We start from the raw sequence: 100,445 nt of genomic DNA, 5'->3' as shown, positions 1-100,445 counted from the left end.
TTTTCATAAGAGAGTTTACTTTCCCATACATCTAAAACGTGTAAAGCAAACCGCAGAAGGTGTGCTCTGGCAGTCTGAATATGCCTTGCCTTATGCAGATTCCACACAGAGCTATGAGAATAAACGGTTAAAGCCAAGTTATAAAGCGACACTATATGTGATTCCCAAAGGTGTGGACTGGCATGGGGATTACACCACAGAGGGGTTAATCCAAATGGAGATAGATGACATCGACATTACAGGCAATATCTATGACCTTTTGTACATTGAGCCAGTTAGGGGGAATATTTCTGAGAGGGGACAATAGAGGGCTGCAAGGCCCTCTACAATATAAAATGAGTATAAAATCTTGAAATGAACATGAAATAATAGAGAAATATCAAATTCAATATAAAAAAAATACATTTATTTTACAATTATATTGCATAAATTATTATTTTGTAATATAATTATGAAGAAAGTAAAAAGGAATTTTAAAACAATTAGACCAAAATTTGAAAGGAGATTTAAAAATGAAAACGGCAACCAAAGTACCAGTATGTAAAATTTGTAGAGAAAAAGAAGAGTTAGTGGTTTACAAGGGAACACATATTTGTAAAAACTGTATAGCGTACATAAAAGAATTTATCTAATCCATCAGATTACAATAAGTGAATTTATCCTTGAGTGAGTCAAAAAATAGAAAAGGTATCTATGAGAGTCGTTTAAATAAACGTTGTCATGGATACCTTTTTTAAAATAGTATATCTCATCTTATATTGTGGTGTCATAAAATTCAGGATCAGTTGGGCCTAAATTTAGATCAGATAGTTAAGACCTAAATAAATGCAATAAGCTATAAGTAATAGGCTACCCTTGAATCTTGTGATTTTACGTTCTCGACTTAATGTCATAAATCTAAAGAGAGAAAGAATTATGATTAAAGCTGGATATTGAAGTGAAAAGAAACTATTGGGTACGTGAAGGCCTTTAGAAGTAAATGAAGCAGAAGCACCCACTACAAAAAGGACATTTAAGATGTCTGCACCGATGATATTCCCAATAGCTAAATCTCCATGTCCTTTTCTAACAGCTTTGATTGCAGTTGTAAGTTCAGGAAGACTTGTACCGAATGCGACCATTGTTGCAGCAATAATACTTTGTGGAATACCGATTCTTGTGGCTATAATTTCCACAGAAGGAATGAGTACTTTGGAAGAAACGATAATGAGTGCGATACCAAAAATGAGCAATAGAAGTTGTAATACCGGATTTTGTGCCTCGGCAGATGGATGTTCAAGAGGATCTTCGGGGAGGTCGGGTTCATCAACATTGAGCATATTTTTTTTAGAGTGTTTTAATGACCAAAAAAGATAGGTTATAAGCAGTATAACAAGTAATATGCCCATCCATTGATGAATTGTGCCTCCTGAAACAAAGGGTAAACTCAAAAATACAAGGAGAAATCCAGATAAAATTTGGATCCAGCTTTGGATTTTTATAGCTTTATAATCTACAATAATAGGCTGTATGATGCTTGCAATACCTATGATCAGTCCTGTATCTACGATGATAGAACCTACAGCATTGCCAAGGGCTAAATCGGGATTGCCTTTAAGTGCAGCCATGACAGAGACTGATGCTTCAGGGAGCGTGGTTCCAAGTGATACAATAGTGGCGCCAATAATGGCTTTTGGGATACCTAACTTTTTAGAGATGCCAACGGATTCGTCGACTAAAATGTCCGCACCTTTACCTAAGGTGTATAAGCTCACAGCGGCAATGATAAAAATAAGTGGTGTTGCTAAGCTAAGCAATACTGTTGAAAACCAATTTTCCATATAATCAACCTTTCTGATGAACAATAAATTGAACAACAAAATTTGTTTTGGGAGTAATGCAGTGCATTAGGGTGTTGATTCATGAGGCATTGTGGGACTGGCGTTACTAGAATTTACAAAACCAAAATTCACAAAACCAGAACGCGGAAAAGATAAATTCATAAAAAAAGACTCTACAATTATTGTTCATAATTGTAGAGTCTCACACGACTTTTACATCATTTAAGCCGGGATTGTTAATCCGTTCTGACGACTTAAATTCCACGAATGGCAGTTACTCCCTCTATCTGATATAATTTTACACGTTTTAAGATAAAAGTCAACGGAAATTTTTTCTTGTTTTATCAATATTAAGAGTAGAATGCAGTAAAATTCTAGGGTAAAGAAATTTTAAAAGTTGGTGTACCTGCTGCATAAGGTGCAATTTCATACTGATCAAAGAATATAACCAGCTCATTGTCTTCAATATAAAATTTTATATTTTCATCAATACCATTAAAATCATAGTAAGCATAATTGCTATCAGGATCATTTTTAACTTCTTGGTCAATTTTCCGGTAAATACAGTCGTTTATATAAGTGATGTAATCAAATTTGGGTTCAAAGAGATCTTTGATTTCAATTTGTTTGCCAAGCTCTAAATCATACGAATAGAAATTTCCAGAAGATAAACCATGTGCACCACCCGTATATTGATAGTCATAAAGACCAAAACTCAAAATTTTTTCATTATTGGTATAGATATTGTAACTTAAATTGTACCAATAGATCGGCAAGTCAAATTCCGATGCACTAGAATCAATGGATTCTGTAGCGTCAGGAACATTTGTACTTTCTGGATCACTTGTTTCCACAGAGTCTAGGTCAGGGGAAGTAATGTTGTTGTCCAGATCGTTAAGAGCCGGAGGTTCTACAACTTGATGATCTAGAATGGCCATGTTAGTGCCGTAATCGTAGAGCTCATTCACATGTTGTTCTATAACCTGATTTATTTTTGAATAGTCGCCATCGGTGCCTTCAAAATAGGGGTAAGAGAAGAAAACGTCATAAAAATCTGTATTTTCAATGTGTTCCTTGTTGATTGTCGCAGCTCCAATGATCAATTTTTTGGATGGATCATATTGGATACCTGTCAATGGCATCTTTATAGATTGTTTTTGCTTATCAGATAATTCAAATGGCCGTATAAAAAACACTGCGCTATTTTTATCAGAAAAATAGAAGGATTCATTGAGGTTATAGATGCTGATAGTGTTTTTGTTAAAGGGCTCATCAAATGATTCAGAGTGTGTTGCCTCCATCTGTGAATAAAACTGATCTAGAGGCAGTAGATCTTTAAGCTTTATGGACTGACCAGATGCAAGATCATAATTCAAAAAAACGTAGCTGTTACTTTCCTCATCTCCAGCAGTGAGGGTCTTAAATACAATCTCATAGCTTAAAACTTGATTGTCAAAATAAAGTGGCTTTCCAGTAACTTTCATTTGGAGTGGTGCATTACTAGATGCATCATAGAGTGAACGTTCGATTTGAAGCGTGTTGTTTTTGGACTTATGGATAACGGATTCAATAGACTGATTGATGTTTGTTCGAATTTTGGCGTTTTCCAAATTGCTGATCAGTTCATATGACTCCGAGTAGTCCAGATAAGTTTCATCTATTGTATTTGCCACTGTGGAAAATGCAAGCATTGGCTCCGTGTAATCATTGATTTTCGGTTGGACTGCATCTGCTTTAACATTTGAATTTTCAACATGGGTTGTTATTTCTCCAGGTATATCGGATTGGGCGCTACATGATGTTACTAAGAATGCCAAGAGAACAATTATAGGGATAAATTTGTATTTTTTCATGTAAAATAGGGTCTCCTTACAAATAAGTTTTAATATTCACTTAAGTACATTTTATTATAATACACTAATGTGTCTACTTTGTGTAAAATTTTAAAAAATAGAGTTCTATTTAAAATTCTTTTTAAAAAATAAGTTTTTTACATTAAAAAACTTATAGAATGGCTTGATTTTTAAAAAGGTTAGGCGTAACATAGATATGTCTTGCTTTTATTCTATTAGGGTTAATAAGAATTCGTGTCGATAAGATTTAGGGTCAATAAGAAGCAAGAAAATAAAATAAATGGAAGTGTGTGTAGTGTTTCAAAATCAGTTAATAGTGGCAATAGGGGTTTTTTCAGTTACATATCTCATTATTATGTCTGAAAAATTGAATCGTACGGCAGTAGCAATGGTGGGGGCATTTTTAATGCTCATTTTAAACGTGGAAGCTCAAGAGAGGGCGATTTCCCATATTGATTTTAATACCATAGGGCTACTTGTTGGCATGATGATTATCGTTAACATCATGAAAAAGAGTGGCGTTTTTGAATATGTTGCAATAAAGGCTGCAAAAAAGGCAAAGGGGGACCCTTGGAAGATTTTGGTTGCCTTTTCGATCATTACGGCAGTTTCGTCTGCACTATTGGATAATGTCACAACAATACTGCTTATTGTGCCGGTAACACTTGTTATTACGGATTCATTGGAGCTGAATCCAGTGCCATTTTTGGTGCCTGAAATATTGATTGCCAATATCGGTGGCACAGCAACACTTATTGGGGACCCTCCGAATATCATGATTGGTAGTGCAACTGGTCTTGGATTCTTGGATTTTCTTGTGAATTTAGCCCCTGTTGTTGTGATTATTTTTATTGTGACAATGCTCGTTTTTAAATTTGCTTTTAGAAAGCACTATGAGTGTAAAGACAGCAATAAGCGTAAAATTTTACAAATGGATGAGCACCGAGCTATAAAAGATGTGGTTTTATTAAGAAAAAGCCTTCTGGTACTGGGACTTACTATTTTAGGATTTATTTTACACCAATCTTTGGGCTATGAATCTGCAACGGTAGCATTATTTTTTGCTTCTATACTGTTGTTGATCAGTAAGGTAGATGTGGAAGATATCTTTCTTGAAATTGAATGGCCAACGCTGTTTTTCTTTATGTCTTTGTTTATTTTAGTAGGGGCTCTAGAAGATGTTGGCGTTATGGAATTCTTAGCTGAGAAACTATTGGCCGTAACAAAAGGTGATCTCTTAATGTCGACATTGCTCGTGTTATGGGTTTCTGCAATTGCATCTTCTTTCCTCGATAATATTCCGTTTGTTGCCACCATGATTCCTTTGATAAAATCTATGGGTGTCATGTCTGGTATGAATATAGGGCCACTTTGGTGGGCGCTTGCACTTGGAGCATGTCTTGGAGGAAATGGAACACTTGTAGGTGCATCGGCAAATGTCATCGTCTCTGGGATGCTTTCTAGACATGGACATAAGCTTTCTTTTATGGATTATATGAAAGTGGGTTTTCCGCTTATGATTTTATCAATTATTATTTCTAGTATCTATCTAACCATCTTTTATATGTAGGGAAGGATGAATTTATGAGAAAGTTAATGAATGCAGAAGTTATGGAACACAGTATGCGTTTAAGGCAGATGGGCGCAGATGTTCAAGTCATTAATTCAAAGATGTGTTTTGTCGTTTTTCCGCTGGAAGAATTCGATGTGGCTTATTGTTACAACGTCAATAAAAAAGGTAAATATTTTCTTGAACGCATAAAACCTTATCCTTTGGCACTTCGTGAATTTGATAAAGAACAAGATGCCATTGATATCATTGAAATTGATTTAGAACAGTTTAAAAATGCTGTTAAGAGCCATAATATTGAAGCTTTTATTGAAATTAATAAGCGACTAAATGAAACTTTGATGAAATTTGAGGATCTCTTTTTATACTATAATGTGCCAAAAGAAGAAACTAATTTTATCTTGGAACGCTTGGATCAAATAGATGATGAAATTAAGAAAACAAAAGAGACCGCAACACGTGTGTACTTTAAAAAAAATCCAGAACATTTATAATGATATGCGATTTTAAGGATAACTCAAGATGGGCCAATCGATGCCTCTCCCTAGACTGATATCAGTTTGCGGTGAGACCTTGCTTGGTCCATTTGCATTTAGGATGCTATGCATCTACAGAAACCTATTATGAAATCCTACTAGTTAGAAACCAATATATAAAAGCATAACAGAAGTATAAATTGAAATGTGAATAAAACTTACTATTTTTTTAATACGTATTGCATTGTATTTGTAGTGGCTCTATGGTAATTTTAGAGGGTGTGGATTTGTGTTTTGAAAATGAGGGGGATTTATGATAATAAAGCGCATGAGGACATTGAGCCCTGATAATTTTACACCAACGGATATCATACTTGAATGGAAAAATAAAGGCATCAGTATTTATCAGGGGGCCTTAAAAGCACATGATTTTAAAAATAGTGGCAATATACTTGACATAGAAAGTGAAAGCATTGATAAGGTTATTATTGATGATACCCTTAATAACGAGCATGATCCAGAGCGTATAATTGTGGAGGCGAAGAGAGTGCTACATAAGAATGGCAGACTGTTTCTTTCCTTTTACAATTTTGAAGATCAAAAACCTTTTGCAAGTTGGCTCAACAGTTTAAAGGTCAAATATTTGATGAAGCAAGAGATTCCCTTTAGATGGTCACTGGACTATATTGCAAATATCATAGAGAAAAATGATTTGCTAATCGATAGAAACATTGTCGTCAAAGCACATCAACCGAGTTTGGTCTATTTTGAAATCATCAAACTGGATAATGACATATTAAAAAAAGTGAGTAATTTATAGGACGTGTTGTGGCATGTCTTTTTTTATGTTAAAATCGTGATAAATCAAAAGGACTCTTTGGTTGATATATAAGTCATTGGAGGCAAATGTGTTAAAAATAGAGAATGTTTCTAAAGATTATGGAGATGGGTTGATTTTTGAGTCCGTTTCAATGCAGGTGAAGCGTTCTGAAATATTATCTGTAGTGGGGCCATCAGGATCAGGTAAGTCTACTCTGCTCAACATCATGTCAGGTATACTCAAAGCGACAGAGGGCACACTCACATCAGAAGCAGAGCGATTGAGTTATGTTTTTCAAGAGGATCGGCTATTGCCATGGATAACCCTCAAGGAAAATATTCTCTTTGTCAGAGATGATATCAGTGATTATGATCTGACGCATCTCATTGATATGCTTGGTTTGACAGGTGCTGAAAACAAGTATCCTGCGGAGTTAAGTGGAGGTATGAGACAAAGAGCTGCAATAGCGAGAGCGTTTGCCTATGAGCCGGATCTCTTGCTCATGGATGAACCTTTTAAATCTATCGATTACTATCTAAAGTCAAAAATTATAGAAGCTTTGATCAAGGTATGGAAAGAGAGAACCATCACTATTGTTTTTGTCACACATGATATTGATGAAGCTATTTTAATGGCGGATCGAATATTGGTCCTTGGCGATAAGCCAACGCGAATTATCAAAGAAATCTCAATTGAACATCCTAGAGCTGTATCAGAGAGAGAACAACTTAATATTAGAAAGAGCATAAAAGAGTGCTGGGAGGAAATATGAATAATTTGAAGAATAGAATACAGAAAAGCATGGCAGTGTTAATGGTTTTAATAATGGTGATGAGCTTATCCGCTTGTGCCCCTAAAACCGCAAATGAGACCGTAGAACCGGCAGCTGAAGCTACCCCTGAGGCGACCTCAACTACTGCTTCAGAAGATAATGAAGAAGCTTCTACAATACTAGAACCATTGACTTTGAGGGCGATTACACCAGAGGGTGCAACAACGATTGCAATGCTCAAAATGATTTCTGAACAACCCGTTTTAAAAGAAAATGTCACTGTAGAATACGAGAGTTTAACGGCGACAGATTTACTTGCAACTGAGATCATGGGTGAAAAAACAGATTTTGCAATCGTGCCGACGAATTTGGCAATTAAACTTTATAATAAGGGCGTGCCTTATAAATTTGCAAGTATTAACACCCATGGCAATTTATACATGATTACTACTTTGGATATTACTTCATGGGATGACTTAAAGGGAAAAGATGTTTATATGATTGGACAGGGACTGATTCCCGATTTAATCTTTAGACATTTAGCAAAATCAAATGGACTAGATCCTGATAAAGATATGAATCTCGTCTACTTGTCTGGCACTACTGAGGTAGCACCTACGTTCCTATCTGGAAAATCGACAATAACCATCATGCCAGAACCACTTCTTTCTGTTGTGAGCACAAAAGATGTTCCCTATACGGTTTTATTTGATTTTCAAGAGGAATTTGAAAAGGCAACAGGTATATCGGGTGGATTTCCACAAGCAGGTCTAATGGTTAAAAATACAGTTGTAGAAGCCTATCCAGAAGTAGTGGATGCTTTCATATCCAATCTGGAAGAATCGTGTACATGGGTAAATGAAAACCCAAAAGAAGCAGGTGCCTATGCGGAAGATCTTGAACTTGGAACACCTACGCCTATTATAGTGAAGGCAATGGATGGCCTCAATATTTGGCATGAAAACGCATATGAGCATAGAGAAAGTTTGGAAAAGTTTTATAATATTTTACTAGAGGCATCTCCAGAAGCCATAGGAGGCAAATTGCCAGATGAAGGATTCTACTATAAAAAATAGAGCGCTCTATCTCACAGTTTTATCATCCGTAATTTTAGTTTCAATTTGGTGGCTTGTATCCATTGTAATTGGTAAATCTTATATTTTACCATCACCGTGGCTATCTTTAAAGGCACTTATACAAGTCGTATGGGATAAATCATTTTTGTTCACAATAGTGATGACACTTGCAAGGGTGCTAGTATGTGTGGGGATGAGTGTTGTGGTGGGATTTGTGCTTGGATTTATCGCAGGTCAATCCCATTTTATAGAGTATCTGCTAAAGCCTCTATTGTTGATTACAAGAACTCTGCCGACAATTGTCATTATTGTCTATGTGATCTTGTGGATGCCCAATGCACTTTCCCCCATATTCGTCACCTTTTTGGTGACCTTTCCAATTGTCTATGCAAATGTCTTAGAAGGTTATCGACAAACGGATTTAAAACTCGTTGAAATGGCACAAATTTATAAAGTCGATCGCAGAAAGATGATCCAAAATATCTATGTGCCTTCGATTTTACCTTATTTAAGAAGTAGTATAATTGCAATCACATCACTTGGACTTAAAGTTGTCATTGCCTCAGAGGTGTTGAGTCAAACACCAAAATCCATAGGTCTTCGTTTCCAAATGGCAAAAATAAACATTCAAACGGAAACGGTTTTTGCTTGGGCGCTTGTTACTATTGTGCTTTCAATGGTACTTGATTTCATAATGAAATCATTATTCAAGAAGGGAAGATCCTATGGAAAGACTTTATAAATGGGAAATTATCGAAACAAGAACAACATACAAGGATGAGTATGACTATATTGATTCTGAACTAAGACTCAACCATTATGGGATACGAACGCGTGTGAAGAAAAATGAAGCGGGTTCTCTTGAACTGTGGGTACCTGCAAAAGATGCAGAAATAGCCCGAGCTGTTATTACGAAGGAAGTGAAAGAAATCATTGATGTGCCAAAATCTTTTTATCACGTATTTGATGAGCAGATGGGCTATAAGAATAAAAATTTATATAAAAATAAATACAGTGTCAAAATGCATTTTTTGGCAGCTAGACGTTATTCCTGGATAGGTTTTTTAATTCTAGTATTACTGCTTCTTTTTCGATTTGTTAGATTTTAAAAGACAAAATAGGTTCACAAATGATAAAAAGTGAAGTTGTTCAAAAAAAATTAACATTTTAATGTGATATTCCCTGTCATTTTTTTAGTAAGAGTGCTAAAATAATGTCATGGGGATTTTATTTTTTTGCGTTAAAGAGTTAAAATATTAACAATTGGAGGGAGAAAAATGACATTTAACATGACAAGTGAAGATCTAATGATGCGCGATTTGTTCAGAAAGTTTACAGAGAACGAAGTTGAACCAATTGCTGCGGAGATCGACGAGAACGAAGAGTTTCCTGCAGAGACTGTGAAAAAAATGGCAGCTCTAGGCATGATGGGAATTCCATTCCCACGTGAATATGGTGGAGCCGGCGGAAACTATTTTCAGTACATCAACCTAGTTGAAGAACTTGCGGTTGCATGTGGCACAACATCAGTCGTTTTATCAGCGCATACTTCATTATGTGCGGCACCTATTTATGAGTTTGGAACAGAGGAACAGAAAAAGAAATACCTCGTGCCACTTGCAAAAGGTGAAAAAATTGGTGCTTTTGGCTTAACTGAACCCAATGCCGGAACAGACGCTTCAGGTCAACAGACTACAGCGATCTTAGAAGGTGATCACTACATTTTAAACGGTAGTAAAATTTTCATCACAAATGCAGGCTATGCAGATGTTTACATCGTAATAGCGATGACTGACAAATCAAAAGGACTCAAAGGGATAACTGCGTTTATTGTAGAATCTGGATTTGAGGGCTTTAGTGTTGGCAAAAAAGAGAAGAAGATGGGGATCAGAGGTTCAAGTACTTGTGAGCTCATCTTTGAAGATTGTAAAGTGCCAGTGGAAAACATGCTCGGCGGGATTGGTAAAGGCTTTAAAGTTGCAATGATGACGCTTGACGGCGGTCGTATCGGTATTGCAGCTCAAGCACTTGGACTCGCTCAAGGCGCATATAATGAAACTGTAAAATACGTTAAAGAAAGAAAACAATTTGGAAGAACAATTTCTCAATTCCAAAACACTCAATTTGAAATCGCGAATATGAAAACCAAAATTGAAGCGGCAAGACTCTTGCTCTATTCTGCTGCGGACAAAAAAGGTAAAAAGTTACCTTATAGTCAAGATGCGGCTATGGCAAAATTATTTTGCTCTGAAGTGGCAATGGAGGTAACAACAAAAGCGGTTCAACTTCACGGTGGTTACGGCTACACAAGAGAGTATCCCGTAGAGAGAATGATGCGTGATGCTAAAATCACAGAAATCTATGAAGGTACAAGTGAAGTTCAAAGAATGGTTATTTCTTCAGCAGAACTTAAGTAATTGAATTGAATGTTTGGAGGCGAGAAAATGAAAATTGTTGTATGTATCAAACAAGTTCCTGATACGAACGAAGTTAAATTAGATCCTAAAACAGGGACACTCATCAGAGATGGTGTTCCGAGTATTATAAATCCCGATGATAAAGCGGGTCTTGAAGCAGCACTTCGATTGAAAGATGAATTTGGTGCGCACATTACGGTTATTACAATGGGACCACCACAGGCAACAAATGCCTTAAAAGAAGCCTATGCAATGGGCGCAGATCGCGTTATCTTATTGACCGATAGAGTTTTTGCTGGTGCAGATACTTTAGCGACGTCCACAACAATTGCTGCAGCGCTTAAAAAACTTGATTTTGACTTAGTGATTACTGGTCGTCAAGCGATTGATGGTGATACTGCTCAAGTGGGACCGCAAATTGCGGAACATTTAGAGTTACCACAGATTTCTTATGTGTCTAAATTTGAACACAAAGGCGATCATGCTGTGGTCAAAAGAAGTTTTGAAGATGGATTCCAAATGGTAAAAGTTAAGTATCCATGCTTAATTACAACATTATCTGAAATGAACGATGCACGATATATGAGTATTCGCGGTATTTTAGATGCTCATAGAGACTTAGAGGTTGAAACTTGGACATTTGAAAATATCGAAGCAGATCCAGAAAAAATGGGTCTTAAGGGATCACCTACAAAAGTTAAGAAGTCGTTTACTAAAGGTGTTAAATCAGCTGGGAAAGTGGTTGAGGGAACACCTAAGGAACTTGCAACAGCAATTGTTGACAAGTTAAAGGAAAAGTTTGTGATTTAGGAGGGATACTATGAATTTAAATGATTATAGAGGTGTTCTAGTCTTTGTAGAACAACGCTCTAACGAAATACAAAATGTTTCACTTGAACTTCTTGGCAAGGGTAGAAAGATTGCTGATGAACTTGGTGTTTCATTGATGGCTGTATTACCTGGTTATGAAGCAAAAAAACATGCTAAATTATTAGTAGAATACGGTGCGGACAAAGTTATTCTAGTTGACGATAAAGCACTGGAAATTTTCACAACAGAGCCTTATACTCAAGCGCTTGTGAAAGTTATAAATGATGAAAAACCAGAAGTTGTACTCTTTGGTGCCACTTCAATCGGTAGAGATCTAGCACCAAGAATTTCTGCTAGACTTCAAACGGGACTAACGGCAGACTGTACCTCTCTTGAAGTGGATGAAGATCGTATGCTTTTAATGACGCGTCCAGCTTTCGGTGGAAACATTATGGCGACAATTGTTTCACCAGATCATAGACCGCAAATGTCCACAGTGAGACCTGGTGTTATGACAAAACTTGAAAGAGATGCAACAAGAAAAGGCGAAATTGTTCATGTGGATATGAAATTCGAAAAAAATAGCCAGTACGTGGAAGTTATTTCTTTTGAACAAGAAACAGAAGAAAAAATGGATATTCAAGAATCCAATGTTTTGATCTCTGGTGGTAGAGGCGTGGGTTCTGCTGAAAACTTCTCACTTCTATATGATTTAGCGGATGAATTAAGTGGATTGGTTTCTGCTTCCAGAGCAGCTGTTGATAGTGGTTGGATGGATCATGACAGACAAGTCGGTCAAACTGGTAAAACCGTTAGACCAAATCTTTATCTGGCATGTGGTATTTCAGGTGCAATTCAGCATGTTGCCGGTATGGAAGAAGCAGATTTGATCATTGCAATCAATAAAGACAAAGGTGCACCGATATTTGATGTATCTGATCTTGGTATTGTTGGCGATGTTCATAAAGTGTTGCCGTTTGTAATTGAAGAAATTAAGAAAATTAATGATTCAAAACGTATTGAAGACTAAAAGTCAAATCTAAAAATGGATGATTTTGAACTGTGAATGGACTTGCATCAAATGGACAATAGACAGCGAAACCGTTTGAAAATGATACACAATAAGGTGTTTGAGTTCGACATGTCGTCGAGGTCAAGCACCTTTTTTGAAAAAAAGATAGCTTAAAGCGCATATCTAAAATGGCATCTGCAATGCGAATCCATGTCATTAAAGTGCACCTTGATGTAGAAATTTGCTTTTGACATACAAAGTATTTAGCAAGAGGGTATCCTATCGCTTTCAAAGAGGTATCATTTATGAAGATTTAACATGATTTTAATCAAAAAAGACTGGATATTTCACACAAAAAGACGATAATATAGGTATAGTAATCATGTTGTTAAATAATAGGTTGAGATTGTAGCTACTGTCTTAGCAAATACATTATTGGGAGAACATCATTCTATCATAAATACAGGATGTAAATTTGAAAAGATCATTGAGGGGGCACTTTTTATGTCAAGTGAAGAAATAAAGGTTTTGGAGATTGCAACGAATAAGCAATTGGAACTTTGTAATAAAATTATTCATGCTGCTGAAATCGTTTATGATATTTATGGCGAAGTTGTCATGACTAATGTTGTGGAAGAAGTGTTGGAATCAGAGCACGCCAAGTATACAGTTGAAGAGGTCCAGAACTATTACGTGAAGTTGGTCGATCACAAGATCATAGATTTGGCTTCATAATATGGATGCGCAATAAAATGCAACCCATCAATTTAAGAGTGAGCAAATAAAGGCTGATTGTTGATAAAATAAATTGGTCTATTTTATTTTTTTGAATAGTGCTATTGCCAATTATGTAAGTCTTGATTTGATTTAAGAAATTAGAGCAAGCCCAATAGGCCTACTCTAATCTAAATGAAAAGCAATAATTTATAAGAAAACAGCTTTTCAATAAAGGCGAATTAATATAATTTATCTTCGATCAGAAGATATTTTTTCTCCAGAACGAATGACTTTGATAATTATAAATAGGATTATTGCTGGGATAATAAATACAAAGATCAGGCTAAGAATAAGCCCAATGAGTCCTACGGCCAATCCAATAACCGCGCCAATGATACCGATTATGACGCCAATAATTCCAAATACAATACCCAGAATTGTTCCGATAATGCCACCAACGCCACCTACGACGCCACCAAAAGCACCACCGATACCACCAACTATAGATCCAATTAAACCACCAATATGTCCTATAAGACCTCCAATGATGCCAAACACTACATTAAACGGCCATGCTATAATTGCGCCAATTGGGATAAAATAAGCGATTAGCCCTCCAATTAAGACGGCGGGAATGAGCTTTTCGATTTCATAACCCTTGTCGTGGAGCAACTTGCCTATGATTGCCATGGTTATCAATGAGAACAACATTCGATACACCTCCAATATAAATTTATTAACCTTAGTTTACCAAGCATAAGTGCAAAATGCGTTAGTTTGGGATTAGAATTAGGTAAGAAAAAGAGCTGGTAAAGTAACTTCAGATATTTAAGAAGTTATTCTATCAGCTCTTTTAAATTCAAATAGGGCACTTACTTTAGAGCGGTTCCTTGCGAGACTAATGATCAGTTGGGCATTGTATCAATGACAATCCGGCCAGGCTCTTTTAGTGAAAAGACCTTATAACTGCTTGGTTTTTTAAGTTTTACAGATAGACCAATGGTAGAATCATCAGATGGATAGTAGACGCCCAGAGATTCTATATTACTGCTCTTTGCAAAAATAGGTGCAACAGCAGATGCGGCACGAACACCCGATAAGACTACCTGTACTTCAAGGCCATCGCTTGAAATAGTGGCCTCATAGTGACAAGCTTCATTGACTTTGACTGCAGAGCCATCTGCATTTGTCTTTTGCCACTCCGTAAGGTCGATGACAATGCGCTCAAACTGGTCGTGATTACCGTAGCGAATACTATTTATATCCTGACCATCGGTGATGACGCCTCCCTTGAAACTGCCTGTCTTCACAAAACCCGTTGGTTTTATTGGTGGTGTTGAAGTGGTGGTCGAGTTGGAAGTCGAAGAAGATGAAGTATTGTTACTGGTAGAATCATTTGCATTGGTAGTCGATGAGGTACTGCTAACTGTTGAATCTTGATTGTTGAGTAAAAAATCTTGAATAAGCCAAACATCGCCTTCAAGAGAAAGCTTAAATGACCATTCATCTTGACTGATGATGTGCTTGTTTTCATTCGTGCGCTCAATGCTACTGACCACATCAATTGTGGCAGATTTTTCATCATCCAACGCCGTATTTGAAATATCGTATTCAATCTTATCAATCTGTCCTTTATTTTTAAAGGCTGTTAGAATTTCAAGTGCAGATTGGGGTGTTTTAAAATACATTGAAAATGAAATATTGTTATCGTTCACATAGCCAGGCAATTCTTCAAAGAAAGATTCAACGGTTGCATCTGGATCTGCGTGGATAACGTTATTTGTCTGTGGACTATTTGGATCATTTGACGTGTTGTCCACAGGTTCTGCAACGGGTGTTTCAGGAGCAGGTTCTGAAGCAAATGGATTGAATTTCAATTTTGAGCTGGTAAAGGCAAAGACCAGAGCAATCAATAAAACCACTACTGCCAATAAGATAATTGTAATTTTTCGATTATCTGTCTTATGATCTTCTTCAAAGAGCGCTTCATCTGAAGCATAAAAGTCATTGTGAATATCCCCATTTTGAACGAGTTCAATATCAATAATATCCCCATTGGCGTCGTGGTTCTGATCGATGGCATCTGATTCTGCAAAAGGTTCAGGGGTTTCATCTACAGGATGAGACAATGGTGGATCATGTGGTCTGAGTACACTGGATGCTTGACGATGGTTATAATTTTCATCCGCTGAATTTTCAAGACTGCTAGAATCATGTGTTGAGTTGATGTCTTGAACATCGGTATTCTGAGCGTCAAAATTCTGAGCACCAAACGCTGCAGCTGTCTCGGTTGAGTCAACAGCTTCAAAAGGTTCAGAACTTTCATCATTTGCAGCAAATACACGTCTCTTGTCTTTAGATTTCTCTAGAGGATTCTTGATTTTACGTGAATTTGAACGAACACCAAACAACGTATCAAAAGTGACTTCTATTTCAGAATCATCATCACTTGGAGTGGCAGAATTAGAATTATGAGAGCCTTTTTGTGCGGAAGCGTTATCAAATTCATAACCACAAATTTTACACATGACACTTTGGTCGGGGTTCATAAAACTACAATTTGGACATTTCATGGAGACCTCCTTTGATTATCGATCTATTGGAATTTCAATAGTAAAAGTAGTGCCTTGATCAAGAACACTTTCTACAATTATTTCGCCATCATGAGCTTCTGTAAGTTGTTTGACAATGGCAAGTCCAAGGCCAGACCCACCTTTTTCCTTTTGATCTTTTTTCTTATTGACCATAAAAAAGGGATCGAAGAGGTTTTGAATAAAGTCCTCTGGGATGCCTTCACCATCGTCCTGTACGGATATTCTGAGATGGTATTGAATGACCTTTGTCGATACGACAATTTGTGTACGAGCATATTTTTTTGCGTTGCTCAAAAGATTATCAAGTATTTGTGTCATCCGATAAGGATCTACATTGATATAAGTTGAAATAAAGGGTTTCTTTAAAATGAGTTCAATATTAGCATATTTGAAATCATACTGCTTGTGATTAAAATAGTTGTTCAGGAGCCGTCCAGAATGGATACGCTCTATGTTGAGGGCAAACTCTCCCAGTTCTTGTTTGGTATATACTGAGAGATCATCTATTAAGTGATTCAAGAGATCTGCTTTTTCATTAATAGTGGCGAGGTACTTGTCATAAGTCTCCTTATCTTTGACAATGCCATCTTGTAAAGCTTCCACATAGCCTTTTATTGAAGTGAGCGGCGTTCTCAAATCATGTGTAATACTTGCAATAAGTCTCTTTCGCCTTTTTTCAAGTTCATGTTGTTCAAGAATCGTATCCTTTAATCTAACCCTCATCTTATCAAATTCTTTACAAAATTCTCCGATTTCATTGCCCTCAGTGTACTGGATGGGATAATTAAGATTGCCAGTTTTAATCTGTTCCGCAGCTTTTCGCATCTCAGAAATAGGTTCAAAGATGTACTTTGTAATCAGCATGATCATAACCATAAAGTAGATGATGAGCACAGTGATGAGCAGTGCTAAGAGCAGATAGGGACTTTTAATCAAAGACACTTGGTGAATTTTATCGATTTTATAAGTAAAGAATATGTAAAAGACAAAAAAAGTCGTGAACATAATCATATTAGAAAGAAAAAGAATGATTTTCAATCGTAGAGAAATCTTAGGCAATTTCATAAAGTCTATCCTTTAAATTTATAGCCAATCCCCCAAACGGTTTCGATGTATTCGGGTTCTGACGGGTTGTTTTCAATTTTTTCTCTAATTTTTCGGACGTGAACAGTAACCGTATTAATATCACCGTATTCGTTGTAGCCCCAGATTTCATCGAAAATCTTTTCACGCGAGAGTGCTTGATTTTTATTGGCCATTAAAAAATTTAGAATTTCAAACTCCTTTACGGAAAAAGGAATGTCAATGCCTTTAACAGTAACTGTTCGAGCTTTGATATCAATTTCGAGATCTCTGATTTTAAGTGTATCGCTGACAGGGGTGCCTGAGAGTTCATTGACGCGTCTGAACTGAGATTGAATTTTTGCAACGAGCACACGTGGGCTAAAGGGTTTTTCGATGTAATCATCTGCGCCAAGTCCCAGTGCTAAGATCTTATCCGTATCTTCCTTTTTTGAACTGAGCATAATGATTGGAATGTTAGATTCGTTGCGAATCTTACGGCAGACTTCAAAGCCATCGATCTTGGGTACAATGATATCCAGTAAAGCGAGATTTGGCTTCTCAGATTCAAATTTCTGAAGGGCTTCTTCACCATCAGATGCTGTGACAGCAATATATCCAGAAGCATTGACATAATCTCTAATCAGGGTTTGAATTTGAAGATCATCTTCAACAATGAGTATTTTTTCCATGCTTTAATTGCCTCCTAATGTATCGTTAAAAGTAAATAAAATCTATTTTTTGATGCCACTTAAATCTGCTTTTGAAAGAATATTGAGGCTATTTACTCGAATTAAATTATTTTTTCGACGGTAGCTTCTGTAAGCAGCATCAATCATTTCTTCGAGCATTTGTTTAAAAGTGACATGAGTTGCTTCCCACAAATAGAAAGAAAGTGATCCGGGAATGGTATTGAATTCATTTATATAAGGCAAGTTCGTTTTTTGATCAATCATAAAGTCAATTCGGGAAACACCTGCACAGTCCAGTGCAATAAAGGCTTCAGCAGCCATGTGTTCGATTTCATTTTTTAAGGACTCGCTCAAATGCGCTGGAATTTGCCTCTTTGCGGAAGACATCCCTTTGCTGCCAGCTTCGTTGATGTACTTATCTTCATAAGTCAAGAATTCAGAAGCAGAGAGAGGTTCTTCACAAACGGATAACTTCAATTTCTCGCTATCTCCAAGAACTGAAATATTAATTTCACGCATATCATCCAACATCTTTTCAACGAGAATTTTAGTTGAAAACTGTTTGGCAAAATCAATGGCTTCAATGAGAGCACTTCTCGTCTTTGCAGTTTTGACACCCACACTTGAACCGATATCCGCAGGTTTGACAATCATAGGATATGAAAGTTTTTTTTCAAGATCTTCTATAATGGATGAAGCGTATTGGTTCCAGTAGTGTGTGTAGAACCACTCGCCTTCAACCACTCGAATGCCAGAGCTCTGTAAAAAGAGTTTAGAGGCGATTTTATCCATCGTCAGCGATGCCGCAAGAACATTACATCCCACATAGGGGATATCCATATGTTCTAAAAAACCTTGAAGATTGCCATCCTCACCACCTGTGCCATGTATGATTGGAAAGGCGATGTCTATATCGCAAATATAGGGATTTTTGAAAAGCTTCATTTCTGCATGAATAAGGTGGGCACATTTATCTGCCTTAACCACATGACAACGATGACTTTCTGAAATAACTTTTTTTAAATCTCTAAAATGCTCAATTTCCAATAGGTAATCCCCTGTGTACCAGTTGTTATCTTTGGAAATATAGATGGGTATGACTTTGTATTGATCCATTTCAAGCAGCTGGCTAATGGCCTGCTGAGCCGTGATAACCGCCACTTCGTGTTCCACACTGGTTCCCCCAAAAAAAACGCCAATATTAATCATAAGATATTGTATGGTATCCCATACTCTCCTAAAAAACAGATTTGGATTTTAAGGCTAATCCATAAGCCTAAATTTCATTAAATGTATCTGGTAGATCATTTTCAATTAAAACGACATCGTCTTTAGAGACGATTTCATCTAGCTTTCTAAGCGCATCAGAAAGATCACTTGCGATATAAAGTTTGGAAGAAGGATATTGACTTTCAATTAAACCTTCTTGAATGGGTTCAGTTTGTTTTTTCCCCACTAGAATTGTAAAATCACATACTTTCGCAATCTGTTCACCAAATTTCTTGTTGAGTGCAAAAGACTCAGATCCCAGTTCAATCATTCCAGGGGTAATGATGATCTTAGAGTTGCCTTCAAAGCGCTCTAAAACCTCAAGGGCCATTTTAGATCCAATTGGATTTGAGTTAAAGGCATCATCTAGTAAAGTATAAGTATCATTGATGCACCTATAAGAGAGCCTGTGCTCAACGGGTTTAATATCAATGATCAGTGTGTTCAGCCTTTCCATGGAGACGCCCAGTTCAAGAGCGACAGCTACGCCAGAAACGATGTTTGCAAGATTATGACGTCCGAGCAGTTTGGTATTGAGACGTACTTTTTTCTTGCTGGGTACGTGAACCAGTGTAAAGCTAGACCCCTTACCCGAGAGGTGAACATCTTCTATGGCATAATCAGGTAATGGCATCATGTCAGCATAATTTGTGTTTGTGGAGAAGTGGATATAATTCAAGTCCTCACGATGCGGTAATTTTAAAATATGATCATCATCCACGTTGACAAATGCAGTGCCATTTGGCAAGAGGTGCTTAAAGAGTTCGCCTTTAGTTGAAATCACATTTTCAATGGTTTTAAAGGTCTCCAGATGCTGAGGTCCAATTGAAGTGATGATGCCTATTTTAGGATGGACAAAGTCACAGAGTTCTTTAATATCCCCAATTTCTTTTGCACCCATTTCTGCAATTAGAATTTGATGTGTGGGTTTAAGATAAGTTCTTATGGTTCGAGTTAAGCCCATCTTGGTATTAAAGCTCTCAGGGGTCATCAAGACGTTAAAATCCTTTGAAAGAATCTGATAGAGTACATTTTTAGTGCTGGTTTTGCCATAGCTGCCCGTGATGCCGATAACTGTCAAATTAGGATTTTTAGCCATGATTTTCTGAGCATCTTTATAGTAATAATCATTAATTTGCGTTTCAAGGGGCATATTGATTAAATTGCTCATCATCGTCAATAGGAAAGACCCAAGATAAAGACCTGCAATCAGAAGCTCTAGGATCGTTTTTGAGGCATCGGCCGCATAGTACCAACCTAAAAATAAAAATATCAAGATTAAAGCGTTTGTGAACATCATGCGCTTCACACGTGCGGTGACGTTGAGTTTGAGCTTTGATTTAGTGGCAGATTTAATAAGCCAAAAGAAATAATAGTCCAGAAGGATTAAAAACAAACCGAGTACCTTAAGGTAGACGACAGGTGTAAAAATAAACAAAATTGCACCGAGGACATATAACCATTCATGTGGCTTAAAAAAAGTGTTGTTTTTACCGGTGAGCCATTTTGAATAGCGCTTAATGCGATATGAATTTTGCTGGAATTTTTGCAAGTCATCTTTAGATCTTAAAAAGATGAGCACAAGTATTAATAAAATGCCTATGAACATGGATTAGCCTCCAATAAAAGTTTTTATGATGGTCAAAAATCGGTTGGGTTGTTCTAAGTACGTAAAGTGACCAGCACCTTCAAAGACCACGAGGCCAGCATCGGGAATGAGTGATGACATGAGCTGTGCATCTTGTAGGGGTGTTGCCGTATCTTGATCTCCCCAGATCATAAGTGTGGGAGAGGCTATTTGAGGTAGATAACTCTTTAGATCTTCATTGACGACCTTGGATAAAACCATTTTCATCATCGGTGAAGCCTGTTTATAATCTTGACTGGAATATTTCTCAGAATAAGCTCTGATGGGTTCAGCCAGTATATATGAAAAAATCGGTAATTTACCTAGGCTCCTAATCCCTTTGAAACCGTATACTTTAAAATAGTAATTGGGTTTCCGCTTTGGCTTAATACCAGCACTGTTTACTAAAATAAGCTTATCGTATAGATGCTTTGGAGAGAGTTTAATGGCAACTCGACCGCCAAAGGAATGTCCAATGACAGTTAAGTTTTTAAGTCCCAAATGCGATATAAAAGTTTCGACAAGCTCAGTGTATTGTGAAAGCGAAAATGGTTCTATGGGTTCATCGGATAACCCAAAACCTGGGAAATCAAGTGCAGTCACTTGATAATGTGCCGAAAGGTCTTCAATGATCCGATTGAAACTTTCAATACTGGTGCCCCAACCGTGTAGAATCAGGACGGATTTACCGTGACCACGTTGTATATAGTGGACCTTTTTAGATTTATAGTCGTAAAAACTCATGTTTTAACACCTCAGTAAACATTGTGTGAATTTATTTAAAAGCTATTTGGATATATGATTTCACTCTACATTTTACCATAAAACGAGAGACGAAATAAGCCACTTGTTTAATACTGTTATTGAAATGTAATAAAGAAATTCAAAACGCATGTTATAATAAGGATATAATAAATCAAAATGGACAAAAATAAATGGAAATTCGGAGGTAAATGATGACTAAAAATATATTTTCTAAAATAACAGCGATGATGTTGATCTTATTAATGGTGGGGAATTTATCCTTTGGAATGGTGGCCATCACAGATGTAACATCTTCGCACTGGGCATACAATTACGTTCAGAGAGTTGTCGAAAATGAGATCATGATCTTAAATGAAGATGACAGCTTTAAGCCCAATGAAAATGTAACTAATGTGGAAGCTATTGTTGTGCTCTACAGAGCGGCAAAGGCGGCGGGTTATTTAAAAGATGTCAATCTCAATACTTTGACAGGCAAGTATGAGAGTGATTTAGAGGCGATTAACTTACCTAAAATGCTTGCACCTTATGGAGGGGATGTCTATCCAGCACTTTCATATGCACTTGAGAATAAAGTGCTGACACTGGATGAAGTAAAATACTTTGTCAGCAATGGCAAGCTCACAGAAGCTAAAAAAGTAGATATTTCTGTATTTTTTGGCAAGGCGCTCAATGTCTATAAAAATGAAAACTTGAATAAGATCATTTCGCTTTCATATAAAGATGCCTTTGATATTTCATTAGGTGCGCTTAAATATGTCAACCTTTTGATTGAGTATGATATCATTTCCAATAAAGGGGATAGCAATGGTAATTTTAACCCTAAGAGCATTATTAATAAATCTGTACTAGCAGTGTATGCAGATGGTTACTTTACGGCTATAAAAAGCGATACAACACCTGTACCAAGTACATCAGGGGACACTACGGGTACAAATTCTGGAACTGAAACGACAATTCCAAGCAGTTCAGATACGAACGCTGGGACTCAGGATCATTCAGATGCTGTTAAAGTAACGGGTACGATTACAGATGTCTTCAGTGACTTAAAACTGATTGAGGTCAAAGAGGCAGTTGGTAAAACAACTGTATATGATTTGAAACAAGCTAAAATTTATGCGGATCAAGCCATGATCAATTTCGATAGCCTTGAAAAGGGTGCTTTCGTGAATTTGTCACTTACAAACGGCGTGGTTACAACTGTCGTTTTAGATAAGACCTATGATAAAGTTGAAGGGACGTTCTCTCAAGTGACAGAACCCATGGGAGAATCCATTAAATTCAGATCCTTAAAAATTCAATTGCCCAATAAATCCTTCGATTTTAAACGGGTATATGACACGACACCGATTACAATTGATGGCGTCCAAAAGACGGTTCTCGATTTAAAAGAGGGCTATAAGCTGATTGTATCTTATGATGGTTATGATGCTAAGGGCATTACGGCATACTCAGATTACTATCAATTTACTGGAATGCTTAAACAACCTTTAGATCCAGCATCGCCGACCACCCTGGAAATGGAAAAAGAAGATGGTTTAGTTTTCAAGCAAGAATTGACAAAATCCGTTACCTTTACAAATTCTGAAAAGGTACTCTCTAAAAACGATATTGTGAAGGTGACGCTTAATTATGGTGTTGTTTCTAATATCTCATACGTTGGACAAGCGAAAGATCTCGTTGGGACAATAGAAGAAATTCATATCACCAGAACACCTGAGATCGCCATCAAGTTAGAAGACAATAAGATCGAAAAATATGCCGTTTCTAAAACCGCTAAAATTGTGGACGAAATTGGTAATGAATCCCTTTCTATCTATGATTTGAAGTTAGATCAGACCGTAAGAGTGCACGTAGGTGCCGAGGGCATTGATCGCATTGACTTCAGTTATGAAAAGGAAGTCATTGGATTTAGTGGGACGGTGACCAATGTCTTTGTTACGACCAATTTATTGGTTGTAAAAAGTGATGACGGCGTCACTAAGACGGTTGGATTTGCACCGGCATCAGGGCTTAAGATTACAGACTATGTCATTGGCGATAAACTTTTCATCAAAGGGAAAAAATTGTCGGAAGTTATCTTTGAAGCGGACGCCATTACGATCACTAAAAATTGATGCGAAAATTGGATTAAAAAGAGTTGACTTTAAAATCGATTGTGGATATACTATCTAAGTATTATTAAGATTTATGAAATGAATCGGTATAGTGACACCCTTTTGGGTGGCTACTTGAGCCTTAGGAACAAGAGTGTTTAGTCATCCTTAAGGGGTGACCTCTCACTCTTTTTTTGTGAAATTAAGACCTCAAGTAGGCTTGGCCACTGGAAAGTGTGGATCGACATAGAGTTTTTCCAATTTTTGAAAGGAGTTTATCAATGAGCACAAAGTATATTTTTGTAACAGGAGGCGTTGTCTCGTCGTTGGGCAAGGGCATAACAGCCGCATCTTTAGGGCAACTTTTAAAAGCGAGAGGTCTTAAAGTGACGATCCAAAAATTTGATCCCTATATCAACGTAGATCCAGGGACAATGAGCCCATACCAACATGGAGAGGTTTTTGTAACGGACGATGGTGCAGAGACAGACTTGGATTTAGGGCATTATGAAAGATTTATCGACATCAACTTATCAAAGAATAGCAATGTAACAACAGGCAAAATATACTGGTCAGTGCTTACTAAAGAGAGACGTGGCGATTATTTGGGTGCAACGATCCAAGTGATTCCACACATTACAAATGAAATAAAAGAGAGATTGACGCGTTCTGCTAAAGAGACAAGTGCAGATGTCGTGATCACAGAAATTGGAGGAACAGTTGGGGATATTGAATCGTTACCATTTTTAGAGGCGATTCGTCAAATGAAGTACGATGTAGGTCGTGAAAATGTCATGTACATTCATTTAACATTACTCCCTTACTTAAGTAAAGCAGGCGAAATTAAAACAAAACCTACCCAACATTCCGTTAAAGAACTCAGAGGGATTGGCATTCAGCCAGATTTGATCGTTTGTAGAACAGAAAAAGAAATTTCCCAAGAGATGAAAGATAAAATTGCGCTCTTTTGTAGCGTGAGTCCAAAAAACGTCATTCAAAATTTAGATGCGGAAACACTTTACTCTGTTCCAATGACACTTGAAAAAGAGGGTTTGGCGAGTAAAGTTTGCGAATTCTTCAAAATGGAATGTCCAGCACCAGAATTCTCTGAGTGGGAACGCATTGTTGAAATAGAAAAAAACCTCACAAAGACAGTGAAAATTGCGCTGGTTGGGAAGTATGTAGAGCTTAAAGATGCATACTTGTCTGTGGCTGAAGCTTTAAAACATGCAGGACTTGCGAATGAAGTTGCCATTGAGATCGATTGGGTGCAGTCGGAAACCGTTACTTCTGAAAATGTTGCTGAACTTTTAAAGGGCGCTCACGGTGTTTTAGTACCTGGTGGTTTTGGCTTTAGAGGTGTTGAAGGTAAAATTGAAGCCGTTAAATATGCAAGAGAAAACAAGATTCCATTCTTTGGAATCTGTTTGGGGATGCAGATGGCTGTTATCGAATTTGCAAGAAATATATTGGGCTATAAGGAAGCACATAGTGCTGAGCTCAATGGTTTAACACCTGTTCCGGTCATAGATTTGATGCCTGAGCAACAGGATGTTGAGGACATGGGTGGGACGATGAGACTCGGTCTATACCCTTGTAAAATCAAGCCAGATACGTTGGCGTTTAAAGCTTATAATGAAGAATTGATCTATGAAAGACATCGTCATAGATATGAATTCAACAACACTTATAGAGAAGAAATGCTTGAAAGGGGCTTGATTTTATCGGGCTTATCACCAGATGAAAGACTTGTTGAGATCGTTGAACTTCCCGACCATCCTTGGTTCTTGGCTGTTCAATTCCATCCAGAGTTCAAATCGAGACCAACGAGATCACATCCGCTTTTCAGAGATTTTATTAAGGCGGCCAAAGCTTAGTTGGGTTTATTGAGGCCTATTGTGATGAGATTGTTTTAGTCTTACCCTTACCCTTGAAATCCGAATGCAAAAAAAGATTGCATGAGAACAGCAAAAATAAAAATATTTAGTACCAGAATATTAAGCATCAAAGGAAATACCAATCATCAAATGATCAAGTACTCAATTATAGTAGAATAAATTTAAATCAGAGCCTGATGGTTAGGCTCTGATTTTTCAACATAATGTATGAAAGAACGTTCGTATGCATACATAAATACTCAGATCTTGTCTAAGGCTAAAGACAATGCTTGAATATTGTTTTATAATGAATAGAGAAATTTAAAGTTTTAGGAGGCATTTATGAACAGGCCAGTGATCAGCGTTGTCGTACCGGCATATAACGAAGAAATGAACGTAAAACCACTTTATGATAGACTTTTAGACGTTTTAACCCAAATAAGTGCTTCTTTTGAGATTATCTTCATAGATGATGGCAGTCGTGATGATACAGTGGCAGAAGTGCTCAAAATCAGAGCGCTGGATGAACGCGTGAAATTGGTGTCCTTTTCACGTAATTTTGGACATGAAATGGCGAATACGGCTGGATTCAGAACGGCATCAGGAGATGCGGTTGTGATTATAGATGCTGATTTGCAAGATCCGCCTGAGTTGATTTTAGACATGTTTGAGAAGTATAGAGCAGGTTTTGATGTCGTGTACGCCAAGCGCAAGACAAGAAAGAAAGAGAGCTTTATAAAAAAGAGCACCTCAAAAATGTTCTATCGCGTGCTCAAGTTTATGAGTGATACCGAGATTCCGCTGGACACAGGTGATTTTCGATTGCTCAGCAGACGCGCAGTGGACGAAATCAACCGCTTTAGTGAAAAGAATCGCTTTTTTAGAGGGCTTACCCATTGGATTGGGTTTAAAGTGACCTATGTCTATTTTGATCGCGACGAACGTTACGCTGGTGAGACAAAATACAGTTATATTAAACTCATGAAGCTGGCAATAGATGCTATTTTATCATTTTCATATAAGCCTTTGAAACTCTTTAGCCTATTTGGATTTTTGTCTGCGGGATTTGGATTTTTGTTGATGCTCTATTGGATGATAAAAAAGATCATCTTTGGCAATCCGACAAATGGCTGGACATCCACGGTGACCATTATGCTCTTTTTCTTTGGTATTCTCATGATGCAGGTATCTGTAGTGGGTGAATACATTGCAAGAATTTATGAAGAGGTGAGAGCGCGTCCACTTTATATTGTAGGTCGTACAGAAGGTGTGGCGCCAGAGATCGTATCCGATAAAAATGAAGTGAAACAATATGGTGCGGATTATGAAGCTTAATCAATTTGTAAATCATGCGAATGAGGGATTCCGATATCTTATCGTCGGTGGCATGACGACTTTGATCAACCTTCTCGTTTATCAAATTGGGCTGTGGCTTGGCATTGGATACCTTGTTGCCACAACCTTTGCCTTTACAGCATCTGTGATATTCGCCTTCTTTGCCAATAAATATTATGTGTTTAAAAAAGTGACGCCAAAGGGGATATGGCGCGAACTCATGATATTCGCTGGAAGCCGCATATCGACCTTTTTAATAGAGACCATTGGCTTGATCGTATGGATTAGTGTTTTGGCAGTACAAGAAATGTTGGCTAAACTCATCATGAACATTATTGTAATTGTACTCAATTATATCATCAGCAAATTTTGGATTTTTAAAGGAGAAAAGTGTGAAGAAAATAGAGAATCTTAAACCGATTCTGATTTTAAGTCTGTTTTTATTGGTGGGTTTATACCTTAGAACCTTATTTATTCTAACGATTCCAACGAAGCAGTTATACGATTTTGAAACGTATCAGCAACTTGCTGTGAACATTGCCACAGGGCAAGGTTATACGCTTGGAGGGTATCCTGTAGCTTGGCAGGGTATGCTGTATTCCACGGGACTTGGTGTGATCTATAAGCTTTTGGGAAACACTTCTGAGATGATTCCTAAAGTCATTAATGTACTCTTGTCTGAGATGACGATCATCTTTGTCTATATGATTATGAAGCGCATTTATAATAAACCTTGGGCGATTTGGATCAGCGTCTTTTTAATGACTTTTATGCCACATCAAATTATGTACTGCAATGTCATTGGCACTGAGATCATAACTGCATTTTTTCTAAGTGCTGCAATATACCTTAGTTTGCTCAATATAAAAATGATTTACAAATTCTTAGGACTTGGAATTTTATGTGGTTTTTTAGCGCTGTCAAAACCATTTTTTTTGGCTTATCCAGTTATTTTGGCGGTTTCGCATTACATGATGACGCATAAGTGGAAACAATCTCTTTTGTATTTTGCATCCGTATATGTGGTGATGATGTTGGTCATTCTGCCTTGGTCGCTTAGAAATTTAGAAAAGTATGACAGGTGGATTCCTGTTTCTTATAATTCTGGTTTTAATTTATATATCAACAACAATGCACAAAACGTACATGGTGGATGGATGGACTATCATGATGTTAAAAAGCCTGAAGCACTTGAACAAGCCATTGAAGCGGAAGTTCAAAGTCATGGTGCTTCGGTGAAAACGTCGCCTAATTTAGAGGTGCTTTTAAAGCCATATGCCGTGGATTATATTAAAGCGCATCCCATTGAGTTTCTGAAATTGGGTGTTATTCGCATTCACTCGACCTATTTTAATGGGGCGTGGGATTTAGACGCATGGACAATGAATGCCATTTCTTATGATAAGCTTGGTGAGGTCTTGCCGAGATTTGCTGATGTGGATGAATATACTTATGCGAGATTTATGAACTTTTTTAGAGCAATATCCGATATGATCTTAGGTGTTATTAGCGGATTTGGAATTGTCTTTGTCTTTATGAACGTTCTTAGGATGTTTAAAGCACTCTATAATCAAAAGCTCAATTTGGCATCTTTTGTGGTTATTCCAGCGATTAATCTTGCTTTTGTCTCCTTGGTTTTCTTCGTGTATGAGGGACAACCGCGTTATAATTTCATTGTTTTATTTCTATTAATCATGACTTTTGCCATTGGTTTTGACGCCATTCGGGATAAATTTTTAGAGGTTGAGGGAAAGCCCTTCAAAATTGAAGACAGATAGGGTAGAATAAGAGTTAGGGATCAAATTTTAAATAATTTGGAGGGACATAGAATGTCTGAAAAAGCAATGATTAGAATGAGAATGAGTATGCATGATGCGCACTACGGTGGTAATCTTGTGGATGGCGCTAAGATGTTAAACTTGTTTGGTGATGTGGCAACTGAACTTTTAATTCGCCAAGATGGTGACGAAGGTCTTTTCGCAGCCTATGAGAGTGTTGAATTTTTAGCACCCGTTTACGCAGGCGATTACATCGAAGCCGTAGGTGAAATTACAAAGGTGGGCAACTCTTCTCGTAAGATGACTTTTGAAGCACGTAAAGTGATTATCCCAAGACCTGATATCAATGACTCAGCATGTGATGTGCTTGAAGAACCGATTATTGTTTGTAGAGCGGTAGGCACTTGTGTCGTCACTAAAGATAAACAGAGAAATAAGTAGGTGATGATATGGAAAAGTTGATTATAACAGCAGCTTTAACAGGTGCAGAAGTCACAAGAGAGCAACAGCCGAATTTACCATTAACACCAGATGAAATTGCAGAAGCGGCATATGAGTGTTACCAAGCAGGCGCTTCGGTTGTTCATGTGCATGCAAGAGATGCAGAAGGTAATCCGACTCAAGATTTTGAAGTCTACAAAGAGATTAAAGAGAAAGTAGAAGCAAAATGTCCGATTATTTTTCAACCCTCTACTGGAGGTGCTGTATGGCATACACCAGAACAAAGATTACAACCTGTGGATCTTAAACCAGAAATGGCAACGCTGAGTTGCGGGACCTGTAACTTTGGACCAGATGTGTTTATGAACTCAGAAGAGTATATAGAGCGTTTTGCAACAAAGATGCAAGAAATGGGTGTTAAACCTGAAATAGAAGTGTTTGAGAGAGGTATGATCGAAAATGCCAAAAGACTCGTGAAGAAAGGTCTTGTGAAAGCCCCACTTCATGTGGATTTCGTACTTGGCGTGCCAGGTGCTTGTCCAGGAACACCAGAAGACCTCATATTCATGGTGAACCAAATTCCAGAAGACTGGACATGGACTGTGGCGGGTATCGGACGTACGGAGACACCTCTTGCAGTGATGGCAATCGTCATGGGCGGTCATGTGAGAGTTGGCTTTGAAGACAATGTGTACTACTCAAAAGGCAGACTCGCAAAGTCTAATGCAGAACTTGTGGCGAGAATTGTAAGACTTGCTAAAGAGATCGGTCGTGAAGTGGCGACGCCAGATGAGGCGAGAGCGATTCTGGGACTGAAATAGAAATTTGTATTTGTTTAAATGAACAAGGTGGCATATTAACACCCTACGAGCAAGCGTCCTCGGCTTTTGGCCTGCGGATTGCTCTACGGATGCTAATATGCCACCTTTTGTGGTTTTAAAACAATACTTGTAGGTGTGTGACAGGAAGGGGGATATAGGCAATTTTAATATATAATAAGTATGTCTATAAAACTAATTGATGAATGGCATAACATGGGTTATAATTAGAGCAGACATTTCCAAAATTGCCTTAATTAACAGGAGTTTGAGACTAGATATAGATAAAACCTCTTAGTTATATTTGACTAATTCTTTAGACATCGAAGACTTGCATACGTGCAGGTTTTTTGTAGTTTCATAAGGATAATTATTTCACAATTGAAATGTCAAGAAAATTCGGGAGGAATGTATGAAGAAACATGTAGCTTTGGGGTTAGTGGTCATGCTCATCATGTCGCTATTGAACCCGTGTATAGGTTTTGCTGCTGATCCTACGTCAGTTTTTAAGACGTTTGATGTAGTCCTACAGGACGCATCTGGGGATGATGTATTAGGGGTATACTCTAACTATGACGTAGACGAAAAAACACTGTACATTTATGCACCACAGAATACATCGGGCAGTAGTATTATTGTTCAGGGTGTTAACGCAGATGATAGTCTTACACCTGTGAATATGACACTTAGTAATGCTGAAACACCCCAATACGTCTATGATGATAGTACACATGAGCTCAATTTAGGCGCAGTTCAAAGTGACTATAAGGATGAGGTTCACGGTACGATAGATGGAAGTTATGACGTGGTTATAACTGTCTATAAGGGGAATTTGGGTAGATTGAAGGTACATACAAGTGACAGTACCGGTGGAAATGAAGCCTATTTCAGTGGTGATGTTCGGTATACTATTGGATACAAGTTTACTGATAATTCTGAGAAATTGAGTTTTACAAATGGTGTTGTGCATGACGGGGATTTATTGATTCCGCTGGAAAGTGATTACAGGGGAGTAGCTTATGTCTATACAGTAGTATCTCCAATGTATTCGCCTAATTTTGGGATGCAGGCGAACACACAGGTGGTAGATTTGACTGGATATATGTCTACAATGGATGCTGATATAACAGACCTAGGAGATGCCTATCTACAGGCACCAACAGTCACAGGATTTGTCTATGATAAGTCAAACCTACCGGTTAATGACCCAGAAGTTGTCATAAAAACAGCTTATACGGGAAGCAACCCTAATTTGACGGATTTGTCTTGGAATCTTGGTATATGGCATGATACATCTGACGAACGAAATGTTTTTTTAGCAGCACCTCTTGGTACTGATTTTGCATCAGAGTGTGATATTGAAATCAGCGATTGGTATGGCAATATAGAGCCGATCAGTGACAAAATTAATTTGTATGCAGGGAGTGCAAATTTCATTGAAAAAGATCCAGAAGATGCGCCCATTGTAGATCCAGATGACTTTAAGGTACAGAACATCTTTGAATGGGCAACTGCATATACATTTAGTGTCAACGGTACTTATACTTCAACAATGGTTGACGCACCGCTTTTAAGTGTCGTGGTAACGCCGGATAGAGCTGTTTTAGAATCTATTGAAAATAAGAGTGGGGATTTATCTAACATACAGAATTTAATGCACGAATATGTCTCTGCAAGTCCTGGGGATCAAACGTTTATGATGACAAGTTCGATTTCCGGATTATTGCCAAACACGGTTTATTATTATGCAGTGGTGCATAGTGTTTATATGGATGCTCCGGTTGTCGCTGTTCCAGGAACATATCAATTTTTTGGAAGTGACATTAAGAGTTTTACAACGTCTCAAGCACCAGTCTTGCCAAGTTGTACTTTTGAAACACAAGTTCTTGATCAAGGGGCTTATTTTAGTAATGTCCAAGTAACTGCAAATTCAAACGATTATTCAAATATATCTTTTTTAGGTGCTGAAAGTAGTGCAACACAGGATTTTGCATCAATAAAAGAGTATAAAATACCATATTATAATCAACAGAATATACCCCCATTCCCGATTGAAATGGTAGGTGAAACCACCTATTATAGACCATTTGTGGAAGTGACTTCAGGCGAACGCGTGTATGGAGAAATAAAATCGATGACGCGAGCATCCGCACCTACTGCGATAACTTTGAGTGCTGTTCCCGGGGTTAAGGCCGTGTCATGTGATGTTGCCGTTTCTGGATTGAATTGGTCGGGTGATGGCATTTTTGAAGTCCTGTACTCTAAGACAGCTGGTTTCGAAAGCTATGAAACGCAACGACTTTATGCTCTTAAAGGGGGGCAATTTATTCTGCTTATTCAGAATTTAAGTGAGAATACCACTTATTATATCAAGGCAGTTGTAAGAAGTGCAGAGATGACTGGTACAACTGTGCTTGAAAGTGATGTTGTAACCCTTTCTACAGGTTCGGATAGCGTTGTAACCGTGTCTGATCTTGGAGACAATCAAGCGCTCTTTGATTATCTCGTGAAAGTCTCTAATAAGACAGAGAGCACACTAATGGAAAGTGACTTGGAGAGCAAGACTAGCATCTATGCGGACAGCAGTTTCCCACTAGATACACTGGTTGACTTTAGAGGCATTGACGCACTTAAAAATTTAATAGGTATTAATTTAAAGAGTGCTCCAAATCTCACTTCTTTAGAAGGCATTGAAAAAGCCGCCTCAATACAATATGTTGCAATTCAAAATTCGAAGATTAGCAGTCTATCGCCACTGTTATCATTAACAAATCTGAAACATATCAATATTTCAAATTCAAATATCAGCGATATTAGTGGTGTGGAAGCACTAACAGGGTTAGAGTCGCTTTCGATTGATAGGAGTAAATTGACAACATTGCCTGATTTAAGGACATTGGTCAATTTAAACATTCCAGAAGCTATTATGGGTTCGAGTAGTGAAACTTTTTATCTTAGTTTTTATGAAAATGCGATTCCAGATTCAGAATTTGTGGCATCTAAGATACCGGCTGCTTATATAAGTAATACTGAGTGGAGAACTTTCCAAATTGCAAGCCAAAAAGAATCTTTTGATCCAGATATACGCATAGCACCAGAGTATTATGGAAACTCAACAAATGTACCTTTCTTTGTGGAAATATCCAATGTAAATGCGGTTGGATACAAGCTCAATGTGACGCTTGGAGGTACACCTGTTAATGATTTAGATTTTGTATCTTCTTCAGAATGGGGTAATAATGGTTACTATAAGGCAGGGATTGATAATGCACTTTCCTATGTAGCTGCCAATACGCCTGTATCTGTCGGTATTATTGTTGAAGATGATGCTGGGAATGAGATCTATAATGAAGTCCAAACCGTTATATTTAGAACGGATTTGAATGTGACGACATATGAAACCTCTAGATATTTGACGCTTGGAATGCCTAATATTTATTATACTGGCGAAGTATATGAAGATTTCAGGGGTTATGATATCAAAGCGGTCAGCGTTTTGGATCAGACTGGAAAGCAGGTTATGTCGTCAACGGATATTGGCTATAATCATTTTCACAAATCTTCGCTTTATGAAGATGAACGATATAACGGACGCTTTAACCATGACACGCTTCCTCAAATTAGTGGAGCTTTTTTAGATGGTTCTTTATACCGTGTTGCAGATATGCCAGTGGGTCTATATGATTTACAAATTGAACTTACTGACGGCAGTAAGATTATCCAGACTAATGCATTTGAAGTGGTGGACCAGCCTCTTGTCTGTGGCACAAGCAGAAAATATAATTCGCCATTTCCAACAGAAGATCATGATACCATATATGTTAATGTAGTAGGTTATGATTTGGATCCTGAGCAAATCAGACCCGTTATCAAGTCTGCAAACGGTGATATCTTGGCAGAGATAAGTGGTTGGAGATGGGATTATAAAAACCTATATGAGCAGAGGCTCTCTTTTGAATTGACCAAAACAGCTTCTGCTAATTGGACATCGAGCAATGAAAAGTTACTTGAACCTCGACTTATGATTGAAGCAGCTCAAGGATATGATTTGAGAGTTGAGGCTCAGGATAAGGCTATCTTTTATTATGAATATAATAGCATCTATTACTCAACTTATAATCCAGTTGAAAAAGTGATCGAAATTAGAACAAGTGGTTATGCCGATGGTAGCTATGATGTGGAGTTAATGGATCAGTATACCCATAATACAGCTATTTCAAGTGCAAAGGTGTCAATTGTCAACGGTATTGGCAAGATTAATTTTCAAAAAGAAGGGGAACCATATCCATTTGAAGAGAATACAGATTATGCTTTTGTATTGATTGATGGTCCTCAAAGAAATATGGGAAACTTTTATTGCAATCGTGTGGCACTTGATACAGATAAAAACGACTCATATACGACTTATTTTAAAGAACATGTCAATTCGGATGTGGGTAGCAAGTCATTAGAAGTTTATTTTATCGATGAAATAACAGCAGAAGATGTTGTTACTGCAACGCTGGAGAAAGACGGCGTACCGGTGCAAACAGACATACCTGTTGAACTTTCAAGCAGAATGCTCAATGACAAAGTGGCTATTTTTGGCGTTATAGATTTAAATCTTGTAGGTGTAAATCCTGGTGAATATGATGTCTTTTACTCAAAGGCAGGCACACATTTGAAAGCGAATTTGCGTCTTGTGGTGCTTGATGCAAGTAAATTTATACCTGATGGTATTTATGCTGTGATGACAGGGGCAACAACAGGCAAGGTGGAGATTTATACTTTTGGTCAAGCGTTGAGCTCTGATAAATTCGAGGTGACTCTTAAAGATATTTTTGGAAATGAAATTGTAGGTGTTCAGTCTACAATTGAATATGATTCTGAGCATAATTCATACAAAATCATGTTGACAAATTTGCCTGGAGATCAGGGGCTTATGGAAGCAAAGGTGACTTATGATGGCAAGGAACCTTATTCTGAAGATGATATGGAACGCCTTTATTATGATGACAAAAAATACGCGTCGCTTATGGAAGCACAGAATTATCAGAATAGAACATATTTTGAATCTTATGATGGTTATGTAATCAATGGTGTCACAGGAGAAGCTACAGATTTTCCTGTAACTGCGAAAGTCTACAATCCATATGATACAGGTCTTGTTAAGCAGATTACTTTAGCTACAAATAAGGATTTTGAATCTTCTGATTTAACGGGCTTAGAAAAAGGCGTAACCTATATTGCGGTCTTATTCTCAGCGTCTGGCGAAGTCCTTGATTTGCGTCAAGATGTCTACTTTAGCGGTATTGATGGTGAATCCGGACCAGAGATAAGTGTGACCGGAGTAAGCTTGGATAAAACAGAGCTCAACTTGTCAACGTCAGCAACAGAGCAATTGCGAGCAGTTATTGCACCATCAGATGCAAGCAATTCTTTAGTAAAATGGTATTCAAGTAATGAAGCTGTTGCCACAGTTTCGGGAAGTGGTCTCGTAAGAGCAGTTGGCACGGGAATCGCAAATATTACAGTTGAGACTGAAGATGGCAGTTTTAAGGCATCTTGCACGGTTAATGTAACGCCAATTAATGTCTCTGTTTCAGGAATATCGCTCAATAAGATGGCAATCACATTATCAAAAGATGAAAAAGAGACTTTAGTCGCTACTGTACTTCCAGATAATGCAAGTAACAAAAGTGTTGTATGGTCAAGCTCTGATAAGACGATCGCTACGGTTAGCCAGAGTGGTGAAGTGATTGCACTGAAAGATGGCAAAGCTACGATTATGGCTAAAACACAGGATGGTTCATTTGAAGCTAAGTGTGAAGTCTCAGTTGTGACGGGCATTACGGTTACAACGGGTACTCTATATTCAGACCAAACAGAAATAGGAATGGTCAATGAAGTGCTTCAAATAGACGGTTCAAAATTCCCTGTTTATGAAGAGGCATTTAAGGATGAGACCAATAAGCCACTTCTTTTAACGGTCAAGGGTGTGGGAGCAGTTTTAAGCAACACAGAAGAGTTGCAGTTAGCAGTAACCTTTGATGAATTATCACCAATACAGTTTCAAACTACAGGTGCGGAAATTATAGCGGGTAAGACTTTTGAAATGCTTCGTCCTACAACACTTCTTGATGGAGAGCATACAATGAAAATCGTTTTATTGAAGGGCAATGAAGAGTTTTATCAAACGATTGCAAAAGTCAAACTTTCAAATTCAAAAATATCAGCGACTGATATCAATACCAATATAGCAGGTGTAAACCTTTCTGTAGGGGATATAAGCTATGTAAGAGCAACTGTTTTACCACTTAATGCTACGATTAAAACTTATACTTGGGCATCGGATAATCCTTCGGTGGCAACTGTGGATGAACAAGGTAAAATAACGGCTATTGCTGTGGGGTCTGCTAAACTCACTGTAACTTCAACGGATAGAAATTATACAAAAGAAGTTATGGTCACTGTCAGTGGTAATATCAGCGGCAGACTGCTCAAGGATGGAAATCCAGCAACCTATGCATGGGTATATCTTGAAAATGCAGATAAGACAGAATACTCAGCGTACACAAATTATAAAGGCGAATTCGTCTTTAAACGTGTTAAGCCGGGAACGTATACGTTAAAAGCAAATGCATTTGATGCAGGTTATGGCAATATTTCTCAAGCAGTTCAATTGACAGAGGGCTCTAAGACATTAGCACTTGGGGATTTATCATTTGCTAGTATTTACTCACATGATGGGGTACTAAAAGTTAATATTAAAAATGAATCTGGGTCAGCACCATATACAAATGAAGTCTATGTCTATCTCAACAACTATGACACGGGCACATATAAGTATGTAAATGTAAAACCAGATGCAAATGGAAACATTATATTAACGGGATTATCTTATTCAGATGAGGGGTTAAACTACGATTTCTCAATTTCAGCAAATGCCTTTTGGGATTACAAGACCTTTAAGCTGAGCAGTTCTTCACACAATGTAGCTTTGAACTTCAACATTCCAATAACCTATACTGTCAGTGGGAAGCTTACAAATGAAGGCATAGCTGTTCCGTTTGAATCTGTAGTACTCAAAGGTTCGGAGCAAATGTATTGGGGTTACACAGATCAAGAGGGTAATTACACGTTTAATGGCATTAAATCGGGGGCTTATACACTCGGAGTAGATGACTATTCGAAATTTATCGTTAAGACGGCAGACGCTGACTTAGCGGTGACTGTAACAGATACAAATTTAACAGATAAAAATTTATCCGTTATCACAGGTGCTGATTTGGTCGGAAATATCATGCTCAATGGAGCAACACCGGCTTACAAGGCATATATCAATTTACTCGACGGGAACGATCAAAACATCGGTTATGGCACGGCTGGAACGTCAGGATTCAGTATGCCAGGGGCTATAAAAAAAGCGGGAACGTATAAGCTTCAAATTTCAGGTGTGATGAATGAAGATGGTACGTATCCAATGTATCAGTCAACGCCAACTACTTTTGTTGTGACGGAGGATGCGATAAAGACAGGAAGACTTTCTTATAATGCAAGCTATTCCCTTGTAACAGCAAATTCAATTCTCTCAGGAGAAGGCAACAACGTCGTAGCTGATAAGGCGCTCGTTAAAAAAGGTGATTTAATCAATGTCACAGTTAAATACCAAAATAATGGTTCACAAAATGCAACCATAAACTTTTCAATTTCGTTACCAAATGGCATAACGGCAGTAAATAGTAGTGATTTAAACTTCACGGTAACGGATTTGGCTGCAGGTCAAGCAGGCCAAAAACAGATCCCAGTGAGAATCGGTGATTTGACTGAAACTTATGTGAGCGTAGAAGCTAAAGCTACAGTTGCAGGTGCCAGTGGTCAAATCGATGTTGGACAGGTGACGCTTGAAAAAGTGGGCATCAGCATCAATGGACCTGAAACAGCTAAAGTAAGTGAAGCCATTAAGATATATGGTGAAGCTACAGCAAATACGAATATTGTTATTAAAGATATGATTAGCGGCAGAATTTTGGCGACAACAAAGCCAAATGGACGTTGGTATTCAGCGAATGTAACTTTAGATACAGTTGGCAAATATGCTTTAATGGCACAGATTGCAACAGATTCTGGCAATGTAACAGAAGTTTCAAAATTGCTTGAAGGTGAAGTATCTGCTGATCCGATTGGCATCGAAAATGTCAAGAGTTCAAGTGCAGGCATGTCAGTACTTCCAGTTAACAAAGTTATTGGTGTAAGAGCCTTTACCGCATGGGTGGATTCACATTTAAATGGTAGAGATATTAATATTGGCACCAAATTTGATAAAACCAATGTAACGGAGCTGGTTTACCATTTCTCAGGCAAGGATTATACAGCAACTAAGGATTCTAGTGGCTACTTCACGGCCAATCTGACAGGTTGGAGTGGTGCAGGTCTTAAAACCATTACAGCAACGGTTAAGACCAATGATGGTAGAACATTAAACTTTATTATTGCAGAGGTTACAGTTCTCATTGATCCAAGTGGTTATATTGTGGATAAAGAAACTGGAAATCGTTTAACAGGCGTCACTGTGATTTGTGAGGTTCAGGATACGGGCGCAGGGACTTGGAGTACCTGGAATGCTGAACTATATGGCCAGACCAATCCACAAGTATCAGATGCAGAAGGTAATTACGGTTGGATGGTACCTGAGGGGACGTACAGAGTAAGAGCCATTATGAATGATTACGACTCATATCTTTCAACAGAAGATACTGAACATCCAACCAATCAAGTGATTGTCATTCCACCGGTCAGAACAGATGTAAACATCTTCTTGTCTCCAACGACTTGGGTGACAGCTGTTTCAATCGATACTCTGGAATCAACAGTAGAAATGGGTAAGACGCTTCAATTATCAGCAACAGCAATACCGAATGATGCAGTAAATGCAGAAAATATCAAATGGCGTTCAAGTAATACAGCAGTAGCTTCAGTTAGTGATTCCGGTAAAGTTACAGCAGTAGCTGAAGGCACTACGACGATTACAGCATATTTTGATGCGACAGCAGGTGAAAAAGTTGCAACCAAAGAAATAACCGTTGTAAAAGCGACACAATCTGGTGGGGATACACCTGGAGATAATACGGGTGGAGACAATACAGGTGGAGACAATCCGCCTCAGGACAATTCAGATGACCATGATGATCATGATTCAGGAACTCAAACGCCAACGCCAAGCATTCCAACATCAGGCGGTGTTGTTGTCGCACCTGGTAGTGCAACAAAACCAACGTCTGAGAATAGTGTGGAGAAAGTTTTTGGTTCTAACGGAGAGTTTACAATGAAGGGCTCGGATTTAAAAGTTCTAAAATCCTTGACCATCAAGGGTGCTGTTAACTTGACATTCGATGAAAAAGCTCTTGAAGCTTTTGGTCTTTCGGAATCTGTTTCGGTGAAAGTGGTAACTGTAGATCCAGTGGTACTTTCTGAAAAATCAAAGGCAGTTATTGGAAATCGTCCGGTATTTGAATTTACTGTGAAAGATGGTGATAAGATCATTTCGAATTTTGGTCTTGGAAAGATTCGTGTTGGAATACCTTATCAATTATCTGGAAATGAAGATCCAAACAATTTAGTTGTTTACTATGTATCAAGTGAAGGTGAATTACAGCCAATGGCATGTGAGTATAAAGAGGGGATTATCACATTTACAACCTCTCATTTCTCTAAATATGCAATTGGTTACAATGAGGTTGTATTTGGCGATGTCAGTGGATGGTATGCAGATTCGGTTAAATATCTCTCAAGCAAAGGCATTATAAATGGTGTGGGTGCAGGTTTATTCATGCCGAATAAAGATATCACTCGTGCTGAGGTTGTTCAGATTCTTTCTAAGCTTGCAGGTGCGGATTTGTCTCTTTACAAATCGAGCAACTTTGTAGATGTAAAAGTGTCAGATTGGTATATGCCAGCTGTGGAATGGGCAAAATCAACAGGGCTTGCAAATGGTACAGGTAATGGTATTTTTAACCCTAATGCACCTATTTCACGCCAAGATTTTGCCGTTATGATCAATAACTATTTGAATAAGGTTGAAAAAATAGAGCTTCCAGCTGTCAAGCCAGTTGCTGTATTTGCTGATTCAGCTTCTGTGGCATCTTATGCAAATGTGTCAGTTGATATGATGCAAAAGACAGGATTGATCTCAGGGAAACCAGGCAATCTATTTGATCCAAGCGGCAAAGCAACACGCGCTGAAGCCGCAAAAATGCTAGAACTCTTGCTTAAGGCGATGCTTCAGTAGCATTGAGCAATAGAATATTATAGAGATGAACAAGGTGGCATATTAGCACCCTACGAGCAAGCGTCCTCGGCTTTTGGCCTGCGGATTGCTCTACGGATGCTAATATGCCACCTTTTGTATGTCAAACAATTTGCATCTATGCCTACACATCAAAACCCCCAATACCATCCCCGCCGGGAATCCACAGGCGTAGCCGAGGACGCTTCCCAAAGGGAATGGTATTGGGGGTTTTTTGGTTAGAATAGATGCAAATCAAAACGGTAAAAACTCCGTCTTTTTATACTGCGAATAATGGCCCATCATGTTGAGATTAAAATATTTAAGACTTCTTTGCGGTTGATCGCCTTTATATTTTATTTCCCAAGCAATATCCGAGAGTTGCCATTTGCCATTGATGAAGTTCTCGACCCAGTAGTGAGAAACCTGTTCGTTGGTGCCTCTCACAATTCGTGAGGGGATGTTCATAGAGCGCATTAAGCCTGAGTATAAAATGCTGAGATCTACTTCCGTGCCACTTTTTTTAGAAATCATTTCAGTGGTGCTGGAAAGCGTGTTGTTTTCCAAAATGGGCTCATAGGTGTAGTTGGCAAGCAGCCATTCATAGATCATCTTTGACTTTGCATAGTCATTCGTAAGATTATATGTCAAACTGTTTGCGGTTTGATAAACAATGTTGGCATCATAGTCAATATAATCGGATGGCAATAAGAATTTTATGGCATCATCAGAAGTATTGATTACACTGAACTTCATGACAATTTTTTTGGAATCAATAGGCATCTCCAGCGAGATGGCATTATTGACGATTTCATCAAGTGTTGGCACAACTGTGTTCTGATCCCCATTTTTATCTTGATTTCCATCTTCGGATAAAGGTGCATCCCCCTTCTCCTCAACCATTACAGTGACATTGTGTTTACCGAGACCAAAAGGCGTAAAAATATTGGCTTTAAAGACGCCGTTTGCAATAGGCGCATAGTATTCTGTCTTTTCAGAGCCTTTAGAGACAATGATGTGCAACCCTTTTAAAGTGGTATCTTCAGGAAATGTACCGCTGAATAAAAATTGATTTTCGACAATCATATTGGAGTAGAGTGGCATATCCAGATGCATTTCATTTTCATAAAATTTACCGAGTTCAATGTAGTGCTCGCTATTGTCATCTACAGTGAGTTTGCTGATCTGGAAAGTGCTCACAATTGTATCGAAAATGGCCTTTGCATCATTTGGATCTACAGTGTCATTGATTTCGCCTTCGAAAATATAGCCGTTATTGTTTTCAAAAAAAACATAAATGTACTTCCTTTTAAGCTCTTGATGGCCTTGGAAATCATATGTGATCACATGACATAGGAAATTACTGTAAAGGCGCTCAGAGGTCTTTAAATTTGAAATCTGATTGCCATATTCATACCTTAGATTGTTCACCAGGGCATTGGATAAAATGGCTCTGGTGAAATCACTATTAAGCGGCAATACTCGGGGTTCAAATCTATAATATTCATAATCACTTAAATAGCCATAGGATGCATACGTGTTGTCAATTTTTTCCCAATACTCTGGAATAAAAAAACTGATGCCCCAGTTGAGTGTGGTGATTTTTTTATAATGGCGGCCTTCAAATTGTTCATACTCATATAAGTTTTCTCTGAAATCCAAATTGATACTATGTGATTTGGAATCCAAATTATAACTGAGACTAAATACATCTGCAATAAAAGTAGCTGGGATAAAGATTTCACCAGATCGGATAAGGGGCGTAATGCCCATAGAGGTCGCTTTGCCGTTTACATAGGCAATATCGTTCCCAATTTGAATTTTCACAAAGACATTGTCTCTGTAAGCTAAAAGCTGTTGGGATTGATCAATCCAATAAATTTGAACGCCCAATTTTTCAAAAACAGCACGTGCAGGCACCATAATTTTATTTTGAAAATAGATCGGTGGATTTGTGAAGAGGATTTCAAAATCATCTAAATAGACTTTCGCTATAATTGGATCGCCATCCATAATGGGTGTGTTAGCGTAAGCAAGTGTAGGCATTATCAAAATTATAGCAAGCAAGCACATAAGTAGCTTTTTATTCATTGCAACCACCTTCATTTGATTTGTCTACAGAAGTATGTTAGTATTATCTGTAGCAACAATTCTATTTATTCTAGTGAACATCAATTCTTTGTGTGAATTTTCTCAGAACCATTCTTTTTTGCAATAACCTAAATTTCCCCGAAGAAAATAGAAGGACATCTCCTTTAATATATCACAATTTGACTATTTTTAAACGATTGTTTATCAATTATTTTGTTTGTTCATTAAAATTTAAAAATTACATAATAACGTTGCAAATTGGAGGAAAAATGGATATTAGAACATTGCGCTTGAAAAAAGTTCAAGACTTGAAAGAGATTGCTAAAGCGATGGGATTTGAAGATTTGACAAGGCGTAGAAAAGATGATTTGATTGATTTGATCATTAATGGCAACCAGGAAACTTCAGAGAGTGAGAACGATGAAACCATTGAATTCATTGAGGATGACTTTTCGGAGGACATGAACGAAGAGGATTTAGAGGACGACTCCGAGGAGGATTGCATCAGTGTAGAGGACAAGTCGAACGAGACGGAATCAAGGGGCAAAAGGGAAAATAATGAAGGCAAACAGGATGTGGAAGGTGTGCTGGAAATTATCGAACAAGGCTACGGATTTTTAAGATTCCAAAACTTTTTATCCAGTGAACTGGACGTCTATGTGTCCCCTTCTCAAATTAGAAAATTCTCCATGAGAACAGGGGATAAAATTATGGGCGTAACGCGTACGCCAAATCCTGGAGAACGCTTTCGGGCACTTTTATATGTAAAACAGATCAATGGTTTGAAGCCAGAATCCAATGGGAAAAGACCTAAATTTGATGATTTGACGCCAATGTATCCAACTTCGAGATTTAAACTTGAAGGCGATTCTAGGGAACTTGCCATGAGAATCATAGACATTGTTTCGCCAATTGGAAAAGGTCAAAGAGGGCTTATTGTAGCCCCGCCTAAATCTGGAAAGACCATTTTACTTCAAAAAATTGCGAAAAGCATTTCTAAAAACTATCCTGATGTGGAGCTCATTGTGTTGCTCATTGATGAGAGACCTGAAGAAGTAACTGACATGAAACGCTCTATTAATGCAGATGTGGTCTACAGTACTTTTGATGAATTGCCTTCTCATCATGTGAAAGTGGCTGAAATGGTGCTGAATCGCGCCAAAGCACTTGTTGAACAGAAAAAGGACGTGGTGATTTTACTCGATAGTATTACCAGACTGGCAAGGGCATATAACTTGGTGATGCCTTCTAGTGGCAAGACATTGTCAGGTGGTCTTGATCCAAATGCCCTTCACAAGCCTAAGCGTTTTTTTGGCGCAGCAAGAAATGTTGAAGAAGGCGGATCGCTTACGATTCTCGCCACAGCACTTGTAGAGACGGGATCTCGAATGGATGATGTCATCTTCGAAGAATTCAAGGGCACTGGCAACATGGAGTTGATTTTAGATCGAAGACTTTCTGAAAAACGGATATTTCCATCTGTTGATATTAGGAAATCCGGCACGCGACGCGAAGAATTTTTATTCAACAAGAATGAGCTTGAGGCCGTATGGCGTATCAGAAGGCATCTGGATAAGTCAAACAGTGCAGAGAGTACAGAAAAATTAATTGATACTTTGATCAGCACAAGAAACAATGACGAATTCGTAAAACTCATAAATAGGGATTTTTTATAAAAGTGATTGAAAGTCTTAATCAACTGTGGTACAATGATAAGGCTTGAAATTAGATTATCTATTATTGATATAAATTTTAGAAAGAAAGAGGTGAACAATAATGAAACAAGGAATTCATCCAGATTATCATGAGATTGAAGTACACTGCGCATGCGGAAACAACTTCAAGACTAAATCGACAAAAGAAGAGATAAGAATCGAGATTTGTTCTGAGTGTCATCCGTTCTTTACAGGTCAAGTTAAACAAGTAGAACGCGGCGGTAGAGCAGATAAATTCAAAGAGAAATATGGTCTTAAATAAATTTGAGATTGTTGAGGTTGGGAAAAATTCCCAACCTTTTTTGTTGTTAAAACGACATGAATTAAAACGATTTGATTTGAACCGAAAGAATTTTCAGAGGTTCTAATTGGAGAAAGCGTCAGCAAGAAGGCGTTGGAGGCATTGTGATCATAAGAGAAGCTTGTATAGACAATTTTGAAATGGCTTGTATTGCAGCACGGAACCATGCAGATCGACTTGAAGTCTGCAAGTGCTTAAACATAGGAGGCGTAACGCCTGATGAAGACATGCTCATGAAAATTCGGCAAAAAATTAAAATCCCCTTGATGGCTTTAGTTAGGCCTAGGGGAGGCGATTTTATATACACAGTTAAAGAATTTGAAGTAATGTTGAAAACGATTGAACTCTGTAAAAAATGGGGATATCAAGGTATTGCAATTGGAGCTTTAACAAGTGATGGCGAGGTTGATAAAACGTATATGGAAGCCTTTATGGTGGCAGCCACAGGCATGGAAGTCACTTTTCATATGGCTTTTGATGAATGCAAGGATCTGTTTAGGTCCATGCATTGGCTTAAGGACATAGGCGTTAAGAGGATATTGACAAAAGGTGGAAAGCACTCGGCGTTTGATAATATAGAGTCTTTAAAGGCACTTCATAGGGAGAGCAAAGGCGAAATCATCATCATGCCAGGTGGTGGCGTGACAAAGGACAACTACCTTGAATTGGTAGAAAAAACAGGTGTATCTGAGGTGCATGGCAGTAAAATTGTTTGAGAGGACATTCAAATTCAAGTATATCAATGGTAAAATAGAATGTAACAAATAAGCAGCAAAATATTAATCCGCTGGGGGCAAATAAAATGGCAAAATTATATTTTAGATATGGTGCAATGAACTGTGGAAAGTCCACGGCTTTGATGCAAGTGATGTACAATTATAAGGAACGCGGCATGCATTCTATTATCGTCAAACCTTTTACAGATACAAAAGGGGGCGATCAAGTGGTTTCAAGATTGGGGATCTCCAAGACTGTGGATATCTTAATCAAACCCGAAGATGATGTGAATCAATGTGTGGATCAATATTTGAATACACATGGCAAAGTGGATTGTATTCTTGTGGATGAGGCCCAGTTTTTTAAACGTCATCATATTGACCATTTTTTTGAAATCGCAGTTAAGCGCAATATACCAGTGATTTGCTATGGGCTTCGGACAGACTTTTCAATGAGAGGATTTGAAGGTTCTGAACGGTTGCTTCTTTTAGCGCATAGTTTAGAAGAACTCAAAACCATTTGTAGATGCGGCAGAAAAGCAATTCTCAACGGCAGAAAAATCAATGGAGAATTTGTCTTTGAAGGGGATCAAGTGGCTATAGATGGCGAGAATCAGGTGGAATATGAATCACTCTGTGCTTCTTGTTATTTTGAATTTAAGGATAAGGTTTCCAAGTCGTGAGGGTAGATCATGTTTTACCTCCTGAAAATCTTGAAAAACTGATTGATTATGTCTGGATTGTGCAATACTCTGATCTTCCAGTGGATAAGAGAGAAGATCTGATTATGCCGCTTGGACATCTCAATATCATATTCAACTTTGAAAGCCTATATGACATGGTTCTGGACAATGGCAGCTATGATAAAGTGCCGAATGTCGTCGTTGTCGGTCAGATTCAAAGTGCTAAGAAAGTATTCTATGGAGAAAATGTCTATCAGATTGGCATTTCAATTTTGCCACCTGCATTTATGTTGCTTTTTAATTTAAATTGCAACGAAATTACGGACCGCACAATGACTGGCACTCCCGAACTTTGGGATCTGTTCTCGGCGTTAAAACAAGAGCTGTCTGCTGAAGCACGTGTCAGACACATCTATGCTTTTTTAGAGACAAGATTTGAACTCTATTTGGAAAATGACCAGTTAGACACTGAAATGATGGATTATATAGAAGCGCATAGCGCAGAGTTTTCTGTTAAAGCAATGGCAGATTATTTTTATATGAGCGTAAGCACACTAGAGAGACAGTTTAAAAAGAAAATGGGATTAACACCAAAAGCGTATGCTGATATTATTAAATTTTCAAGTCGGATAGGCGATGCAGAAAAACTACAATCACATTATTATGACCAAGCGCATTTGATTAAAACCAGCCAAAAATACACCGGTAAAACGACAAAACAATTATCCGAAACACAAAATGAATTGACGTTAAAGTATATATTGGAAATGAGTCGAAAGAAAGATGGTCAAAGTTGATGATTTTTTACAATTATTTTTGGGTAACCCTTTATATAATAACGATATAAAGTTCTATAAGGAGGTTGATTCAAAGATGAATTATTATGTAAGTTTTATACTGTTCTTAAATGTGACGTTACTTTCGATTTTAGTTCCAGGAGGTCCCATTGAAAATCGCGATTTCAGTAAGTTGAAAGGTGTGGTGTTCTGGGGATTTAATATCTTTTTGATTTCACTGGGGGTAATGACCTATGTGACATCTTATTGGATGCTGAAATCATCTGAGTTTGCTGTTTTAGGTGCAAAGGTTGTCTCTGTGCTCTATTTTTTAGTTTATGCACTTGATTTAGGGAAAATTTTTCCCAAATCGCCAACTGAAATGTCCAAGACGCTCATGTTGCTCGAAATAGTAAACATGTCACTGGCAGTTTATCTATTTATATTAGCCATTACGATGTAGGGAGAAAAGATATGTTAGACTTTAAGGCTGTTGCGCTGTATTATTTTTCTGGAACCGGTAATACTTTGGTCGTTGCAAAAGAAACTGAGGCATTTTTCAAACAAAGAGGGTACTCAGTGACCTTCACTGAAATGGGGACATCTGCTTTTCAAGAGCAGGATCACTCTACTTTAATAGGTCTCATTTTTCCCGTGGCGATTCAATCTACTTTTCCAAATGTATGGCATTTTATTGAGAGCTTGCCTCAAAGCAATGGGCAGTCGATTTTTATGATTGATACAATGGAAGCTTTTTCTGGTGGTGTGGTGGGGCCTGCAAAAAAGATCTTGACTGAAAAGGGCTACAAGTGCGTTGGTGCCTGTGAGATCAAAATGGCCACAAGTATGCAAACTTCTCAAAAAAAAGTGGAAGAAGGTCTCAAAAAACAGGCGTTGGTGATCCCAAAACTAAATTCATTTTTAGAAAAGTTGATCCAAGGAGAAACCAAATGGAGACGTGTGCCTTTGCTTTCTGATTGGATGCGCATGATCTCTAAGAATCGAAAGATATGGACTTCCATGAGTGAAAAGATCGAAGTAAATCATGAAGAGTGTGTTCAGTGTAGCAGCTGTATCAAGCATTGCCCTATGCATGTGATTTCATATGTGGATTCAAAAATTTCAATCGATCATCACAACTGTATTGCTTGTATGCGTTGTGTCAATTACTGTCCCAAAAATGCCTTTATGCTCAACCAAAAGCATTTGATCCAAAAGAAAACCGTCAAGCTAGATGCCCTAAAACCCCAAAAAGAGTAAGACACTGTGTGAAGTGCATGGATATAAGGCAAGTGTATAAGGATTCCGCTCTATTGTTTGATCCAAAAGATCAAAGCAAATAAAGTGGGAGCCTTTTTTTGTGTTAAAATTAATTACTATAATTTTACTTGCAAATATGATAAAATAATTAACAGTCGTTTAATGGAATAGACATGTTATTAGACTATAATATAGAAGAAAATCTTTGAATTTCGCTATTGAAAGGAAGTCGTATGTCAGAAAAAAAGATCAAATATACAAGCATTGGTGGGCAGGCCTTAATTGAAGGGGTTATGATGCGCGGCAAAGAAGACATTGCTATTGCCGTTCGCAAGCCAGATGGTAATATAGAAGTGAAGATGGAAAAAGGTAGCCCAATTGAAAAGTGGAAAATCGCGAAAATGCCAATTCTCAGAGGCGTTTTCAATCTAGTTGCCTCTATGACTGTGGGGATTAAAGCGTTGACTTACTCAGCTGAATTTTACGCTGAGACAGATGAAAATTACGAACAGTCTAAATTCGAAAAATTTTTGTACACAAAGCTTGGCAAGCGTGCAGATGACATTTTAATGGCGATATCCATTTTGACCGCTTTTGGTTTCGCACTAGTGCTCTTTGGCATAGTGCCTACTTTTTCAGTGGGTTTGTTAAAAAGTGTCATTACGAATCAAATCTTATTGAGCGCAATTGAGGGCGTCGTAAAAATTGGCGTGTTTATCGCTTATATTGTCATTATCTCTCAGATGAAAGATATAAGACGTGTCTTTCAGTATCATGGTGCTGAGCATAAAACCATACATTGTTTTGAACATGGAGAAGAAGTTACTGTTGAGAATGCGAGAAAGTATACGACGTTGCATCCAAGATGTGGCACGAGTTTTGTATTTTTAGTTTTGATGATCAGCATCATTTTGTTTACTTTCATAGGTTGGTCAAACTTGATTATAAGAATACTGACAAAAATTGTTTTGTTACCTCTTGTGGCAGGGCTTTCGTATGAGTTTATAAAAATAGCTGGCAAATCACAAGCGGGCTGGGTTAAAATGATTGGTGCACCAGGTTTATGGATGCAAAAACTGACGACAAGAGAACCCGACGATCAACAACTTGAAGTGGCAATTGCTGCTTTTAAAAGCGTTTTAGATCGCATGGGCTCGGATTTGTAGCGGAGGCACTTATGACAATTCAAGAGGTTCAAGTGTGGTTAAATGAAGCATTACAGCCGATTACTTCAGAATGGGAAATTGAATCTAAATGGATGCTTTGTCATGTGCTGGATTGCTCTGTGTTAGACTTGATCATTTATAAGCAGCAGGCGATTACAGAAAAAGCTTATGGCGATCTTGTGGAAATGGTGAGAAGGCGGGCGCAAAGAGAGCCTATTCAATATATATTGGGTGTTCATGAATTTATGGGATTGCCCTTTAAAGTGAGCAAGGGGGTTCTCATTCCAAGACAGGACACAGAGTCGCTTGTGGAGTACATCATTCAATATGTGGATGAGCAACCTACAAAAATACTGGACATAGGAACGGGCAGTGGTGCCATAGCAATTTCTCTAGCACATTACTTAAAATATTCTGAGGTGACAACAGTGGATATTTCAGAAGATGCACTTGAAATCGCAAGAGAAAATGTGAGACTGAATGGCGTGGAAGAAAGAGTGACACTCTTAAAAAGTGATTTATTTGAAAACATTGAGCCTCAAAAAATGGATATAATTGTGTCGAATCCACCTTATATTTCTGAGAAAGATTTAAAGATGCTTGAACCCGAAGTTAAGGATTATGAACCTGAACTTGCGCTCTTTGGTGGGAAGGATGGCCTTGATTTTTACAGACGGATTATTCCTAAGTCAAAGTCGTACTTAAAACCCAATGGACTGCTTATCTTTGAGGCGGGTTATGATCAATCCGAGAAAATTGTAGAGCTCTTTGAAGTAAATGGGTACGATAATATCGGCGTTTTTAGTGATTTGCGTGGTGTACCACGATTTATATATGGTCATTTTGAAAATGCCATGATGGGTTGAATTAAAAAATTCAACTTATAAAGGATAAATAGAACGGATAATTGGAGGAAGTTATGTTTGACAAGTTAGAATTTATTGAGGAACGATTTGAAGAGTTGGGGTTGAAGATATCTGACCCTGAAGTTATAAATGATCAGACGCTTTGGCAAAAGCTCATGAAAGAACATTCGGAGATGTCTCAAATTGTCGAAAAGTACAAAGAGTATAAAGCTGTAAAACAGGGCATTGAAGAAGCTAAAGAAATGCTTCAAGAGAGTAATGATGAAGAAATGCGAGAACTTGCAAAGATGGAACTCTCTGAACTTGAAGGCTCAATTGAAACCATTGAAATGGATCTTAAAAAACTACTTTTGCCTAAAGACCCAAATGATGATAGAAACGTTATTCTAGAAGTGAGAGCAGGTGCTGGTGGCGATGAGGCTGGTTTGTTCGCAGCTGAACTCCTGAGACTTTATATTAGATATGCAGAAAGGCGTCGCTGGAAGGTTGAAATACTCAATACAAATGAGACTGGCGTCGGCGGGATCAAGGAAGCTTCTGTTATGATTAAAGGCCAAGGTGCGTATTCTAGGCTTAAGTTTGAAAGTGGCACGCATCGTGTACAGAGAATTCCACAAACGGAGTCAGGGGGCAGAATACACACTTCAACTGCTACAATTGCAGTGCTTGCCGAGGTAGATGATGTTGAAGTTGAAATTAAGCCCAATGATCTTAGGATAGATGTTTTTAGGTCTTCTGGAAATGGCGGACAAAGTGTCAACACCACTGACTCTGCTGTTAGAATTACGCATATGCCTTCAGGGTTAGTGGTAAGTTGCCAAGATGGCAAGTCGCAATTGAGCAACAAAGAAAAGGCAATGCAAGTTTTAAAGGCGAGACTTTTTGAAATAGAACAGAACAAGCAAAATGAAGAAATCGCAGAAGAGAGAAGAAGTCAAGTTGGCACTGGTGACAGAAGCGCCAAAATCAGGACTTACAACTTCCCACAAGGGCGTATAACAGACCACAGAATACCTGTGACGATGTATAAATTAGACAGTTATATGCAAGGTGAAATTGATGAGATGATTGATGAACTGGTGACTTTTTTCCAAGCGGAGGCTATGAAATCGTTAGAGGCGTAATTGTTATGTTTCTCATGGAAATTTTAAAGTTCGGTTAAACCCCTTGAAGTGTCTTTTTTTAAGGAGTATACTAATTCAGTGGACTAAATCCAATGGGGTGGGTTAGTATGGAATCGAAATATTTGTTTTTACTTCAATTAGCGGCAATTCTTTTGGCAGCACATGTGGCTGGCCTGATCAGTGAAAGACTAAAGCAGCCTGCAGTACTTGGACAAATTATTGTCGGATTGATTTTGGGTGCTGGGTTTATGGAGAAGACTGAGATTATCAACCAATTCGCAGAAATTGGGGTCGTGCTCCTAATGTTTATTGCAGGGTTGGAGACGGATGTAAAAGAGTTAGTTGAGTCAGGCAAATCCTCATCAATGATTGCTCTTGGAGGCGTTATTGCTCCTGCTGTGCTTGTGTTTGCTGGAATGATGTTGATTGTGCCTTCACATGATAAAACGGTGGCGCTGTTTTTAGGCGTTGTTGCCACAGCAACATCTGTCAGTATTTCTGTGCAGACTTTAAGAGAGATTGGAAAACTGCGGACAAAGCAAGGCATTATGATTTTAGGTGCTGCGATTATAGATGATGTGGTTGGCATTGTGCTCTTGACGCTTTTAGTAGGTATGGTAAGTCCTAATGCGACGAGCTCTGTGTTCATGGTCATCTTGAAGATTGTGGTCTTTTTCGCCATCTTATATGCGCTTGGGTTTGTTGTCATCAGGGTGTTAAAGAAAATCGATGATAAGTTCATCGTTGAAGATAAAGTGATTATATGGGCGATTGTATTGTGCCTGTTTTTAGCTTTTTTATCTGAGGAATTTGGCGTTGCAGCGATTACAGGTGCTTATTTTGCGGGTCTCATTTTTTCGATGACTAAGCATCAACATCAAATTTCACATGAAATCGGCAAGATTTCTGGTTTTATATTTACCCCAGTATTTTTCGTGGGTATAGGGATGGACATTAACATTATGGAAGCACTTTCGGCGCTGGGGATTGGTTCAATTCTCATTGTATTGGGATCACTTGGGAAAATAATTGGTTGCGGCGTAGGTGCAAGACTCTCTGGATTTGACAGTACTCAATCTCTTCAAATTGGTGTTGGGATGGTACCTAGGGCAGAAGTTGCAATTATTGTTGCCAATTTAGGCCTTAAGATGTCAATCTTAACACAAAAGGATATGGCAGCGACGATTCTTATGGTGCTTGTGACCACATTGATAACACCGTCACTGTTAAAGTGGACGTTTAATAGAAAACAGAAAATTGGCGAAGTACATTCGTAATTTAATATAGACATGAAAGCAGTTCTCGGAAAGGGACTGCTTTTTCTTGGATAAAGCATCAGCAAAATAGGCTTGAGAGAAAGATGGAGTGTTTCATGACCAAATTAATAAAAATAGAAGAAATGAATATAGATGCCCTTGAACTGACGCGTCTCTTGTCAGCGCCAGCAGAAGCGTTAAGGCAAGGTGGAACCGTGGCATTTCCAACAGAGACTGTATACGGGTTAGGCGCTAATGCACTTAGTGATGTGGCTGTTGCCAAAATATATGAGGCAAAAGGAAGACCCTCTGATAATCCGTTGATTGTCCATATTTCAAAAGTGTCAGAGCTCAATGAACTCGTTTTGGAGATTAAACCTTATGCTTTGGAGTTGATGTCGGCATTCTGGCCAGGTCCCATTACATTTATATTTCGCAAAAATCCTAAAGTACCTAGTAAAGTCACAGGTGGGCTGGATACGGTTGCAGTTAGAATGCCAGATCATCCTATAGCGCTTAAATTGATCGAATTATCCGGTGTGCCCGTGGCAGCACCTTCCGCAAATCTCTCAGGGAAGCCAAGTCCAACAAAGGCAAAGCATGTGATTGAAGACTTAATGGGAAAAGTGGATTTTATAATTGATGGACCGGACGCTAAAGTGGGCCTTGAATCCACAGTGCTCGATGTGACTGGAGATATGCCAATGATTCTCAGACCTGGCAAGATTACTCCGGAAATGATTGAGAATATTGTAGGCGGTTGTCAATTGGACCCGGCGATTTCAGCAGAGGACCTTGCTGGTCTTGCACCGAGAGCTCCAGGTATGAAATATAAGCACTATGCACCTGAAGCAGAGGTTGAAGTTGTGGTTGGAGAAGCTTCAAAGATTATCTTGACATTTGAATCAGCAGTTGCAAATGCAGTGGATCTCAATTACAAACTTGGCATTATGGGCTTTGAAGAGGACCTGTTGGTGCTCGAAAAATTCTTGGAGACAAAATACAAAGCGGATGTCCTAAAAAGGCATATTTTTTTATGTACACATGGGAGCATCAAGCATGTGGAAGAATTTGCAAGATTGTTATTTCAGAATTTAAGAAGATGCGACGAAGTCCATTGTGATAAGATTCTCATAAGAGGCGTTTCTGAACATGGCATTGGTTATGCGATTATGAATCGCCTAAAAAAAGCCTCTGGTGGGAAAGTAATAAGAATTTAATTTGCAATTTAGTGTTCAAAATTTTATAATGAATAGGAATAAAAATGGAGGTGCCTGATGAAGGTAGCAGTTGGTTCAGATCATGGTGGTTTGATCTTAAAAGACACAATTGTTAAGCATTTGCAGTCTAAAGGGTATGAAGTGAAAGATTTTGGCACATACACAGCAGAATCTTGTGATTATCCAGATTATGCACTTAAGGTGTCAGAGGCAATTGTAGAGGGTGATTTTGAACTCGGCGTTTTGATCTGCGGCACAGGACTTGGCATTTCAATTGCGGCGAACAAAGTAAAAGGCATTATTGCAGCGCCAGTGAGTGATACTTTTAGTGCTGAGATGGCGAGAAAGCATAATAATGCCAATATTATAGCGCTCGGCGCCCGCGTCGTTGGCGAAGGGTTAGCCATAAAAATTATTGATGAATTCTTTAATGCAGAATTCGAAGGCGGCAGACATGCGCTTAGAGTAGGCAAGATTATGAAAATAGAATCAGAAAAATTATAAAGAGGTGGAAAATGAGTAAAGTATTCGAGATGAATCATCCCTTAATACAGCATAAGTTGAGCTTGATCAGAGATAAAAATACGGGTTCAAAAGAGTTTAGAGAACTTGTAAAGGAAATGTCCATGTTGATGGCATTTGAAGTAACACGTGATTTACCTCTTGAAGAAGTTGAGATTGAAACGCCAATCTGCAAGATGATGACTAAAGTATTATCAGGCAGAAAAGTGGGTATTGTACCCATTTTAAGAGCGGGCTTAGGTATGGTGGATGGTTTCTTAAATCTTTTACCAGCAGCAAAAGTAGGTCACATTGGTCTCTATAGAGATCCTCAAACCTTAGAGCCAGTGGAGTATTATTGTAAGCTTCCAACAGATGTCAATGAAAGAGATTTAATTGTCGTCGACCCAATGCTTGCAACAGGGGGCTCTGCAAATGCTGCGATCCAATTTATAAAAAATAAAGGTGCGGCAAGCATTAAATTAGTTTGCTTAATTGGCTGTCCAGAAGGTATTGCTGCTGTTCAGAATACACATCCAGATGTGGATATCTATATTGCAGCTATTGATGAAAAATTAAATGATCATGCATATATTATTCCAGGTCTTGGTGATGCTGGAGACAGATTGTTTGGTACGAAGTAATCAATAAGGATGGAGGCGTCAAGTTGAGAACGGATAAAATAAACTACTACCTCGATATTGCAGAAGCAGTCGCTGAACGTGGCACGTGTTTGAGAAGGAACTTTGGTGCCATTATAGTGAATGAAGATGAAATTATTGCCACTGGCTATTCTGGTGCGCCAAGAGATCGCAAGAACTGTATTGATGTGGGTGTTTGTGTTAGAGAACGACTCAATATTCCAAGAGGTGAACGCTACGAAAAATGTAGATCTGTTCATGCCGAGGCAAATGCGATCATATCTGCTTCAAGGAGAGATATGATAGGTGCAACGCTTTATCTGGTAGGTAAGGAACGCATTAGTAATGACTATGTTGCTGAAGCGAATTCCTGTGCAATGTGTAAAAAATTGATCATAAACTCAGGTATCAAAAGGGTTATCATTAGAGATGATGCCAATACATCTAGAACAATTGATGTATGCGATTGGATCTACTATGATGATTCCCTTGAAAATCATATTGGATATTAGAGGATTATCCAGAAAGGGTCTTTTAAAAAAGAGGTGTAATGGATATGTATATATCAGCTTTGCTAGCAGGCGTTATTAGTTTTATTTGTACGCCACTCGTCATTAAGATGGCACATAGGTTTGGTGCGATAGATATTCCAAAAGATGATCGACGTGTGCATAATAGGCCAATTCCACTATGGGGTGGTGTTGCAATTTTTACAGGATTTTTTGTCAGTATGTTTTTATTTTCTAATATTCATACGACGAAGCTGTTTGGATTATTTTTGGGCTCTATCGTTGTGCTTGTAACCGGAATGGTGGATGATGTCAGGCCGTTAGGTGCTAAGACAAAGCTCTTTATGCAGTTTGTTGCAGCTTCAATACTGGTTTTTTCTGGTTTTGAAATTAACTTTTTAACCAACTTTTTTGGTTCGACAGATTATATTTACTTTGGTGTGTTCTCAATACCTGTATCTATCATATGGATCGTTGGCGTTACGAATACCGTAAATCTCATCGATGGTTTAGATGGACTTGCAGCAGGTATTTCTGCAATTGCAGCCATAACGCTTGGCTACATTGCCATTATTAATCATCGCTATGATGCAGCAACCATCACTTTGATTTTAGCGGGAAGTTCATTGGGATTTTTACCTTATAATTTTAATCCAGCTAAGATTTTTATGGGTGATGCAGGGGCATTGTTCTTAGGACTTGTCTTATCGGCAATTTCTATTGAAGGTGCACTTAAAGGGGCGACGGCCCTTACAGTTGTGGTACCTATTATTGCCTTAGGTGTTCCGATCTTTGATACGGCGTTTGCGATTGTGAGACGTTTAATTAATAAGAGACCCATCATGGAGGCAGATAAAGGCCACTTGCATCATCGATTTCTTTCAATTGGTTATAATCAAAGAAAAGCAGTGCTATCCATTTATTTAATTGGTGCACTTATGGGTGCTGGTGCGATCGCTTTACTCAAAGGTGAATTCATAGGTGCTGGTGTTTTATTGACACTTGCAGCCATTGTCGTCTTCATACCTATGAATAAGGTTAAGACCTTGGAGAAAGAAGCTGAAAAAGTCACTGCGGAATCAAAAATGGGTTAATCAGAGCCTTGTTTTGATGAGCCTATTTTCGTCTAACAACTTAGGAGTGGCTGAACAATTGGCGCTAAATTAGACCAAAACGGATGACCGTAATTCATGATATTAACAACATTTGGGGCACCGTTCAATGCCCAAAAAGATTTTCGCTGATGCTGTTTGAGGTTGAACATTCCCCATCACAGCTTTCGGCTCAAATCTGGTTGTTTTAATAAAAAAGCCTTCGAGTTTATCGAAGGCTTTTCAACTATAGGGTGCCTATTATAGGCATTCACAGGAATATGAAGAGGCTATTAAGTGAAGAGCTATAAGCTATAGTGGAGGATAATATGATCAAAGTAATGACTATTTTTGGAACGAGGCCAGAGGCTATTAAGATGGCGCCACTTGTAAAAGCGCTTGAGGCGGACCCGCAGATTGAATCAATTGTATGTGTCACAGCACAACACAGGGAAATGCTCGATCAGGTGCTGGATCTTTTTAAAATTGTGCCTAAACACGATTTAAATATCATGGCAGCAGGTCAAACGCTCAGTGATATCACGTCAAGGGTACTAAAAGGCATTGAATCTATTCTCGCTGTTGAGGCGCCCGATATTATACTAGTACATGGGGACACAACGACGACCTTTGCTGGAGCGCTTGCGGCTTTTTATGCTCAAATTCCAGTAGGTCACGTGGAAGCCGGCCTTAGAAGCCATAACATTTACAGTCCTTTTCCTGAGGAGATGAATAGGAGCTTGACAGGTAGAATTGCAGTGATGCACTTTGCAGCAACTGAGGGCAATGTGACTAATTTGAAAAGAGAAGGTGTTGATGAAACTCAAATTATCAAAACGGGCAATACGGTTATAGATGCGCTCAAAATGGTCATTAAGGAGGACTACGTATTTGATGATGATATTCTCAACCAAATCGATTATAAAAATTATAAGACGATCTTAATGACAGCACATCGAAGAGAAAATTTGGGGGAACCTATGGAAAATATTTTTGGTGCTGTCAGAGCGATTGTTGATCGGAATGAGCACGTACAGGTTATATTTCCTATCCACCTCAATCCTGCAGTTAGAGAAATTGCCAACAAGCACTTGAAAGATGCCGATAGAGTTCATTTGATTGAGCCTCTGGATTATGAACCATTTGCCAACCTCGAAGCGAAAGTAGACATCATTTTGACGGATTCAGGTGGCATTCAAGAGGAGGCCCCTGCACTTGGTAAACCTGTGGTTGTGCTCAGAACCGAGACGGAGAGACCAGAAGCGGTACAGGCAGGTACCGTGGTAATTGCCGGTGTTGACAAAAATACGATCATTGATATTACAGAAAATCTGATTTTAGATGAGAAAGCATACGAAAAAATGGCTGAGGCAGTGAATCCATATGGTGATGGCAAGGCCTGTTTGCGGATTGTCGATGCAATAAAAGCACAGTTTTTGCATAAGTTATAATTTAATTTTTTCAAAATTTATGGTATCCTAAAGGAAGGGATTTTAAGGGTGGTCAAACACTCAAAACTTTATAGGGAGGTGTAAGTTTTGGAGAAAATAATTACGCTTGAAGAAGCCGTATCCAAAATTAACGATGGCATGACTGTCATGATAGGTGGTTTCTTGGGAACGGGTTCCCCAGATCTGCTTGTGGACAAAATCATCGAGAAGGGTATTAAAAACCTAACCGTTGTTGCCAATGACACGAGCTTTCCAGATCAAAATATTGGTAAGCTTGTCGTTGAAAGAAATGTCAGTAAGGTAATTGTTTCACATATTGGAACAAATCCTGAAACAGGAAGACAAATGAACGCTGGTGAATTGGATGTTGTGTTGGTGCCACAGGGGACACTTGCAGAACAAGTTAGAGCTGGTGGTGCAGGACTTGGTGGAATACTGACGCCAACGGGTCTTGGCACGATTGTGGAAGAAGGCAAAGAGAAAGTGGTTGTTGATGGGGAGACTTTTATCCTTGAAAAACCTATAAAAGCTGACGTCGCAATCATAAGAGCATCCAAAGTTGATCGAAAAGGCAATTGTGTCTTTGATAAGTCTGCACGTAACTTTAATCCTTTGATGGCAATGGCAGCAGAAACTGTGATTGTGGAAGCTGATGAAATTGTGGAAGTGGGCAGTATCGACCCAGACAGAGTAATGACACCTCATATTTTCGTCAGTTATATTGTAAAGGGGGCGAAATAATGGCAGATGTTAAAGCTATAATTGCAAAGAGAGTTGCTATGGAATTAAAAGATGGTGATCTCGTCAATTTGGGTATTGGATTACCAACACTTGTTGCGAATTATGTACCTGAAGGCATTGATGTGACTTTCCAATCTGAAAATGGTTTCATAGGCATGGGAAATGCACCAGAACCAGGAGCAGAAATAGAAAACCTTGTAAATGCAGGGGGACAACCTTCTACTGTTCTACCTGGAGCAGCATTTTTCGACAGTGCTATGAGTTTTGCCATCATCAGAGGCGGACACCTTGATTGTACTGTATTAGGGGCACTACAGGTAGATGAAAAAGGCAACCTTGCGAATTGGATGATACCTGGCAAAAAAGTGCCTGGTATGGGTGGCGCTATGGATCTCGTAACTGGGGCCAAAAAAGTGATTGTCGCCATGACACATACTGCAAAAGGTTCTATTAAAATTTTAGAAGAATGTACTTTGCCATTGACGGCCAAAGGACAAGTCGATTTAATCATAACTGAAATGGGTGTAATGGAAGTGACGGATAAAGGGTTGGTTTTGAAAGAAATTCATCCTGATTTATCGGTTGAGGATGTCCAAACAGCTACCTCTGCAAAACTTATTATTGCGCCAGATCTCAAGACAATGTGTTTATAATTTATCAAGCGATAAGGGATAAAGACAGAAAATTATAAATTTTTGAGAGTGTTTTTAAATTCTATGGGCGCAATACTAGTATTGTGCCCATTTTATTATTAAAATATTAACGAATGGTAATATTTTGTGATATAATTGTCTAAGATTTTGAGTGTTTGGGTATAAGTGAGCCATTGGGGAGGGCCCGGTATGAAAAAGACGACAAAGAGCATAATGGAAAATCTTGCGCTCATATCGCAAGTGGGGATCATGATGGTGGTACCCATTGGATTTGGTGTTTTTGCAGGGAATTTTCTAGACAACAAATTTGGTACAACACCCATCTGGCTTGTTATTATGATTGTGATCGGTGTGGGAGCCGCATTTAGAAACTTGATGCAGCTTGCAACCACGAAATCTAAGGAATACAAAAATGATTACACGGCACGAACACAAGTGGAAAATTATGAAAGAGAGCAACAGAGAGAACAGAGCTCTAATGAGAAAAAAGTGAATGAAGAAGACGAATCCAAAACTCATTTGTAATGGCGAGCGCCAATCGTTATAGAACTAGAAATTTATCTGTAGTCCATGAAATCGAAAAAATTAAAATAGATAGCGTATAAATTGAGAAAATGGAAGAATAGCATTTATGTTGGTGTGAGTATTTTAATTATTTTGAATAGTGATATAATATAGTGGTGGTTTAAATTCGAGACAGGGGATTTAGAATGGCAAATGAGAAAAACACAGTGAAGGATTTGGAAAAGAGCATTTTGAAAAATATGTTGTTTGCCGATATAGCAATTGCGATTTTAAGTGCGTTATGGATGGACGAACCGATGCCATTTTTGCTAGGCCTTATCTTTGGTTCAGCAATAAGTGCACTCAATTTTAAAGAACTCGCTATAACGCTTACAAAGGCAGTTAACATGCCGCCTGAAAAAGCGCAATCATTCACAACGAGAAAATACTTTCTAAGATATATTGTGACAGCGGTGGTGATTTTTGTCTCCATTACTGCACCTTATATAAATATCATTGGGACTATAATCGGTCTCGTAATGATAAAATTTATCATCTTAGCTACCAATCTTTTTAATGATAAAAAATTTTACAAAAATATTTTAAAAAGAAAGGAGGATGAAACTAATGGGCGTTGATGGTTTTGGACCACGAGTTGCATTTTATATCGGGAATATAGCAGTTACTGAAACAGTAACGGTTACCTGGTTTATAATGTTTTTGCTTCTTGTATTTTCAGTTGCAGTGACTCGCAATATGAAAAAAGAAGCTTCCGGCCTGCAACTGGTGGTTGAACAGATCGTTGGGATGATCAACAATTTGACAAAGCAAAACATGGGAGAAAAGAATATCGCATTTGCACCCTATGTTGGCACTTTGCTACTTTTGATTGGGATCTCCAACATCATTGGATTATTCGGATTTAGACCGCCAACTGCTGATCTAAACACAACCATGTGTTTATCGATCACCACTTTTGTACTCACGCAGTTTTTCGGTATGAAATCAAAGGGCTTGGGAGGATATGGAAAAGGCTTTCTGGAACCGATACCGTTTTTGTTACCACTTAACATTATCGGTGAACTTGCAAACCCTATATCCCTTGGCTTCCGTCTATTTGGTAACATAACAGCCGGCGTCATCATAATGACTTTGCTCTATGGAGCGTTAGGCGCGTTTACGGACACATTGCTCGGCTTGACTGTGCCGCTTTTGCAAGCAGGTGTACCAGCAGTACTTCATATCTATTTTGATTTGTTTGCTGGATTACTTCAGTCATTTATCTTTACAATGCTAACCATGGTGTTTATTTCAGGTGCAATGGAATAAAACCGGAGAAAGGGTGTATCTATGGAATCAACCAATTTTGTTTTAAAATTTTTAGAATGGTTGATGAGCTTTGAACCAAAAGCTCTGATCTTATCTGCATCAGCTATCGGCGCAGGATTTGCTATGATTGCTGGTATAGGCCCTGGTATTGGACAAGGATATGCGGCAGGAAAAGGTGCCGAAGCAGTCTCAAGAAATCCTAAAAGTCAGAGGGAAACCACAATGGTAATGCTCCTTGGAGCTGCTGTTGCAGAAACTTCTGGTATTTTGGCACTTGTGGTAGCTTTAATTATGCTCTTTGGGAATCCACTTGTGGACTTAAAGGGAGCGGCACTTATTATTATGGCTTCAGCAATTGGAGCTGGCCTTTCTATGATAGCAGGTATAGGCCCAGGAGTGGGTCAAGGATATGCTGCTGGAAAGGGAACAGAAGCAGTTGGTAAAAGACCAAAGCTTCAGTCGCAGATTGTCAGAACAATGCTTGTAGGGCAAGCTGTTGCTCAGACAACAGGAATTTATGCACTAGTAATATCGCTTGTTTTATTATTTGCTAATCCATTGATCAAATTGTAGATAGATGGAAGCATAAAAAAGTAAATATGATCTTAAATTCTTTAAAAGTTAAGGAGGATTTTTCTTATGGAACCTATTACAGGAAAAGCATTAGTGTTAGCATGTTCAGCAATTGGAGCTGGTCTTGCAATGATCGCAGGGATTGGCCCTGGTATTGGACAGGGATATGCAGCTGGTAAAGGCGCAGAAGGCGTTGGTAGACAACCAGAAGCTCAAGGAGATATCGTAAGAACAATGTTACTTGGAGCAGCTGTTGCAGAGACAACTGGTATCTATGGTCTTGTAATTGCACTCATCTTATTATTTGCAAATCCATTGGTAAAATTGTTATAGTTAAAAAAAATAGGATTAAAATCCTTGTAAAGGAGGATCAACATGAGTATGGAACTCGCTACTGCAAGTTTGAGACTTGGCCTTGTTGAGTTAAGCTGGACATTTGTATTCCAGTTAATTAATACATTCATCCTATTTTTGATTCTTAAAAAATTTCTATTTGGTCCTGTGACGACGTTTATGCAAAACAGGGAAGCGGAAATTAAAGAACAGATCGCTGTTGCTCAACGTTTGGAAGAAGAAGCCAATCAGCTCAAGGCAGACTATGAAGCAAAACTTCAAACTGCTGAAGACGAAGGCAAGGAAATTGTTAAGAAGCACACTTTGCGTGCAGAGAACAGAGCCTTTGAAATTGTTAAAGCAGCTGAAACTGAAGTGGATGCAATGAAGTCAAATGCACATAGAGAGCTTGAAAGAGAAAGAATTAAAGCGGTGAATGAGTTAAAAGATCAAATATCTGAACTTACTATCATGGCAGCTTCAAGAGTGGTTGAAAAGGATCTTAATGAAGCCGACCATCGAGAACTTATTAACAAGTTCATCAATGAAGTAGGTGAAGTTCAATGGCAGAATTAGTTAGTAAAACGTATTCAGAAGCTCTATTTGAAGTCGCAAAGGAAGAACAAATGATAGACTCGCTTCAGGCGGAGTTTGAATTTCTTGTTTCAAGTTTTAATGATTACCCGGAGTTTTTCGAAATTTTTAAGACGCCTAAAATTGCTTTTGGGGAAAAGAAAAAAATCATTCAAGAGATTTTTGGGGACAAAATTTCGGAAAGCCTTCTGAATTTCATCTACGTGATTTTAGATAAAAAAAGAGGGGCGGATATCCTTGAAATCAAGGCGGCTTTTGATCAAAGAGTGGATGATTACAAAGGTGTTGCAAAAGTGACTGTGGAAACAGTCGTGCCGTTAACTGAATCTCAACTCTCAGAGATTACTGAAAAACTTGCTTTAAAAACAGGCAAGCAAGTGGTACTAGAGGCGATTATCAACAAAGCGCTTGTGGGCGGCATGGTGATCAAAATGGGAGATCAAGTCATTGATGGATCAGTTAAGTACAAGCTAGAAGGTATGCTTGAAGGTTTAACGCAAATAATAGTTTAATAGGAGAGTGTTAGACATGAATCTAAGACCAGAAGAAATTAGTTCTGTGATCAAGTCACAGATTAAAAAATATGAGTCTAAGCTTCAAGTAGAGGATACCGGTACTGTAATTCAAGTCGGCGATGGTATTGCTAGAGTACATGGCCTACAAAAGTGTATGGCTGGGGAGCTGCTAGAATTTCCACAGGAAATTTATGGAATGGTTCTCAACCTTGAAGAAGATAGTGTCGGTGTTGTTTTATTTGGATCAGATCAACATATTAATGAAGGCGACTTAGTTAAGAGAACTGGAAGAGTCGTAGAAGTACCTGTTGGAGAACACGTCTTTGGTCGTGTTGTAAATGCATTAGGACAACCAATTGATGGTAAAGGTCCAATTCCATCAGATAAGTTTAGACCGATTGAAGCAAAAGCAACAGGTGTTATCGAGCGTAAATCTGTAAATGAACCCCTCCAAACGGGTATTAAGTCCATTGACTCAATGATTCCGATTGGTCGTGGTCAACGTGAGCTCATCATTGGTGATAGACAAACAGGAAAGACGGCAATTGCAATTGATACCATTATCAATCAAAAGGAGACGGATGTCTACTGTATTTATGTTGCAATTGGTCAGAAAAAATCAACTGTTGCGCAGATCGTGAAACAACTTGAAGATCATGGTGCTATGGAGTACACTTGCGTCGTTTCAGCTTCTGCAGCAGATCCTGCACCGCTTCAATACATTGCGCCTTATTCAGGTGTCACAATGGCTGAAGAATTAATGTATGCAGGCAAGCATGTACTCATCGTCTATGATGATTTATCTAAACATGCGGTGGCTTATCGTGCAATGTCCTTGCTTCTTAGGAGACCACCAGGGCGTGAAGCGTTTCCAGGAGACGTATTCTACCTTCATAGTAGATTGCTTGAAAGAGCAGCTAAGCTGAGCGATAAGCTTGGTGGCGGTTCGATCACAGCATTACCTGTTATTGAAACGCAAGCAGGCGATGTATCTGCATATATCCCTACAAACGTTATCTCAATCACAGACGGACAGATTTATCTTGAAACAGAACTTTTTAATGCTGGACAGAGACCTGCAGTAAACCCTGGTATTTCAGTGTCAAGGGTTGGTGGCTCTGCACAGATCAAAGCCATGAAAAAAGTTGCAAGTAAAATTAAACTGGAACTTGCACAATACAGAGAACTCGCTGCTTTCGCTCAGTTCGGTTCAGAGCTGGATAAAGATACAAAAGCGACGTTGGATCATGGTGTGAGACTAATGGAAATTCTAAAACAACCACAATATAAACCAATGTCAGTTGAGCACCAAGTTATGATGATTTATGCCGTGGTTAATAAGTATTTGATGGATGTTGAAGTAAAAGATATCAGACGTTTTGAATCTGAGTATATGGAATTCCTCAATACAAATTATCCTGAAATCGGTAAAAGCATTGTAGAAGCTGGTGTTTTATCAGACGAAATGGAAGAGAAACTTAAAGCTGCAATTGGTGAATTCAAAGCGGGCTTTGAAGTAGAGTAAACTTCCTTGTAGGAGGGACTAATAATGGCAGGTAATATGCGCGATATAAAGCGTAAGATACGAAGCGTTAATAGCACCATGCAGATCACCAAGGCAATGGAATTAGTATCTACTGCAAAGCTTAGAAGAGCAAGAAGCAAAATGGACATCACAAAGCCTTATTTTGAAACGGTTAAACAAGCGGTTCAAGACATTCTCAGTGAAGACAAGAGTATTCGCATGAGTTATGTGGCAGATCGCGAAATTAAGAAGACACTTTATATTGTCATTTCAGGAGATCGTGGTTTATGTGGTGGCTATAATATCAATGCTATCAAAAAAGCGATAAGTGAAGTAGAAGATAAAAAAGATGCCAAATTCATCACAATTGGTAAAAGAGCATTTGATATCATCAACCGTTATGGTTATGAGATTGAAGATTATTTTTTAGGAATATCGGAAAAACCAGAATATTTTGATGCAATTCAAATTGCAAAGAAGGCTATGAGTATGTTTGATTCTGGAGAAGTTGATGCCGTGAAATTTGTGTATACAAGATTTGTAAGTACAATTTCGCAATCACCCGAACTCATTCAATTATTACCAATTGAACACGATCACTCAGGTGAAAAAGAAACATCTGATGAATTTGTCAACTATGAACCATCTGCTGAAGAAGTGCTTAAATACGTCATTCCAAAATACGTTGAGAGTACAATTTATGGTGGCTTAATAGAATCGTCAGCCTCGGAGCAAGCAGCTCGAAGAGTTGCTATGGAAAGTGCATCAGATAATGCAGCAGACATTATTGATGAATTATCACTCTTTTACAACCAGGCTCGTCAGGCAGCTATTACGCAAGAGATTTCAGAAATTGTAAGTGGTGCAGAGGCACTTAAATAACTCGAAATTCGATTGAAAGGGAGTGAAAGAGTATGGCTCAAGCGATTGGGAAAATCGTGCAAATTATTGGACCTGTACTCGATATTAGATTCGAAGCAGATCAGCTTCCTAATATTTATGATGCGGTAACAATAGATTTTGGTGAGATTCATATTGTTGCAGAAGTAATGCAACATACTGGAGATAATACAGTTAGAGCTGTTGCGATGAGTTCAACAGATGGCCTTATCAGAGGGATCGATGCAGTTGCAACCGGCGCACCTATATCCGTGCCTGTTGGCAAAGCAACACTTGGCAGATTGATCAATGTTCTTGGAGAGACTATAGACGAAGCTGGAGAAATAAAGCGCAGTGATGCTGAGTTTTGGCCAATCCATAGAGAAGCACCTGCTTTTGTTGATCAAAATACAACGGCAGAAATGCTTGAAACAGGAATTAAAGTTATCGATTTAATTGCACCTTATGCAAAAGGTGGTAAAATTGGTCTCTTTGGTGGTGCAGGTGTTGGTAAAACGGTTATCATCCAAGAACTTATCAACAACATTGCGACAAATCACGGTGGATTATCCGTATTTGCAGGTGTTGGTGAGAGAACAAGAGAGGGCAATGACCTCTATCATGAAATGAAAGAATCAGGCGTTTTGGATAAGACGACGCTTGTATTCGGACAGATGAATGAACCTCCTGGAGCGAGAATGCGTGTGGGCTTAACTGGGCTTACAATGGCGGAATACTTCAGGGATCAAGAAGGTAAAGACGTATTACTTTTTATCGATAATATATTCAGATTTACACAAGCGGGTTCAGAGGTTTCCGCGTTACTTGGTCGTATGCCAAGTGCCGTTGGTTATCAACCGACGCTTGCAACAGATATGGGTGCTTTACAAGAGCGTATTACATCCACTAATAAAGGCTCAATCACATCGGTACAAGCTGTATATGTGCCTGCGGATGACTTAACGGACCCAGCACCAGCGACGACGTTCTCCCATCTGGATGCAACCACAGTTCTTTCAAGAAAGATTTCTGAACTTGGTATTTATCCAGCGGTTGATCCACTGGATTCAACATCTAGAATTTTGACTCCAGAAGTTGTCGGTCATGAACATTATGATGTTGCGCGTGAAGTTCAAGAGATGCTTCAAAGATATAATGAACTTCAAGATATCATTGCAATTTTAGGTATGGATGAGCTTTCTGATGAAGATAAATTAGTCGTTACAAGGGCGCGTAAGGTTCAAAGATTTTTATCTCAACCGTTCAATGTAGCGGAACAATTTACTGGATTCGAAGGCAAATATGTGCCTGTAAAAGACACAATACGCGGTTTTAGAGAAATCTTAGATGGACTTCATGACGAGATCCCAGAGCAAATGTTTCTTTTCTGCGGTTCAATAGATGAAGTTGTTGACAAATTTAAAGCCAGTAGAGCGTAATGGAGGTGTAGCGAATGGGCAAAAAATTCAATCTTGAAGTTGTGACACCTGACCGTATCTTTTTTGGTGACGAAACGGAGATGGCCATTGTGAGAACAACTGAGGGAGATTTTGGAATTTTACATGACCACGAGCCTCTTGTTGCGCCACTGAGAATAGGAAGTATACGTGTGAAGCAGGATAACGGTGCGTTTAGATGGGCCGCTTGTACTGAAGGTTTTGTCATTGTAAACGATGAAAAAGTGACGATTATCACAGATTCTGCTGAATGGGCAGATGAAATTGATCTTGAACGTGCACAAAAAGCCAAAGAGCGTGCAGAACATAGACTTCATATTCATAAAGTGGAAAACAAAGACGTTGACGTCGCAAGAGCAAAAGCAGCACTTGAAAGAGCAATTAATCGTATGAGACTTTACGAAAATAAGTAATATGATTCAAAAAAAGGGGCTGTTGCAAATCTGAGAAATTAGATGAGCAACAGCCCCTTTGAATGTTTTTAAATGGGCTCAAAGGCATTCTACAAGGGGGGTTCTATGAGAGATTCTTTCTTAAAACTTTGATTGTTGCTGTGTTTATCGTTACTTCCCTTTACCAAACTGAAGTAATGATTTATGATAATAGCATATAGAGGACGGCACTTTAGATTTAAAGGAGTGTGAAAAATGTATTTGATTCAATTAAAATATTTCCTTACGGTTGCAAGATGCGAGCATATGACACATGCGGCTGAAGAACTTCATATTGCGCAACCCTCTTTAAGCAAAGTGATTTCCAAATTGGAAGATGAATTAGGCGTGCCTTTGTTTGAACGTGTGGGGCGGCAGATTAAGCTGAACCACTTTGGTAGGGCATTCCTATACCGGGTAGAAAGAATTTTTTCAGAACTTGAAAATGGTAAACTTGAATTGGCAGAAATGTTGAAAAATGAAAGTTTGAATATTACAATTGCAGCCAATAATATCGGTTCGTTTTCTAAGATCCTCGAAGGTTATTTGAAAATTTCTCCTAACACCGTCTTTAAACAGACGATGGGGCCAACTGAAAAAATGAAAAAACAGCTTCAAGATGGAGCAGTTGATTTTTGCATAACCTCTCCACCGATTGAAGACGATTTTATAGAGTGCATTCCACTTACAGTGGAAGAAATTTTTTTAGTTGTCTCAAAAAAGCATAAGTTTGCAACTTATAAGGCAATTAATTTGATTGAAGCAGCACATGAGCCCTTTATATGCTTAAAAGAAGGATTCGGCATACGAGATTTGACTGAAAAGCTTTGTCGCCAAGCTGGATTTAACCCCATTATAGTTTTTGAGACCGACATCGCGACCAATCTAATAGAGATGGTCAATTCTAACATGGGCGTTGCTTTGCTTCCGAGACTCCAATGGAATGGTGTTCAACCAGATTTATCGGTTTCGATTCCCATAAAGGTACCCGTATGTAGTAGAGTAATTGCACTGTCTTTCATCAAGGATCACTATTTAAGTAGCAATTCGATACGGTTTAAAGAATATTTAATTGACTTTTTAAAATAAGAGAATAGATAAATGACTCTATTCATTTAATAGAAACAACATTTGAACTATCTTTCGATGTCTCAAAACGATTTTCGTTGACGCTGTTTGAGGTTGAACATGTCTCTTCACAGCTTTCGGCTCAAATCTTGTTGCTTTAATCAAAGCTTTCAATATAAATTATTGAAAGCTTTATTTTTTTTTGAATGTGATCTGGTCTGACGGGAAAAACAGAATGATAGCCCAAAGACTATCAATACATGCAAAAACATATATTGGTTATTGCAGACAATCAATATTATCATTAAAACAATTAAGGCACTTGACTTATGAGACAAAAGGAGAGCCTAAAAATGTGATAAAGAGGGGGGCGAGATACAGAAAGACATTAATTGTGGCTCATTGTCACCTTAATAAACTAAATTTATTATGTGAGGAGAGTATTTATGATTAAGAAAAAAGTTTGGGACTGTATTGATCAAAACAGTGATATGTTAAAAAAAATGGCACGTGATATTTGGGAAAATCCAGAGGTCTCATTGGAGGAAGAGTATGCTTCAAAATTACAAGCTAAAGTATTGGAAGAGGCTGGACTAAAGGTTGTACTGGGGCTAAAAGATTTACCAACTGCTCTTATTGCAGAGTATGGAGAAGGGAAACCTATTATAGGTATTTTGGGTGAGTACGATGCACTTGAAAGTTTATCTCAGGACTCTGTGCCGGAAAGAAAAGTAAGAGTGCAGGGTGGTCATGGTCATGGATGTGGTCACAATTTATTGGGAACCGGTGGTGTAGGAGCAGCTATAGCTATTAAAGAGGCAATAGAACGCGGAGAACTTCAAGGCACAATTCGATATTACGGATGTCCTGCGGAAGAAGAGCTTATTGGCAAGCTATTTATGTTAAGAGATGGTTATTTTGATCATTGTGATGCACTGTTGTATTGGCATCCATCATCTAATAATATGCCGTGGAGGGTGCCTTGCCTAGCGGCAACTTCTGTTGTGTTTAGCTTTAAAGGACTTACAGCCCATGCGCCTCAAGCTCACATTGGACGCAGTGCACTGGATGCAGTCGAATTGATGAATGTCGGTGCAAATTACTTGCGCGAGCATCTTCCACGCGAAGTTATGTTTCATTATTCTATTTTGGGAAATGGCATTGCACCAAATACGGTGCCAGATCGATGCCAGTCTTGGTACATGATGAGAGCACCTAAACGAGTGCAACTAGATGAAGCATTTCCGCGTCTTGTGGATGTGGCAAAGGGAGCGGCTATGATGACTGGAACGACACTTGAGAGTGTTGAAGTTTTAGGTGGCGGCAATGAAGTCATTGTAAATCAGACGATTGCTGATTTATTTGTAAAGAATATGAATGAGTTGGGAGGTCCATCATTTACTGAGGCAGATTATAAGTTCGCAAAAGAATTGACAGATCAATTTACACCAGAGCAGAAACTCAGGGGAGCAAAGGCATTCCAAATTCCAGCAGAGTACCATGATCAGATTTTGTTGGATGCAGTTGTACCCAAGACAGATGCTGATGTATTCCCAGTTTCTGGAGATGCCGATCTCAGTTGGGTATTTCCATTTGGAGCTGTGTATTGTGCAACTTGGCCAATAGGTGTATTTACACATACTTGGCAGGCGACAGCTTGTACGGGTTCAGATATAGGGTTTCATGGCATGTTATTTGCCTCGAAAACACTAGCGGGTGCATGTTGTGAATTGATGACAGATGAAAATCTCATGAATAAGGTCAAAGATGAATTTAAGGAAACTTCAAAGAATTTGGAATATAAAATCAATATTGGTGCGGATGCAGTGCCTAAAAAGGTAAAACTCACGTAAATTCGATCTCAAAACAATTTTATATTGCGATGGGAAAAAACTGTAGAAGTTAATACTGTCAAGATATGAATGTAAATTTGTTTTAAATAAACGGCCCAATAAATCACCAAATTCAAATGGAAAGGACGCTAAAAATATGATCAATAAATCAAACTCTATTGAAAATGCTGTCGAAAATAAAAGTAGATATATGATATTAACTTTATTATTTTTAGGATGGTGTGTTGGAAATTTAAATAGATTTTCAATTAACTATGCCATATTGGAAATTGGTAAAGATTTTGATTTAAGTGCGTCAACACAAGGCTTCATAATGAGTAGTTTTTTTCTTGGATATGCACTTATGCAGATTCCAGGGGGGTGGCTGGCAGATCGATATGGCCCTAAAAAAGTTTTAATCAGTAGCATACTCGTTTGGTCTATCTTTGCCTCTCTTTCGGGAGTAGCATGGTCTGCATCTGTTTTAATCTTGTTTCGTTTTTTACTAGGACTTAGCTTGGGGGCATTTTACCCAACTGCTTTGAAAACAATTGCACAAGTTTTTCCGAGAAATGAGCAAGGCAAAGCAATTTCAATACTATTGGTTTCAGGGGTTATCATTGCAGTTGTCAGTTCGATCTTCTTTGCATGGATTATAGGCATAATGGGATGGCAAGTGTTGTTTCACATGATAGCGGCATTGGGTGTAGTGATTGCAGTCTTTTATTTGATGATATTAAAATTGCCGGAGAGGACTCAAAATAAAATCGATGATCATTTTATAAATGAGCCTCAAAGCTTAGCATTTAGACAAATTCTTAAAGTCCCTTTTGTATGGAGTATGTGTGTGGTGGGGTTTTGCGTAAGTCTTATCACATGGGGCATAAATTCATGGGTGCCAACCTACTTAGTACAGGTTCGTCATTTAAGTCTGATGACCGCAGGGAAATGGCAGATGATGCCAGCAGTACTTGGATTGCTTGCCATGCTTGCAAGTGGTATAATTGCAGACAAACTGAAAACGAATACAGTGAAGCAACTGGCGATGGTCATGTCTATTTTGACTGCATTTTCTGTCTTTATGATGTATAGAGTATCTTCTTTAACGCTGTTTTTCATTTTTGAAGGGATAACGATTGCATGTGTAACTGCTATATTTGTAATTATAAACAGTCTGATTATGAAACAGTTTTCATCAGAGGTTACGGGCTCGGTTGTTGGTCTCGTTAATTTTGGATCTCAAGCAGGTAGTTTCACGGCACCTTTTATCATAGGCATTATAGTAGATGCCAATAAAGGTTCTTTTGATATGATATTTTTGTTTTTAACTGTAATAGCAGTGATCTCTATTATTGCATTTCTAACTATTTTTTCTAAAAGAAGTTTGCGATCAAATGTGACTTGCATATTTTTTTAAATCGTATACTTATTTGAAAGTGGCACATACGAGATAGACAGGAAAAATATTTTGCCATGGTGTTGTAGACGATGACCGGGTAGAGGATAAAGATAGAATGCCCACATAAAAGAAAAATATCAAGAAGTAAACAGATCTGATGGCAGCCAAAAAAATAAAGATTTCTCAAACAATTGCGTTTGTTAAAACGCTTTTCATTGAGAAATCTTTTTTTGAGGCAATCTGGGTCTATTAAAAAAAGCTTCAAGACTATTCTAACTTGTTGTCTAAGAAAGTCTGATGATTTCCAATACGAGTTCAGAAGCCTTGACAAGATCATTGATGTGGATGTGCTCATCCAGTGTATGTGGTTTTCGCGCGCCAATGCCTAAGTTGATAGCTTTGATCCCATTTGTATTGAAGACATTGGTATCGCTGCCCCCGCCTGAGGATGCAGTAGAAGGTTTAATGCCAACGCTTGTACAAGCCATTTCAACTTTTTTGACAATTTCATCGTGAGCATCGATTTTAAAGGCATCATACATACGGTTAATTTGAACTTCAGCTTTTGCACCAAATTGATCCGCAGCACTTTCAAAGCAAGCTTTCATATGATTCGATTGTGCTTTTAATTTATCATTGTCTAAAGAGCGCGCTTCAGCTAGAATTTGAACTTCTGGCGTAACGATATTGGTGGCACTGCCGCCTTGAATACTGCCAATGTTAGCTGTTGTTTCAGAGTCTATTCTCAGAAGCTTCATCTGATTTATAGCGTTAGCAGCGACCATTATAGCACTTATGCCCTCTTCAGGACATACACCAGCGTGAGCGGGTTTGCCTTTAATCGTAACATGAATTTTGTCTTGTGCAGGACCTTGAATGATAATTTGTCCAGGATCACCGCTGCTGTCGAAGATGAAAGCCTGTTGTGACTTAAACTGTTTAAAGTCCAGGTTCTTAGCGCCATAGAGTCCGCCTTCTTCAAAAATGCTGAAAGAGATTTCAACTGGGCCATGTGGCAAATTATTTTCTTTTATGACAGCAAGTGCTTCTAAGATCGCAGCAATACCAGCTTTGTCATCTGCACCTAGAATAGTGGTGCCATCACTGTAGATGGTATCTTCTTTAATGAGTGGCTTGATATCAACACCTGGCGAGACTGTATCCATGTGACAACTCAATAAAATAGGCTCTCCCTCACGTGTTCCTTCCAGATTGGCGATAATATTCCCTGTATCACTGCCTACTTTTTCACCTGCGTGATCAATGGCAACTTCAAGACCTAGTTTTTCAAGCTCGACTTTGATAAATTTTGCAAAAGCCCCCTCATTTTTGGTGGGACTTGAAATTTGAACGTATTTCATAAATGCTTCAACAAGACGTATTCGATTAATCATAATGCCTCCCTTGTAAAATGTAGTTTTATGTTTGTCATTAATATTTTTATACTGTCATTATACTAAAAAATAGGTGTTTTGACCTCAAATTTTACTAGGCATTGAATAAGTATAGGGTTTGAGTTGGACATACAGGCAATAAATCTTCGTGTGTCATAATTGTAATATTTGATGAAATTGTGTAAAAAAAACCCTTTGAGAGCAAAAAAATAAAAAAAAAAAAAATTAATGTAGAATGATACACTGTTTTTATATATAATAGTAAATGTGTATAAGAGTTTTAACAGGTTTACAAGATTGAGTTGAAATATGCGTAAATACTTTATATAAAATATATTTTTGGTAGTGATCAGGAGGATACAATTGGCAAAATTATTAGTTGAAAAGAGTGGGCCTTTAGTAGGAACAGTTAAAATTAACGGTGCAAAAAACTCTGTTCTTAAACTTATGGCAGCATCTTTGCTAGCAGAAGAGGCTTGTGTAATAGAAAGTGTTCCAGATTTATTAGATGTTGAAGTTATGATTACGTTGCTTGAGTCATTGGGGCAAGTGGTCAATTATGATAAAACCGAAGAAACGCTTGAAATCAGACCGAGTGAAACATTGAACTGTGAGGCGCCATATGAGCTGCTTCAAAAGATGAGGGCGTCGTTTCTAGTGATGGGACCTCTACTTGCTAAGAAAGGTATTGCCAAAGTGTCCATGCCGGGAGGGTGTGCCATTGGTGCGAGACCAATTGATCTTCATTTAAAGGGTTTTCAAGCGCTGGGTGCTGAGGTGACTTTAGGGCATGGTTATATTGAAGCCAAAGCTGAAAATGGATTGGTTGGTTCAGAAGTTTACCTTGACTTCCCAAGTGTTGGGGCTACTGAGAATATAATGATGGCTGCCACAATGGCAAAGGGTCAAACTTTGATTCAGAATGCTGCAAAGGAGCCTGAGATTATTGATTTGGCCAATTTTTTAAACGAAATGGGCGCCAATGTAAAAGGTGCTGGAACAGATACGATTAGAATCAACGGTGTAACTGCACTTAAGGGATCTAAACATCAAACCATGCCAGACCGTATTATCACAGCAACTTATATGGTTGCAGCTGCAATGACGAACGGAGACGTTACAATTGAAAATGTGGTTTCAAGTCATGTTAAGCCGATTACGGCCAAACTTAGAGAAATGGGTGTGACTGTGGAAGATGATGACGATCGGATCAGAGTAATGTCCACAGGTGGATTAAAGGCCGTGGATATTACGACTTTGCCGTATCCGGGTTTCCCAACAGATGTTCAAGCACCATTTATGGCGCTTTTATCGATCTCTGAGGGTACAAGTGTGATTACAGAGACAGTCTTTGAAAATCGTTTTAGACATGTTGCTGAAATCAACAGAATGGGTGCGAATGTCAAGATTGAAGGCCATAGTGCGGTTATACAAGGTGTGAAAGACATTCAAGGTGCACAAGTAAAGGCGACTGATCTAAGAGCGGGTGCTGCGCTTGTTTTAGCGGGACTTATAGCAGAAGGCGTCACAGAAGTTGATGATATCTATCACATTGACAGAGGATATCCTCAGATCGAAAAAGATTTGGTAAGCCTTGGTGCGAAAATAAGACGAATTGAAGAAAACGAGAAGTAAAATCGACGATTCTATGAGGCACATGTGTTTTCGTACTGCTTAGAGGTGGGCGTATTCAACCTCAGACAGCTTCAGCGGAAATGAGATTGAGACATCTAGGGATGTTCAGAATATTGCTTTGTAGAGCGTTGAATTGTCAATATAGAATGATGCGGAAGGTGGATAATTCATGTTTGGAATCGGCGCTGAAATTGGAATAGATTTAGGAACGGCCAGCGTGTTGGTATATATTAAAGGCAAGGGAATCGTTCTAAGAGAACCTTCAGTAGTTGCCATTGATAAAAATACGGATCGGGTACTGGCAGTCGGCAACGAAGCACGAAAAATGTTAGGACGTACACCAGGAAATATCATTGCCATTAGGCCTCTGAAAGATGGGGTTATTTCTGATTATGATGTGACTGAAAGAATGCTCCGATATTTTATCAATAAGACATGTGGAAAAAGAAGATTATTTAAACCTAAAATCATTGTTTGTGTTCCAAGTGGCGTCACTGAGGTTGAAAAGAGAGCCGTTCTTGATGCAACCACTGAAGCCGGAGGTGGAAAGACCTTTTTAATTGAAGAGCCAATTGCAGCTGCCATTGGGGCAGGCCTTGATATTACAAAACCAGATGGCAATATGGTCATTGACATTGGAGGCGGCACAGCTGATATTGCAGTTATTTCACTCGATGGCATTGTCGTGAGCAATTCTATTAAAGTCGCAGGCGATAAATTCGATGAGTCGATTATAAGATATATGAGAAAAAGACATAATCTTTTAATTGGAGAAAGAACCGCTGAAGAGCTTAAAATCAATATCGGCACAGCGTATCCAAGAACAAAAATGGTTAAGATGGATTGTCGAGGTCGTGATTTGATCACAGGTTTACCTAAGAATATTAGCATTTCAAGCGATGAAATGTTAGAGGCGTTAAGTGAATCCGTAAATTCAATTTGCGATGCGGTGCACGCCGTGCTCGAAAAAACACCACCAGAGCTCGCTTCAGATATCAGTTCTAGAGGCATTGTTATGACGGGTGGCGGTTCGCTTTTATTTGGATTAAATAAGCAGCTCGAAAAGAGAACGGGCATCCCTACCTACATAGCAGATGATGCAGTGAGTTGTGTCGCAAAAGGCACGGGAATGAGTCTTGAATATCTTCATATTCTGGAGAAAAACATGATGACCACCTCTTCGCGCAAACGCTATCTATAGGGCAGTGGATATAAATTGAATAATGAATCTTAAAGAGGATTTCATAGCACTTTTGGAATAATAAGGTGCCCGTTGGAATCCTTTTATATTGGGCATAAGATTGAAGTATTTGGCGTAAAACTTGAAGTCCTCCAAATTTTATGGTATATTACTGGTGAATAAGTGACAAGACACATGTAATGTCATAAAAGGAGTATCCCATGAACACAATGTTAGTTGAAAAGATCAAGACGCTCAAAATAGAAAAAAAGGCCATGATATTGGCACATCATTATCAAATGGAAGAGATCAAAGCAGTTGCAGATTATGTTGGAGATTCACTTGAACTTGCGAAGATTGCATCAGATTGTGAAGCGGAGACACTTATACTTTGCGGGGTGTATTTTATGGCAGAAACAGCAAAAATACTATCTCCGCATAAAAAAGTTATACTACCTAACTTTAAAGCGGGTTGTCCTATGGCAGAGATGGTTACGGCAGAACTTTTAAAAGCAGAAAAACAAAAGTATCCAAATGCTCAGGTGGTCTGTTATGTCAATTCATCTGCTGAAGTAAAGGCAGAAAGTGATATCTGTTGTACTTCCTCAAATGCAGTTAAGATCGTGAAAAGTTTGAAGTCCAAACAAGTCATCTTTGTACCGGATCAAAATTTGGGACATTATACGTCTAAGTTTGTGCCAGAAAAAGAAGTTATTTTATGGAAGGGTTTTTGTCCAACACATCATAGAATGGATATGAAAGATATTAAATCAGTCAGACAGCATTATCCAGAAGCTGAGATTTTAGTGCACCCAGAATGTAGGCCTGAAATTGTCGATCAAGCGGACTTTGTGGGTTCAACGTCACAAATTATCAGTTATGCTCAAAAATCTACGGCTAAGGTACTTGTCATTGGCACTGAAGAAGGGGTTATGGCAACTTTAAAGCATAATAGTCCTGAAAAGGAATTTGTCCTTTTAAATTCCCATTTTGTCTGTCCCAATATGAAGAAGACAAAACTTGAAGACATACTAAGAGTATTAGAAATGGGTGGCAATGAAGTGCTTCTTGACCCTAATGTGAGTAAAAGAGCTTATCATGCGATTCAAAAGATGCTTGAAGCATCGAAATGAAGGTGATGGATTGGAAACATATGAAACTGATGTTGTCATTATTGGTGCAGGTATAGCAGGACTATACACAGCACTCATGTTACCTAAAACGATGCGCATATGGATCGTTTCAAAGGCAGATGCTCGAGAAACAAATAGCTATTTGGCACAAGGTGGGATTGCAGCTGCCATGATCAAAGCATATGATTCTCCTATAATGCATTATGAAGACACGCTAAAAAGCGGGCATTATACAAATAACCCCTTAAGTGTCAAAATTTTGGTGGAAGAAGCTGAAACGAACATACACCAACTTGAAGCATTTGGGGTTCATTTTGATCAAGATATAAAAGGACAGTATCTCATGGGTATGGAAGGTGCACATCGTGTGGCTCGAATACTTAGAATTGGTGACCATACGGGTAAATCTGTGATGGAAGTTCTTATTGAGCGTGTGAAAGCTGCACAGAATATCCATTGGGTAGATGCCTTTTTTGGCACAGCATTGCTGGTAGCTGAAAAAAAATGCTTTGGCGTTCAGGGCAATTTAAACCGACAATGCATGCGCATTTTTTCAAAATGGACAGTATTGGCAACCGGCGGCATTGGGCATTTGTACAGCTACACAAGCAATGCTATGGGAATTGACGGCAGCGGTATAGCCATGGCCATGAGGGCAGGTGCTCAAACGGCGCATATAAACTTAACCCAATTTCATCCGACGGTCTTTTACACCCCCAATTTAGAGGGACGTCAATTTTTGATATCCGAGGCGGTGAGAGGCGAAGGCGCCATTTTAAGAAATCAGTCTGGTGAACGCTTTATGATGAAATATGATGAGCGCATGGAACTCGCACCGAGAGACGTTGTATCAGCTGCTATTGAAAGCGAAATGGCCTTACAAAGTGAGCCGTTTGTATATTTGGACGTGACTCATTTGTCAAAGTCATTTTTAATGAATCGTTTTCCAGTGATTTATGAATTTTGCAGTACACAAGGCATTTCGATGGAAAAAGATTGGATTCCAGTTGCACCAAGGTTGCATTATTTTATGGGAGGCATAAAGACAGACCTTGTGGGAAAAACATCTTTGGATGCCTTGTTTGCAGTGGGTGAATGTGCACATACAGGTGTTCATGGGATGAATAGGCTTGCCAGTAATTCGCTTTTAGAGGCAGTTGTATTTGGCAGACGCATTGCAAAGGCCATTGAAATAATGGATACTGATAACGAAAGCCAAGTTGAGAGGGCTTTAAGTGAAACCATTGAAATTCCAGAATTTGACTTGAGTCAGGCGGTTTTACAGGGCTGGATGGATACTTATATGGGGATCAATCGTGATCCTGTAAAGTTAAAAAAATGCTATAATCAAATCTGTGAACTTATACAAAGACCAAGAGAGACTCATAGAGTAGATAGTGAGGCGATAAGCATTGAAACGATGAGCATTTACAATGCCTTAATTATGATGAAAGCAATGGTTTATGATGCTTTAAAGGAGTTTGATCACAATGATAAAATATAAAATAGACGAGATTATAAAGCAGGCTCTTGTTGAAGATATGAATTATGGAGACATTACTTCAGAGACGCTTTTATCCGGTCGTGAAGAAAGTATTGCAGATCTCATTGTAAAAGATGCAGGGGTCATTTCAGGCATTGATATCTTTGAGTATACATTTAAAAGTGTTGATGAAACTTGTGCAATAGAATGGCATGTTTCAAATGGAGATGAAGTCGTAAAAGGGCAGAGAGTCGGTACAATTCGTGGTGCTTCTATTCACATATTAAGAGCAGAGCGTACGGCTTTAAATCTAATTCAAAGAATGTCTGGCATTGCCACTTTAACGCATCAATATGTTGACGCTGTAAAACCTTATGATGTTAGAATTGTGGATACGCGCAAGACTGTACCGGGATTGCGCGTGCTTGACAAAATGGCGGTTAGATGTGGTGGCGGTTACAATCATCGTTTTAATTTATCAGATGCAGTGATGATTAAGGACAATCATATTAGAGCAGTGGGCAGTATTCAAGAAGCTGTGAAAAGGGCAAAAGCGGGTATCCCTCATACGACTAAAATTGAAGTTGAAGTTGAAAGCTTGGCAGAACTGGAAGAGGCGCTAGATGCAGGTGCAGATATTATCATGCTTGACAATATGAGTCTTGAAAACATGAGTGCCGCCGTCAAAATAACGGCTAAAAGAGCAGTTTTAGAAGCATCTGGAAATGTGACTTTGGACTGCGTACGGGCAATTGCAGAAACCGGTGTCGATGTAATTTCTGTAGGGGCTTTGACACATTCTGTAAAGGCATTGGATTTAAGTTTGAGATTTAGGAAGTAGAAACGTAATGCCACGACAGAACATGAAAAATAGAATATGAAAAATAAAATATGAAGAATAGAATATGAAAAGGACAATAACCAAATTGTAAGGAAGCTTTGTTTGGTCTATTGTCCTTTAAATTATAAATTGAAAATGATTAGATATAGAAATCCTCCAATATAGTAGTTTGAAATGCTCAAATAATAGGTCAGAGATTTCAAAAAAAGTGGAATGTTCAAGTCAAACCTGATCATTCCAAAATGAGGAAATTGAAATTAATAAAGGGTATGGTATTTTAACCACCTTTAATATAACATTTTTGAAGAAGGCATACAATAAAGAAAATATAAAAAAAGCCTAAAACCTATAGAAATAGCTTATAGTTAAGCCTTCAACAATTAGCTGACTGACATATATTATAGAGATCATAGTGCTCAATGAAGTTTCTATAAATATAAGGACAAAGACTAAAGTTTTATGATGGGAGTGCCGATACTCTAAATGTAAAAGAGCTGGAGGTATTGTTGTGGTAAAAGGATTATATGTTGCAGGCACTGGATTGATGACAAATGTACATAGAATAGATGTCATTAGTAATAACCTTGCGAATGTGAATACAACGGGTTATAAAAAAGATCGATTGGAGGTAGAAACCTTTAACAATCGATTATTTACTAGAATTAACGGGTCAAGTTTGCCTTATAAGTCAGGTGCTGCCAAAGTCGTCTCTGAATATAGAAATGGCGAATACACCGCTCAGGTAGAAAACGGTTTCTTTAGAGTGAACACAGAAAATGGTATAGATTATAGCACGTCAGTAAAGTTTTTTAAAGATCGTGATGGTTATATAAGAACGCTATATAAAAATGTGGGTGGTTCCATCGATCCACTACAGGGAGACTATGTACTCGGAAAGAATGGCCCTATCTATGTAGGCGATAACGCGTTTGAGGTCGATGATGCTGGCAATATTACATCTGGTGGCGCAACGATAGACAATATTGTGATCTATGGTGCACCCACTGTGATAGGGACCATGAGTGCAGGCATTAAGGGCTACTCGGTTATGACTGATTTTGAGCAAGGACAGCTTGAGATGACCAGCCGTAAACTGGACTTGGCACTCAGAGGCACTGGCTATTTTAATTTAAGCACTGAGAATGGCATGATGCTCTCGAGAGATGGTTCGTTTACAATAAACAACATTGGAGAATTGATCGCTTATGATGGCAGTCGGGTTCAAGGCTTGGACGGCTCCATTTTGATCACAAGTGAAAATTTTTCAATAAATGAATTTGGCGAAGTGATCCAAGACGGTGAAATCACAGATAAAATTAAAATAACGGACTACTCCAATGTTGCTGACCTTGAAAAAGTTGGCGGATCTTACTTTAGAGAGAAACCCGAAGATGAAATGACGGGAAACAGAGTAGAGTTCACAGGTGAAATTATACAAGGATTTCTTGAAGGGTCCAATACAAATGCCATTTCTGAAATGATTCGATTAATTGAGATGAATCGCAACTATGAATCAAGTCAAAAAGTGGTGACGACAATTGATGATATGATTGGCAAAGCTGTCAATAATATTGCAGCTGTATAAAGTTTATCGGCTGTATAGAGTTTATTAAAGGAGGCAATTTGATATGAAAGCCATGTGGTCTGCTGCATCTGGGATGAAAAACTTACAACTTAAGATAGATACAATTTCAAATAATTTGGCCAATGTCAACACAACTGGATTTAAAGGCCAGAGAATTGAATTTAAGGATATCATGTACGAAAGAATGACGCAAAGTGATCGTATTGATGGAGAAGGGCGGCCTGTTCCAATTGAAATTGGACATGGCGTAATGACTGCGGCGACTTTAAGAAGTTTTAAAGGCGGCAGTCTTCAACAAACTGAAAGAGATCTAGACTTTGCCATTGATGGCAAACATTTTTTTAAAGTGATTGATCAAAATGGCAATGAGAGATTTACGAAAGATGGTAATTTTAAAATTGCAACAACAGCGGATGGCGCCAAACTTGTAACCTCTGAAGGATACTTTGTGCAGGGCACAGAGGGTGATGTTGTACTGGGTGAAAATATATCAGAGTTTAAAGTCAGTGCAACTGGCAATATGCAAGTCAAGCGAAACGGCGAAGATGTATATGAAGATTTAGGCGATTTCATCCTTGCAAAATTTATAAATCCATCTGGTCTTGAAAGCATTGGTAAAAATTTATACAAGGCCACAGATGCTTCTGGTCTTGCCATTGAGGGCCTAGAAGAGGGAGACACAACTGAAGTCAAGCAAGCTTTTTTGGAAAGCAGCAATGTTGAAGTCGTTGATGAGATGATTAACTTGATTACGGCAGAGAGAGCATACGAAATGAACTCTAAATCGATTCAGACAGCAGATAGAATGCTTGAAATCGCCAATGGATTGAAACGATAGAGTGCGCGGATCAATTCGCATAGATCATTGAGTGACTTGAATGCCTTATAAAAAGGGGTAAGGATATGAAAATTGATAATATGGGCCTGAGCAGTGTTTATCAAGCTCAAATGACAGATCAAAGCAACGCTGTTGATACAGATGCCTTTAAGAAAAAACTTGAAGAAGCCACAAAGAGCAAGGATGAAACTGAAATTAGAGAGGCTGCTGAACAATTTGAATCCTTTTTTATAAATATGCTTTTTAAAGAGATGCGCAAGACCGTTCAAGAGGGTGGCTTAATTGAAAAAAGCAATGCCAGAGCAAATTTTGAAAGCATGCTTGATGAGGAGATGTCCAAGAAGATCACCGAAGCGGGTGGCATCGGCTTGACGGATATGATGGTCAAGAATTTTATGCATCAATATGAAATGACTGCAACAACGGATATGAAAGAAGATTCCGATCAAACGGATCAAACTGAAGAGCAACAAGAAAAAAGCGTATCTGTGGACTTAAAGGGATAGAGAAAAGTGAATTAAGAGGTTAATTGCAATTTGTGATCCACATATTAATTTATATGAGTATCATAAATTTGGATTAAGCTCTTATTTTAGTGGTATAAATAGGTCAAAATATATAGATAAAACTTTAAGATAAATTATGCAAAATGAGGTGTGTTAAATGACTGGATTAGTACTTGAAGGTGGCGGTGCAAAAGGGGCTTTCCACGTGGGCGCTGTAAAGGCGTTAACGGAGTTGGGCATTGAGTATGACGCTGTGGTAGGGGCTTCAATCGGCTCGATAAACGGTGCACTTATTGCCATGGGAGATTTAAAAAAATTGGAATCCGTTTGGTTGGATATGTCCATTGAAGATGTCATTAAAGGCGACGAAAAACTATTAGAAAAGGTAACCAAATTAGAGTTCGGTTCAGACTTTGATGTCAATCAAGTGGGTAAATTTTTAATGGAAACACTCAAACAAGGTGGATTGGATGTAACCCCTTTTAAAAAAAGGCTTAAGGAAATCGTGGATGAACCCAAACTGAGAGCGTCCAAAATAGAATATGGCCTGGTGACACTTTCATTAAGTGATTTAAAGCCCATTGAGATTTTTATTGATGATATTCCAGAGGGCAAATTACATGATTACATTATGGCATCTGCAAATTTTCCTGCCTTTAAAATAGACAAAATAGATGATAAACTCCTTGTGGATGGCGGTATTTTTGATAATCTGCCGATCAATATGCTCATCGAAAAAGGGTATGATGATATTATCGCCATAAGAGTCATGGGGCTTGGGCGTCAAAGGCGCATTAAAAAGAAAAAAGACGTTCATATAACCATGATAAAGCCTTCAGAAGATTTGGGAAAAACACTTGAGATCAGCAGTGAGAAGGCCGCTTATAATATAAAAATGGGCTATTATGATACTTATCGCGTTTTCAAAGCGCTTAAAGGAAAGACGTATTATATCAAAGGTGAAATCGATGAAGAACTGGTCTTTAATGAATTGATTGGACTTTCTGACCATACACTATTAGAAGTGGGAAAGCTTTTGGGGATCAATAAGCCACCAAAGCGTCTTTTATTTGAGGATGTGATTCCCTTGATTAAAGATCTTCTAAGTGTTTCCGACAATGCAACATATGGTGAAATTGCACTTGCGCTTTATGAGTTTCTAGCAAAAGAACTGAAGATAGATCGTTTTAGGATTATTTCATTTGAACAGCTTGTGGGGCTTGTTCACAAGCGTTACCGTGAAGATAAAATTGATTTATCATCAGGCAGAAGTGATCTTACTCAGAAATTGATCGGGATCTTATCGGTTAAGACAAATGCTCTATTTCCTCAAAAATTAAAAGATGAGACATTAAAGCACTTGTTTTTCATACTATTTGAGACAGGTTTCTTGGTAGATGGTGAGACGGCATTATAGGAACAGAAGAAAACAGTATCAGAAGAAAATAGTACTAAAAGTCAGTGTAGCGCAGGTCATCTGCGTTATGCCATATCGCATGCTTTCTGTAAACCACAGCGCATGATGAGAGCGTATCTAACTTTTGACCGTTATAACTTGATTTCTAAAAAGAGATATAATAAGATAAACGCAGTAGATCGAATATATGATAGGAGAGAGGAAAATGACCGTTAGAGAGAAATATGAACAGTGGCTTGGAAACACCTATTTTGATGACGATTTTAGGGATGAATTGCGGGCAATTGAAAATCGTCCAGATGAAATTGATGATCGTTTTTACAGGGATTTAGAATTTGGAACAGCAGGTATGAGAGGCATAATAGGAGCTGGTACAAATAGAATAAATGAATACATCGTTAGAAAAGCAACTCAGGGATTTGCAAATTTCTTACTTGAGAGAGATCGCGAGGTCCTTAAGGGCAAATTTAAAAAATCGGTTGCTATAGCATATGATTCCAGACGTAAATCTTATGAGTTTGCGCTTGAATCTGCCCTTGTGATGGCGGGTAATGGCATAAAGGCATACTTGTTTGATGGTGTGAGAACTACGCCGGAGCTTTCCTTTGCAGTGAGAGAACTCGGGTGTATTGGAGGCATTATGGTGACAGCAAGCCATAATCCACCAGAGTATAATGGTTATAAGGTATACGATGAAACGGGATGTCAATTGGTGCCCCATTTAGCAGATGCACTCATAGAACACGTCAACCAAGTAACGGATTTTGAACAAGTTAAACGGCTTGATAAAAAAAGTGCGTTGGCAGAGGGCTTGTTTAAAATAATAGATGAAGAGGTGGATTTACCTTATATAGAAATGGTTAAAAGGGTTTCCATAAGACCTGAACTTCTTAAAAATTCAACGCTTAAAGCCGTCTATACGCCACTTCATGGTACAGGCGGTGCAACAGTAAAACGCGTTCTTAAAGAAATGGCTTTCTCTAATTTGATAGAGGTGAGTTCGCAGATGGCACCAGATGGTGAGTTCCCAACTTGTAAGAAGCCAAATCCCGAAGAATATGAGGCGTTCGAAGTTGCAATAGAATATGCAGAAAAACATGGCGCTGATTTAGTAATCGCAACTGATCCAGATTGTGATCGCATTGGTTTGCTCGTCAAGGATCAAAATGTCTATCGCGTTTTAAATGGCAATCAAATCGGGACACTTTTCATGGCCTATTTGCTCTCATCAAGACAAGATTTAACACCAGAGCATTATGTGGTAAACACAATCGTTTCGTCAGACCTTGCCAAAAGACAGGCAGAACATCATGGCGTGCGATTGGTTCAGACACTCACTGGATTCAAATTTATAGGCGAGCAAATTGAAAAGGATGAACCTCATTTTGTCATGGGCTATGAGGAAAGTTATGGCTATTTGTTTGATCCACATGTGAGAGATAAAGATGCTGTAATGGGAACGCTTATCGCAATTGAAATGGCAGAATATTTTAAGCAAAATGGGTATTCTCTGTTGGAGAAACTCGAAGAAATATATCAGGAACATGGCTATTTTATAGAAGAGACTATTTCTAAGAAATTTGAAGGCAAAGAAGGACATTCGGTCATGTTGTCCATCATGGCAAAGTTTAGAGAAAATGCATCTGATCTCATAGAGTTTAAGCGCAGTATTGACTTTTTAAAGGATGACACAGGACTTCCAAAATCAGATGTACTCAAATATTATTTAGAAGATCACTCCTGGTTTGTTTTAAGACCATCAGGGACTGAACCCAAGTTGAAAATTTATTTTTCAATTCAGGCAGAGACTCAAGAAAAGGCAAAACAAAAATTGGAATACTATAAATCACTTATTGTTGAAAAGGTAATTTCTTAATGAACAGATCAAAATTAGAATTTTTAAACGCAAAGGCCACCAATACTCGACTAATGGGTGTTGTTGGTCTTGTGTGTGAGTGGGAAGATGATCAAAATAGAAGAATCACACAAATTTTTCATTTGGACTACGAAGCCTATGGAATTGATGGTTTTTATCATTTTATGGAAGGCGATCCTAAAGAAATACAGAATACGATTTTAGGCGTTACGGGTGGACTAGGGGGTTCCTTTGTAGATATCAACTATGAAGAATTTGTATTTTTAATTAAATCTGCCTATATTATTGATCCGGAGTCAATCGAATCGCTGGTGGATTTTGAATATTTTAAACTGGATTTCGAGTCACTATATACAGGGCTCACCACAGATGAAGAGGTCCGTCTTTATCAGAGACTTTGCCCGGCCATAGAAAATGAAATCACACTGCTTAACTACTTTATCATGAGAAATGTGGGCTGTGATTACCCCTCTACGATGCTTTTATGGCATGAAGGTCTCATCGATGATGGATTTGAAATTGTGGAGGAACCGTATAGTCTGCTGAAAAACACTTCGACTTGTCTGAGTGAATCAGGTCAAAGGGTAATTTATCGCTGTGAAGCACTTATTGACTTTGAGGCGCATTATAAAATTGTCATTGTTGAAGTTGAATTGGATAGAAGCGCAATGAAAGTTGTAAAGGCTAGAGTTGTTGAAAGTCTAGAGATATCCAGCATTGAAGCGTCTTTTAATCTGAATCGACCAGAACATATGATGATTTTGACCATAGAAGATGCCTTTTTTGAGAGAAGATTTCACGATCAAAATCCTGAAATGATGCGCTACGATTACTATAATGGCAGACTATACAGTGAGTTCAATACGCACAACGATCATGTTGGAGAAAATCCATACTATTTAAATGGTGATTTATTTGCACTTTACTTTTTCACAAGTGATGGACAACTTATTGTGGGAGCTTTAAGTCAAGAGGCTTTAGAGGCGGTTGACCACACTTTTATGACAAATCATGTGTATGAGGACAGTATGCAGTTTATATGTGAAGTCAAGACGGATCATCCTGTTCTGTATTCTTTTATGAATAGTGCTTACGATAATATTTTCGACTTTTTAGAAAACTGGCGTGGATAAAAAAAGATGCCCAAGGGGCATCTCTAATGATCGTGACTCAAACTGTAAACATGTGTGGTTTTTCGTGTCTCAAAATCCGTATAGCGCTTAAGTTCTGAAGATAACACTTCTATTTCCTTGGAAATCCGTGAACAAATGAGCGCATCTCCTTTTTTCTCAAGCATTTTGAGCTGATGTTTTCTGGATTCAATTTCTTGATAGAGTCGTTCTCTGTAGTTCATAGGGACCTCCGTGTTCATCTATACACAAATTATCGGTATACTTGGGGGAAAACTTAAGCAAAGCGTGAGCTTTAAATTCCGATTACGAAACTTTAAATTCTGACTACAAATAAGCTGGACACATATCTTCCTATTCTACCAGAAAAATGTGATTTTGAACAGATGGTTAGGGTATGTAATTAGAGTACGTAAGGAAAGTATATTATGTTTTGTTCATAAATTAGCTGTTGCGTTATGGATAATCGTATGCTATTATGAATGAGTAAATTTAATAGTAATCCTTATCAAGAGCGATGGAGGGAATAGGCCCTATGAAGTCCAGCAACCGGTTTTACACGGTGCTAAATCCTACAGATATGATGAATATCTGGAAGATGAGGTTGTGAGAATGCTCGCCTCTTCTTTTGAAGAGGTTTTTTTACGCCTATAGCTTATGAATGGATATAAAAGGATTATCAAAACTGTAATTTTTAATGGAGGTGTTGTAGAATGGCAAGAAGACTATTTACTTCTGAATCTGTAACTGAAGGTCATCCAGATAAAATCTGTGACCAAATTTCTGACTCAATTTTGGACGCAATCTTTGCGCAAGATCCAAATGCAAGAGTTGCTTGTGAAACATCTGTGACAACGGGTTTGGTTTTGGTTGCAGGAGAGATCACAACAGATTGCTATGTGGATATTCAAAATGTGGTTAGAGAGACAATTAAGGATATTGGTTATGATAGAGCTAAATTTGGCTTTGACGGCGATACTTGTGGTGTCCTTGTGGCAATCGATAAACAATCGGATGATATTGCACTGGGTGTTGATAAAGCACTCGAGAGCAAAGAAGGCAATATGGAAGATGAAGTAGGCGCTGGAGATCAAGGTATTATGTTTGGGTTTGCTTGCAATGAAACGCCTGAGTTAATGCCTCTCCCCATTTCGCTTGCGCATAGACTAGCTAAGCGCTTGTCAGATGTTAGAAAAGACCATACTTTAGGGTACTTAAGACCAGATGGAAAAACTCAAGTTACTATTGAGTATGATGAAAACGGCAAGCCTACGAGAGTGGACACGGTGTTGATTTCAACTCAACACGGTCCTGAAGTCACAAGAGATCAGATAGAAGCGGACTTGATTGAGCATGTTATTCATCCAATTATTCCAGCAGAATTTTTGGTGAACACTAGAATTCTAGTCAATCCAACTGGGCGATTCGTAATTGGCGGACCTCAGGGAGATGCGGGGTTAACCGGTAGAAAAATCATTGTGGACACTTATGGTGGATACTCTAGACATGGAGGCGGTGCTTTTTCTGGAAAAGATCCTACAAAAGTAGATCGTTCTGCTGCATATGCAGCAAGGTATGTTGCAAAAAACCTTGTTGCTGCTGGTGTCGCTGATAAATGTGAGCTTGAACTCGCCTATGCAATTGGTGTTGCACATCCGGTTTCAATCATGGTGGAGACTTTTGGCACAGGTAAAATTGAAGATGAGAAAATCATTGAACTCGTCGAAAAACATTTTGATTTGAGACCAGGTGCAATCATCAGAGAACTCGATCTCAGAAGACCAATTTACAAGCAAACGGCTGCTTATGGCCATTTTGGTAGAACTGATATTGATTTACCTTGGGAAAAAACAGATAAGGCAGAAGCGATTAGAAAAGCTGCTTTTGGAGCGTAATTTGATATACTGGATTTAAAGTCATCCCCCCACCCTATATACATGCCTTCCGAACAAGAGTCCTCAGCGGAACGCCTGCGGATTGTTCATCCGACATGTACATAGGGTGGGGGGATTTCAATTTTATGAGTATATCAAATTACTTTGTAGGTGTGAGAAAAGAATGGATTTTGTTGTAAATAAGGCATAGAATTGGGAATGGTCAATTCTATGCCCTATGTAAGCAAATGGATCACATAATATGTCGATTGCAAAATATGTCGAATGAATACTCTATTTATTTTTTATTTCATTTAATGAATCGTGAATTTTAAAGACTACAATGAGAAGTTCGCAGTAAACTCTAACGATTATAGGTGATATCACAAGTGTTAATAAACCTAAAAAGACATGTACGCCACCACCGAAGGGGTATCTCAGGCCATTTAAAATCATACCTAATCCACCCAAAGTAGACATTATAATACCGATGTAAAAAATAATTTTAATAAGCGTTGGGGTGATCATTTTGTCAAAATTAAGAAATGTTTTGATGATGCCTTCTTTTTGAAGCTCTTTTTTGACGTCATCAAAATCTTTTTTCATATCTTCCATAAATTTAATCTCCTTTTAGTTGTTTTTCCATTCCCAAATAGCCGAATAATTTGAAACTATCCGTATATTAACAATAATAGCATAATATGCTTGAATGTTCTATTATAAATATAATTGTAATCACATTTTAAATTTACCAGTTATCAAGATTTAAAATATCAGAGTTATTGCGTAAAAAAGCCCTTTCTGCATTCATTCAGTATATGAATGTAGAAGGGGCACATTTTTAGCAAAAGTATTTTAAAAAAGGGATGCCAAATACTCAATGCTTTGTGTAACGGGTTCTAAAGTTTCGCCTTTTTTCATTTCAATGGAAACATAGCCTTGATAGTTTTGAGTTTTTAAAATGGAGATGAGTGCGTTATGAAGTGTTCTTTTCTGAATAGGATTCAGAAAGGGCTCGCTTATGTGAATGTGGTTAATCCACTTGAGATTAGGCGCAATGATTGCGATATCTTCTTCATTGGCGATCATGGTGCCCAAATCCAGATTAACTCTTAATCCGGGACTGTTGATATATTCTATATACTCCAGCGCTTGTGCAGTGATATTGATGAAGTTTGTGTCATAGATTGAAGGATTGGGTTCTAAAGCCAGTGTCGTGTGATGTGCGAAGGCGTAGTCGCCTAATTGTCTAAAAAAATCTGAGGCATCATCTTTGAGCAAGCTGTCCTCAGATCTGTTTCTATTTTTAGGACTGCCCAATACGACGTTTTTACAATTCATTGCGCTGGCGAAATCTATAGCCTTTTGCGTGTATTCAAAGAGCGTATGTCGATCAGAGTGTGAATGAAATAAGTTTTCTTTTTTGCCATACCAAATAGATTGAATTGATGCCACTTCAAGATGATGCGTTTCGAAGAGCGTTTCGGCGTAGGTGCGTGCAAAAGCCATGTGCGAATAAGGCGCTTCAGGGAGTATCCGTGTAGGGGCGAGTTCTAAACCTGAAAAATGGTATTTTTTCAAGAGATCGAAAATAATGTCGTCTTGATGCGCTGCCCATGCAATGTTAGAAATAGAAAGTTTCATTACAAATGACCTCCACGCTCGTATTGTATAAACTGAAAAATCGCTTCTATAACCTCTGATTTGTTCAAGATATAATGACCTTGCTTGCCGAAATCTTGAGCATGAACGGTCCAAAAATCATAATGAGGCACGCGATTTGCAACTTCATTTAAAAATGGTTTTTGCTCAATTTCCGCATATAGATCGCTGATTTTAATGGGTTCAGTGGCCATATTCATGAGCTTTATATCTTCTTGGAGTATTATTTCCAGATGTCTCCAAAGTTGATCCAGTGGATAAAATTGAAAAATAGCTCTACTATCGGTGAAATTTATAGCGCTGAATCCCACTTTTAGAAATTTTTCTTTAAGTAATCTTTTCTCAGTATCATTCAGCACATTGACATTGTAGTAACCATCTGACGACAAATGATAAGACGAGAGGATTTGGTCATCTAACTTAATCAAGTCATCCATTTTGGATGAAGTGAGCTTGGACGGAATCACATGGATCATATCATATATGAAATTCTTCTTGATACCATGGCCAAAGAGCCCTGGAAGTCTGACGATGTGATATTCCTCAACATTTGCCATAACCCATTCTTCAAGCATTAGACGGTGTCGACCGTAGGGTTCTGGATGCATATCAGCCTTGAGCTCGGTCATTTCGTCCATTTGATTTGGAGCATAGTATACATCTATTGTGGAAATTAGAATTAATTTTTTGGCGCCAATTGCCTTGATATTTTCAATGGTTTCATGAATATGTTGCAAATCTGCATCTGGATTTTGATTGGCGATATATTTAACGGCTTTGACGCCACAATAGACCAAAAGATCTGGCATTGTTCCATAAGCTTCTTTTATGTTCTTGGAATTGTAAAGGCAATCAAATGCATGGGAACGACAGAGAACGCCTCCAACAAAACCAGTGTAGCCGACTAAAGCTTTCATACTAACACCTCGTTTCTTTTTTATGCAATAAAAGGGTTAAAAAATAAGGCAACAAATCATATGGCAAATGATGCCATAAAATATTGACATTGTAATTTGAAAATTCAATTCAAATTATCTGGAGTATTTTTGAATAGATTCGTACACATATTTTTGCTTTTTATAGAGCAGATTCACGATAATGGAAAGATACTTAATCACAACAGCCAGTATGGCAAACAAGCCAAAAAAGGCAAAGGATAAAAATAGAATCGTAGGGGTCCAACCTTCAACAGGATTTTGAAAGATATACACAACCACAGCATATAAAGCAACGAGTACGGTGATCAGCATCATAATCACAGTCATGGTACTGGCAAACTTGTAACCGATATCGGTGAAGAGGATCAGAGCATCCGTTGCGAGCTGTGTCCTTGCTTTTACAGTGCCCGTTGATGCAGGAGCGCTGTTAGGTGTAGTTGGCTGGTACTTGTGAGTATCCATTTTTAGACCACAGTTAGCGTAGAGCGCCTTTCTATAGGGTGAGCTTTCACTCAATCCTCGGATTCGATTAATCGCGCGTCTTGATAAAATCCTAAAAGACTCTGAACCCAATGTGTACTGAAGGTTTGCAAATTTATTGAAAACACTGTAAAACAAGTAAGAGGTCAATTTGGGTTTTGAATCTGCAGCTGCATTGACAATATCGAAGCCTGTAAGTGCGTGTTGATAAATTTCCTGAATCACGCATTCGTCGTAATCGAGACTAACCGTGTCAAATTCATAGACAAAGTCACCAATGGCCAAATCGACACCTGCTGTCATTGAAAGTTCAAGACCTTGAAAATAACTCATATTTAAAACGGTTAAAGTGGTTTCGTCACTTTGACATTTGAAGTTTTTAATGATCTCAAGAGTTTCGTCTACTGAAGCATCATTTACGCAAATGATCTCATACTTAGAGAAAAATCGACACATCGTTTGGTCAATAAAGGTCAGAAATGTTTTTAAAGTAGAGGCGTTATTCCTCAAATAAATCACTGCAGAGACAAACTGCATTTCTGTATGGGTTTGTTCTTTTATGGTTTTACTCATCAGATCACTCATTTTTTAAAACCTCCTCTAGATCGTAGACGGCGTTGATTTTTCCAGATAAGACACTGATAAAAGTTGGATTTTTAGAATATTGCTTGATAACTGTAGGTCTTGAATCGTCTAATTCAGAAGCCATCAGAATCGGTTTAATGGAAAACAGAGAATCCACATATTCAAACGCATAATTCTCTTTCAAATATTTACGGGCTAAAGCAGACATATAGCGCCAAGCAGACTTGGGCTTAGCTGGACATGTGTTGCAATTTCCAAGTTGAAATGGAGAACAGTGCCCTTGACTTTTTTCTTGACAATCAAAATGTGGCAAGGCATCATAGGAGGTCTTGTGCGGGGTGAAAGTCACAGAAGTGAGCGAGTGATAACCTGTTTTACCAAAGGGCATAATCGAAAAAAAAGGACCATCCATAACGGTAATGCCAACTTCTCTTAAATCAGAATTAACCTGACACAAAATAATCTCGCAGAGCTCATATTTGATCTTAAAAGGTGGATAACCTAACAAATTGTGCACTTGATTGATGGCAGCGTAGGTTGCATTGAGTAAAAAGGGGGTTTTATAGGTGTCACTTGAACTATCTGAAATGACATAATAAGGCCCCTCTTTTTGGATGCTGGCAATGCGACAATTATAGAGGATACTCACTTGCGGGAGACGCTTGATTTCCTCTAACAATATGGATTTCAAAATTTGTGCATCATAAGTGTATTCAGTGGTTTCAAATGTGCCATCGCACATGTCTTTATTAAAGTAATGATTAGGAGATACTTCGTAACAGGGGATATCTACAGCATGACAAAAATTCTGAAATTGTTCGGCATTAGACCATGAAAACTGTTTTGAGGTGGCATATATTTTTTTAAACGCCTTATGGATACAGGCTTCATATTCACGATTAAAGCGGTCAAAGTAATGTGCGGACTTGATGGCAGTTGTGTAAGATCTAGGATAGTGATAACCCATATGCACCCTTGCCTGATTAGAGTGCGTGGCGCGTTTAAAGGGTGCGTCATCGTACTCTAAAACCAAAATGCGATCTCCTTGTTTGGCGGCGTATGTGGCAGCATAAAGACCAAATAGACCGGCGCCAATGATTATTTTATCGTATTGACAGGGTGTCGTTTTTTCCGAATAAGTCATAGTTAAAGCATCCTTTTTTTAATGTTTAAAGTGAAATTCTATAAATAGTCGTTTGATTTGAATGAGATAATTAGTGATCAGTTTAAAATAATGCACAGTGGTGTTGTGGTCATCTTCCCATCTCACGGGAAGTTCAACCACCTGATAGGATAGCCGTTCTGCACGCAATAAAAGCTCTATTATAAAAAACCAACCCTTCTCATCCGAAGAAAGTGCAATGAGCTCTTTGGCAACTTGATGCTTAAAAAATTTGAACCCACAAATACTGTCCGTTGCCTTCATCTGTAAAAAGAGTTTGAGTAGAAAGGTTAAGCCGTAAGAAGATAGATTTCGGTACCATTTTCGGCCGATTGTATGGGAAGCCTTATTCAATCTAGAACCGTTGATCACATCGATGCTATGGTGTGTCTTAAAGAGCGTAATCACTTCTTCAAGATGATGGATATCCGTGGAGAGGTCCACATCCATATAGCCCACATAATCACATGTATTTTCAGCCACACCCGCTCTAAAAGCGGCGCCGACGCCTCTTTCAGAGATTCGAATGTATTCAACTTCTGAATGCATTTCGCAGAGACGAGCGGAAATCTCTCCAGTCTTATCCATGGAGCCGTTGTCCACAATTGTCAATTTGAAAGTAACCGTTTCTAAATGTTTCAAGTAATCCAGTGTTTTTAGAATCCCCTGTTCTAAGCGGTTTTCTTCATTTAAAACGGGAAATAGAATATTGAGCGTCATTGAAAAATAGATGCCTCCTTTAGATTAAGTGGTCAAAATAAGGTTTTAACGAACATCACAATTCGATTGGCATAGGTCAGAAGACCTGCTGCTTCAAATTTGCCAAGTGTTGTGAGATATAAGATCAAACAAACGGTTAAAACACGGTTTTTTAAGATAAAAGATTGAAGCTTTTTAAACGCATAAATGGCGCCTGAATGCTTGCGGTAGAGCATGTAAAAGAACAGGCAAAATTGCGTGATAAAGACAGCGGAAAACCATCTCCCCCAATCAATGGTGAGCATAAAGGCAGGCATCGAAGTGAACGGAATGCACATCAAAAGTGCATAGCCCCACTTACAAGTGGCTTTTTCATAAAGGACTTGCCACAATTTAAAAAGTAGAATGATCACAGGGCTTAATAAAATTAAAATAGTGATGCCAGAATATATTCTATCCCATAGACCGTTCGCTACGAACTCAGAGAGGTGATCAGTGATGGTTTTAAAGTATTCGAATTCAATCATCTTCTGGTTGACAGGAATATTGGATTTTGCGCTAAAATGTTTTAAAACGGCTTCAGCATTTATGAAATCCGTTGCGGATGAATAAAACTGAAAGTACAAAAACGAAGCTGAAGTCACCACAAGAGAAACCGTCAATAAGAGACTGCTTTTAAGATCAAAATGCTTTTCAACAGCTTCTATAAAAAGCGCCCCTAATATAATGAAACAATAAGTAAATATAAAAACTTGATGTGTTGCCATGCCAATTAAAAGTAGGGCAGGTGTGAACCACCGCCATTTTGGCACTGGGATAAGGATCAATGAGAGCAGTGCTGAAATCAAGAGATATAGGTCCAGTCGACCGTAATTGCCCCAATAAAACAAAAAAGATATGGAAAAGGGACTTGCCCAAAATAATGCCATAAAAATAAGTGCCGCAGTTCGATATTCAGATTGCGCGCGTCTAAGGATTTGCCCAAGAAAATAGGCAAATAGAATAATGAGAATTATAATAGAGAGTAAAATAAAGAAGTACAATCGTTTGATGCTGATTGGATTGAGTAAAAGATTGAATAGACTCCCCACGAGATAGCGTGAATGGATACCGTATTGATACGTGAAGACATAAGGTGTCGTACACCAGTCGTTGAGCTGATCGATCGAAGGTATGCGTGCCGCTAGATCAGATAGAAACACAAAGATGATTAAACATTCTATATACAGTTTTTGACCCCATTTTTTTAAGAACAATTGCCCATAACCCCTTATTTTAAAAATTAGAAAGGAAACCCTATTCTATTTTACATTATTTTAGTCAGATTGACACTGAAAAAGCTTAAAAACTATGATAAACTATGAACATGAGTTCTAATATCTAATAAATCGAATGGGAGATTGCCTAAAATGTCGGAGAATTTAGTGTATGAAGGGATTATAGAGGAAATCATTTTTCAAAATGACGAAACGGGATTTATGATTGCCAATCTCAATACACATGAAGATTATATTTGTATAAAAGGGGTTCTCCCATTTATAAAATCAGGGGACAGACTTCGTGTTTCGGGTAAACTTGAGATACATCCCATATATGGGGAGCAATTAACCGTCAATTATTTGGAACATGTGAAACCCAAAGAGAGAGATGAACTCTTTAAATACTTGAGTTCAGGTGTAATTAAAGGGATTGGAGAAGCGACTGCACAATTGATGATGCAAGCTTTTGGGGAAGAAGCACTTGAAGTCATCCATGAAAATCCAGAGAGGTTACTTGAAATACCGGGCATTGGTCCCAAAAAACTCGAACAAATTATTTTATCTTATAAAGAGCAATATGAACTCAGAGATTTTATCATGTATTTTCAAAATCTTAACATAACTGTTCACATGGCCATGAAAATTTATCGAAAATTTGGACTGGAGGCCATAGAGAAAATTGAAACCAACCCTTATATTCTAGCCGATGAAATCAGTGGGATTGGTTTTAGATTTGCGGATCAAATTGCTCAGAAGATGGGGATTGAGTCGAAGTCTCCCTTTAGAATAGCTTCTGGCATTCAATATATATTAAATCGAGAAGCGGGAAGTGGCAACAGCTTTCTGGGGAAAAAGACACTTTGTTATTTAACAGAACGCGAACTGGGGATTCCCGGTGACTTAGTGGAGCAAATGATTGCAGAGCTTGCTGTTAAAGGGGACGTACAAGTGGAACAGATGTCGCCGAAAATAGATCATATGCCTCTGGATCATGATGAAAACGGAGACGGATTCACTGATTTGGCGGTGTATCTGCCAACGCTTTTTTATGCTGAGCAACAGGTTGCCCTTAAACTCGTCAAGCTCATGATGATGAACAATCAGCCACCTCAAACTTTTGTAGATGAGTTTATTGAGGCATATCAAGAAGAAAGAGGCATTCTTTTGGGGCAAAATCAGAAACTTGCAGTGACAAGGGTCCTTGAAAGCGGCGTTTTTGTCATCACAGGTGGACCTGGAACTGGAAAGACAACGATCATCAATGCGGTGATCAGTGCCTTTGAAATACTGGATAAAAAAGTGTTACTGGCCGCTCCAACTGGAAGGGCTGCTAAGAGAATGACAGAAGCGACACAGAGAGAGTCTAAAACCATTCATAGATTGCTTGAGTTTCAAGGCGACATGGAATTTCAAAGAAATGACCAAAATCCACTTGAAGCAGATGTGATCATCATCGACGAAATCTCCATGGTGGACATCCTCTTGATGTATCGGCTATTGGATGCCATTAAGGACGGCAGCCATTTGATACTCGTGGGAGATTCAGATCAGCTCCCTTCTGTGGGGCCTGGAAGTGTTCTCAAGGAAATATTGGCTTCGGGTATGATACCTTCCGTTTGTTTGGATGAAATTTATAGACAATCCGAAACGTCATTGATTGCGGAAAACGCCCATAAAATTAATCGTGGACAGGCACCTATACTCAATAAAAAAGACAAGGATTTTTTCTTTATCTCACGTACGAAAGCAGATCAGATCCTCAAAGAAATCGAAATGCTCGTAACGGATCGATTGCCAAACTATTATGGTTTTAGCGCCATGGAAGATATTCAGATTCTGGCGCCCATGAAGGGCACAGGCGTAGGCGTGGATGCTTTAAACACCATGCTTCAAAGTGTGCTCAACCCCAAGGCATCCGAAAAAGGGGAAAAGAAAGTGGGTTTTAAACTCTTTCGAAAAGGCGATAAAGTCATGCAGATTAAGAACAACTACAACATAGACTGGACCAATCGATTTGGTGAAGAAGGGAAGGGTGTCTTCAATGGCGACATTGGATTTATCACTATGATTGATGAGGTTTATCGGGAAATGACAGTGGTGTTTGATCAGGAAAAAGAAGTGGTCTATGACTATGCTTCATTGGACGAGTTGACATTGGCTTATGCTGTAACAGTGCACAAGAGTCAGGGGAGCGAGTTTAAGGTGGTGATCATGCCTGTGAGTTATGGCCCGCCTATGCTTATGAGTCGAAACATCTTGTATACAGCCATAACACGTGCAAGAGAGTTAGTGGTCCTCGTAGGGGACAAAAAATATTTGAATCAGATGATTCACCAAACACATGAAGAACGCAGGCTTTCAAATTTAAAGGGGCGGATTGCACACTTTAAGAATGTTTGGGAGGAACTCTCAAAACAAAAATATAACTAGAATAATAAATATTAAATGTAACTAGAATAAAAATATAACTAGAATGAAAAAATGACTAGAATATCAGAAGTTAAAAGTTTGGGCCCTCTCTAACATATTGATGTGCTTATGAAAAAACGTGGAGATGATATATGGGTGCCGTCTATGATAGAATGAAGGCGGCAAAATGATTCTGAACACTTGAAATAGTGTCCGCATTTTGGATAAAAACTTACGAAATGTTGGTGCAAACTATATTTGAAACCTAGGGGTGACCTATATATGATAGAACATGTGGCAGATCTAATTTTTCCTGAAAAACTGAATTGCATAGGTTGTGATCTAGAATATGAGTCTCGTATTTCGGAGTCTTTTTTTTGCGAGAAGTGTTTAGACCAACTTAAGGTAGAGGCTGCCAAGTGTCAGAAATGCGATCGACCTATTGAACAGATCTACGATCAACTGGAAATTTATCAGTATAAGTGTAAAACGTGTCAAGAACAGTTTCATTACTATAAAAGGCATATTTCCTGCACACACTATGATGCACTTGCCAAAAAAATGATCCTTGGATTGAAATATAAAGGTAAAACGGAATACTGCAAAGGCATCGCCGAACTCATGATCAAACGTTTAATTGAAGAAAAACTTTTGGATCAAATAGAAGTCATGGTACCGACACCGATTCATTGGACGCGAAAATGGATGCGGGGTTACAATCAAAGCGAATTGATTGCAGAGGCTTTGATTAGGATGCTCGATAGAGAGATGCCAGTGGGCAAACTTAAACGATGCAAAAGAACAAAGAAATTAAAAAAATTGGATAAAGACGCTAGAAAGCAGATGTTAAAAGATGCTATAATGATAACGCAAGAAGAGCGCATTAAAATTGAAAACAAAATTGTACTTGTTATAGACGATATTTATACCACGGGTACAACGGTTAATACATGTTCTAAAGTGCTATATGAGGCAGGTGCTGAAGCGATTTATTGTATCACATTTGCCATGGGACAATAGATGGTTTGGGAGGCTTTGAGAAAATGACAGAAAATAAACTGGGCAACTTAAAGAATTGTAAAAAATGTAATCGATTGTTTGCGGCACCGGATGCAAGTAGCTCTTTGTGTTCGAGATGTAACGAGGCAATAGATGACGATTTCACTAAAGTGAGGGAATACATCTATGACAATCCAACTTCAGGTGTTAAAGATGTCAGCATAGGCACCGGAGTTTCCACAGAGGCGATTCTTAAGTGGATACGCGATGGCAAAATCGTCTTGGGTGCAAATGCACTGATCTCTTTCTGTGAACGCTGTGGTGAAGTGGTAAATGGCGGCGGTAGATTTTGTCCCAAGTGTATTCGAAGCCTCACGGATGGCCTTAAAGCGGGTATGGATAGTAATGACTCACATAGACCACGTGGCGGGATGCACATTAGAGAAAAAAATAATTTAAAAAAGGACTAAACTTACCCCTGTTTTTGCCGATACCTATAGTAGAGAAATCGGCAAGAACGGGGGTGTTTTTATGAGAATTACTGGTAGTCCAAATATTCAAAACGTTCTAAAGACCTATGGTAAGAACGTCAAGAAAACTGAAGAAGCAGAGAAGACAGGTTTCAAAAGCGATAAAGTTGAAATTTCAAGTGAAGCGAGAGATCATCAAGTGGCAATGCAAGCCCTTAAAGCTGTTCCAGAAGTCAGAAGCGAGAAAGTCAACGCAATTAAGGAACAGATCAGTTCTGGCAGCTACAAGCCTAATGCAGAACAAATTGCTGAGCATATTTTGAAGGGATTAACAAAATAAAGTCGATTTCTTAACCCCTACATATACCGGACGATCTGTCCGGTTATTATATTAGAGCAGGAAGATTGGGCCCAAAGGCTTATGCACAAGGATTTATGGCGCCTTAGAGTATAGAGGCATTAAAGGAGACGGTTGTATGACTAAAAGTGTGGAACAATTGGCATTAACACTCAATAAGGAAGAAGAAATATATCGCGATATTTTAAACCTTTCTAAAAGAAAACGCGTGGCCATTAAAGAACAGAAAATGAGTGAGCTAGAAGCACTTGCAGCCGAAGAGCAGGGGCTTGTGATCACCCTGTTCAAACTAGAAGAGATCAGAGAAAAAGTCGTTGACTTGGTACTAAGAGAAAACAATGTTGAGTTTGTAGAAAATGTGACGCAATTGATGCAGTTCTTACCTCAAGATGAAAGAAAACTCATCTCTGAGGCAAAAGATCGACTTTTAGTGTTGGTAAAGAATGTTGCAGATGAAAATAGATTTAACTCTAAGCTGTTAGAAGAGAAGATCAACTTAGTGAACTTTAACATCGATCTATTGACACAACTTTCATCGGAAAATTCGAAATACACCAAAAATGCAGTTGATGATCAAGTAGAGCGGAAGAATATTTTTGATGTGAGAGTTTAGCTTGAATGTTTTTGAGGGTTGTTTTGAGTTAAAAGGTTTGTTTTATGATCAAGGGATCAGTATGAAAATTGGAATGAAAATTTATGCACGGATGCGATGAGAGGAGAAAAAAATATGGCTTCGTCATTTTTAGGACTCAGCATATCGCTGTCGGGACTTTTTGCGAACCAAAGATCTTTAGGTGTTGTATCACATAACATTGCAAATGCGAACACAGAGGGATATTCGAGACAAGTTATGAATACTCAAGCGTATAAACCGCAAATGTTGCCTGGAGGCATGGGGAGCATAGGCGTTGGTGTTGATGTTACGGCTATTAAACAAATTAGAGATGAATATTTGGATTTTAAATATAGAAGTGAAACTTCCACAAAAGGAGAGTGGGAGGCAAGGTCAAGTGTGCTTTCACAGATTGAAGGTATATTTAATGAGCCCACGGATTCAAGTATAGGGAAACTATTGGATAATTATTACGAGTCTTTGCAAAAGCTATCTAAAAACGCTGAAGACTTGACTGCACGAACGCTTTTTAGACAGAATACGATAGCATTGACAGATGGCGTAGCGAGAATATCCAATATGCTGACTCAACTACAGAGAGACATGAATTCTCAATTTCAGTCTTCAGTTAATGAGCTCAATACGTATGCGAATCAAATAGTTTCCTTAAACAAGTCTATTTATGAGACGGAACTTGAGGGTGGCAAAGCTAATGATCTTAGAGATCAGAGAAACGTACTTGTCGATAAAATGTCTGAGCT

Annotated in this window: 90 protein-coding genes and 1 riboswitch (1 of these 91 cut by a window edge); of the genes, 71 read left to right on the top strand and 19 right to left on the bottom strand. The window is 38.4% G+C overall.

The window, feature by feature from the left end:
- Positions 1 to 307 (top strand): hypothetical protein (locus tag ISU02_RS15915; RefSeq protein ID WP_194702825.1); only part of this gene is annotated, 307 nt, incomplete at its 5' end.
- A 490-nt stretch (positions 308 to 797) separates the two neighbouring features.
- On the opposite strand, the gene ISU02_RS15910 is transcribed toward ISU02_RS15915, so the two are convergent.
- Positions 798 to 1,820 (bottom strand): calcium/sodium antiporter, encoded by a 1,023-nt coding sequence (locus ISU02_RS15910; protein ID WP_194702824.1) that lies wholly within the window; start codon positions 1,818 to 1,820, stop codon positions 798 to 800.
- Positions 1,821 to 2,194: 374 nt separating this feature from the next.
- Positions 2,195 to 3,673: a DUF3298 and DUF4163 domain-containing protein gene (locus tag ISU02_RS15905; protein WP_194702823.1), complete on the bottom strand. Its 1,479-nt coding sequence runs from the start codon at positions 3,671 to 3,673 to the stop codon at positions 2,195 to 2,197.
- 280 nt (positions 3,674 to 3,953) lie between these two features.
- Here ISU02_RS15905 and ISU02_RS15900 point away from each other — a divergent pair, with 280 nt between their 5' ends.
- The 11 genes from ISU02_RS15900 to ISU02_RS15850 all read left to right on the top strand — a co-directional run bounded on the left by ISU02_RS15900 (position 3,954) and on the right by ISU02_RS15850 (position 13,361).
- Positions 3,954 to 5,243 (top strand): ArsB/NhaD family transporter, encoded by a 1,290-nt coding sequence (locus ISU02_RS15900; RefSeq protein WP_194702822.1) that lies wholly within the window; start codon positions 3,954 to 3,956, stop codon positions 5,241 to 5,243.
- Between the two features lie 14 nt (positions 5,244 to 5,257).
- The gene (locus ISU02_RS15895; protein ID WP_207736355.1) at positions 5,258 to 5,737 is read left to right on the top strand and encodes a hypothetical protein; all 480 of its coding nucleotides are present in this window, start codon (positions 5,258 to 5,260) and stop codon (positions 5,735 to 5,737) included.
- 295 nt (positions 5,738 to 6,032) lie between these two features.
- Positions 6,033 to 6,539, top strand: a complete 507-nt coding sequence (locus tag ISU02_RS15890) for a class I SAM-dependent methyltransferase (protein ID WP_194702821.1) — start codon at positions 6,033 to 6,035, stop codon at positions 6,537 to 6,539.
- 88 nt (positions 6,540 to 6,627) lie between these two features.
- The gene (locus ISU02_RS15885; protein ID WP_194702820.1) at positions 6,628 to 7,311 is read left to right on the top strand and encodes an ABC transporter ATP-binding protein; all 684 of its coding nucleotides are present in this window, start codon (positions 6,628 to 6,630) and stop codon (positions 7,309 to 7,311) included.
- The gene (locus ISU02_RS15880; RefSeq protein WP_194702819.1) at positions 7,308 to 8,387 is read left to right on the top strand and encodes an ABC transporter substrate-binding protein; all 1,080 of its coding nucleotides are present in this window, start codon (positions 7,308 to 7,310) and stop codon (positions 8,385 to 8,387) included. The genes ISU02_RS15885 and ISU02_RS15880 overlap by 4 nt, the downstream gene beginning before the upstream one ends.
- Entirely contained in the window at positions 8,362 to 9,129 is a 768-nt protein-coding gene (locus tag ISU02_RS15875) for an ABC transporter permease (protein ID WP_194702818.1), read from the top strand. Before ISU02_RS15880 ends, ISU02_RS15875 begins: the two co-directional genes overlap by 26 nt.
- Complete coding sequence (locus ISU02_RS15870; protein ID WP_194702817.1) at positions 9,113 to 9,496, top strand: hypothetical protein; 384 nt, start codon at positions 9,113 to 9,115, stop codon at positions 9,494 to 9,496. Before ISU02_RS15875 ends, ISU02_RS15870 begins: the two co-directional genes overlap by 17 nt.
- 168 nt (positions 9,497 to 9,664) lie before the next feature.
- Positions 9,665 to 10,804: an acyl-CoA dehydrogenase gene (locus ISU02_RS15865; protein WP_194702816.1), complete on the top strand. Its 1,140-nt coding sequence runs from the start codon at positions 9,665 to 9,667 to the stop codon at positions 10,802 to 10,804.
- Between the two features lie 27 nt (positions 10,805 to 10,831).
- Positions 10,832 to 11,614 carry an electron transfer flavoprotein subunit beta/FixA family protein gene (locus tag ISU02_RS15860; protein ID WP_194702815.1) on the top strand — a complete coding sequence of 261 codons (783 nt, stop codon included), beginning with the start codon at positions 10,832 to 10,834 and terminating at the stop codon, positions 11,612 to 11,614.
- A 10-nt stretch (positions 11,615 to 11,624) separates the two neighbouring features.
- On the top strand, positions 11,625 to 12,644 hold the full coding sequence (locus tag ISU02_RS15855; protein ID WP_194702814.1) for an electron transfer flavoprotein subunit alpha/FixB family protein: 1,020 nt from the start codon (positions 11,625 to 11,627) through the stop codon (positions 12,642 to 12,644).
- A gap of 486 nt (positions 12,645 to 13,130) precedes the next feature.
- Positions 13,131 to 13,361, top strand: a complete 231-nt coding sequence (locus ISU02_RS15850; RefSeq protein WP_194702813.1) for a hypothetical protein — start codon at positions 13,131 to 13,133, stop codon at positions 13,359 to 13,361.
- A 231-nt stretch (positions 13,362 to 13,592) separates the two neighbouring features.
- Here ISU02_RS15850 and ISU02_RS15845 read toward each other — a convergent pair whose 3' ends face one another.
- From ISU02_RS15845 to ISU02_RS15815, 7 genes are all read right to left on the bottom strand, one after another.
- Positions 13,593 to 14,054, bottom strand: a complete 462-nt coding sequence (locus tag ISU02_RS15845) for a hypothetical protein (protein ID WP_194702812.1) — start codon at positions 14,052 to 14,054, stop codon at positions 13,593 to 13,595.
- Between the two features lie 194 nt (positions 14,055 to 14,248).
- Complete coding sequence (locus ISU02_RS15840; RefSeq protein WP_194702811.1) at positions 14,249 to 15,916, bottom strand: AMIN-like domain-containing (lipo)protein; 1,668 nt, start codon at positions 15,914 to 15,916, stop codon at positions 14,249 to 14,251.
- A gap of 15 nt (positions 15,917 to 15,931) precedes the next feature.
- Positions 15,932 to 17,002, bottom strand: coding sequence for a HAMP domain-containing sensor histidine kinase (locus tag ISU02_RS15835; protein WP_194702810.1), 1,071 nt, complete (start codon positions 17,000 to 17,002; stop codon positions 15,932 to 15,934).
- Positions 17,003 to 17,007: 5 nt separating this feature from the next.
- The gene (locus ISU02_RS15830) at positions 17,008 to 17,691 is read right to left on the bottom strand and encodes a response regulator transcription factor (RefSeq protein ID WP_194702809.1); all 684 of its coding nucleotides are present in this window, start codon (positions 17,689 to 17,691) and stop codon (positions 17,008 to 17,010) included.
- Between the two features lie 42 nt (positions 17,692 to 17,733).
- Positions 17,734 to 18,900 (bottom strand): D-alanine--D-alanine ligase family protein, encoded by a 1,167-nt coding sequence (locus ISU02_RS15825; RefSeq protein WP_194702808.1) that lies wholly within the window; start codon positions 18,898 to 18,900, stop codon positions 17,734 to 17,736.
- Positions 18,901 to 18,967: 67 nt separating this feature from the next.
- Positions 18,968 to 20,569, bottom strand: a complete 1,602-nt coding sequence (locus tag ISU02_RS15820) for a UDP-N-acetylmuramoyl-tripeptide--D-alanyl-D-alanine ligase (RefSeq protein ID WP_194702807.1) — start codon at positions 20,567 to 20,569, stop codon at positions 18,968 to 18,970.
- 3 nt (positions 20,570 to 20,572) lie between these two features.
- The gene (locus tag ISU02_RS15815) at positions 20,573 to 21,331 is read right to left on the bottom strand and encodes an alpha/beta fold hydrolase (protein ID WP_194702806.1); all 759 of its coding nucleotides are present in this window, start codon (positions 21,329 to 21,331) and stop codon (positions 20,573 to 20,575) included.
- A 212-nt stretch (positions 21,332 to 21,543) separates the two neighbouring features.
- Between ISU02_RS15815 and ISU02_RS15810 the strand changes: the two genes are divergently transcribed.
- From ISU02_RS15810 to ISU02_RS15775, 8 genes are all read left to right on the top strand, one after another.
- Positions 21,544 to 23,466 carry an S-layer homology domain-containing protein gene (locus ISU02_RS15810; RefSeq protein WP_194702805.1) on the top strand — a complete coding sequence of 641 codons (1,923 nt, stop codon included), beginning with the start codon at positions 21,544 to 21,546 and terminating at the stop codon, positions 23,464 to 23,466.
- Positions 23,467 to 23,726: 260 nt separating this feature from the next.
- The gene (locus ISU02_RS15805) at positions 23,727 to 25,322 is read left to right on the top strand and encodes a CTP synthase (protein WP_194702804.1); all 1,596 of its coding nucleotides are present in this window, start codon (positions 23,727 to 23,729) and stop codon (positions 25,320 to 25,322) included.
- Positions 25,323 to 25,664: 342 nt separating this feature from the next.
- Positions 25,665 to 26,657 carry a glycosyltransferase family 2 protein gene (locus ISU02_RS15800; protein ID WP_194702803.1) on the top strand — a complete coding sequence of 331 codons (993 nt, stop codon included), beginning with the start codon at positions 25,665 to 25,667 and terminating at the stop codon, positions 26,655 to 26,657.
- The gene (locus ISU02_RS15795) at positions 26,647 to 27,072 is read left to right on the top strand and encodes a GtrA family protein (protein ID WP_194702802.1); all 426 of its coding nucleotides are present in this window, start codon (positions 26,647 to 26,649) and stop codon (positions 27,070 to 27,072) included. The genes ISU02_RS15800 and ISU02_RS15795 overlap by 11 nt, the downstream gene beginning before the upstream one ends.
- A complete protein-coding gene (locus ISU02_RS15790) occupies positions 27,050 to 28,435 on the top strand; it encodes an ArnT family glycosyltransferase (RefSeq protein WP_194702801.1) in 1,386 nt (461 codons plus the stop codon). Before ISU02_RS15795 ends, ISU02_RS15790 begins: the two co-directional genes overlap by 23 nt.
- Before the next feature lie 51 nt (positions 28,436 to 28,486).
- Positions 28,487 to 28,876 carry a 3-aminobutyryl-CoA ammonia lyase gene (kal, locus tag ISU02_RS15785; RefSeq protein ID WP_194702800.1) on the top strand — a complete coding sequence of 130 codons (390 nt, stop codon included), beginning with the start codon at positions 28,487 to 28,489 and terminating at the stop codon, positions 28,874 to 28,876.
- Between the two features lie 8 nt (positions 28,877 to 28,884).
- Positions 28,885 to 29,697, top strand: coding sequence for a 3-keto-5-aminohexanoate cleavage enzyme (gene kce / locus ISU02_RS15780; RefSeq protein WP_194702799.1), 813 nt, complete (start codon positions 28,885 to 28,887; stop codon positions 29,695 to 29,697).
- A 409-nt stretch (positions 29,698 to 30,106) separates the two neighbouring features.
- Positions 30,107 to 39,961, top strand: a complete 9,855-nt coding sequence (locus ISU02_RS15775) for an Ig-like domain-containing protein (protein WP_194702798.1) — start codon at positions 30,107 to 30,109, stop codon at positions 39,959 to 39,961.
- Positions 39,962 to 40,213: 252 nt separating this feature from the next.
- On the opposite strand, the gene ISU02_RS15770 is transcribed toward ISU02_RS15775, so the two are convergent.
- Positions 40,214 to 42,049 carry a stalk domain-containing protein gene (locus ISU02_RS15770; RefSeq protein WP_194702797.1) on the bottom strand — a complete coding sequence of 612 codons (1,836 nt, stop codon included), beginning with the start codon at positions 42,047 to 42,049 and terminating at the stop codon, positions 40,214 to 40,216.
- Between the two features lie 269 nt (positions 42,050 to 42,318).
- On the opposite strand from ISU02_RS15770, the gene rho reads away from it, so the two are divergent.
- The 33 genes from rho (at position 42,319) to ISU02_RS15605 (ending at position 71,176) form a co-directional block, all read left to right on the top strand.
- Positions 42,319 to 43,725 carry a transcription termination factor Rho gene (gene rho / locus ISU02_RS15765; protein ID WP_194702796.1) on the top strand — a complete coding sequence of 469 codons (1,407 nt, stop codon included), beginning with the start codon at positions 42,319 to 42,321 and terminating at the stop codon, positions 43,723 to 43,725.
- A gap of 100 nt (positions 43,726 to 43,825) precedes the next feature.
- A complete protein-coding gene (rpmE, locus tag ISU02_RS15760) occupies positions 43,826 to 44,026 on the top strand; it encodes a 50S ribosomal protein L31 (RefSeq protein ID WP_194702795.1) in 201 nt (66 codons plus the stop codon).
- Positions 44,027 to 44,169: 143 nt separating this feature from the next.
- Positions 44,170 to 44,781 carry a copper homeostasis protein CutC gene (locus ISU02_RS15755; protein WP_194702794.1) on the top strand — a complete coding sequence of 204 codons (612 nt, stop codon included), beginning with the start codon at positions 44,170 to 44,172 and terminating at the stop codon, positions 44,779 to 44,781.
- 86 nt (positions 44,782 to 44,867) lie between these two features.
- A complete protein-coding gene (locus ISU02_RS15750) occupies positions 44,868 to 45,464 on the top strand; it encodes a thymidine kinase (protein ID WP_194702793.1) in 597 nt (198 codons plus the stop codon).
- Positions 45,461 to 46,261, top strand: coding sequence for a DUF6597 domain-containing transcriptional factor (locus ISU02_RS24375; protein WP_194702792.1), 801 nt, complete (start codon positions 45,461 to 45,463; stop codon positions 46,259 to 46,261). The genes ISU02_RS15750 and ISU02_RS24375 overlap by 4 nt, the downstream gene beginning before the upstream one ends.
- 76 nt (positions 46,262 to 46,337) lie before the next feature.
- Positions 46,338 to 46,703: a hypothetical protein gene (locus ISU02_RS15740; RefSeq protein ID WP_194702791.1), complete on the top strand. Its 366-nt coding sequence runs from the start codon at positions 46,338 to 46,340 to the stop codon at positions 46,701 to 46,703.
- A gap of 11 nt (positions 46,704 to 46,714) precedes the next feature.
- Complete coding sequence (locus ISU02_RS15735; protein ID WP_194702790.1) at positions 46,715 to 47,500, top strand: EFR1 family ferrodoxin; 786 nt, start codon at positions 46,715 to 46,717, stop codon at positions 47,498 to 47,500.
- A 233-nt stretch (positions 47,501 to 47,733) separates the two neighbouring features.
- On the top strand, positions 47,734 to 48,666 hold the full coding sequence (locus tag ISU02_RS15730) for a DUF1385 domain-containing protein (RefSeq protein ID WP_207736353.1): 933 nt from the start codon (positions 47,734 to 47,736) through the stop codon (positions 48,664 to 48,666).
- Positions 48,667 to 48,677: 11 nt separating this feature from the next.
- Positions 48,678 to 49,532, top strand: a complete 855-nt coding sequence (gene prmC / locus ISU02_RS15725; protein WP_194702789.1) for a peptide chain release factor N(5)-glutamine methyltransferase — start codon at positions 48,678 to 48,680, stop codon at positions 49,530 to 49,532.
- Between the two features lie 53 nt (positions 49,533 to 49,585).
- Positions 49,586 to 50,656 (top strand): peptide chain release factor 1, encoded by a 1,071-nt coding sequence (gene prfA / locus ISU02_RS15720; RefSeq protein ID WP_194702788.1) that lies wholly within the window; start codon positions 49,586 to 49,588, stop codon positions 50,654 to 50,656.
- Between the two features lie 107 nt (positions 50,657 to 50,763).
- Positions 50,764 to 51,933, top strand: coding sequence for a cation:proton antiporter (locus ISU02_RS15715; protein ID WP_194702787.1), 1,170 nt, complete (start codon positions 50,764 to 50,766; stop codon positions 51,931 to 51,933).
- Positions 51,934 to 52,028: 95 nt separating this feature from the next.
- Positions 52,029 to 53,132 carry an L-threonylcarbamoyladenylate synthase gene (locus ISU02_RS15710; protein ID WP_194702786.1) on the top strand — a complete coding sequence of 368 codons (1,104 nt, stop codon included), beginning with the start codon at positions 52,029 to 52,031 and terminating at the stop codon, positions 53,130 to 53,132.
- A 57-nt stretch (positions 53,133 to 53,189) separates the two neighbouring features.
- Positions 53,190 to 53,636, top strand: a complete 447-nt coding sequence (gene rpiB / locus ISU02_RS15705; protein ID WP_194702785.1) for a ribose 5-phosphate isomerase B — start codon at positions 53,190 to 53,192, stop codon at positions 53,634 to 53,636.
- 11 nt (positions 53,637 to 53,647) lie between these two features.
- On the top strand, positions 53,648 to 54,277 hold the full coding sequence (gene upp / locus ISU02_RS15700; protein ID WP_194702784.1) for a uracil phosphoribosyltransferase: 630 nt from the start codon (positions 53,648 to 53,650) through the stop codon (positions 54,275 to 54,277).
- 23 nt (positions 54,278 to 54,300) lie between these two features.
- Positions 54,301 to 54,786 (top strand): deoxycytidylate deaminase, encoded by a 486-nt coding sequence (locus ISU02_RS15695; protein WP_194702783.1) that lies wholly within the window; start codon positions 54,301 to 54,303, stop codon positions 54,784 to 54,786.
- Between the two features lie 38 nt (positions 54,787 to 54,824).
- Positions 54,825 to 55,877 carry an MraY family glycosyltransferase gene (locus ISU02_RS15690; RefSeq protein ID WP_194702782.1) on the top strand — a complete coding sequence of 351 codons (1,053 nt, stop codon included), beginning with the start codon at positions 54,825 to 54,827 and terminating at the stop codon, positions 55,875 to 55,877.
- A gap of 326 nt (positions 55,878 to 56,203) precedes the next feature.
- Positions 56,204 to 57,325, top strand: coding sequence for a non-hydrolyzing UDP-N-acetylglucosamine 2-epimerase (wecB, locus tag ISU02_RS15685; RefSeq protein WP_194702781.1), 1,122 nt, complete (start codon positions 56,204 to 56,206; stop codon positions 57,323 to 57,325).
- An 87-nt stretch (positions 57,326 to 57,412) separates the two neighbouring features.
- Entirely contained in the window at positions 57,413 to 58,066 is a 654-nt protein-coding gene (gene atoD / locus ISU02_RS15680; protein ID WP_194702780.1) for an acetate CoA-transferase subunit alpha, read from the top strand.
- Complete coding sequence (locus ISU02_RS15675; protein WP_194702779.1) at positions 58,066 to 58,719, top strand: 3-oxoacid CoA-transferase subunit B; 654 nt, start codon at positions 58,066 to 58,068, stop codon at positions 58,717 to 58,719. Before atoD ends, ISU02_RS15675 begins: the two co-directional genes overlap by 1 nt.
- Positions 58,720 to 58,908: 189 nt before the next feature.
- Positions 58,909 to 59,244 carry an AtpZ/AtpI family protein gene (locus ISU02_RS15670; RefSeq protein WP_194702778.1) on the top strand — a complete coding sequence of 112 codons (336 nt, stop codon included), beginning with the start codon at positions 58,909 to 58,911 and terminating at the stop codon, positions 59,242 to 59,244.
- Positions 59,245 to 59,429: 185 nt separating this feature from the next.
- Complete coding sequence (locus ISU02_RS15665; RefSeq protein WP_194702777.1) at positions 59,430 to 59,861, top strand: ATP synthase subunit I; 432 nt, start codon at positions 59,430 to 59,432, stop codon at positions 59,859 to 59,861.
- Positions 59,851 to 60,552 carry a F0F1 ATP synthase subunit A gene (gene atpB, locus ISU02_RS15660; protein WP_194702776.1) on the top strand — a complete coding sequence of 234 codons (702 nt, stop codon included), beginning with the start codon at positions 59,851 to 59,853 and terminating at the stop codon, positions 60,550 to 60,552. The genes ISU02_RS15665 and atpB overlap by 11 nt, the downstream gene beginning before the upstream one ends.
- A gap of 21 nt (positions 60,553 to 60,573) precedes the next feature.
- Positions 60,574 to 61,125 (top strand): ATP synthase F0 subunit C, encoded by a 552-nt coding sequence (gene atpE / locus ISU02_RS15655; protein WP_194702775.1) that lies wholly within the window; start codon positions 60,574 to 60,576, stop codon positions 61,123 to 61,125.
- 66 nt (positions 61,126 to 61,191) lie between these two features.
- A complete protein-coding gene (gene atpE, locus ISU02_RS15650; protein WP_069870502.1) occupies positions 61,192 to 61,458 on the top strand; it encodes an ATP synthase F0 subunit C in 267 nt (88 codons plus the stop codon).
- A gap of 42 nt (positions 61,459 to 61,500) precedes the next feature.
- Positions 61,501 to 62,034 carry a F0F1 ATP synthase subunit B gene (atpF, locus tag ISU02_RS15645; protein WP_194702774.1) on the top strand — a complete coding sequence of 178 codons (534 nt, stop codon included), beginning with the start codon at positions 61,501 to 61,503 and terminating at the stop codon, positions 62,032 to 62,034.
- A complete protein-coding gene (locus ISU02_RS15640; RefSeq protein WP_194702773.1) occupies positions 62,022 to 62,564 on the top strand; it encodes a F0F1 ATP synthase subunit delta in 543 nt (180 codons plus the stop codon). The genes atpF and ISU02_RS15640 overlap by 13 nt, the downstream gene beginning before the upstream one ends.
- 16 nt (positions 62,565 to 62,580) lie before the next feature.
- Positions 62,581 to 64,092: a F0F1 ATP synthase subunit alpha gene (atpA, locus tag ISU02_RS15635; RefSeq protein WP_194702772.1), complete on the top strand. Its 1,512-nt coding sequence runs from the start codon at positions 62,581 to 62,583 to the stop codon at positions 64,090 to 64,092.
- 24 nt (positions 64,093 to 64,116) lie between these two features.
- Complete coding sequence (atpG, locus tag ISU02_RS15630) at positions 64,117 to 64,974, top strand: ATP synthase F1 subunit gamma (protein WP_194702771.1); 858 nt, start codon at positions 64,117 to 64,119, stop codon at positions 64,972 to 64,974.
- Positions 64,975 to 65,006: 32 nt separating this feature from the next.
- Positions 65,007 to 66,410 carry a F0F1 ATP synthase subunit beta gene (gene atpD, locus ISU02_RS15625; protein ID WP_194702770.1) on the top strand — a complete coding sequence of 468 codons (1,404 nt, stop codon included), beginning with the start codon at positions 65,007 to 65,009 and terminating at the stop codon, positions 66,408 to 66,410.
- Between the two features lie 14 nt (positions 66,411 to 66,424).
- Positions 66,425 to 66,841: a F0F1 ATP synthase subunit epsilon gene (locus ISU02_RS15620; RefSeq protein ID WP_194702769.1), complete on the top strand. Its 417-nt coding sequence runs from the start codon at positions 66,425 to 66,427 to the stop codon at positions 66,839 to 66,841.
- A 234-nt stretch (positions 66,842 to 67,075) separates the two neighbouring features.
- Positions 67,076 to 67,948 (top strand): LysR family transcriptional regulator, encoded by an 873-nt coding sequence (locus ISU02_RS15615; protein ID WP_194702768.1) that lies wholly within the window; start codon positions 67,076 to 67,078, stop codon positions 67,946 to 67,948.
- A gap of 425 nt (positions 67,949 to 68,373) precedes the next feature.
- Positions 68,374 to 69,780: an amidohydrolase gene (locus ISU02_RS15610; RefSeq protein WP_194702767.1), complete on the top strand. Its 1,407-nt coding sequence runs from the start codon at positions 68,374 to 68,376 to the stop codon at positions 69,778 to 69,780.
- Positions 69,781 to 69,916: 136 nt separating this feature from the next.
- Positions 69,917 to 71,176 (top strand): MFS transporter, encoded by a 1,260-nt coding sequence (locus tag ISU02_RS15605; protein WP_194702766.1) that lies wholly within the window; start codon positions 69,917 to 69,919, stop codon positions 71,174 to 71,176.
- Positions 71,177 to 71,442: 266 nt separating this feature from the next.
- Here ISU02_RS15605 and ISU02_RS15600 read toward each other — a convergent pair whose 3' ends face one another.
- A complete protein-coding gene (locus tag ISU02_RS15600) occupies positions 71,443 to 72,552 on the bottom strand; it encodes a M20/M25/M40 family metallo-hydrolase (RefSeq protein WP_194702765.1) in 1,110 nt (369 codons plus the stop codon).
- Between the two features lie 363 nt (positions 72,553 to 72,915).
- On the opposite strand from ISU02_RS15600, the gene murA reads away from it, so the two are divergent.
- The 11 genes from murA (at position 72,916) to ISU02_RS15545 (ending at position 86,179) form a co-directional block, all read left to right on the top strand.
- Positions 72,916 to 74,187 (top strand): UDP-N-acetylglucosamine 1-carboxyvinyltransferase, encoded by a 1,272-nt coding sequence (gene murA, locus ISU02_RS15595; protein ID WP_194702764.1) that lies wholly within the window; start codon positions 72,916 to 72,918, stop codon positions 74,185 to 74,187.
- Between the two features lie 169 nt (positions 74,188 to 74,356).
- Positions 74,357 to 75,388 (top strand): rod shape-determining protein, encoded by a 1,032-nt coding sequence (gene mreB, locus ISU02_RS15590; protein WP_194702763.1) that lies wholly within the window; start codon positions 74,357 to 74,359, stop codon positions 75,386 to 75,388.
- Positions 75,389 to 75,588: 200 nt separating this feature from the next.
- The gene (gene nadA, locus ISU02_RS15585) at positions 75,589 to 76,500 is read left to right on the top strand and encodes a quinolinate synthase NadA (RefSeq protein ID WP_194702762.1); all 912 of its coding nucleotides are present in this window, start codon (positions 75,589 to 75,591) and stop codon (positions 76,498 to 76,500) included.
- A complete protein-coding gene (gene nadB, locus ISU02_RS15580) occupies positions 76,466 to 78,004 on the top strand; it encodes an L-aspartate oxidase (RefSeq protein ID WP_194702761.1) in 1,539 nt (512 codons plus the stop codon). The genes nadA and nadB overlap by 35 nt, the downstream gene beginning before the upstream one ends.
- Positions 77,991 to 78,824, top strand: a complete 834-nt coding sequence (gene nadC, locus ISU02_RS15575; RefSeq protein ID WP_194702760.1) for a carboxylating nicotinate-nucleotide diphosphorylase — start codon at positions 77,991 to 77,993, stop codon at positions 78,822 to 78,824. The genes nadB and nadC overlap by 14 nt, the downstream gene beginning before the upstream one ends.
- A 508-nt stretch (positions 78,825 to 79,332) precedes the next feature.
- Positions 79,333 to 80,409 (top strand): flagellar basal body rod C-terminal domain-containing protein, encoded by a 1,077-nt coding sequence (locus ISU02_RS24370; protein WP_194702759.1) that lies wholly within the window; start codon positions 79,333 to 79,335, stop codon positions 80,407 to 80,409.
- Between the two features lie 43 nt (positions 80,410 to 80,452).
- Positions 80,453 to 81,247, top strand: a complete 795-nt coding sequence (flgG, locus tag ISU02_RS15565) for a flagellar basal-body rod protein FlgG (protein WP_194702758.1) — start codon at positions 80,453 to 80,455, stop codon at positions 81,245 to 81,247.
- Between the two features lie 65 nt (positions 81,248 to 81,312).
- Positions 81,313 to 81,753 (top strand): rod-binding protein, encoded by a 441-nt coding sequence (locus tag ISU02_RS15560; RefSeq protein WP_194702757.1) that lies wholly within the window; start codon positions 81,313 to 81,315, stop codon positions 81,751 to 81,753.
- 157 nt (positions 81,754 to 81,910) lie between these two features.
- A complete protein-coding gene (locus ISU02_RS15555; RefSeq protein ID WP_194702756.1) occupies positions 81,911 to 83,170 on the top strand; it encodes a patatin-like phospholipase family protein in 1,260 nt (419 codons plus the stop codon).
- A gap of 205 nt (positions 83,171 to 83,375) precedes the next feature.
- Complete coding sequence (locus ISU02_RS15550) at positions 83,376 to 85,046, top strand: phospho-sugar mutase (RefSeq protein ID WP_194702755.1); 1,671 nt, start codon at positions 83,376 to 83,378, stop codon at positions 85,044 to 85,046.
- The gene (locus tag ISU02_RS15545; RefSeq protein WP_194702754.1) at positions 85,046 to 86,179 is read left to right on the top strand and encodes a hypothetical protein; all 1,134 of its coding nucleotides are present in this window, start codon (positions 85,046 to 85,048) and stop codon (positions 86,177 to 86,179) included. The genes ISU02_RS15550 and ISU02_RS15545 overlap by 1 nt, the downstream gene beginning before the upstream one ends.
- Before the next feature lie 23 nt (positions 86,180 to 86,202).
- On the opposite strand, the gene ISU02_RS15540 is transcribed toward ISU02_RS15545, so the two are convergent.
- Positions 86,203 to 86,400: a hypothetical protein gene (locus ISU02_RS15540; protein WP_194702753.1), complete on the bottom strand. Its 198-nt coding sequence runs from the start codon at positions 86,398 to 86,400 to the stop codon at positions 86,203 to 86,205.
- A 278-nt stretch (positions 86,401 to 86,678) separates the two neighbouring features.
- Positions 86,679 to 86,781: riboswitch (SAM riboswitch) on the top strand.
- A gap of 108 nt (positions 86,782 to 86,889) precedes the next feature.
- Here ISU02_RS15540 and metK point away from each other — a divergent pair.
- Complete coding sequence (gene metK / locus ISU02_RS15535) at positions 86,890 to 88,071, top strand: methionine adenosyltransferase (RefSeq protein WP_194702752.1); 1,182 nt, start codon at positions 86,890 to 86,892, stop codon at positions 88,069 to 88,071.
- 273 nt (positions 88,072 to 88,344) lie between these two features.
- Here the strand turns inward: metK and ISU02_RS15530 are convergent, their stop codons facing one another.
- The 7 genes from ISU02_RS15530 to ISU02_RS15500 form a co-directional block, all read right to left on the bottom strand.
- Positions 88,345 to 88,665, bottom strand: a complete 321-nt coding sequence (locus ISU02_RS15530; protein WP_207736352.1) for a DUF4282 domain-containing protein — start codon at positions 88,663 to 88,665, stop codon at positions 88,345 to 88,347.
- A gap of 240 nt (positions 88,666 to 88,905) precedes the next feature.
- Positions 88,906 to 89,694: a sugar phosphate isomerase/epimerase family protein gene (locus ISU02_RS15525; protein WP_194702751.1), complete on the bottom strand. Its 789-nt coding sequence runs from the start codon at positions 89,692 to 89,694 to the stop codon at positions 88,906 to 88,908.
- Positions 89,694 to 90,629: an NAD-dependent epimerase/dehydratase family protein gene (locus ISU02_RS15520; protein WP_194702750.1), complete on the bottom strand. Its 936-nt coding sequence runs from the start codon at positions 90,627 to 90,629 to the stop codon at positions 89,694 to 89,696. Before ISU02_RS15520 ends, ISU02_RS15525 begins: the two co-directional genes overlap by 1 nt.
- Before the next feature lie 114 nt (positions 90,630 to 90,743).
- The gene (locus ISU02_RS15515) at positions 90,744 to 91,715 is read right to left on the bottom strand and encodes a glycosyltransferase (protein ID WP_228727843.1); all 972 of its coding nucleotides are present in this window, start codon (positions 91,713 to 91,715) and stop codon (positions 90,744 to 90,746) included.
- Positions 91,708 to 92,859 carry an FAD-dependent oxidoreductase gene (locus tag ISU02_RS15510; protein WP_194702749.1) on the bottom strand — a complete coding sequence of 384 codons (1,152 nt, stop codon included), beginning with the start codon at positions 92,857 to 92,859 and terminating at the stop codon, positions 91,708 to 91,710. The genes ISU02_RS15515 and ISU02_RS15510 overlap by 8 nt, the downstream gene beginning before the upstream one ends.
- Before the next feature lie 18 nt (positions 92,860 to 92,877).
- Entirely contained in the window at positions 92,878 to 93,597 is a 720-nt protein-coding gene (locus ISU02_RS15505) for a glycosyltransferase (protein ID WP_194702748.1), read from the bottom strand.
- A gap of 32 nt (positions 93,598 to 93,629) precedes the next feature.
- The gene (locus ISU02_RS15500) at positions 93,630 to 94,832 is read right to left on the bottom strand and encodes a hypothetical protein (protein WP_194702747.1); all 1,203 of its coding nucleotides are present in this window, start codon (positions 94,830 to 94,832) and stop codon (positions 93,630 to 93,632) included.
- Between the two features lie 153 nt (positions 94,833 to 94,985).
- Between ISU02_RS15500 and recD2 the strand changes: the two genes are divergently transcribed.
- From recD2 to flgK, 6 genes are all read left to right on the top strand, one after another.
- Positions 94,986 to 97,265: an SF1B family DNA helicase RecD2 gene (gene recD2, locus ISU02_RS15495; protein ID WP_194702746.1), complete on the top strand. Its 2,280-nt coding sequence runs from the start codon at positions 94,986 to 94,988 to the stop codon at positions 97,263 to 97,265.
- Between the two features lie 261 nt (positions 97,266 to 97,526).
- Positions 97,527 to 98,264: a ComF family protein gene (locus ISU02_RS15490; RefSeq protein WP_194702745.1), complete on the top strand. Its 738-nt coding sequence runs from the start codon at positions 97,527 to 97,529 to the stop codon at positions 98,262 to 98,264.
- A 23-nt stretch (positions 98,265 to 98,287) separates the two neighbouring features.
- Positions 98,288 to 98,713 (top strand): hypothetical protein, encoded by a 426-nt coding sequence (locus ISU02_RS15485; RefSeq protein ID WP_194702744.1) that lies wholly within the window; start codon positions 98,288 to 98,290, stop codon positions 98,711 to 98,713.
- A 61-nt stretch (positions 98,714 to 98,774) separates the two neighbouring features.
- The gene (gene flgM / locus ISU02_RS15480) at positions 98,775 to 99,053 is read left to right on the top strand and encodes a flagellar biosynthesis anti-sigma factor FlgM (RefSeq protein ID WP_194702743.1); all 279 of its coding nucleotides are present in this window, start codon (positions 98,775 to 98,777) and stop codon (positions 99,051 to 99,053) included.
- Positions 99,054 to 99,189: 136 nt separating this feature from the next.
- Complete coding sequence (locus ISU02_RS15475; RefSeq protein WP_194702742.1) at positions 99,190 to 99,684, top strand: flagellar protein FlgN; 495 nt, start codon at positions 99,190 to 99,192, stop codon at positions 99,682 to 99,684.
- Positions 99,685 to 99,798: 114 nt separating this feature from the next.
- A protein-coding gene (gene flgK, locus ISU02_RS15470) for a flagellar hook-associated protein FlgK (protein WP_194702741.1) crosses the window boundary here: on the top strand, positions 99,799 to 100,445 show its beginning. Its footprint extends 1,006 nt past the window's final position; the window shows 647 of its 1,653 coding nt (coding positions 1–647); it begins with the start codon at positions 99,799 to 99,801; the stop codon falls past the right edge of the window.

The organism is Fusibacter ferrireducens, assembly GCF_015352425.1.
In the GTDB taxonomy this organism is placed as follows: Bacteria; Bacillota; Clostridia; order Peptostreptococcales; family Acidaminobacteraceae; genus Fusibacter_A; species Fusibacter_A ferrireducens.
The sequence above is the reverse complement of the archived record's forward strand: the minus strand, read 5'-3'. Positions and strand labels throughout refer to the sequence as shown.

What these genes read in the sequence shown, in the direction of transcription:
- ISU02_RS15600 (WP_194702765.1), bottom strand. Translation starts at nt 72,552, where the DNA reads ATGATTAATCGAATACGTCTTGTTGAAGCATTTATGAAATACGTTCAA.
- ISU02_RS15875 (WP_194702818.1), top strand. Translation starts at nt 8,362, where the DNA reads ATGAAGGATTCTACTATAAAAAATAGAGCGCTCTATCTCACAGTTTTA.
- upp (WP_194702784.1), top strand. Translation starts at nt 53,648, where the DNA reads ATGAGTAAAGTATTCGAGATGAATCATCCCTTAATACAGCATAAGTTG.
- nadB (WP_194702761.1), top strand. Translation starts at nt 76,466, where the DNA reads ATGCGATTCAAAAGATGCTTGAAGCATCGAAATGAAGGTGATGGATTG.
- flgG (WP_194702758.1), top strand. Translation starts at nt 80,453, where the DNA reads ATGAAAGCCATGTGGTCTGCTGCATCTGGGATGAAAAACTTACAACTT.
- ISU02_RS15490 (WP_194702745.1), top strand. Translation starts at nt 97,527, where the DNA reads ATGATAGAACATGTGGCAGATCTAATTTTTCCTGAAAAACTGAATTGC.
- kal (WP_194702800.1), top strand. Translation starts at nt 28,487, where the DNA reads ATGTCTGAAAAAGCAATGATTAGAATGAGAATGAGTATGCATGATGCG.
- ISU02_RS15555 (WP_194702756.1), top strand. Translation starts at nt 81,911, where the DNA reads ATGACTGGATTAGTACTTGAAGGTGGCGGTGCAAAAGGGGCTTTCCAC.
- ISU02_RS15640 (WP_194702773.1), top strand. Translation starts at nt 62,022, where the DNA reads ATGGCAGAATTAGTTAGTAAAACGTATTCAGAAGCTCTATTTGAAGTC.
- ISU02_RS15605 (WP_194702766.1), top strand. Translation starts at nt 69,917, where the DNA reads ATGATCAATAAATCAAACTCTATTGAAAATGCTGTCGAAAATAAAAGT.
- ISU02_RS15845 (WP_194702812.1), bottom strand. Translation starts at nt 14,054, where the DNA reads ATGTTGTTCTCATTGATAACCATGGCAATCATAGGCAAGTTGCTCCAC.
- ISU02_RS15690 (WP_194702782.1), top strand. Translation starts at nt 54,825, where the DNA reads ATGGATATGTATATATCAGCTTTGCTAGCAGGCGTTATTAGTTTTATT.
- ISU02_RS15860 (WP_194702815.1), top strand. Translation starts at nt 10,832, where the DNA reads ATGAAAATTGTTGTATGTATCAAACAAGTTCCTGATACGAACGAAGTT.
- ISU02_RS15835 (WP_194702810.1), bottom strand. Translation starts at nt 17,002, where the DNA reads ATGAAATTGCCTAAGATTTCTCTACGATTGAAAATCATTCTTTTTCTT.
- ISU02_RS15550 (WP_194702755.1), top strand. Translation starts at nt 83,376, where the DNA reads ATGACCGTTAGAGAGAAATATGAACAGTGGCTTGGAAACACCTATTTT.
- ISU02_RS15810 (WP_194702805.1), top strand. Translation starts at nt 21,544, where the DNA reads ATGACTAAAAATATATTTTCTAAAATAACAGCGATGATGTTGATCTTA.
- atpA (WP_194702772.1), top strand. Translation starts at nt 62,581, where the DNA reads ATGAATCTAAGACCAGAAGAAATTAGTTCTGTGATCAAGTCACAGATT.
- ISU02_RS15710 (WP_194702786.1), top strand. Translation starts at nt 52,029, where the DNA reads ATGACCAAATTAATAAAAATAGAAGAAATGAATATAGATGCCCTTGAA.
- rpiB (WP_194702785.1), top strand. Translation starts at nt 53,190, where the DNA reads ATGAAGGTAGCAGTTGGTTCAGATCATGGTGGTTTGATCTTAAAAGAC.
- recD2 (WP_194702746.1), top strand. Translation starts at nt 94,986, where the DNA reads ATGTCGGAGAATTTAGTGTATGAAGGGATTATAGAGGAAATCATTTTT.
- ISU02_RS15545 (WP_194702754.1), top strand. Translation starts at nt 85,046, where the DNA reads ATGAACAGATCAAAATTAGAATTTTTAAACGCAAAGGCCACCAATACT.
- ISU02_RS15520 (WP_194702750.1), bottom strand. Translation starts at nt 90,629, where the DNA reads ATGAAAGCTTTAGTCGGCTACACTGGTTTTGTTGGAGGCGTTCTCTGT.
- ISU02_RS15890 (WP_194702821.1), top strand. Translation starts at nt 6,033, where the DNA reads ATGATAATAAAGCGCATGAGGACATTGAGCCCTGATAATTTTACACCA.
- metK (WP_194702752.1), top strand. Translation starts at nt 86,890, where the DNA reads ATGGCAAGAAGACTATTTACTTCTGAATCTGTAACTGAAGGTCATCCA.
- wecB (WP_194702781.1), top strand. Translation starts at nt 56,204, where the DNA reads ATGATCAAAGTAATGACTATTTTTGGAACGAGGCCAGAGGCTATTAAG.
- ISU02_RS15530 (WP_207736352.1), bottom strand. Translation starts at nt 88,665, where the DNA reads ATGGAAGATATGAAAAAAGATTTTGATGACGTCAAAAAAGAGCTTCAA.
- ISU02_RS15560 (WP_194702757.1), top strand. Translation starts at nt 81,313, where the DNA reads ATGAAAATTGATAATATGGGCCTGAGCAGTGTTTATCAAGCTCAAATG.
- prmC (WP_194702789.1), top strand. Translation starts at nt 48,678, where the DNA reads ATGACAATTCAAGAGGTTCAAGTGTGGTTAAATGAAGCATTACAGCCG.
- ISU02_RS15730 (WP_207736353.1), top strand. Translation starts at nt 47,734, where the DNA reads ATGTCAGAAAAAAAGATCAAATATACAAGCATTGGTGGGCAGGCCTTA.
- atpB (WP_194702776.1), top strand. Translation starts at nt 59,851, where the DNA reads ATGGGCGTTGATGGTTTTGGACCACGAGTTGCATTTTATATCGGGAAT.
- ISU02_RS15905 (WP_194702823.1), bottom strand. Translation starts at nt 3,673, where the DNA reads ATGAAAAAATACAAATTTATCCCTATAATTGTTCTCTTGGCATTCTTA.
- ISU02_RS15675 (WP_194702779.1), top strand. Translation starts at nt 58,066, where the DNA reads ATGGCAGATGTTAAAGCTATAATTGCAAAGAGAGTTGCTATGGAATTA.
- ISU02_RS15870 (WP_194702817.1), top strand. Translation starts at nt 9,113, where the DNA reads ATGGAAAGACTTTATAAATGGGAAATTATCGAAACAAGAACAACATAC.
- ISU02_RS15740 (WP_194702791.1), top strand. Translation starts at nt 46,338, where the DNA reads ATGAATTATTATGTAAGTTTTATACTGTTCTTAAATGTGACGTTACTT.
- ISU02_RS15510 (WP_194702749.1), bottom strand. Translation starts at nt 92,859, where the DNA reads ATGACTTATTCGGAAAAAACGACACCCTGTCAATACGATAAAATAATC.
- ISU02_RS15795 (WP_194702802.1), top strand. Translation starts at nt 26,647, where the DNA reads ATGAAGCTTAATCAATTTGTAAATCATGCGAATGAGGGATTCCGATAT.
- nadC (WP_194702760.1), top strand. Translation starts at nt 77,991, where the DNA reads ATGATAAAATATAAAATAGACGAGATTATAAAGCAGGCTCTTGTTGAA.
- ISU02_RS15815 (WP_194702806.1), bottom strand. Translation starts at nt 21,331, where the DNA reads ATGAGTTTTTACGACTATAAATCTAAAAAGGTCCACTATATACAACGT.
- ISU02_RS15855 (WP_194702814.1), top strand. Translation starts at nt 11,625, where the DNA reads ATGAATTTAAATGATTATAGAGGTGTTCTAGTCTTTGTAGAACAACGC.
- atpE (WP_194702775.1), top strand. Translation starts at nt 60,574, where the DNA reads ATGGAATCAACCAATTTTGTTTTAAAATTTTTAGAATGGTTGATGAGC.
- ISU02_RS15485 (WP_194702744.1), top strand. Translation starts at nt 98,288, where the DNA reads ATGACAGAAAATAAACTGGGCAACTTAAAGAATTGTAAAAAATGTAAT.
- ISU02_RS15910 (WP_194702824.1), bottom strand. Translation starts at nt 1,820, where the DNA reads ATGGAAAATTGGTTTTCAACAGTATTGCTTAGCTTAGCAACACCACTT.
- atpD (WP_194702770.1), top strand. Translation starts at nt 65,007, where the DNA reads ATGGCTCAAGCGATTGGGAAAATCGTGCAAATTATTGGACCTGTACTC.
- ISU02_RS15820 (WP_194702807.1), bottom strand. Translation starts at nt 20,569, where the DNA reads ATGTTCATAGGCATTTTATTAATACTTGTGCTCATCTTTTTAAGATCT.
- mreB (WP_194702763.1), top strand. Translation starts at nt 74,357, where the DNA reads ATGTTTGGAATCGGCGCTGAAATTGGAATAGATTTAGGAACGGCCAGC.
- ISU02_RS15670 (WP_194702778.1), top strand. Translation starts at nt 58,909, where the DNA reads ATGAAAAAGACGACAAAGAGCATAATGGAAAATCTTGCGCTCATATCG.
- kce (WP_194702799.1), top strand. Translation starts at nt 28,885, where the DNA reads ATGGAAAAGTTGATTATAACAGCAGCTTTAACAGGTGCAGAAGTCACA.
- ISU02_RS15515 (WP_228727843.1), bottom strand. Translation starts at nt 91,715, where the DNA reads ATGAGTGATCTGATGAGTAAAACCATAAAAGAACAAACCCATACAGAA.
- ISU02_RS15615 (WP_194702768.1), top strand. Translation starts at nt 67,076, where the DNA reads ATGTATTTGATTCAATTAAAATATTTCCTTACGGTTGCAAGATGCGAG.
- flgM (WP_194702743.1), top strand. Translation starts at nt 98,775, where the DNA reads ATGAGAATTACTGGTAGTCCAAATATTCAAAACGTTCTAAAGACCTAT.
- atpE (WP_069870502.1), top strand. Translation starts at nt 61,192, where the DNA reads ATGGAACCTATTACAGGAAAAGCATTAGTGTTAGCATGTTCAGCAATT.
- ISU02_RS15805 (WP_194702804.1), top strand. Translation starts at nt 23,727, where the DNA reads ATGAGCACAAAGTATATTTTTGTAACAGGAGGCGTTGTCTCGTCGTTG.
- rpmE (WP_194702795.1), top strand. Translation starts at nt 43,826, where the DNA reads ATGAAACAAGGAATTCATCCAGATTATCATGAGATTGAAGTACACTGC.
- ISU02_RS15800 (WP_194702803.1), top strand. Translation starts at nt 25,665, where the DNA reads ATGAACAGGCCAGTGATCAGCGTTGTCGTACCGGCATATAACGAAGAA.
- ISU02_RS15750 (WP_194702793.1), top strand. Translation starts at nt 44,868, where the DNA reads ATGGCAAAATTATATTTTAGATATGGTGCAATGAACTGTGGAAAGTCC.
- ISU02_RS15620 (WP_194702769.1), top strand. Translation starts at nt 66,425, where the DNA reads ATGGGCAAAAAATTCAATCTTGAAGTTGTGACACCTGACCGTATCTTT.
- ISU02_RS15895 (WP_207736355.1), top strand. Translation starts at nt 5,258, where the DNA reads ATGAGAAAGTTAATGAATGCAGAAGTTATGGAACACAGTATGCGTTTA.
- atpF (WP_194702774.1), top strand. Translation starts at nt 61,501, where the DNA reads ATGAGTATGGAACTCGCTACTGCAAGTTTGAGACTTGGCCTTGTTGAG.
- ISU02_RS15715 (WP_194702787.1), top strand. Translation starts at nt 50,764, where the DNA reads ATGGAATCGAAATATTTGTTTTTACTTCAATTAGCGGCAATTCTTTTG.
- ISU02_RS15735 (WP_194702790.1), top strand. Translation starts at nt 46,715, where the DNA reads ATGTTAGACTTTAAGGCTGTTGCGCTGTATTATTTTTCTGGAACCGGT.
- ISU02_RS15900 (WP_194702822.1), top strand. Translation starts at nt 3,954, where the DNA reads ATGGAAGTGTGTGTAGTGTTTCAAAATCAGTTAATAGTGGCAATAGGG.
- ISU02_RS15775 (WP_194702798.1), top strand. Translation starts at nt 30,107, where the DNA reads ATGAAGAAACATGTAGCTTTGGGGTTAGTGGTCATGCTCATCATGTCG.
- ISU02_RS15880 (WP_194702819.1), top strand. Translation starts at nt 7,308, where the DNA reads ATGAATAATTTGAAGAATAGAATACAGAAAAGCATGGCAGTGTTAATG.
- ISU02_RS15825 (WP_194702808.1), bottom strand. Translation starts at nt 18,900, where the DNA reads ATGATTAATATTGGCGTTTTTTTTGGGGGAACCAGTGTGGAACACGAA.
- ISU02_RS15830 (WP_194702809.1), bottom strand. Translation starts at nt 17,691, where the DNA reads ATGGAAAAAATACTCATTGTTGAAGATGATCTTCAAATTCAAACCCTG.
- ISU02_RS15475 (WP_194702742.1), top strand. Translation starts at nt 99,190, where the DNA reads ATGACTAAAAGTGTGGAACAATTGGCATTAACACTCAATAAGGAAGAA.
- atpG (WP_194702771.1), top strand. Translation starts at nt 64,117, where the DNA reads ATGGCAGGTAATATGCGCGATATAAAGCGTAAGATACGAAGCGTTAAT.
- ISU02_RS15505 (WP_194702748.1), bottom strand. Translation starts at nt 93,597, where the DNA reads ATGACGCTCAATATTCTATTTCCCGTTTTAAATGAAGAAAACCGCTTA.
- prfA (WP_194702788.1), top strand. Translation starts at nt 49,586, where the DNA reads ATGTTTGACAAGTTAGAATTTATTGAGGAACGATTTGAAGAGTTGGGG.
- ISU02_RS15850 (WP_194702813.1), top strand. Translation starts at nt 13,131, where the DNA reads ATGTCAAGTGAAGAAATAAAGGTTTTGGAGATTGCAACGAATAAGCAA.
- ISU02_RS15665 (WP_194702777.1), top strand. Translation starts at nt 59,430, where the DNA reads ATGGCAAATGAGAAAAACACAGTGAAGGATTTGGAAAAGAGCATTTTG.
- nadA (WP_194702762.1), top strand. Translation starts at nt 75,589, where the DNA reads ATGAACACAATGTTAGTTGAAAAGATCAAGACGCTCAAAATAGAAAAA.
- ISU02_RS15865 (WP_194702816.1), top strand. Translation starts at nt 9,665, where the DNA reads ATGACATTTAACATGACAAGTGAAGATCTAATGATGCGCGATTTGTTC.
- ISU02_RS15540 (WP_194702753.1), bottom strand. Translation starts at nt 86,400, where the DNA reads ATGAACTACAGAGAACGACTCTATCAAGAAATTGAATCCAGAAAACAT.
- ISU02_RS15770 (WP_194702797.1), bottom strand. Translation starts at nt 42,049, where the DNA reads ATGAATAAAAAGCTACTTATGTGCTTGCTTGCTATAATTTTGATAATG.
- ISU02_RS15525 (WP_194702751.1), bottom strand. Translation starts at nt 89,694, where the DNA reads ATGAAACTTTCTATTTCTAACATTGCATGGGCAGCGCATCAAGACGAC.
- rho (WP_194702796.1), top strand. Translation starts at nt 42,319, where the DNA reads ATGGATATTAGAACATTGCGCTTGAAAAAAGTTCAAGACTTGAAAGAG.
- ISU02_RS15840 (WP_194702811.1), bottom strand. Translation starts at nt 15,916, where the DNA reads ATGAAATGTCCAAATTGTAGTTTTATGAACCCCGACCAAAGTGTCATG.
- ISU02_RS15610 (WP_194702767.1), top strand. Translation starts at nt 68,374, where the DNA reads ATGATTAAGAAAAAAGTTTGGGACTGTATTGATCAAAACAGTGATATG.